113 protein-coding genes and 1 riboswitch (2 of these 114 cut by a window edge) are annotated in these 115,343 nt (G+C 36.8%); of the genes, 45 read left to right on the forward strand and 68 right to left on the reverse strand.

The window, feature by feature from the left end:
- The 14 genes from A8L44_RS19205 to A8L44_RS09035 form a co-directional block, all read right to left on the reverse strand.
- Positions 1 to 87: the 5' portion of a hypothetical protein gene (locus tag A8L44_RS19205; RefSeq protein WP_225983596.1), read on the reverse strand. The gene continues 147 nt to the left of window position 1, outside the view; only the first 87 of its 234 coding nucleotides appear in the window; the start codon lies at positions 85 to 87; its stop codon lies beyond the left edge, outside the window.
- Positions 88 to 89: 2 nt separating this feature from the next.
- Positions 90 to 299 (reverse strand): hypothetical protein, encoded by a 210-nt coding sequence (locus A8L44_RS19210; protein ID WP_225983597.1) that lies wholly within the window; start codon positions 297 to 299, stop codon positions 90 to 92.
- A 169-nt stretch (positions 300 to 468) separates the two neighbouring features.
- Complete coding sequence (locus tag A8L44_RS08970; RefSeq protein ID WP_413242776.1) at positions 469 to 762, reverse strand: hypothetical protein; 294 nt, start codon at positions 760 to 762, stop codon at positions 469 to 471.
- Positions 763 to 853: 91 nt separating this feature from the next.
- Positions 854 to 1,474, reverse strand: a complete 621-nt coding sequence (locus tag A8L44_RS08975; protein ID WP_066104499.1) for a metalloprotease family protein — start codon at positions 1,472 to 1,474, stop codon at positions 854 to 856.
- A 160-nt stretch (positions 1,475 to 1,634) separates the two neighbouring features.
- On the reverse strand, positions 1,635 to 2,153 hold the full coding sequence (locus A8L44_RS08980; RefSeq protein ID WP_066104503.1) for an NUDIX hydrolase: 519 nt from the start codon (positions 2,151 to 2,153) through the stop codon (positions 1,635 to 1,637).
- A 280-nt stretch (positions 2,154 to 2,433) separates the two neighbouring features.
- A complete protein-coding gene (locus A8L44_RS18715; protein ID WP_139063832.1) occupies positions 2,434 to 2,670 on the reverse strand; it encodes a hypothetical protein in 237 nt (78 codons plus the stop codon).
- A gap of 200 nt (positions 2,671 to 2,870) precedes the next feature.
- Entirely contained in the window at positions 2,871 to 3,086 is a 216-nt protein-coding gene (locus A8L44_RS08990; RefSeq protein WP_066104510.1) for a PspC domain-containing protein, read from the reverse strand.
- 182 nt (positions 3,087 to 3,268) lie between these two features.
- Positions 3,269 to 3,448 carry a hypothetical protein gene (locus tag A8L44_RS08995; RefSeq protein WP_066104513.1) on the reverse strand — a complete coding sequence of 60 codons (180 nt, stop codon included), beginning with the start codon at positions 3,446 to 3,448 and terminating at the stop codon, positions 3,269 to 3,271.
- A gap of 246 nt (positions 3,449 to 3,694) precedes the next feature.
- Complete coding sequence (locus A8L44_RS09000) at positions 3,695 to 4,138, reverse strand: GNAT family N-acetyltransferase (RefSeq protein WP_066104516.1); 444 nt, start codon at positions 4,136 to 4,138, stop codon at positions 3,695 to 3,697.
- 1,029 nt (positions 4,139 to 5,167) lie between these two features.
- A complete protein-coding gene (locus A8L44_RS09015; RefSeq protein ID WP_066104524.1) occupies positions 5,168 to 6,172 on the reverse strand; it encodes a serine hydrolase domain-containing protein in 1,005 nt (334 codons plus the stop codon).
- Positions 6,173 to 6,389: 217 nt separating this feature from the next.
- Positions 6,390 to 7,241: a CPBP family intramembrane glutamic endopeptidase gene (locus A8L44_RS09020; RefSeq protein ID WP_066104527.1), complete on the reverse strand. Its 852-nt coding sequence runs from the start codon at positions 7,239 to 7,241 to the stop codon at positions 6,390 to 6,392.
- 321 nt (positions 7,242 to 7,562) lie between these two features.
- On the reverse strand, positions 7,563 to 7,697 hold the full coding sequence (locus A8L44_RS19350) for a hypothetical protein (RefSeq protein ID WP_258188245.1): 135 nt from the start codon (positions 7,695 to 7,697) through the stop codon (positions 7,563 to 7,565).
- Positions 7,698 to 7,934: 237 nt separating this feature from the next.
- Positions 7,935 to 8,540, reverse strand: a complete 606-nt coding sequence (locus A8L44_RS09030; RefSeq protein ID WP_066104531.1) for a uridine kinase family protein — start codon at positions 8,538 to 8,540, stop codon at positions 7,935 to 7,937.
- A gap of 309 nt (positions 8,541 to 8,849) precedes the next feature.
- On the reverse strand, positions 8,850 to 9,362 hold the full coding sequence (locus tag A8L44_RS09035) for a GNAT family N-acetyltransferase (RefSeq protein ID WP_066104534.1): 513 nt from the start codon (positions 9,360 to 9,362) through the stop codon (positions 8,850 to 8,852).
- A 280-nt stretch (positions 9,363 to 9,642) separates the two neighbouring features.
- Here A8L44_RS09035 and A8L44_RS09040 point away from each other — a divergent pair, with 280 nt between their 5' ends.
- The 3 genes from A8L44_RS09040 (at position 9,643) to A8L44_RS09050 (ending at position 12,131) form a co-directional block, all read left to right on the forward strand.
- Positions 9,643 to 10,704 carry a YkvI family membrane protein gene (locus A8L44_RS09040; protein WP_066104535.1) on the forward strand — a complete coding sequence of 354 codons (1,062 nt, stop codon included), beginning with the start codon at positions 9,643 to 9,645 and terminating at the stop codon, positions 10,702 to 10,704.
- A gap of 526 nt (positions 10,705 to 11,230) precedes the next feature.
- Positions 11,231 to 11,671, forward strand: a complete 441-nt coding sequence (locus A8L44_RS09045) for a LytTR family DNA-binding domain-containing protein (RefSeq protein WP_066104538.1) — start codon at positions 11,231 to 11,233, stop codon at positions 11,669 to 11,671.
- Between the two features lie 10 nt (positions 11,672 to 11,681).
- Positions 11,682 to 12,131 carry a DUF3021 domain-containing protein gene (locus A8L44_RS09050; RefSeq protein ID WP_225983598.1) on the forward strand — a complete coding sequence of 150 codons (450 nt, stop codon included), beginning with the start codon at positions 11,682 to 11,684 and terminating at the stop codon, positions 12,129 to 12,131.
- A 206-nt stretch (positions 12,132 to 12,337) separates the two neighbouring features.
- On the opposite strand, the gene A8L44_RS09055 is transcribed toward A8L44_RS09050, so the two are convergent.
- The gene (locus tag A8L44_RS09055; protein ID WP_066104544.1) at positions 12,338 to 13,051 is read right to left on the reverse strand and encodes a GntR family transcriptional regulator; all 714 of its coding nucleotides are present in this window, start codon (positions 13,049 to 13,051) and stop codon (positions 12,338 to 12,340) included.
- A 265-nt stretch (positions 13,052 to 13,316) separates the two neighbouring features.
- Here A8L44_RS09055 and A8L44_RS09060 point away from each other — a divergent pair, with 265 nt between their 5' ends.
- Positions 13,317 to 13,913 (forward strand): hypothetical protein, encoded by a 597-nt coding sequence (locus tag A8L44_RS09060; RefSeq protein ID WP_066104549.1) that lies wholly within the window; start codon positions 13,317 to 13,319, stop codon positions 13,911 to 13,913.
- 85 nt (positions 13,914 to 13,998) lie between these two features.
- On the opposite strand, the gene A8L44_RS09065 is transcribed toward A8L44_RS09060, so the two are convergent.
- From A8L44_RS09065 to A8L44_RS09080, 4 genes are all read right to left on the reverse strand, one after another.
- A complete protein-coding gene (locus tag A8L44_RS09065; RefSeq protein WP_139063833.1) occupies positions 13,999 to 14,880 on the reverse strand; it encodes a carbohydrate ABC transporter permease in 882 nt (293 codons plus the stop codon).
- A 2-nt stretch (positions 14,881 to 14,882) separates the two neighbouring features.
- Positions 14,883 to 15,764: a carbohydrate ABC transporter permease gene (locus A8L44_RS09070; protein WP_066104552.1), complete on the reverse strand. Its 882-nt coding sequence runs from the start codon at positions 15,762 to 15,764 to the stop codon at positions 14,883 to 14,885.
- 136 nt (positions 15,765 to 15,900) lie between these two features.
- On the reverse strand, positions 15,901 to 17,205 hold the full coding sequence (locus tag A8L44_RS09075) for an ABC transporter substrate-binding protein (RefSeq protein ID WP_066104555.1): 1,305 nt from the start codon (positions 17,203 to 17,205) through the stop codon (positions 15,901 to 15,903).
- A 155-nt stretch (positions 17,206 to 17,360) separates the two neighbouring features.
- Entirely contained in the window at positions 17,361 to 18,296 is a 936-nt protein-coding gene (locus A8L44_RS09080) for a glycoside hydrolase family 113 (protein WP_066104558.1), read from the reverse strand.
- A 455-nt stretch (positions 18,297 to 18,751) separates the two neighbouring features.
- On the opposite strand from A8L44_RS09080, the gene A8L44_RS09085 reads away from it, so the two are divergent.
- A complete protein-coding gene (locus A8L44_RS09085; protein ID WP_066104561.1) occupies positions 18,752 to 19,945 on the forward strand; it encodes an AGE family epimerase/isomerase in 1,194 nt (397 codons plus the stop codon).
- A gap of 153 nt (positions 19,946 to 20,098) precedes the next feature.
- A complete protein-coding gene (locus A8L44_RS09090) occupies positions 20,099 to 20,392 on the forward strand; it encodes a hypothetical protein (protein WP_066104564.1) in 294 nt (97 codons plus the stop codon).
- A 423-nt stretch (positions 20,393 to 20,815) separates the two neighbouring features.
- Here A8L44_RS09090 and A8L44_RS09095 read toward each other — a convergent pair whose 3' ends face one another.
- The 4 genes from A8L44_RS09095 to A8L44_RS09110 all read right to left on the reverse strand — a co-directional run bounded on the left by A8L44_RS09095 (position 20,816) and on the right by A8L44_RS09110 (position 26,392).
- Positions 20,816 to 21,700: an ROK family protein gene (locus A8L44_RS09095; protein WP_066104569.1), complete on the reverse strand. Its 885-nt coding sequence runs from the start codon at positions 21,698 to 21,700 to the stop codon at positions 20,816 to 20,818.
- Between the two features lie 95 nt (positions 21,701 to 21,795).
- Positions 21,796 to 23,187: a glycoside hydrolase family 1 protein gene (locus A8L44_RS09100; RefSeq protein WP_066104572.1), complete on the reverse strand. Its 1,392-nt coding sequence runs from the start codon at positions 23,185 to 23,187 to the stop codon at positions 21,796 to 21,798.
- 21 nt (positions 23,188 to 23,208) lie between these two features.
- Entirely contained in the window at positions 23,209 to 25,443 is a 2,235-nt protein-coding gene (locus A8L44_RS09105) for an alpha-galactosidase (RefSeq protein ID WP_066104576.1), read from the reverse strand.
- Positions 25,436 to 26,392 carry an acetylxylan esterase gene (locus A8L44_RS09110; protein WP_066104581.1) on the reverse strand — a complete coding sequence of 319 codons (957 nt, stop codon included), beginning with the start codon at positions 26,390 to 26,392 and terminating at the stop codon, positions 25,436 to 25,438. Before A8L44_RS09110 ends, A8L44_RS09105 begins: the two co-directional genes overlap by 8 nt.
- A gap of 531 nt (positions 26,393 to 26,923) precedes the next feature.
- On the opposite strand from A8L44_RS09110, the gene A8L44_RS09115 reads away from it, so the two are divergent.
- Entirely contained in the window at positions 26,924 to 27,418 is a 495-nt protein-coding gene (locus tag A8L44_RS09115; RefSeq protein WP_077248051.1) for a GNAT family N-acetyltransferase, read from the forward strand.
- Positions 27,419 to 27,634: 216 nt separating this feature from the next.
- On the opposite strand, the gene A8L44_RS09120 is transcribed toward A8L44_RS09115, so the two are convergent.
- Positions 27,635 to 28,714 (reverse strand): hypothetical protein, encoded by a 1,080-nt coding sequence (locus A8L44_RS09120; RefSeq protein ID WP_066104585.1) that lies wholly within the window; start codon positions 28,712 to 28,714, stop codon positions 27,635 to 27,637.
- A gap of 386 nt (positions 28,715 to 29,100) precedes the next feature.
- Between A8L44_RS09120 and A8L44_RS09125 the strand changes: the two genes are divergently transcribed.
- A complete protein-coding gene (locus A8L44_RS09125) occupies positions 29,101 to 29,496 on the forward strand; it encodes an STAS/SEC14 domain-containing protein (protein WP_066104589.1) in 396 nt (131 codons plus the stop codon).
- Positions 29,497 to 29,730: 234 nt separating this feature from the next.
- Here the strand turns inward: A8L44_RS09125 and A8L44_RS18510 are convergent, their stop codons facing one another.
- Together A8L44_RS18510 and A8L44_RS09135 are read right to left on the reverse strand one after the other, a co-directional pair.
- Positions 29,731 to 30,216 carry a CDI toxin immunity protein gene (locus tag A8L44_RS18510; RefSeq protein ID WP_077248052.1) on the reverse strand — a complete coding sequence of 162 codons (486 nt, stop codon included), beginning with the start codon at positions 30,214 to 30,216 and terminating at the stop codon, positions 29,731 to 29,733.
- 63 nt (positions 30,217 to 30,279) lie between these two features.
- Complete coding sequence (locus A8L44_RS09135; RefSeq protein WP_066104594.1) at positions 30,280 to 31,308, reverse strand: IS1595 family transposase; 1,029 nt, start codon at positions 31,306 to 31,308, stop codon at positions 30,280 to 30,282.
- A 266-nt stretch (positions 31,309 to 31,574) separates the two neighbouring features.
- On the opposite strand from A8L44_RS09135, the gene A8L44_RS09140 reads away from it, so the two are divergent.
- Positions 31,575 to 32,309: a glucose 1-dehydrogenase gene (locus tag A8L44_RS09140; protein ID WP_066104599.1), complete on the forward strand. Its 735-nt coding sequence runs from the start codon at positions 31,575 to 31,577 to the stop codon at positions 32,307 to 32,309.
- A gap of 84 nt (positions 32,310 to 32,393) precedes the next feature.
- Here A8L44_RS09140 and A8L44_RS09145 read toward each other — a convergent pair whose 3' ends face one another.
- The 3 genes from A8L44_RS09145 to A8L44_RS09150 all read right to left on the reverse strand — a co-directional run bounded on the left by A8L44_RS09145 (position 32,394) and on the right by A8L44_RS09150 (position 35,602).
- Entirely contained in the window at positions 32,394 to 33,653 is a 1,260-nt protein-coding gene (locus tag A8L44_RS09145; RefSeq protein WP_066104602.1) for a cytochrome P450 family protein, read from the reverse strand.
- A 409-nt stretch (positions 33,654 to 34,062) separates the two neighbouring features.
- Complete coding sequence (locus tag A8L44_RS19470) at positions 34,063 to 34,194, reverse strand: GH32 C-terminal domain-containing protein (protein WP_368072432.1); 132 nt, start codon at positions 34,192 to 34,194, stop codon at positions 34,063 to 34,065.
- Between the two features lie 433 nt (positions 34,195 to 34,627).
- Positions 34,628 to 35,602, reverse strand: coding sequence for an ADP-ribosylglycohydrolase family protein (locus A8L44_RS09150; RefSeq protein ID WP_066104605.1), 975 nt, complete (start codon positions 35,600 to 35,602; stop codon positions 34,628 to 34,630).
- A gap of 185 nt (positions 35,603 to 35,787) precedes the next feature.
- Here A8L44_RS09150 and A8L44_RS09155 point away from each other — a divergent pair, with 185 nt between their 5' ends.
- Positions 35,788 to 36,885: a YkvI family membrane protein gene (locus A8L44_RS09155; protein ID WP_066104608.1), complete on the forward strand. Its 1,098-nt coding sequence runs from the start codon at positions 35,788 to 35,790 to the stop codon at positions 36,883 to 36,885.
- A 71-nt stretch (positions 36,886 to 36,956) separates the two neighbouring features.
- Here A8L44_RS09155 and A8L44_RS09160 read toward each other — a convergent pair whose 3' ends face one another.
- On the reverse strand, positions 36,957 to 37,310 hold the full coding sequence (locus tag A8L44_RS09160) for a DUF3221 domain-containing protein (protein WP_175354268.1): 354 nt from the start codon (positions 37,308 to 37,310) through the stop codon (positions 36,957 to 36,959).
- A gap of 109 nt (positions 37,311 to 37,419) precedes the next feature.
- Here A8L44_RS09160 and A8L44_RS09165 point away from each other — a divergent pair, with 109 nt between their 5' ends.
- The 3 genes from A8L44_RS09165 to A8L44_RS09175 all read left to right on the forward strand — a co-directional run bounded on the left by A8L44_RS09165 (position 37,420) and on the right by A8L44_RS09175 (position 39,672).
- Complete coding sequence (locus tag A8L44_RS09165; protein WP_066104612.1) at positions 37,420 to 37,845, forward strand: HIT family protein; 426 nt, start codon at positions 37,420 to 37,422, stop codon at positions 37,843 to 37,845.
- 262 nt (positions 37,846 to 38,107) lie between these two features.
- Positions 38,108 to 38,968, forward strand: coding sequence for a transporter substrate-binding domain-containing protein (locus A8L44_RS09170; RefSeq protein WP_066104615.1), 861 nt, complete (start codon positions 38,108 to 38,110; stop codon positions 38,966 to 38,968).
- A 20-nt stretch (positions 38,969 to 38,988) separates the two neighbouring features.
- On the forward strand, positions 38,989 to 39,672 hold the full coding sequence (locus A8L44_RS09175; RefSeq protein WP_066104616.1) for an amino acid ABC transporter permease: 684 nt from the start codon (positions 38,989 to 38,991) through the stop codon (positions 39,670 to 39,672).
- Positions 39,673 to 39,830: 158 nt separating this feature from the next.
- On the opposite strand, the gene A8L44_RS09180 is transcribed toward A8L44_RS09175, so the two are convergent.
- From A8L44_RS09180 to A8L44_RS09205, 6 genes are all read right to left on the reverse strand, one after another.
- Positions 39,831 to 40,181 (reverse strand): VOC family protein, encoded by a 351-nt coding sequence (locus A8L44_RS09180; RefSeq protein WP_066104619.1) that lies wholly within the window; start codon positions 40,179 to 40,181, stop codon positions 39,831 to 39,833.
- A 171-nt stretch (positions 40,182 to 40,352) separates the two neighbouring features.
- A complete protein-coding gene (gene yiaA, locus A8L44_RS09185) occupies positions 40,353 to 40,820 on the reverse strand; it encodes an inner membrane protein YiaA (protein WP_066104623.1) in 468 nt (155 codons plus the stop codon).
- Positions 40,821 to 41,133: 313 nt separating this feature from the next.
- The gene (locus tag A8L44_RS09190; RefSeq protein ID WP_066104627.1) at positions 41,134 to 41,637 is read right to left on the reverse strand and encodes a hypothetical protein; all 504 of its coding nucleotides are present in this window, start codon (positions 41,635 to 41,637) and stop codon (positions 41,134 to 41,136) included.
- Between the two features lie 240 nt (positions 41,638 to 41,877).
- Positions 41,878 to 42,507, reverse strand: coding sequence for a YkyA family protein (locus tag A8L44_RS09195; RefSeq protein ID WP_066104630.1), 630 nt, complete (start codon positions 42,505 to 42,507; stop codon positions 41,878 to 41,880).
- A 14-nt stretch (positions 42,508 to 42,521) separates the two neighbouring features.
- Positions 42,522 to 43,304, reverse strand: a complete 783-nt coding sequence (locus A8L44_RS09200; RefSeq protein ID WP_066104633.1) for a polysaccharide deacetylase family protein — start codon at positions 43,302 to 43,304, stop codon at positions 42,522 to 42,524.
- A 142-nt stretch (positions 43,305 to 43,446) separates the two neighbouring features.
- Positions 43,447 to 44,421, reverse strand: a complete 975-nt coding sequence (locus A8L44_RS09205; RefSeq protein WP_066104637.1) for a proline dehydrogenase family protein — start codon at positions 44,419 to 44,421, stop codon at positions 43,447 to 43,449.
- 532 nt (positions 44,422 to 44,953) lie between these two features.
- On the opposite strand from A8L44_RS09205, the gene A8L44_RS09215 reads away from it, so the two are divergent.
- Positions 44,954 to 46,108: an endo-1,4-beta-xylanase gene (locus tag A8L44_RS09215; protein WP_066104649.1), complete on the forward strand. Its 1,155-nt coding sequence runs from the start codon at positions 44,954 to 44,956 to the stop codon at positions 46,106 to 46,108.
- Positions 46,109 to 46,277: 169 nt separating this feature from the next.
- On the opposite strand, the gene A8L44_RS09220 is transcribed toward A8L44_RS09215, so the two are convergent.
- Positions 46,278 to 48,320, reverse strand: a complete 2,043-nt coding sequence (locus A8L44_RS09220) for an ABC transporter ATP-binding protein (RefSeq protein ID WP_066104652.1) — start codon at positions 48,318 to 48,320, stop codon at positions 46,278 to 46,280.
- The gene (locus A8L44_RS09225) at positions 48,320 to 50,071 is read right to left on the reverse strand and encodes an ABC transporter ATP-binding protein (protein WP_066104653.1); all 1,752 of its coding nucleotides are present in this window, start codon (positions 50,069 to 50,071) and stop codon (positions 48,320 to 48,322) included. The genes A8L44_RS09220 and A8L44_RS09225 overlap by 1 nt, the downstream gene beginning before the upstream one ends.
- Positions 50,072 to 50,665: 594 nt before the next feature.
- On the opposite strand from A8L44_RS09225, the gene A8L44_RS09230 reads away from it, so the two are divergent.
- The 3 genes from A8L44_RS09230 to A8L44_RS09240 are packed head-to-tail and all read left to right on the forward strand — an operon-like array spanning position 50,666 to position 52,330.
- A complete protein-coding gene (locus A8L44_RS09230; RefSeq protein ID WP_066104658.1) occupies positions 50,666 to 50,986 on the forward strand; it encodes a PadR family transcriptional regulator in 321 nt (106 codons plus the stop codon).
- Complete coding sequence (locus A8L44_RS09235) at positions 50,983 to 51,543, forward strand: HAAS signaling domain-containing protein (RefSeq protein ID WP_066104661.1); 561 nt, start codon at positions 50,983 to 50,985, stop codon at positions 51,541 to 51,543. The genes A8L44_RS09230 and A8L44_RS09235 overlap by 4 nt, the downstream gene beginning before the upstream one ends.
- Complete coding sequence (locus A8L44_RS09240; RefSeq protein ID WP_066104664.1) at positions 51,536 to 52,330, forward strand: DUF4097 family beta strand repeat-containing protein; 795 nt, start codon at positions 51,536 to 51,538, stop codon at positions 52,328 to 52,330. The genes A8L44_RS09235 and A8L44_RS09240 overlap by 8 nt, the downstream gene beginning before the upstream one ends.
- 53 nt (positions 52,331 to 52,383) lie before the next feature.
- Here the strand turns inward: A8L44_RS09240 and A8L44_RS09245 are convergent, their stop codons facing one another.
- Positions 52,384 to 52,692, reverse strand: a complete 309-nt coding sequence (locus tag A8L44_RS09245; RefSeq protein ID WP_225983600.1) for a hypothetical protein — start codon at positions 52,690 to 52,692, stop codon at positions 52,384 to 52,386.
- Between the two features lie 319 nt (positions 52,693 to 53,011).
- Here A8L44_RS09245 and A8L44_RS09250 point away from each other — a divergent pair, with 319 nt between their 5' ends.
- Positions 53,012 to 53,260, forward strand: a complete 249-nt coding sequence (locus tag A8L44_RS09250) for a hypothetical protein (protein WP_066104667.1) — start codon at positions 53,012 to 53,014, stop codon at positions 53,258 to 53,260.
- Between the two features lie 3 nt (positions 53,261 to 53,263).
- Positions 53,264 to 53,440, forward strand: a complete 177-nt coding sequence (locus A8L44_RS19475) for a 3-oxoacyl-[acyl-carrier-protein] synthase III C-terminal domain-containing protein (RefSeq protein WP_077248084.1) — start codon at positions 53,264 to 53,266, stop codon at positions 53,438 to 53,440.
- 87 nt (positions 53,441 to 53,527) lie between these two features.
- Here the strand turns inward: A8L44_RS19475 and A8L44_RS09255 are convergent, their stop codons facing one another.
- Positions 53,528 to 54,322, reverse strand: a complete 795-nt coding sequence (locus tag A8L44_RS09255) for an SDR family NAD(P)-dependent oxidoreductase (RefSeq protein WP_066104670.1) — start codon at positions 54,320 to 54,322, stop codon at positions 53,528 to 53,530.
- A gap of 27 nt (positions 54,323 to 54,349) precedes the next feature.
- The gene (locus A8L44_RS09260; RefSeq protein ID WP_066104672.1) at positions 54,350 to 55,309 is read right to left on the reverse strand and encodes an MBL fold metallo-hydrolase; all 960 of its coding nucleotides are present in this window, start codon (positions 55,307 to 55,309) and stop codon (positions 54,350 to 54,352) included.
- Between the two features lie 403 nt (positions 55,310 to 55,712).
- Between A8L44_RS09260 and proC the strand changes: the two genes are divergently transcribed.
- Entirely contained in the window at positions 55,713 to 56,561 is an 849-nt protein-coding gene (proC, locus tag A8L44_RS09265) for a pyrroline-5-carboxylate reductase (protein ID WP_066104675.1), read from the forward strand.
- Positions 56,562 to 56,737: 176 nt separating this feature from the next.
- Here proC and A8L44_RS09270 read toward each other — a convergent pair whose 3' ends face one another.
- Positions 56,738 to 57,142: an NUDIX hydrolase gene (locus A8L44_RS09270; protein WP_066104677.1), complete on the reverse strand. Its 405-nt coding sequence runs from the start codon at positions 57,140 to 57,142 to the stop codon at positions 56,738 to 56,740.
- Between the two features lie 291 nt (positions 57,143 to 57,433).
- On the opposite strand from A8L44_RS09270, the gene A8L44_RS18520 reads away from it, so the two are divergent.
- The 4 genes from A8L44_RS18520 to A8L44_RS09285 all read left to right on the forward strand — a co-directional run bounded on the left by A8L44_RS18520 (position 57,434) and on the right by A8L44_RS09285 (position 61,817).
- A complete protein-coding gene (locus A8L44_RS18520) occupies positions 57,434 to 57,550 on the forward strand; it encodes a YjcZ family sporulation protein (RefSeq protein WP_077248053.1) in 117 nt (38 codons plus the stop codon).
- Between the two features lie 126 nt (positions 57,551 to 57,676).
- Positions 57,677 to 58,696, forward strand: a complete 1,020-nt coding sequence (namA, locus tag A8L44_RS09275; protein WP_066104680.1) for an NADPH dehydrogenase NamA — start codon at positions 57,677 to 57,679, stop codon at positions 58,694 to 58,696.
- 412 nt (positions 58,697 to 59,108) lie between these two features.
- Complete coding sequence (locus A8L44_RS09280) at positions 59,109 to 60,782, forward strand: methyl-accepting chemotaxis protein (protein WP_395940466.1); 1,674 nt, start codon at positions 59,109 to 59,111, stop codon at positions 60,780 to 60,782.
- A gap of 600 nt (positions 60,783 to 61,382) precedes the next feature.
- A complete protein-coding gene (locus A8L44_RS09285) occupies positions 61,383 to 61,817 on the forward strand; it encodes a ferritin-like domain-containing protein (RefSeq protein WP_077248054.1) in 435 nt (144 codons plus the stop codon).
- Positions 61,818 to 62,009: 192 nt separating this feature from the next.
- Here the strand turns inward: A8L44_RS09285 and A8L44_RS09290 are convergent, their stop codons facing one another.
- The 3 genes from A8L44_RS09290 to rnz form a co-directional block, all read right to left on the reverse strand.
- Entirely contained in the window at positions 62,010 to 62,486 is a 477-nt protein-coding gene (locus tag A8L44_RS09290; RefSeq protein ID WP_066104686.1) for a bifunctional (p)ppGpp synthetase/guanosine-3',5'-bis(diphosphate) 3'-pyrophosphohydrolase, read from the reverse strand.
- Positions 62,487 to 62,706: 220 nt separating this feature from the next.
- A complete protein-coding gene (locus A8L44_RS18525; protein ID WP_077248055.1) occupies positions 62,707 to 63,621 on the reverse strand; it encodes a DUF4240 domain-containing protein in 915 nt (304 codons plus the stop codon).
- A 159-nt stretch (positions 63,622 to 63,780) separates the two neighbouring features.
- Positions 63,781 to 64,698, reverse strand: a complete 918-nt coding sequence (gene rnz, locus A8L44_RS09300; RefSeq protein WP_066104689.1) for a ribonuclease Z — start codon at positions 64,696 to 64,698, stop codon at positions 63,781 to 63,783.
- A gap of 232 nt (positions 64,699 to 64,930) precedes the next feature.
- On the opposite strand from rnz, the gene zwf reads away from it, so the two are divergent.
- Together zwf and A8L44_RS09310 are read left to right on the forward strand one after the other, a co-directional pair.
- Positions 64,931 to 66,415 (forward strand): glucose-6-phosphate dehydrogenase, encoded by a 1,485-nt coding sequence (gene zwf / locus A8L44_RS09305; protein WP_066104691.1) that lies wholly within the window; start codon positions 64,931 to 64,933, stop codon positions 66,413 to 66,415.
- Between the two features lie 31 nt (positions 66,416 to 66,446).
- Complete coding sequence (locus tag A8L44_RS09310; RefSeq protein WP_066104694.1) at positions 66,447 to 67,064, forward strand: cyclase family protein; 618 nt, start codon at positions 66,447 to 66,449, stop codon at positions 67,062 to 67,064.
- A gap of 57 nt (positions 67,065 to 67,121) precedes the next feature.
- Here the strand turns inward: A8L44_RS09310 and A8L44_RS09315 are convergent, their stop codons facing one another.
- Entirely contained in the window at positions 67,122 to 67,511 is a 390-nt protein-coding gene (locus A8L44_RS09315) for a thiol-disulfide oxidoreductase DCC family protein (RefSeq protein ID WP_066104696.1), read from the reverse strand.
- A gap of 293 nt (positions 67,512 to 67,804) precedes the next feature.
- On the opposite strand from A8L44_RS09315, the gene A8L44_RS09320 reads away from it, so the two are divergent.
- The 6 genes from A8L44_RS09320 to A8L44_RS09345 all read left to right on the forward strand — a co-directional run bounded on the left by A8L44_RS09320 (position 67,805) and on the right by A8L44_RS09345 (position 75,230).
- A complete protein-coding gene (locus A8L44_RS09320; protein ID WP_066104698.1) occupies positions 67,805 to 68,557 on the forward strand; it encodes a DeoR/GlpR family DNA-binding transcription regulator in 753 nt (250 codons plus the stop codon).
- A complete protein-coding gene (gene pfkB, locus A8L44_RS09325; RefSeq protein WP_066104700.1) occupies positions 68,554 to 69,465 on the forward strand; it encodes a 1-phosphofructokinase in 912 nt (303 codons plus the stop codon). Before A8L44_RS09320 ends, pfkB begins: the two co-directional genes overlap by 4 nt.
- Positions 69,466 to 69,477: 12 nt before the next feature.
- A complete protein-coding gene (locus tag A8L44_RS09330) occupies positions 69,478 to 71,397 on the forward strand; it encodes a PTS fructose transporter subunit IIABC (protein ID WP_066104704.1) in 1,920 nt (639 codons plus the stop codon).
- Between the two features lie 395 nt (positions 71,398 to 71,792).
- Positions 71,793 to 73,238, forward strand: coding sequence for a peptidoglycan endopeptidase (locus A8L44_RS09335; protein ID WP_066104705.1), 1,446 nt, complete (start codon positions 71,793 to 71,795; stop codon positions 73,236 to 73,238).
- A gap of 126 nt (positions 73,239 to 73,364) precedes the next feature.
- Positions 73,365 to 74,387, forward strand: a complete 1,023-nt coding sequence (locus A8L44_RS09340) for a DUF2804 domain-containing protein (protein WP_066104707.1) — start codon at positions 73,365 to 73,367, stop codon at positions 74,385 to 74,387.
- A gap of 213 nt (positions 74,388 to 74,600) precedes the next feature.
- Positions 74,601 to 75,230, forward strand: coding sequence for a nitroreductase family protein (locus A8L44_RS09345; RefSeq protein ID WP_066104710.1), 630 nt, complete (start codon positions 74,601 to 74,603; stop codon positions 75,228 to 75,230).
- A 50-nt stretch (positions 75,231 to 75,280) separates the two neighbouring features.
- Here A8L44_RS09345 and A8L44_RS09350 read toward each other — a convergent pair whose 3' ends face one another.
- Both A8L44_RS09350 and A8L44_RS09355 read right to left on the reverse strand, forming a co-directional pair.
- Positions 75,281 to 76,090: a class I SAM-dependent methyltransferase gene (locus tag A8L44_RS09350; RefSeq protein WP_066104713.1), complete on the reverse strand. Its 810-nt coding sequence runs from the start codon at positions 76,088 to 76,090 to the stop codon at positions 75,281 to 75,283.
- A 378-nt stretch (positions 76,091 to 76,468) separates the two neighbouring features.
- Complete coding sequence (locus tag A8L44_RS09355; protein ID WP_066104715.1) at positions 76,469 to 79,171, reverse strand: ATP-binding protein; 2,703 nt, start codon at positions 79,169 to 79,171, stop codon at positions 76,469 to 76,471.
- Between the two features lie 424 nt (positions 79,172 to 79,595).
- On the opposite strand from A8L44_RS09355, the gene A8L44_RS19480 reads away from it, so the two are divergent.
- On the forward strand, positions 79,596 to 79,862 hold the full coding sequence (locus A8L44_RS19480) for an ester cyclase (protein ID WP_077248057.1): 267 nt from the start codon (positions 79,596 to 79,598) through the stop codon (positions 79,860 to 79,862).
- A 140-nt stretch (positions 79,863 to 80,002) separates the two neighbouring features.
- Here the strand turns inward: A8L44_RS19480 and A8L44_RS09365 are convergent, their stop codons facing one another.
- The 3 genes from A8L44_RS09365 to A8L44_RS09375 all read right to left on the reverse strand — a co-directional run bounded on the left by A8L44_RS09365 (position 80,003) and on the right by A8L44_RS09375 (position 82,863).
- Positions 80,003 to 80,440, reverse strand: a complete 438-nt coding sequence (locus tag A8L44_RS09365; protein ID WP_077248058.1) for a GNAT family N-acetyltransferase — start codon at positions 80,438 to 80,440, stop codon at positions 80,003 to 80,005.
- 18 nt (positions 80,441 to 80,458) lie between these two features.
- Positions 80,459 to 80,938, reverse strand: coding sequence for a GNAT family N-acetyltransferase (locus A8L44_RS09370; RefSeq protein WP_066104721.1), 480 nt, complete (start codon positions 80,936 to 80,938; stop codon positions 80,459 to 80,461).
- A 131-nt stretch (positions 80,939 to 81,069) separates the two neighbouring features.
- Positions 81,070 to 82,863, reverse strand: coding sequence for a M3 family oligoendopeptidase (locus tag A8L44_RS09375; RefSeq protein WP_066104724.1), 1,794 nt, complete (start codon positions 82,861 to 82,863; stop codon positions 81,070 to 81,072).
- A gap of 209 nt (positions 82,864 to 83,072) precedes the next feature.
- Between A8L44_RS09375 and A8L44_RS09380 the strand changes: the two genes are divergently transcribed.
- The 5 genes from A8L44_RS09380 to cydC all read left to right on the forward strand — a co-directional run bounded on the left by A8L44_RS09380 (position 83,073) and on the right by cydC (position 90,159).
- Positions 83,073 to 83,846, forward strand: coding sequence for a hypothetical protein (locus A8L44_RS09380; protein ID WP_066104727.1), 774 nt, complete (start codon positions 83,073 to 83,075; stop codon positions 83,844 to 83,846).
- A gap of 398 nt (positions 83,847 to 84,244) precedes the next feature.
- Positions 84,245 to 85,636, forward strand: a complete 1,392-nt coding sequence (locus A8L44_RS09385; protein WP_066104730.1) for a cytochrome ubiquinol oxidase subunit I — start codon at positions 84,245 to 84,247, stop codon at positions 85,634 to 85,636.
- Complete coding sequence (gene cydB / locus A8L44_RS09390; RefSeq protein WP_066104733.1) at positions 85,633 to 86,643, forward strand: cytochrome d ubiquinol oxidase subunit II; 1,011 nt, start codon at positions 85,633 to 85,635, stop codon at positions 86,641 to 86,643. The genes A8L44_RS09385 and cydB overlap by 4 nt, the downstream gene beginning before the upstream one ends.
- Positions 86,644 to 86,645: 2 nt before the next feature.
- Complete coding sequence (gene cydD, locus A8L44_RS09395; protein ID WP_217491082.1) at positions 86,646 to 88,385, forward strand: thiol reductant ABC exporter subunit CydD; 1,740 nt, start codon at positions 86,646 to 86,648, stop codon at positions 88,383 to 88,385.
- On the forward strand, positions 88,378 to 90,159 hold the full coding sequence (gene cydC, locus A8L44_RS09400) for a thiol reductant ABC exporter subunit CydC (protein WP_066104739.1): 1,782 nt from the start codon (positions 88,378 to 88,380) through the stop codon (positions 90,157 to 90,159). Before cydD ends, cydC begins: the two co-directional genes overlap by 8 nt.
- Positions 90,160 to 90,205: 46 nt before the next feature.
- On the opposite strand, the gene A8L44_RS09405 is transcribed toward cydC, so the two are convergent.
- On the reverse strand, positions 90,206 to 91,180 hold the full coding sequence (locus tag A8L44_RS09405; RefSeq protein WP_066104742.1) for a cation diffusion facilitator family transporter: 975 nt from the start codon (positions 91,178 to 91,180) through the stop codon (positions 90,206 to 90,208).
- A 362-nt stretch (positions 91,181 to 91,542) separates the two neighbouring features.
- On the opposite strand from A8L44_RS09405, the gene A8L44_RS09410 reads away from it, so the two are divergent.
- Together A8L44_RS09410 and A8L44_RS09415 are read left to right on the forward strand one after the other, a co-directional pair.
- Entirely contained in the window at positions 91,543 to 91,971 is a 429-nt protein-coding gene (locus A8L44_RS09410; protein WP_175354269.1) for a MarR family winged helix-turn-helix transcriptional regulator, read from the forward strand.
- Between the two features lie 14 nt (positions 91,972 to 91,985).
- Positions 91,986 to 93,179, forward strand: coding sequence for an MFS transporter (locus A8L44_RS09415; RefSeq protein ID WP_066104746.1), 1,194 nt, complete (start codon positions 91,986 to 91,988; stop codon positions 93,177 to 93,179).
- A 392-nt stretch (positions 93,180 to 93,571) separates the two neighbouring features.
- On the opposite strand, the gene A8L44_RS09420 is transcribed toward A8L44_RS09415, so the two are convergent.
- The 15 genes from A8L44_RS09420 to A8L44_RS09475 form a co-directional block, all read right to left on the reverse strand.
- Entirely contained in the window at positions 93,572 to 94,594 is a 1,023-nt protein-coding gene (locus A8L44_RS09420) for a LacI family DNA-binding transcriptional regulator (protein WP_066104749.1), read from the reverse strand.
- A gap of 26 nt (positions 94,595 to 94,620) precedes the next feature.
- A complete protein-coding gene (locus A8L44_RS09425) occupies positions 94,621 to 95,436 on the reverse strand; it encodes a carbohydrate ABC transporter permease (protein WP_066104755.1) in 816 nt (271 codons plus the stop codon).
- Positions 95,436 to 96,296 (reverse strand): carbohydrate ABC transporter permease, encoded by an 861-nt coding sequence (locus tag A8L44_RS09430; RefSeq protein WP_066104758.1) that lies wholly within the window; start codon positions 96,294 to 96,296, stop codon positions 95,436 to 95,438. The genes A8L44_RS09425 and A8L44_RS09430 overlap by 1 nt, the downstream gene beginning before the upstream one ends.
- A 116-nt stretch (positions 96,297 to 96,412) precedes the next feature.
- Entirely contained in the window at positions 96,413 to 97,702 is a 1,290-nt protein-coding gene (locus tag A8L44_RS09435; RefSeq protein ID WP_066104760.1) for an ABC transporter substrate-binding protein, read from the reverse strand.
- Positions 97,703 to 98,101: 399 nt separating this feature from the next.
- On the reverse strand, positions 98,102 to 98,212 hold the full coding sequence (locus tag A8L44_RS19220; RefSeq protein ID WP_254654708.1) for a DUF6440 family protein: 111 nt from the start codon (positions 98,210 to 98,212) through the stop codon (positions 98,102 to 98,104).
- 801 nt (positions 98,213 to 99,013) lie between these two features.
- Positions 99,014 to 99,169 carry a hypothetical protein gene (locus tag A8L44_RS18945; protein WP_175354270.1) on the reverse strand — a complete coding sequence of 52 codons (156 nt, stop codon included), beginning with the start codon at positions 99,167 to 99,169 and terminating at the stop codon, positions 99,014 to 99,016.
- An 8-nt stretch (positions 99,170 to 99,177) separates the two neighbouring features.
- Positions 99,178 to 100,095, reverse strand: coding sequence for a hypothetical protein (locus tag A8L44_RS09440; RefSeq protein ID WP_066104763.1), 918 nt, complete (start codon positions 100,093 to 100,095; stop codon positions 99,178 to 99,180).
- A gap of 416 nt (positions 100,096 to 100,511) precedes the next feature.
- Positions 100,512 to 101,765, reverse strand: coding sequence for a S8 family peptidase (locus tag A8L44_RS09445; protein ID WP_066104766.1), 1,254 nt, complete (start codon positions 101,763 to 101,765; stop codon positions 100,512 to 100,514).
- Positions 101,766 to 102,237: 472 nt separating this feature from the next.
- Positions 102,238 to 103,464 (reverse strand): helix-turn-helix domain-containing protein, encoded by a 1,227-nt coding sequence (locus A8L44_RS09450; protein ID WP_066104769.1) that lies wholly within the window; start codon positions 103,462 to 103,464, stop codon positions 102,238 to 102,240.
- Positions 103,465 to 103,656: 192 nt separating this feature from the next.
- Complete coding sequence (locus tag A8L44_RS19355) at positions 103,657 to 103,782, reverse strand: hypothetical protein (protein ID WP_257469149.1); 126 nt, start codon at positions 103,780 to 103,782, stop codon at positions 103,657 to 103,659.
- 77 nt (positions 103,783 to 103,859) lie between these two features.
- Positions 103,860 to 105,341 (reverse strand): nicotinate phosphoribosyltransferase, encoded by a 1,482-nt coding sequence (locus tag A8L44_RS09455; protein WP_066104773.1) that lies wholly within the window; start codon positions 105,339 to 105,341, stop codon positions 103,860 to 103,862.
- A gap of 17 nt (positions 105,342 to 105,358) precedes the next feature.
- Entirely contained in the window at positions 105,359 to 105,904 is a 546-nt protein-coding gene (locus A8L44_RS09460) for a cysteine hydrolase family protein (RefSeq protein ID WP_066104776.1), read from the reverse strand.
- A 158-nt stretch (positions 105,905 to 106,062) separates the two neighbouring features.
- Positions 106,063 to 107,694: a hypothetical protein gene (locus A8L44_RS09465; protein WP_066104778.1), complete on the reverse strand. Its 1,632-nt coding sequence runs from the start codon at positions 107,692 to 107,694 to the stop codon at positions 106,063 to 106,065.
- Positions 107,695 to 107,697: 3 nt separating this feature from the next.
- A complete protein-coding gene (locus A8L44_RS09470) occupies positions 107,698 to 108,483 on the reverse strand; it encodes an ABC transporter ATP-binding protein (RefSeq protein ID WP_066104780.1) in 786 nt (261 codons plus the stop codon).
- Between the two features lie 142 nt (positions 108,484 to 108,625).
- A complete protein-coding gene (locus A8L44_RS09475; RefSeq protein WP_066104782.1) occupies positions 108,626 to 109,726 on the reverse strand; it encodes a methionine biosynthesis PLP-dependent protein in 1,101 nt (366 codons plus the stop codon).
- Positions 109,727 to 109,909: 183 nt separating this feature from the next.
- Positions 109,910 to 110,014, reverse strand: a riboswitch (SAM riboswitch).
- A gap of 133 nt (positions 110,015 to 110,147) precedes the next feature.
- On the opposite strand from A8L44_RS09475, the gene A8L44_RS09480 reads away from it, so the two are divergent.
- Positions 110,148 to 111,191, forward strand: a complete 1,044-nt coding sequence (locus tag A8L44_RS09480) for a M42 family metallopeptidase (RefSeq protein WP_066104788.1) — start codon at positions 110,148 to 110,150, stop codon at positions 111,189 to 111,191.
- 47 nt (positions 111,192 to 111,238) lie between these two features.
- Here A8L44_RS09480 and A8L44_RS09485 read toward each other — a convergent pair whose 3' ends face one another.
- Positions 111,239 to 112,081: a patatin-like phospholipase family protein gene (locus A8L44_RS09485; protein ID WP_066104791.1), complete on the reverse strand. Its 843-nt coding sequence runs from the start codon at positions 112,079 to 112,081 to the stop codon at positions 111,239 to 111,241.
- A gap of 205 nt (positions 112,082 to 112,286) precedes the next feature.
- Between A8L44_RS09485 and A8L44_RS09490 the strand changes: the two genes are divergently transcribed.
- The 4 genes in view from A8L44_RS09490 to A8L44_RS09505 are tightly spaced (at most 13 nt apart) and all read left to right on the forward strand, a layout consistent with a single transcriptional unit that may run on beyond the window.
- On the forward strand, positions 112,287 to 112,658 hold the full coding sequence (locus tag A8L44_RS09490) for a GntR family transcriptional regulator (protein ID WP_066104793.1): 372 nt from the start codon (positions 112,287 to 112,289) through the stop codon (positions 112,656 to 112,658).
- Positions 112,659 to 112,670: 12 nt separating this feature from the next.
- Positions 112,671 to 113,360: an ABC transporter ATP-binding protein gene (locus A8L44_RS09495; protein WP_066104796.1), complete on the forward strand. Its 690-nt coding sequence runs from the start codon at positions 112,671 to 112,673 to the stop codon at positions 113,358 to 113,360.
- Entirely contained in the window at positions 113,357 to 114,190 is an 834-nt protein-coding gene (locus A8L44_RS09500) for a hypothetical protein (protein WP_066104800.1), read from the forward strand. Before A8L44_RS09495 ends, A8L44_RS09500 begins: the two co-directional genes overlap by 4 nt.
- A 13-nt stretch (positions 114,191 to 114,203) precedes the next feature.
- A protein-coding gene (locus tag A8L44_RS09505; RefSeq protein ID WP_066104803.1) for a hypothetical protein crosses the window boundary here: on the forward strand, positions 114,204 to 115,343 show its 5' portion. Its footprint extends 84 nt past the window's final position; only the first 1,140 of its 1,224 coding nucleotides appear in the window; the start codon lies at positions 114,204 to 114,206; the stop codon falls past the right edge of the window.

The following is a 115,343-nucleotide window of genomic DNA, read 5'->3' on the forward strand; positions in this document are numbered from 1 at the left end:
AGATATATTCCCTCTTGTAGTTATGTAACTTTTATTTGTTTCAATATAATCCATTCCTGTTGGTACTTCATATAATTTCTCACTCACAATTAAGCTACATAATAATGACCCACCTTATGCCCCTCATCCTTTTTGGTCTCAAATAAGGCAATTTCGGTTTCTATCGGATTTAGGATTTCGTTTGAGCGACTTAATAGTTGCTTTGCAAGCAAGGGTACTTCATCACCAAAGTTAACAAACTCCCCAATACCTTTTAATCCAACAAACTTAAACTCCTTTTTAACTATCATAATCGACATATTAACCTCTCCCATTCACATAAAAATTTCAAAATACCCTAATTTTATTTATTCAAGAAGAAAATCCTTACTTCCTGCATTGAAGTAAGGATTTCATACTGATCTATTAAACATATTGAACTAACCTTCCCCTTTAGCGGAAAAAGAACAAGGCAGGCTACTGAGATCCTTATTCTGCTAAAATGCTTCCCATAGCTAGTAATAATAGAAAAGCAACAACTATAACCGCTAGACTTGTAATTATCCCGACCAATCCGATTAATAATTTGCTTATGCGACCTATAGACATCCTTGAAGATATTCCGGCAAGTATAATACCTATAATGAAGAAAACGCTGAAAATAGTAATAAAAAGGTAAATATCAGCAATCGGTCCTCTTTTTGTATAGAAAAAAATAATACTTACTATCACTGGTAATATAGATAAAATTCCTAAAATTGTCCCTACTCTGCTTTTATTCAACATCAATCCCACCACCGATTGAAATACTTCGTTTCTTTCATCCTTTTCATTGTATTCAACTATATTTAACCATTGAGCATCAGGACTATTGTTATGTGAGGAAATTTGTTTTTATCCAATATGTGTTTGGTCCATTGTTTTTTAAAATTGCATTTTTTGGGACTTGTTTAATTATAAGAAGAAGAGTAAGTAAATCAACTGATGATCCCATTGCGTTTAATATTATTAAAAATTTTAATGTCGTTGTTAATAGTCCAAATGAACTTAATACAAGTGGCAAAATTATTGAAATAATAATGAAAGGAGCAATTGAAATGAAGATATATCTTGATTTTGAAATCTCTTCTTCTGTTAACACAAAACCTCCGAACAGCGTCAATCCTATATATGTTTTTTCTGATTTTGTGAAATTTGGAATGAAAATTAAATGGAGTAATTCGTGAAGTAATAAAAATATAATTAACAAAAAAACACTACTCAAGTTAATAGTAATTGAGATTGCATCAGGCGTTAGGCCAAAATCGCTCAAAGAAATACTGGAATAGATATTTATTACACCAATAGAGATGATTGCTGCGACAATCATTAAAGGGGTGGATAACAAAATAGCACTTGCTAAATCTTTGGGTTCTTTCAATAGAATCCATCTATTATTAATTAATTCTAAATGTAACTGCGGGTTACTTTTGGGTAATTTGCTTTGTATTTTCATTAAATCGACTCCATTAATAATTCAAGTTTAAAATACAAGCACCTAAATAAAACCATTTTTTTAGGTGTACACCATTTTTTTGTCAAACTAACCTGCCCTTAAAGGGATCATATAATCGCTTGTATATGAAGGTTTATATTTGATTCCTTGCACGTTTCATTTAAAAACGAATAGAGCCATAATGCTTTCGACCCTCAAAAAGAAACGCAATGATACTCTCATAATAAGGTATAAATTTTTTTAATTCGATTAGCTCTAAGATTTTCTCTTTTGAAGCCCATCTCACTGCTTGCACCTCATCAGTCTGTAACGTCAAATCATTCAAATCTAAATCATATTCAATTAAATAATAATCATCAAATCCACGCGCAAAGTTAATAGTAAATTGCGGACGTATCATTTCAAAGTTATAATGAATACCCAACTCTTCGAATAACTCTCTTGAAGCAGCCTGCTGACTTGTATCGCCTGCAACAGCACTTCCACCACAAGTGATATCCCAAAGATTCGACCAACCTTGCTTAAAGGGCTGACGTTGTTGAATAAGCATTTCTCCCTTTGAATTAAATATACAAACGTGTATTACTAAATGAAACTCGTCTGGTGTCATATCATCTCCACGAGTTATTTGTTTGCCTATTTTATTACGATGCTTATCATATAAATCCCATTTTTCCATTGCTAAGCTCCTTAATGTAGTTTTGCCTTAAGATTCTTAAACTCTGCAAGAATATGTCCCAATGATGAACACAAATAATCACCTATAACCTTCTTGAACAAACCTTCCCCATTTCTACAATAAGAAATTCAACATAAAAAGGGATTAATCCTTCTTGGATCAACACCTCTATTAGTTAAAGAAGAATCTTTACTTGATCCTATTTTCCTCTATTCCTCTGTTTATATGGACTGTTTTAATAGCCTCTTCTTCAGGGATGCTTTCATTGGGGGCTTGTCCCTCAGTAGCAATAGCGACTGAATGGGTTATCTTCCAGATAGGCAGCAGCTGTGTTAATTCGTTCTTGTAGAAGTGGCGAAGGATCAGTTCCAATCACCCTTGCTCCTAGAATAATTAAATAATCAGCATTATCTGGTACAGTTTGATTAGGAATTTGAGCAATTCGAATATGCAAGAATAGAAGATAAAAAACTAAAAACACAAAAAGTTCATAAGTAATAATCTTTAAGTATTTCATTAAATCGTTCCAATCGTTGAAATTGTATTTGGTAAATACAGAGAGAGTCGAGAAAAGATTTTTTTGAAGGTATTTACGGAGAAAGGGATTCGGAATTACTCAACAATTGAAGCGAATAAGTTCTCTAATGAAAAACGCATATTCCAATACATAGAAAAATGTACGGGGAATATGCATTTGCAAAAATACATTATGATTTTTTATTTAGAATTTGGCCATTCTTCATCTTCCAATGGAATAATTACACTCGCCACTAAGTAAATAATTAATCCAGGAAATGCACCTGAAAATATACAGAGGAAAGCAAATGCAAGCCGCAGGATGGTTACATCGATTTTTAAAATCGGTGCTAAACCTCCAAATATACCCGATAATACTTTGTTAGAGCGGGATCTTACTAATTTAACGTCTTTCACACAAACATCTCCTATCTTTATCTTAACAGTATATTAAATGAATTATCTTTATAATACGAAAATCCTATTTATTAATTCAGGATATGAACTTTGTCCCCTTTACTTCCATAAGAAGTTCAGTAGAAAAGGACATTAAGCCTTCTTAGATCAAAGCCCCGTTTATAAAAAAAATATTATCAAATCTAATTATCTTCGTTATTGCTTCTCACATTATTTTGAAGATAAATCTTTTTAAGAGTTGAATTTATGTTATTTAAAGCAATAAGAATAACCCCTAACATAACAAATGTTACTACTTCCCCCGTAAACCAAGATAGTATTCCTAAAATTACAGCATAAAGTATGTATAGCCAATTACTCATTAATTCAATATCCTCCCAACCAAAATAATTAACTTCTTCAAAAAACCTAGTTCATTTGTAACATTTTGTAAAACCAGACCGAATCTTAATTAAGCTAGTCTGCCCTTTTACTTCTATAAGAAATTCAACACAAAAAGGCATTAATCCTTCTTAGATCAATGCTTCTGTTTGTTGAAATGTAATCTTTTTCAATCTCTTCTATACCTTGATATAACTCCAATCCCTAGCCGGGTAATAACGAGTGTGTTATTTTTGTAATATCATATCGACGTGAGGGATATTATCCTCTAAATATGTTTCGGATATAGGTTGAAAACCAAAGGAAGTATAGAATTTTCTTAAATAATCTTGGGCTTGAATTTTAACCTTTGTTTCTTTTAATTCGTTTTGGATAAAATCTAGTCCTTTCTTTAAAAGTTCCCCTGCAATCCCTTCTCCTCTGTATTCTTTCTTTACAATAACTCTTCCAATAGAAGTTTCTTGATAAGCAATACCTGCGGGTACAATTCTTAAATATGCAACGATTTCTCCATTGTCTTCTTTAAAAAGATGATATGAAAAAGGATCTTTACCATCAACTTCAGGATAAGGACAATTTTGTTCCACCACAAAAACTAAAGTTCTTTCTTTTAAAATATTATATAGTTCAATATTTGTTAACTCATCAAATTTTTTGAGTTTCCAACTCATAAAAATTCACCTCTTATTTTTTTCAAATGCATTTAAATATATCTTAAACTTAATCTAACTTTTCCGTAGTTGCAACAAAACACCTATTTCTCTATAAAATTTTCTCAATACATTTTAGATACTTACTCCGCTAAATGTCCCGATTATTGAACACAAGTTAAATGCCACTCTTCCGCACCCACCACTTTACTTCATTAACGAAGTTCAAAATAAAAAGGCATTAATCCTTTTTGGAACCACACCTCAATTATTTCATATCAAAAAATGATAATAAATTTTCGATATAAAAGACTAGGTTTGAAAATATAATCGCTGATATCACAGCTATAAATGTGAACTTCACTGACGGTTCTATTAGCTTTGCTAATTCATATATTTTATCGGCTATTATAATAATGAATGAAATCATTAAAATGAACCAAGCAATACTATGTGGATTAGTATAATGAATTAGTTCGCTCGTTTTTAAGACTAATAATCCTAAAAAGTAGTAGAAAAACAACTTAACTTTAATCATCTATCGATGCCCCTAGGTCTGAGTTTCTGTCATACATTCCTTAACAAGCTAAACTCCCCCATTAAGTTCATAAAAAAGTTCACTCCAAATATGAATTACATTTTATATTTTGAAACTTAAGCTAATTTTCCACGTATTTCTAATAAAAGGGAGTGACAAAATGACACGCTGTGCTAATTGTAATAAAAAATTGCAAGCTAAAATAATTTGGTCAATTATCAATAGACCCTTTGATGGTAAGAACTGTCCTCATTGTAATAGATTACAATATATGAAAGCAAAATCATTCCAGTTTATGAGCAATTATGGCCCTGGCTTTATTTTCATTTTGTTGTTTCCTTTTTTTGTTGAGTTAAGTAACGAAAAAGGACCTTGGGATAAATTGGATTAGCGGATATACCTATAACTATTTTACAAATGGTTCAGGCTAACCTGCCTGTTTCTATTAATAAGAAGTTCAATATATAGAAGCATTAATCCTCCGATATATTGAGCGAAACCCTTACCGTTCCTTACTTCCGAAAAGTATCAGCAACTATATTACTAAATTCTCTGAGGTAGTAAAGGTAGTCGTCTCCGCCATAGTTATATCGTTTGTTATACATCTTTGCAACGACCACTCTGTATTCAGGAATGATAAGGACAGTTGGACCTGTTATCCCCAATATTTGATAAGATCCTTCTGGAACCCGATCACCGAGCTCACTATGGGCAGCTGGAATACCTTGCACATACCAAAACAAACCATTTTGAGGAAGTTTACGATCTTTGTAAAAAGGACTTTGGACTTGTGTGGCAATTTCAATTACTTCACTTGGAACAATTTGTTTCCCTTTTGCAAACCCTCTGTTTAAATGAAGATTACCCCATTCTGCAAATTCCCTAGCAGAAGTATGTAAGTTTGACTCCGTTCCATCACTATAATTTCCCAGATGGAATGAACCCTCCGAATCTGGATTATCAATTTGTTTAACTAATAATTCATTCTCTTTCGTTTGCCAGGCTGTTTCTTTAAAACCTAAAGGTGAAAATACCCGTTCTTCTAAAAGGTCTGGAAAGCTCATTTTAAATAGACGATTTACCAGCCGAGTCATCATTAACACATTGATTCCTCTATAAGCCCAACCTTGACCTGGTTCAAACTCTCGAAAAATAGTGCCATCTTCTTTTTCATGTAACCCATGGGAGTGAGTGACTAAATGCCTTATTGTTGTTTTTCCTAGCAATTGTTCATCCATTTCCCTGAAATAATCAATTGCGTAGTCATCAAGGCTTTTGATTTTCCCTTCATAAAGAGCATATGAAACGACTAAACCAAGGTAGCTCTTTCTGGCAGAAGCAACATTAAATTGAGAAACTTGGGTGATTGGAGCCGAGTCAGGAGAATTAGAATGATAACCATCATAGTGTTCCAATATTACTTCGTTATCTTTTAGAATATATAATGAGGAGGCACTGCTTCCGTTTTTTTTCTTTATTTCATCTACCCAAGTAATTAAGTTTTCAAGTTTCTCCAAATGAACCATCTCCTTGATTTTATGAAAACCTTTATTACTATTCTCTACTGGTTGTTTGAAATCCTTCTTCCGCTAACCTGTCCCGTTTCTGCTATAAGAAATTCAACACAAAAAGGCATTAATCTTTCTTTGATAAATGCCCCTGTTTATTTAAGTATAATACTTCTACTAACGAAACTTTTAATATGAATTTTCAGCTATAAAAAAGTGAATATATTTATAGCGTATTTTTTCTTTTATCAATTAGTAATAAAAATGATAACACCACTACACTAAATACCACTATAAACAGAAATGATAAGTATAGAGTCATGAATCCACTAAATGTCTCATCGAATATTAAAAGAGCGACGTCTTGGTCATACATACCTCCCATGGATATATATCTAGCCACTTCAAGATAAACGACATGGAAGATCATACTCATCCATATTGTTCCTGTATACCTTCTATATAACTGTAGAGCAATTCCAAATGTAAAGAGCAATATAATATAATCTATAGTTATTATAAATGGTTTACTAAAGAATATTGACTCTAATGCCATCACCGTAACCGGTACACAAATGAAGATTAGCGGCTGTAAAATCAATGAGATGATGAAGCGGAATTTCTTATGCAGTTCTTCAAATATTAGTCCACGGATAAAGACTTCTTCTGGAAATGCTTCATACATAAATGCTGTTGCTGTATTAATTAAAATGGAAATTATAACTGTGGCTGTCAGGTTTAAGCTGACATTTTCTATACCACCAAATAAATAAGCTGTTAAAATCCCTGTTATGACTAATATAAAAGGCAACGCGATTCCGACCATCAATCTAGATGGTGAATTTACACCCTTTAAGCCAATATTTTTAAACAAGTCCGGTTGTTTTCTTTTAAATATATATAGTACAAAAAGCGTTAGCCCGCTAAAGATTACTCCTTGTAAAAGCATACTATTTTGTCGATCCATACCTTGAGTTTTAGTCAAATATTGTCCTACATTACCCGAAGCAAAGAGAAATAATGATACAAGTACAAAGTACATAAGCAACCGACTAATACTAAATTTAAAAGAACTCAATTGAATGCCCCTTTTCTATTAATGGTGTATTGTTATAGGCTATGTAATAACCAAGTTCTATATTTGCAGTTTCTTAATGTTAGTGAATTAAAATCAACGTTACAATGAACATTTTTCGATATGATTCACTCAACCTCATTCCATTAAATGACCGATTGTTGAGTAATAGTTAAGCAACACTCTCGAACTAATCTGGCCCATTACTCCCATGAGAAATTCAACACAAAAAGGCATTAATCCTTCTTTGATCAATACCCCTGGTTGCTTAATTACATTTATTCATAACTTGATATAATTTAAAAATCTGTTAATAGCTTCGTCTCATTGTATTTCATCTCTTATTGCAGATTTTGGCGAATCATTATTGTGTACCAATTGTCCTAATATAGGCGGAAATATTATTATCACTAATAATACCAGCAAGCCGACTACTAAAAGTCTTTTTTTCTTTTTCAAATTGATTCCTCCTTTCACCACTTTTATTCCGTTAGCCTGCTCCTGTATTCCAATAAGAAATTCAACACAAAAAGACATTAATTCTTCTTAGCCAATTAGCATAATAGAAATTGTACTGATGAAATCAAATTCTATCCTTATACCATTTTTCAGTTTTAAATTCCTCTGGAATCGATTGCTTAATATTTACCCTTCTTTTAGAAAAGATAAAAATCTGTTATCCTGATGTTAGTATATTTATTCAATACCACTTACTATTAAGTTAGCTTTTTCAAAAGGTTTATAGGTTTCAACATAAACGTCTTCTGATAGCATCCAATTATTTTCCCACCTATCACGTGCTGTTTCTCCGTCTCTTTCAAGACCTCGTGAAAGCCTTGTTTCTCGTGGACATTCAACCCATATCGTAAAATCATATTTATTAAAAAATTCCTGACATATTGCGTAAACACCTTCTATTATGACAATTCCTCCAACTGGAACAGTATGCCACTCCGCTAAACCATCCATTACCCAATCATATCGCTGATAATGTCCTTCTTTATTTTGAGCTATGGGTTCAAGAACCTGATTTAAAATACGCCTCCTATCATAATCTGCACCTATAGGCTTGTTCTTTGGAAGTGTTTTTAGAATTCGAGAAGAGGGTAAATAAAAATCATCCATATGCACAATAGTTGTATTTAATAATCTCCCTTTTAACTTATCAGCGAGTGTGCTTTTCCCAGAACCTCCACAGCCATCTATCCCAATTAACAAAGTTGATTGTTTTTGAGGAACTGAATCAATCAGCCTAACCAAATGTTCAAAATCATTACTGCTTTTAAGAGTTTTATCATTCATAACCTCACCGCCTTAAATTGGAAAACCATCTTGTTAACTAACCTGTATAAAATATTTTCTATTAATGTATTATTAAATCCTTCTTCCCTGCCCTACACCTTATCTAAATCTATGATTAATTTATTACCTTCGATTTTAAAATCTGTGGAATAATTTACAAACTGGATTTTGATAGTTCAATTTTATTCTTAACTTATGTTCACTATAAGACCATAATGCTGCTTAACCAATTTGATTTCATTGACCAATAGCATAATCCATAAGCTTTCCTTCTTATTTCCATAAAGAAAAGTCATCATAAAGATATCTCTATTTCACTGCTAATTTTAGTACCATCAAATCCTCATCATAATATCGGCCATTAAACTTTAAGGCATTTCTTTCTATACCATAGACCTCAAATCCCAACGACTTATATAATTTCTTTGCATAGTGATTATCAGATACAACAGTTAAATTGATTTGCTCCAATCCCTCAGAGTTCTTCGCTTTACTGATAAGTTCATTCATCAATAACTTTCCTAAACCCTGACCTCGATTGCCTGGAGCTATGTACATTCCATAAACATTTCCTTTATGCCTGGTTTTGAGATTGTCTTCACGTATAAAGGTAACAATGCCAACTAAAGATTTTCGATTATCAAAGGCACCTACAATATACTTGTCCATTGTTGGTTTTATTCGTTCCTTTACCATGTCTAAAGAATATCCCACCTCTCTCTCATAGGTTGAACCGAATGCTTCCGGGTTCATTTTCAATGCATTCAATCGCACTTTCTGATATAAATGAGCATCGGACTCTTCTAAAATACGAATATTCATCAACTACTCACTCCTTTAATTTGCATGGAATTATGTATTGCATAATCTATTCTTTTTTTCGCTCCTAATATCCTTCTTGCACTAACCTCCCATCTTATAAAAAGCTTAATTATTTCCTGTACACTGCTGTCTCTTTTCTCACAAACAAATTATTCTATTTCATATTTTTTGTTTAACACTATTTATATAGGGAAAATAATTCTATTGAGGACTATTCCGGTTCAGAAGCAGTGGCTGAACCGTGCCTCAAATTCTTTATAATACTACGAATGGAGGAGACATGAAGAATATTATTAAAATAGCCAGTGCATTTATGGGAATTATCATAGGTGCCGGTTTTGCATCAGGACAAGAAATTTTACAGTATTTTACTAGTTTTGGAATGAAGGGAACGATTGGAGCCTTTCTCTCGATCCTATTGTTCGGATATTTGGGAATGGTTTTAACTAAGCTGGGCAGCCGGCTTCAGACAGACTCACATAAGGAAGTTATTTATAAAATCAGTGGACGTTACCTCGGCGTTCTCATCGATTCTATCCTCGTATTTATCCTTTTTGGAATTGGAATTGTCATGATTTCTGGTTCAGGGTCTATTTTCAATCAGCAGTTTGGGTTGCCAAGTTTCGTTGGCATCATTATCATGACGATTCTCATTTTAATCACAATCCTTTCCGACGTAGACCGGGTTGTAAAAGTTATTGCTATGATAACCCCTTTTCTCATATTGGGAGTGGTCGTATTATTTATACATAGTATGGTGACCATGGAATATTCTTTCTTTGAGCTTGACTCTATAGCGAACGAACAGTCTTCGGCTACAAATCATTGGCTGAGTTCTATTATTAATTATGTTTCACTTGCAATCGCAATGGGAGCATCCATGACTCTGGTAATGGGCGGCGATGAACCCAAGGAGAAAATTGCTTCGATCGGAGGACTGGCGGGAGGTATAGGTGTAGGAATTTTAATTGTCCTGCATCATCTAGCCATCTTTGCACAAGTTGATAAGGTAGGGCACTTGGACATGCCCTCACTAGGGCTGGCCAATCAAATATCACCACTTTTTGGAGTTCTCTATTCCATCATTCTATTCGGCATGATTTTTAATTCAGCTGTTAGTATGTTCTTTTCGTTTGGTACACGCTTCTTTACCCCGAAAACGAAAAAATACAATTGGTTCGTGGTTATTTCTGTACTCGTCGCTTTTGCTGCAAGCTTCTTTGGATTCAAGCAGTTAGTTTCCTTTTTCTACCCACTGTTTGGATATCTCGGTATGATTTTAATTGTCGTACTCGTTATCGCATCAATTAGAATGAAGCCTTTAAAAGATAAAACGGATTAATCGGTATCAGTTACGCGTTTCAATAAGGATTTAGAAAAGCATTCTTCCGAAAAAAATAAAGAAATCCACTGTAATAGAAAAAGAGATTCGTCAATTTTGATGAATCTCTTTTTCTTGTGCTAATTTTACCTTTAAGTTCACCTTTACTTCCTGTTAACAATTCAAATTTAACTGAGTGTATTCGATTTCTCTTGAGTATCATCTGGAGATTATCAATTGTAGATCTTTCACGCTGAATATAGCATCTCTGCTTCCCATCTAACCCTAACTAACTGTTTCTTCATTAAAAAGGATTGTCCCCTGCTTTGTAGGTTTTCGGTCATTTAAGTTCACCCCCTTAAACTTCGGCTCATAGTTGGCCACGGGTTTAATCCCTAAGGATTGGTTCCACTGATTATCATGCTATTATTCATTTTCACCCATATATATTAGAAATCTGACCAGGTATATAAAAGCTGTAGTACTATATCCAATTGCTTCCTATAATAAAGGGAGAAAGATCCATAAAAAAGGGTGGGGGTGGAATATGAGGATAGAAATCCAGTTAGATAGTGAATGTAAAGATCCCAAAATCGTCATACATGCTAGTGAGATGACAAATGAAATTTCAAGTTTACTTGAAAAACTTTCAGGCAATGAATACCAATCACTGATGGGTTATAAAGGTGATGAAATTCTTTTGATACAAATGGACGATATCTTGCGGATTTATACTGAAGGTCAATATGTTTATGCACAAGTAAATAATGAAAAATTGCGCTTACGACAAAGATTATACCAATTAGAAGAAATGGTCCCGCGCCAACAATTCATCAGAATTTCAAACTCTGAGATTGTCAATTTTGAAAAAGTTAAAAGCTTAGATATGAGCATAAGCGGAACAATCACTCTGAAATTCAATACCGGCGATCAATCATATGTCTCGAGGCGTTATATTAATAAGATAAAAAAACATTTAGGAATATGAGGTGATGAAGATGAAGACAATTATCGTAAGAGGGGCAATAGGATTTCCGCTAGGCGTTTTTATATCAACCTTTATAACCCTTTGCATTTCACTTGGCATTGGGGATGGGACGTTTTACGCTGTAGTACCCAGCTTAATAGAGACCATGGGTACAGAATTAAATGCCTATCTACTGCAATTTATTTTAAGCGGATTATTAGGAGTTGCTTTTGCTGCAGGCTCTATCATTTTTGAACATGATAATTGGAGTCTTACAAAACAAACAACTCTACACTTTTGCTTAGTTACCATCGCCATGTTTCCTGTCGCCTATTACTCCCATTGGATGGAGCATTCCTTTATAGGATTTTCACTTTACTTCCTTATCTTTGTGGTCATTTATTTAATGTTCTGGGTCTTCCAGTATCTATTTTGGAAGCGAGAAATTAATCGTTTGAATCATTCATTAAATAAACCATAGACACCCACTTTAGAATTACAGTTTTCCTACTAGCAATAAGGTATTCTGCCTCCTTTTAAAAATAGTTTTGATAGGAGGTAAACTTAATATCTATAAAGACACCCCAATAAGATTTGTACAACTCAAGTTATTCTTACAATAAGAAAAGGTGACCCTCTTCTCTCTAGAGTCACCTTTTCTTTTTCTGAGCCAAATTATGCGGTTTCCTATCGATTTACCGTTACCGTTGTAAAGACGAACTTGTCGTGATGATGCCGTGAGAAAGAGTATTCAAATGGTATACCAGTAATCAAAAAGGCAACTTGTTCGACTTCCAAGATAGGATCGTCAGCTCTGCAATCCAGGTATTTTTGATCCAGTTCATTTGATTTACATGCTCTGATTTTACGGTGTGCTCCACCCATTTTTAATTCAAGTGTTTCTTTAATATGCTTATATATGGAAGAATGAAGAACCTCATCATTAATACCGGGAACCAGATTAGCCGGCATGTATGTTTTTTCTATTACATATGGTTCATCATTTACAATCCTGAGACGAATAATATGATAGACAGGTGTATCAAGGCTGATCCTTAGTTTACTGGCTACTTGCTCAGAGGGAAATTGAATTTCAAAGGCAATTACCTTGCTTTTTACCTCATCATTATTGGCCAGATTGGATAGTCCAATATTTTCTTCACTGATGATATTCACTTTATTGTCATCAAATGGAGGCTCGATAATAAAGGTACCATGTCCTCTTTTCCTATATAAAAGCCCCTCTGTAACAAGAATATTCAAAGCTTTTTTCATCGTTACCCTGCTGCTGTCAAATTCTTTCGAAAGAGTATATTCGTCTGGAATCGGCTGGTCCTTTGAGTAATAATCACTCTTTACCCTTCGCCTCATTTCATTTGCAATGGCCTCGTACTTGTTCATTCCTAACACCTTCCTAAACGCTTCTTATAAGTCAATCATAAATACTATCACAGGAAAAATATAGTGTAAAAGTAAAGGTATGCAAATTATAGTAATCAATGCCCTGATTCTTTGTTCTATTCCATATAACGTATTACATCGAAATATCAAATCATGCTTGAAGATATGATTATACTTATATCTTTAAATGATTATAACTTTCCCTTGAATTTGTAATCATTTAAAGGTATATATAGAATATATTGTAAAAGTTAGGGTGGCCAACATGAAGAATCTGATAAAACTTTTTATTGATTTCGTCTCTCAATATACTATTTCCAGCTATTATTTCTGGCTTTATATAGTTAGAGGTGGAATCATCTATGGATTTGTTTCCGCTTCAGTTGGACTGATCCATGCTGTTGAACTCATTCACCGGAAAGAAGATGATTCAATCCGTTCAGCTTTTCAAGAATCCTATAATAAGAATAAAAGTTATATAGGGTTATCGTTTCTATTATTTTTATTCAGCGGACTTTCGCTGATGTCTATCTATCCACCGCTTCACGAGGCCTTGCCTATCTTAACATGGCTGCAAATACCGATTTTGATCTGGACTTTTCTTTTATGGACCATTGCTATTTATAGCATTTACTTCCTTGCTCATGATCAACGGAATACTCATTCCGCAAAATGGATCTATGCACTGGCTTTTGATACTTGCATTCGCCATCCACTCCGTAGCCTGGTTATATTGCTGATGATCTTAGCTTTCACATTGATAATCAAAGTAAATTTAGTCGCCTTTATTTTTTTGGCACCGCCTCTATTAATCATTGCGACCAAAAAAATTGTCTTCATCCCTAAGATTCTGACAAACTAATACCTTTATAAAAAGAGCTGCTTGAAAAGAAGGACTTTCCTTTCAAGCAGTTTTTTCTTCCTCTACTATAATGGACTTGAAATACTTATTTTACTGAACCAGAAACTCCGTTATAAATATACTTTTGAAGGGCCAGGAAGACGATTAGTATTGGTGTAATTACGATAATAACACCCGCCAGAATGACCGGCCAATCCGTTCCATATGGTCCTTTAAAGGCAAATAACGCTGTTGAAATAACCTTCAATTCAGGTGACGGCATATACAGGAATGGATTGTAGAAGTCATTGTAGATTCCCACACCGCTAATAATAAGAATCGTAATCATTGGAGCTTTGAGCAAAGGCAAGATAATCTTGCGGTAAATTTGAAAGTAAGATGCGCCTTCCATGATTGCTGCTTCATCCAATGAAACTGGAATATTGTTAAGGTACTGCAGGAATACATAGACAGCTATTACGTCTGTGCCAAGATTCAGCACAATAACCGACCAAATCGTATTGAATAAGCCCATTCCTTCAATAATCTGGAATGTTGCAACCTGTGTAGTGATTGCCGGAATCAGGGTTGCAAGGAGGAAGAGTCCCATAATAGGTTTCTTCAATTTAAAATCAAATCGGTTCAAAACATATGCAATCATCGTTCCAAGCAAGAGTTTTCCTACAATTGAAACAATAAAGATGATAAGCGTATTTTTAAACCCAACAGTCATTTGGCCATCTATGAATGCTCTTGTATAATTGTCAAACGTAAATTGTTCCGGTAAAGCAAGAACACCAGTTGTCAGGAATTCCTCTTTTGACTTGAATGATCCAATAAACACAACCAATACAGGTAAAATAGCAACCGCTACTCCAAGCAGTAAGCTGCCGTATTTTACAATGGCGCCAAGCAGTTTCTTAATGTTGTATGCATGATCCTGCTTTGCTGGAATCTTTGGTTCTGTCACACTGACATTTGCCTTCATGGTCACACCTCTTTCTCTCTAGTCATGTATTTTTGAATTAATGTCACGACGATGACAATGACTAACAATATGAGGGCCATGGCAGACGCCAGTCCTAGCTTCTGGTACTTAAAGGCTGTATCGATTGTTTGAATGACAAAGGTTTTCGTTCCATTTGATCCACCCGTCATAATGTATGGGATATCGAATACACTTAGGGAACCGCTTATTCCTAAAATGATATTCAGGAACACAATCTGTTTGATACTCGGTAAAATAATGTATAAAAATTGCTGGAACCGGCTGGCACCATCAATTTCCGCTGCTTCATAAATTTCAGGATCAATGGACTGAATAGCTCCCAGGAATATGATGAAGTTGAACCCCATATATCTCCAAATCGACGTAAACGCCAGGGACATATTGTTTATAGAACGGTCTCCAAGCCATAATTGGATTTGACTATCTAACCCAAGGAAAGTCATGACCGTATCCAATGTTCCTCCGGCTTTGAAGAAATACAAGAAGATGAACCCAATAGCCACTCCATTTAAAAGGTACGGAAAAAACAAAATACCCTTCCAAAAGTTTGCGAATTTCACCTTGAAAGTTAGGATCGTGGCAAAGTATAAAGCAATTCCCAGTTGGATAAATGTCGCTACAAAATAGTAGAGACTGACTTTAAATACTGAAAAGTACTCTGGGTTTGTAAAGACCTTTAAATAGTTGGCGAGACCAACATTCTCCTTCGTCGGACTAATCCCATTCCAATCCGTAACACTGTATTGAAGCATTTTTACTAGCGGATAATAAGAAAATAATAAAAGCAAAAAAACAGGTAAAGCTGAAAACAGAAAAATGATAATACGACGCTGCGCCTTATAACTCAAATTTATTTTTTTCATCGCTTTTACTCCTCTTATCTCATTAGCTGGCCCTAATGGACAAAGATACTTTTCAAATCCTTCTGTATTAGAGGAACTGGGGTGTTACAGTATGAATTCTGCAAACACCCCAGTATATTCAATAAGATGATTCTCCTTACTTGCCAACCTCTTCCATTGCACTGGACCATTTTTTGTTCAAGTCTTTCATAATGGCATCAAAGGATTCTTTTGTATTGCCTTTTGCCGCATCGATAATACGTTGCTTCGTTGCTTCTGTTGTATCAATACCGATTTCAGATGTGTTGTTGATGTCACTAAATAGAGATTCTTCTCCTTTAGGTGATGGATTAGCCTGGATAAATTCTACTCCAGCTGTTTCCATCGTTTTAAGAGCTGCTGGCATTTCTTCGCCAACCTTAGGAGAGATGGCTCCTGTATCTTTTGTATAGTTAGATTCATCAATAAACCAGTCTACGAACTTACGAGCAGCTTCTTTTTGTTTGCTGTTCGCATTAATACCGATATTGTAGTCTCCGCCAATCGCAGCATACTGTTTGCCATCTTGTGCGGTAATTGGGAACGCTGCATACTGAATATCTTCTGGATTTTCAGCAAGAGCTTGAACTTGTTCAATTGCCCAGCTGCCTAGAACCATAACAGCAATTTTTCCGTCTGCCAAATCTTGTTTGGATTGTTCCCAATCAGTTGTGGAAGGATCAGCTTCAGTTAAACCTTTTTCCGCTAAATCATATAAAAGTTTGTAGCTTGTGTTCATTACTTTACCATCTGCAAAAGGGTCTTTATCTTTCACCATTTTATTCGTAACATCCGGATCACCGGAAGCACCTGTACGGATGAAGTCCCAGTTAGTTAATGTCCAGCCGGAAGCGTAGTTTGTGTATAAAGGAGTTACATCCGCGTTCTTTTTCTTGATTGTTTCTAATGCAGCTACGAAATCTTCTGGTGTTGTTGGAACAGTATCAATACCTGCATCTTTAAATACCTTCATGTTAAGGATGACACCAGTCGTATTAACTGCAATCGGAATACCATAGGAAGTACCTTCATAAGAACGGTCACTTAAAAGCATATATTTCTTTGATAATTCATCCTGTTTACCAAGCGGCTCAAGGAAGTTTGCATTGTCTTCAGGCTTAATCGTTGTTGGAATCATGAACACATCACCGTAGTCTTCTGAGTTCATCCTAATTTGCATTTGACCGGCATAGTCTGTAATCGTTTCCACTTTTACTTCTATATCGGGATGATTTTTATTAAACTCTGCTATGTATTCATCCCATTTCCCATTACCTGTCCAGTCTGTCTTGTGGTTGATAAAAGTGATTGTTTCTTTTCCTGACTCTTTAGAATCGGAATCACTATTGCTCTTATCACTGCAACCTGTTAATGCAAGGGCCAGAGCACTTGCGGCAACCCCCATACGGAATAATTTCTTCATTCCAGTTCCCTCCAAAGTATAATTTGGTAAACGCTTACAAAAATATTGTAGCATCCTATGTTTTAGTTTGTATAGTCTTTTATTACAAAAAAGTAATACTTTTGAAATGTTGTAACTTTTTATCAACAAAACAGACAATCTTTCAGTCTTGTAAATTAAAAGATTTCCTTATAATATCGATAAATAACTTTTTCTGCGGGCTTTCCATAGACAGCATAGTCCTGATCAGAATCTGCCTTTTCTATAGGATATAAATGAGCTTTCCAGTCCCATAAGGCAAATCCTTTTACCCAATCTCGCTTTACCGTTGTGCTAAACATCTTTTCGTACCACTCTTTTTGGACATTGACATCTGCTTTCCCTCTTAATGTCCAGTCATTTGGGAGCAAATCTCCACCCTCCCAGCTCGGACAGCCGGCTTCACAGAAGAAAAATGGTTTAGCGTGTTTCTTGACAACGCTTTCAATACGATCAAGCTCTTGTTCCCATTTATCAATCGGATAATAACCGCTAGAAGAGATCACATCAACAGCGTCCCACCATTTTAGAATATCTTCTTGGTACTTATCGCAATTATAAGTAACAAGTCCACTGTACAGCTTCCGGACCTCATTTATTAAATCACGCCATTCCTTTTCACGGCGGTCTGCATTGACCATTTCACAGCCGACCACAAACATGGAACACTTCGTTTCTTCAGCTAGTTTCGCGTAATGAAGAATGAATTCATTGTAAGAGGCAAACCATTCAGACCATTTAGGCTCACACGGAACATCGGTATCAAAGAAATTAATATGGGCACGCCATGTCCCGTCCGAAACATTCACCATCGGTTTTAAAATAACCTTTAAACCCAGTGATTGTGCAAAATGGACCATCTCGATGATTTCTTCATCACTGACCACATTCGGATGTTCCCTCCAGTTAATTACAGTGGACTGGGGTCGATCTTGCTCTGCCACAACCGTTAAAACGACATGATCAATTCCGCATCTTTCTTTTAAAGATTTTAAAGACTGTTTTGCCTTCACATCCTCCCATTCTCCGCGCTTACTCATATAACCAAAGCTAAATCCCTTAATAAAATCCATCATATTCTCCTTTCAAATGATTTAACAAAATGTAACAAAAAGTAATATTAATAGATTGATAAGTATATACATTTGTTGTAAATTAATTATATATTTTCCATTTATTTTCGTAAAGAAAAATTAAAAAATTGAAAGTACGTGCAGATATGGATCATAAACAAGAATACTACCGTAAAATGCTTTACTTCACCATTCCAATCACGATTCAGTTATTAATCATCTCCAGTTTGAATATGATTTCGTCCAGACAAGTTTTCTTTTCATGTTGCTTGTTAAAAAGGAGTTTATTTCCTGGAAAATGATCAAAGAAAACCTAGAGCAGACGCTATATTAAGTTGCTATATATGCCCTTGCAAGCTCACATGAAATCATTCGGGCTCTTCTCGGTGTAAAACGAACGTTATCTAAGAAATGGATCCAAAATATTGTCGAAGAACATGAGGAGGCTGTTCCAGTTGGAAAAGATTGAATTTAAAAAGGAATTAAACGAAAGAATTCTCCCCTTTTGGATGAAACTATTAGATTATGATAATGGCGGATCATATGGAATTCTAGATTATAATTTAACCATGCACAAAGATAGTCCTAAAGGAGGTGTGGTAGGAGCACGTCACCTGTGGAGCTACTCGGGCGCTTACCTTCTCACGAAAGATGAAAAATATTTGCGGGCCGCTGAGCATTCCTACCATTTCTTGATTAATGCGTTATGGGACCAAGAACATAAAGGAATCTATTGGCTTGTCGATCACCTTGGGCAGCCTCTCATCTCAACCAAGCACATCTATGCACAAAGCTTTGCTATTTATGGACTTAGTGAATATGTCAAGGCATCTGACAATAAGGAAGCCTTAACCTATGCCATTGATCTTTTTCATCTTCTTGAAGATACATGTTTTTCTACTACATACGGAGGTTACAAAGAGGAATTTACACAGGACTGGATACAGACCGAGCATCATCTGCTGAATGAAGGTGCTAATGCTGTTTTTACTACTAACAGTCATCTTCACCTATTAGAAGCCTATACAAATTTATATAGTGTTTGGCCTGATAGGCAGCTGTTGAGCAAAATCAATTATCTGTTGGATTTGTTTTATTCAAAAATCTATCACCCTACAGAACATGTTTGCAGAGTCGCTTTTGATGAAAACTGGCAGTCTACAAAAGAGGCGTACTCCTACGGCCATGATATCGAAACGAGCTGGCTCTTAACCGAAACCCTACATATAACCGGTCTTGACCGGCCAGATATTGTAGAAATGAATAAGCAGATTGCTTACAAGGTTGCAGTTGAAGGCATTGATCCGGATGGATCTATCTATGATGCTAAAAAAGAGGGAAACATACATAAGACAAGGATTTGGTGGGCGCAGGCAGAGGCAGTTATCGGCTTTTATAATGCTTATCAGCTTACTAAAGATGAACAATTTATCCAACTCAGCGAACGTGCTTGGACGTATATTCAGAAAAAGATTCACGACCCTCGTACGGGAGGAGAATGGTTCTCAAGGATAGATGAGCACGGAGAGGTAATCTCCTCACTCAGAAATGATCAATACCAAACACCTGAAAATATCGCTGACTCCTGGAAAGGATTTTATCATAACGGCCGCATGTGTTATGAGCTAATTAAAAGACTACCAGAATAAATAAACGGCTCTGTTTAAGCAGAGCCTTATTTTATCCCTCTTCATTAATATTAGCTCAATTAGTATAGTTGTATAACTTAAAAAAATGGTAAACTATTACAGTGAAGTTAATTTAGAACTGATAGTTCCTGAAATGATCTATGGGGGAAAAATATGAATTCTATTATGAAAAATATTATAAGCTTGTTCTTTGAAAAAGCTGAACATCCAGTTAAACCTCTTATGTATGCACAAATTACTGTATGGATTGGCATGGGTATTGCTTCGTTTCCAGTGTTGTATACTAGTCGATTTTATTGGATGTATCTTATGCTTGGAACTAGCTTCCTATTAAATGGTATAGAAAATTATTTAGTAAAAGAAACAAATCGTAGAGGCTACTTAATTTGGTTTATTTGTGCACTACTCTTTTATTTGATAGCAGCGGAAGACTATTTCTTCATCTAGCTAATTGTTCGATTAAGAAATGAAAGAGAATTTGTTTAAAGGTAAATGTTTTGCTCCAAATCAATCATTTTTAGTTAGGAGTTAAAAGAAGATGAGACATAGAAGGAGAAATAGAAACGGCTTTTTTAAAGAATCCCTGTTTGAGATCATTGGTGAAATAATTTGGGAGATTTTAATGTTTATACCAAGGATGATCATTCGCTTTATAAGTAATATTTTTGATTAACCTATTTACCATAGGCACTAAATTGAGGTCATCAAGTATACTTGAACGTGTTTGCGAAGCATTTCACTTAAACAATCAGATGGACATGAATAAACAAATGAGACCAAAAACATTTCTCCTTTACTAACCCTTCGCAATAACCTTTATAAACAGGGCCAAATAAAAATCCTGCATGGTATAGATGCAGGATTTGTTTGTTATTTGCTTTCGCCGTGATTTAGATGATAATTGTATACTGCTCCAATAAGATTGGCATCATTTTCAAACTTGCAAATAGCAATGTCTGGAACAATTTTTGCAATTTGTACCTTATCTAATATTTCCTTAAATTTACGATGTAATTGTGGAATCAAATCTGGTTTAGCCGAGACTCCCCCGCCAATAATAATTTTTTCAGGGTCATAGCTGTACTGTAAGTTATAGATTCCTTGTGCCAGGCTATAATAGAACTTTTCTGTTTCCTCTATTGCTATTTTGTCACCCTGCTCCGCCAGTTCAAATACTTCTTTTCCGCTAATTTTTCCGCTTGGCAGATTGAACCGTTTCGCATAGCGGACAGCCATTTTGACCGGGCTTGCTAATGTACTGAAGGTCTCATCATGGTTCAAGAGCATATACCCAAATTCTCCGCCAAAAAGATGTTTTCCATGATGAATCTTTCCGTCGACAATCACGGAACCGCCAATACCTGTGCCGACTACTACAAAAATAATATCCTTCAGCCCCTTAGCTGCACCCTTCCAAACTTCTGCAAGCGCTGCACAATTCGCATCATTTTCCATGGAAATGGGGCAACCGAATAGCTCTGTTAGCTCAGGGTAAATCTCAAAGTCATGAAGATAGGGAACAGCACTTGCTCCTTCCACGACTCCTCTTCTTTGATTGACAGCTCCAGGTGAACTGATTGCAACTCCCTCAATCATGAACTGATTAGCAAATTTCTGTTTAACCTGCAATAAGGATGTTTTCATTTCCTCCCATGTAGATGGAGTGATAAATGATCCTTTATCTACTATTTCTTCCTTATCCCAAACCGCATACTTTACAGCCGAACCGCCAATATCAAAAACAAGTAATGACATGATTTTCACTTCCTGCTCCCTTGGAATAATAAATATTCACCTAATTTGCAGAACAGTTCCGTTATTCTATATAAATTAGGTGCTTGATCAATCACTTACTTTAATCCATTATTTTCACTAACTTCTTTAATCCAATAACCCGATTTCTTGATGGTCTTCACCTGCGTATGGATGTTATTCGAAATAAATCCATAACGGTTACGGTACGCATTCTTCCATGACCAGCAGTCAATAGGTGTCCATAAATGATAACCATAGCAATTTGACCCTTCTTCTATTCCTTTATGGATCCATTCTAGATGCTCCTCGATGAATTCAATCCGATAATCATCCTCAATCATGCCTTCATCATTCAGGAAACGTTCCTCACGTGAAACACCCATTCCGTTTTCAGACACAAACCACTCGATATTTTTATAATTATCACGAATATTGATGGCGATATCATACAACGCCTTCGGATAGATCTCCCATCCTTTGTCCACATTCATCCTTCTGCCGGGCATATCATAATGATCATAATAACGGTCAGGCATCCAATCGGCTGTACTGTTTGGTGAGATATCCGGCGCCTTTACGCGAGACGGATGATAGAAATTAACACCAAGGGTATCAATCGTATTTGCCTTCAAAATCGCCAGTTCTTCCTCCGTTGATTCCCAAATCACTTTATCTTTTGTTAAAATCTCAACCAATTGTGCCGGGAATTCTCCATATATAGCCGCATTTAAGAACATCTCATTGCGCCATAGATCCGCAATTTTCCCTGCTTTTACGTCTTCTTCCTTATTGGATGCCGGGTAGGATGGAGTCAGGTTGAGAATGATTCCAATTTTTGCACCCTGATTATGAAGACCCAACTCCCTGAAAACCTTAATCGCTTTAGCGGAAGCCAGATTTAAGTTATACGCAACTTGGACTGCCTTTTTTCCATCAACCACCTTTGGATAATGGAATTGATATAAATACTGGCCGTCCACAATGACCATCGGCTCGTTAAAAGTAAACCAGTACTTAACGCGGTCGCCAAACAGCTCAAAGCATTTGCCCGCAAACTTAGCAAACAAGTCAACTACATGCTTTGATTCCCAGCCGCCATACTTCTTGTATAGCTCAACCGGAAGGTCAAAATGGTGGAGTGCCATAACAGGCGTGATTCCTTGCTTAATGAACTCATTAATCACATCATTATAATAGCGAACACCATCCTCGTTGACAGTCGCTGTTTCAAAATCGTCAATCAATCTTGTCCATTGAATTGAGGTCCGGACAGAATTGAGACCAATTTCCTTCATTAATTGAATATCTTTTACATAACTATTGTAGAAATTGGAGGCGGTATCAGGTCCAACCTGTTTGTAAAACTCCTCGGGTTCCAATTCGTACCAGTAATCAAATACATTTGCATGTTTTTTATTAAATCTACCTTCACTTTGGGGACCAGAGGTAGCTGCACCCCACCAAAAATTATCCGGAAACTTTTTCATGATTGCCTCTCTCCTAAACAGTTAGTTTATTGAATTCAAATAAAATAGTTTGCTATTGTAATCCTTCGTTTTCTCTCTGGACCAAAATTCATCCGCTTTTCCGGTAAAGTTTTCTCCGAAAAGAAGACCGATTTGCATTAAATCATCGCCAAACCTTTTCCCGTCTCCATTGATTTGGTACATTTTGTCCTCTGCCAATCCTTTTAGCTTTAATCGTTCATATGGACGATTTGGCTTTGATAAAACCTCATAATAGCCAACAATCGCCTCCGTTTGATCCTTTGAAACAACCATCCATGCCGTTTCATTGTTGGTAAACGGACTTAATAACCGGAAAAATGTCCCTTGCTGGATCAAAGCGCGATGCTGCTTGAAAAAGGTAATATCCTTCTTAATCTGGTCCTTTTCCTCCTCCGATAGAAGGGTAATATCCAGCTCATATCCAAATGTACCGAAGAAGGCAACATTAGCGCGCATTTCCATGCTTGTTGTCCTTCCCACCTGATGATTCGGAACAGCAGATACATGACTGCCAATACTGGATAATGGATAAACGAATGAAGTTCCATATTGAATTTTTAACCGTTCAACTGCATCTGTATCATCACTTGCCCAGCCTTGAGGTGCATAGTAGAGCATCCCTGGATCGAAACGTCCTCCACCGCCTGCACAGGATTCGAATAATATATCAGGATACTTCGCTATCAGCCTCTCGTATAAGGAGTAAACACCTAAAATGTAACGATGCCATACCTCTCCTTGCTGATCCGCCGGCAATGCTATGGAATAGGCCTCTGATATATAGCGGTTCATATCCCATTTGATGTAGTCAATTTGACAGTCTGATAGAATCGCATCCATTTGTTCGTATACATTTTCGACTACTTCAGATCGGGAAAAGTCCAGGACAAACTGATTTCGGCCGTGAGATAGTCTCTTGCCCGGAACCTGGATTAGCCAGTCTGGATGTTCTTTAAATAGCTTAGTATCCTTGCAGACCATTTCCGGTTCAAACCATAGACCAAACTTTAATCCCAAGGCGTGTATCTTTTCTGATAACCCCTTCATTCCATTAGGCAATTTAGCACTATTAACAAACCAATCCCCTAATGAAGAGCTATCATCATTACGCTGACCAAACCAGCCGTCATCAAGGACGAACAGCTCCATTCCAAGCTCAGCACCACTACGTGCAATCTCAAGAATTTTTTCTTCATTAAAATCAAAATAGGTCGCTTCCCAGTTGTTAATAAGAATCGGACGTTCTTTATCCCTCCAAACTCCCCTCGCCAATCGAGTACGATAAAGGTCGTGCAATGCCTGACTCATTTCGTTTAAACCAGAGTCAGAATAAACCAGTACGGCTTCTGGTGTTTGGAAACTTTCACCCTGCTTCAGCTTCCATGCGAATTGGAATGGATTAATGCCCATCATCGCTCTTGTTACTTTGTATGTATCCACCTCAATCTGGGCGAGAAAATTACCGCTGTAAATTAAACTGAAGCCATATGCCTCACCGGCATGCTCCGTTGTCTCGGGTAGAACCAACGCCATAAATGGGTTATGAGCATGACTGCTTGCTCCACGTGTACTGGAAATCGATTGGACGCCTGTTATAACCGGTTTCCTTTCAAGATGATTTTCGCGGGTCCAGGCACCATTTAAGTGAATCAATTCAAAATTATCATCTGAAAAATCGATGCTTAAGCTCATCGCTGTTTCAAGCTCGTAGTCTTCAGAACCATTATTCGTAAATTTAGCACTTCTGGCAATAACCGGCCGATCTTTATAAATCGTATAGAATATATATAATGTCAGCTCAGAATACGCATCCTTCAGCAGAATTTCGAGCGTCTCTGCCTCCTCAGGAGATTCCGTATATGTAGCCGGCAGACCAGCAAGGACTGGTTTCCCTTCCATGACTCGATAATCTGCATATTCAAAACGACTGATTCTGTCACCCGCTGGATAGCGAACCTGCTGTGCTGGGTAGCGAAAATCCGAGGTACCAAAACCAGGATACTCTTGTCTGATATGTTCCAGTGATGAAGTATGATCACCCTCAAACTGATTATTCGATGGACGTACTTCTCTTTCCATTAAAAAGTCGAAGTTTTCCTGATGACGAATACTTTTCCCAAAATATAAATGCTCCAGCTGATTGATTTGGTCCATCACGCGGAATAAATAACTTACTTTACTGTTTGATAGATGAAACTCAAGCTTGTTTTTATTTACTTTAATCAATTTATTCATATAATAGGAACCCCTTTACGCGGTCACCAAGCTTCGGCAAATATTCGTGACCATATTCCGGAAAGATAATCATTTCCTTTGGCGAAGTGATTTGATTGTAGACCGCAAATTGCTGGGCTGGATAACAAACATCATCCTCAAGGGCAATCGCCCATTTTACTTCCGCCTTAATTCGCGGTGCAAAGTGTTGCAAATCTATGTATTCAAGAGTGTTGAAGAATTCATCTTCACGCTCATGCATCGGATCACGGAAACGAAACCAATAATGAAGTTCCTCATAGGCAGAAGAAGTAATATTAAATTCAAAAGCTTTACGGTAATCACTTAAAAATGGATATTGCGCAACAACCTTTTTCACTCTTGGTTCCAACGCTGCACAAATCAATGATAGAGCTCCGCCCTGTGAGGCACCCTGAATATATATTTCCTCTTCATTGACCTCATCCATCGACATCAAAATTCTGGCAGCCTGTACAGTATCAAGAAATACAGAACGGAAATACAAACTTTCCGGCCCTTCTTCGACACCGCGGATGATGAGTCCCTTCATCGTTGTTCCTTTTACTTTAGAGTTGTTCTCAGAAAGCCCGCCCTGTCCGCGGCAATCCATAGCAAGGACAGAAAAGCCTTCAGCAGCCCAGCTTACTTTATCGCCAAAATCACCACTGTCTCCATGATATCCATGGAACATAAGCATTCCGGGTATTTTTCCATTTACTTGTTTCGGACAAACATATTGGCATCTCACCCTTGCTCCTTCAACACCAATAAAATACAAATTATAAAAATCAGCGACTCGGGAAGGAATTTCAACTCTCTCTAATTCATAATCCAATGGAAGCCGTTCAAGCTCTTCCAGTTGTTTATCCCAAAATTCATCAAAATTCGCAGGTTTTATTCCACTTCCAAGATAATTCTGATATTGATGGATGACTTTTTCTGCTTTCATAAGAACACCCCTTCTTTTGGTATCGCTTTCATTATAAAGAATATACAAAATTATGTAAATGTATATATTTTATGAAAATATGTAAATCCTTTTAAATTTAATTCTACTAGTAAAATAGACTTATCATTTTACATAAAATATTCACATTTTACGGTCATATTGTATTTATAAAGCTTGTTAGTATGGCTGAACAGAGGATTAAACAGTAATGGCGGAGAATAAGTTATCTAGTAAAATGCAACAAAATAATCTAAGGATGGGAGATAAACTTGGCTTTTAATGATACTTTTAGATTTGGTTCTCATGCCATCATATTTAATTCGGAGGGTCATATCCTTCTATTAAGTTAAAGCCTAAGTCATTATATATATATTCACTACTAACAGAGCATTGTTACAAGTAGGATTAATATCCCTTTCTGTTGAACTCTTTATGTTGCTAAGATACAGTTTAGTGCAATTAGAATAGAGGTCTTAATAACCTTAAAATCAAAAAGAAAATATAAACCGTATAAATACAAGGAGATATACTTTGAGAAAAATTAGGGAAGCAACAAAAGAGGATATGATAGAAATTTATAAGATGGGCTATGATGTTTGGGGAGATAAATTACCATTTAAAGAATATATAACTATGTGTGAAAACTCTAGTAAGTATAAAAAGGGGAAATGGTACGTTCTTGAAGCAACAGGAACAAAGCAATTATTAAGCTCCCTCGTCGTATATGAACTAAATCTTTCTGGAAAACAAGTTGTAAAAGGTATTGGTTCAATTGTTACTCCTTTTTATTTAAGAAAAAACGGATATGCTACTACTTTGGTCAATAAAACAATAAATAAATTAGAACAGGATGATAACTGTAATAACTTTTTCCTTTATAGTGATATTGGGATAGACTTTTACAAAAGATTAGGTTTTGTTGTTCTACCAAATGATAGTCAAAAATATGAAGACAGCATTTGCATGTATTATTCGAAGAAAAATGTTTTCGCCACGCTATCACTTGATATTCCTGACTACTTCTAAATACCTCCTTATTATGCTAACGACTGCAGAGGCACAAGCAGACAGCGGTATGCTATCTCTCTTTTTTCATTAACAACAATGTTTACGAATAGAGCCTTCTCAAAACAAAAATACCCCAAAAGTGAACTGCCCCCCAATTGTTAGACACACGTTTAACAATTGGGGGTGCAGTTCACTCTAACTTTCGGGGTGAAACATCATTCTACTGAGCTGTTTTTATTCTTCTATCTTAATTGACCATTTTCCATCGGCTTTGACTACAATCGCAAAATCACCGTTTTCCAGTTTATTGCGGGTGGAGCCGCTATAGTTTCCGATTTCATTGACAAGTAAGCCCGTTCCATTAATACGAACGATAAAATTAGAGGATCCCTGATGTGTGGATGTGAATTTATAGTTTCCGCCGCCGGCTCTTACAAAAACAACATCATCCCCTTCTCCACTGATTTCAGTTGGAAGTTCAGCTGGGGTTGGTGGAATTTGCTGACTTATAGAGAAATTCCAGTTACCAGATGCCTTAATATCTAAATAATAGTTACCAGTCGTATTAATCATGGCAAACGTCTTTCCTTTGTAGCTGCCAATCTCGTTGACTAACAATTCTACATTATTGCCTGCTTCATCCATCAATTTCACAATGAAGTTACTACCGCCAGTGTAGTTTCCTTCAAAAACGGCAAATCCAGCTTGCAGATTAATCATATCTGTTGATTCATCACCTGAACCGCTTAGTTTTATTTTGGACTCTTCATAGATTTTTTCCTTTGCAGCCAACTCAGCTGCCTCAGCTTCTTTTACTAATCTGTCTGCATAGGATTTAGCTTCTTCGTTACTCGCAAATGATTCAACTGACAGCACTTTCGAATAGTCCGTTCCAACTACCACGTATCCATCTGTCGCTTTTAATACATGTCCTTCATTTCCATTTCCAATTGAGTAGGTCTCTCCTGTTTCCACGTTCAATTGATCTTGCTCTATTTGCTTATAATCCTGATAATCCATCCCTTTTTGAATGGCATTTTTTACATCTGCTACGGCAGAAGGAGCAATCTCTTCCTTTTGCTCTTCTTTTGCTGTTTCTTGCTTTTCATCCGTTACGGTTGCCTCTGTTTCCACTGGAGCTTCTTCCAGCTCATCTGAACTGTTCATTGCACCAACCATAAACACGACAAACATGATTGCAGCCATTTTAAGATGTTTCTTTGCCTTACCTGTTTTTCGTAAGCCGGAAATCACTGACAAAATCAAATAAACTATAAATGCTAAAAAACCAGCCATACCGATAAACATAAACACTGTACATATCTCCAATCTATGATGTTATTTATAGGTTAATCCTGCCAAGGTATATGGCAATATACCTGTCACCTCTATTGTTTTACTAACGCTTCCTTTACCACTTGGATTTTTAGAGGCCTAAATACCTTTTCGCTTCTATTCCATGCCAAGAATCCATGTTACGGTCGAGCGTTAAAACTAAAGAATAAATAAAAAAATTGTTATATCACTTTATATAGTCCAAGTTACCCGCCCTTCTAATTGATTTATCAGTATAAAATACCTAAAATTTGCTCATATGTATTATGATGGTTTTTTCAAGTATCTGTAAATAGTAAATTATTGGTTTGACATTGTTCTACAGGGGAATTGTGTAATAAAACGATGCATAAGGAGGAATAGAAATGCTAACATTTTTACCAAGTAAGGATCCTTCTACTATCGCAGTAGAAATGTACGGGAAATCGACTGAAGAAGATGCACGTAAATTAGATAACTTTGTAAAAGAAAATTTATTGGATGGTAAGGAATTTAATTTACTAGCTGTCATTGAAAACGTTGATGGAGCCAGCCTTAAAGGTCTGGCAGAAGGAATCAAATTCGATACAAAACGAATGAATCAATTTAACAAGATTGCAATTGTAGCAGATCAGAGTTGGTCCAATATGATTGCAACGCTCAGTAATTTGGTACCGGGCATTGAAGCTAAGCATTTTGACTCCGATCAGCTGGATGATGCTTGGAATTGGATACTCGGATATAGACAACTCAGTGACGATCCGACAAATGTCATTCTTTAAAATAGCCAGTAATTAACTCCCTACAGTTTTTTAGGGAGTTATTTTGGTTGTGTTATTAATCTATTAGCTAGCCATACTTCGATTCAGTTATAAATTAACGATCCTTAAAAGAGAGTAATCTTCTACTATATTACTTTCTTTTTGGCTGTGTTAAATTTCAATGTTGATATTAGGTGAGATTAAAGGGAAACCTTATCAATAAGGTTTCCCACCATCTGTTTATCACGAACGATTTTACAACCAACCCACAGATATTATGTCATCGTGGAAAAACTCAATCACATATTTTGATAAAGGGCAGTAAATCCACTGGTCTGGTCCCATACTCATAATCTCTTCAATATTGTCCAAAGCTGTCGTTAATGAAGTCTTGACCACAGGGTATTTGTATAATCCGACAATTATATAGACTGGTAACGTATTTTCCAAACTTTGTTGTGATAGGAAAAACGGTATATTTGAAATATCTTCGTTCGGGATAACTATTTTGTTACTCAACTTATCCCAATCAATTCTTCCGTACCACGCAATCGGAAAGCATTCTGTCATTTCAGTTTCAACCTTATCACTTTCTTTTTCATCTAATATTTCCACTTTATCTTTATCAGGGAATAGTTCTAACATCTCCGTAATTCGTCGTTCGGTTTCTAATTTTTCTTCATTCTTTTTTCTTTCTCTCAGTATTTCTTCCAAACGCCTTTTTCTTTCTTCTCTTTCCATAAGTTAATTCTCCCTTTCAGATAGCTGTGCTAAATAAACAGGTTTTTCAAAATAGAGAAGAAACTAAGCTCTGAATTTTGATAAACGTAAACTATCATAAGTATCAGTCATTTCAAATACAAATGATGTGAGTAAGAACTCTTTAATGTTGTGTTTTGTGCTTTCGTTACTCCTGCTATCTACAAACAAGAACCACGCAAGGTAGTTATCTAAATACTTTGTAGCCACACCTTTAAATCGGTCTATCCATTGTTTCATACGAGAATGGAGACCATTTACATTTTGAATGTGATACAAGCCCTTGATAACGTGCTTACCATCGTTTGATTTAATTCTGTAATGTTCAATTCCTTTCTCTTTAGCATAGGTTTTGTAGGCTCTCCAAGCGTCTGTAACAAGTACATTATTCGGTGTCAGTTTAGAACCTATCATATTTTCTACCTTGGTTTTAACAACACGCCCCATACAAGCTACTTTTGATACAGTTGCTTTGGTGCGGTCTCTTGCGACAAGAACACAAACTTGTTCGTGGCTTATTCCTCTATGCTTAGATTTGCCACCTCGCTTACGAGGTTTTCGTTCTGTAATGCCACGTTGACCTTTTTGAGAGTATAGGAAATAGGTCTCGTCAACTTCGACAATACCTTCGAATTGCTCAAAATCCAATTGTTTTAATGCACTTAACAATTTGTGTCTCCAATAAAAAAGTGTAACCCAAGTAACCCCTACAATTTCGGCAGATTTTCGCAGAGAATAGCCTTTAAACATACAGTCAACAAACGTAATCCATTCATCACCTTTACGAGTACGATATAGAACAGTGTTTGTTGTATCAGTAAATGTTTTACTACAACACTTGCAACGATAGCGTTGACGACCATTGTGTTTTCCAAATCGAACAATATGTTCAGATGCACAATGAGGGCATTGAAAGCCTTCTTTAAAACGAGTTTCTCGCATTTCATTGATTAGGCGAACACCGACAGAGGAAGAAGGTTCAACGTAGCGTTTTACCCATTGAAACACTCGTTCTTTTTCTGTATGTGACAAATTGCCGATATGTTTTAATAGATTACTGAACGCTTTGCTCAACCTTGTCGCCTCCCGAATGTTTGTTCTAATGGTAATTATACAAACTTTTCGGTAAGGTTTCAAATATCAACATTTACCTTTAACAGAGCCTTCTTTTTTCTAATGAAAGCAGTGCCTTCTTAACATTCGTCAAAAATGGATAAATTATGTAAATATAATGATATTTAATCCTAAATAATGGACAAACGGAACATTTATTTGGTAATTTATAAGTGTAGGATAATATGCCTAATACTAAATATTAGGCGCTGAGGGGGAATGCCATCATGGCACGTATGGAAGGTAAAGTTGCTATTATTACTGGAGCGGCTCAAGGTATGGGCGCGGCACATGCTCGTAGATTAGTAGAAGAAGGCGCTAAAGTAGTTTTAACAGACCTTAATGTAGAAAAAGGTCAAGCTACAGCTGCTGAACTTGGGGAAAACGCTTTATTTGTAAAACAAAATGTTACTAGTGCTGAAGATTGGGCAAAGGTTGTAGAAGAAGCGGAAAAAGCATTTGGAAAAGTCGATGTCTTAGTCAATAACGCTGGTATTACAATGGCAAAATCTATTTTAGACATGACTGAGGAAGATTATCGCCGTATCGTGGATATTAACCAACTTTCTGTATTCTTAGGAATGAAAGCAGTTATTCCAGCCATGCAAAAAGCTGGCGGTGGATCGATTGTTAATATCTCGTCTATGAACGGAATCGTTGCTGGTGCTATCGGTTATACAGATACTAAATTTGCAGTACGCGGTATGACAAAAGCAGCTGCAATCGAATGTGCAAATTACGGTATTCGTGTAAACTCTATTCACCCAGGTGTCATTGCTACACCAATGGTTGTACAAGAAGATACAAAAGCAGCCGTAGAAGCATTTGCTAAACACATTCCTCTTAAACGTGTGGCTCAATCTGAAGAAGTTTCTAACTTAGTGCTTTACTTGGCATCTGATGAGTCCAGCTACTCAACTGGCAGTGAATTCATCATTGATGGTGGTTTAACAGCACAATAAAACTTAAAGGCATTAATTTAATACTTATAACCAGAAAGCCAAAACCTTTTAAATCAAGGTCTTGGCTTTTTGCTATTATATATACTAAAAAGCAACAGGAAGTGAATCGATTCCTTTTGAGGAAAGGGCAAATTGCCATTGAATTTCCTCCTGAGGTACATTCAGTCTTAAGTCAGGAAAACGTTTTAATAGGGTAGTAAATGCAATATCTCCCTCTACTCTTGCAAGCGGAGCTCCTAAGCAGGTGTGGACACCATGTCCAAATGCTAGGTGATGATCTATTTTCCGCTTCACGTCTAACCCTTCTGAATCAGTAAATACTTCCTCATCTCGATTCGCGGCTTTTACCGTCACAAGAACCATATCTCCTTTTTTAATATTTTTGCCGCCTATCTCTACATCCTCTTTTGCAAAGCGTGGACCCACACTTGTAGATGGACCGTTGAAACGTAATAATTCCTCTACAGCTGATGGAACTAAACTTAGATCGCTTTTTAATGCTTCTAGTTGTTCAGGATGTTCAAACAACAACATCGATCCCGTTGCGATTAAGTTTGAGGTGGTTTCATGCCCAGCAAAAATTAATAAAGTAATCATTGAGATTAATTCTGATTCTTCAAGACGTTCTCCTTCTGCTTCAATCGCAATAAGCTGACTAATTAAATCATCAGAAGGATTGGCTCTCTTTTCTGCAACCAGGTTTTGGGTGTATTCTCCAAATTCCTGTAAATGGGCTGCTACAGTAGGGTCTTGTCTCCCCCAGCCCATCCCCTTCGCAATCGCGGAGGACCATATATTGAGTTTTTCACGATCTGCGTATGGTACCCCCAACATTTCAGAAATCACATTAATTGGTAATGGGTAAGCATAGTCTTTTACAAGATCCATTTCACCCTTAGATTGAACTTTATCAAGTAATTCATCTGCAATTTCTTGAATACGCGGTCGCAAGCCTTCCATATATCTTGGTGTAAATGCTTTTGAGACCAACATCCGTAATCTCCTATGGTCCATACCATCAACAAAAAGCATTGATTTGCCGGTAAAAAATGTGTCAGGTGCTGATGTATCTACCTCGCTATAAATTTTATCTCTAAAACCCTTTTCTCCATCAATAGAGGAAGGATCTACAGTAAATTGTTTGTGATTTTTAAGGATTTGGACTGCCTCATCCATATGTACAACCATCCAAGCTTGACGATCTGCCTCTCCCAAAGGGTTGGGAATAGAAACGATAGGCCCAAGCTCGCGCATTTTTGCAAATACAGAAAATGGATCTTCATTACTCTTTCCACTTAATACACCCAGAACCTGGTTGGAAACCATTTCTTCTGTCTTATTCATCAATCTACCTTCCTTCCATCTTTTCTTTTAGCCTTACATATTCTTAATGATTGTAAGCTCTGATACAATACTCTATTTTTAGTACTCTAATTTGTGTACTATTTCTTAGGATACTATTACCCTGCTATAGAGTAAATGCGAGTAAAGTACTTTTTTAATATAGGTAGAATGAATGTGTAGCTTCAAAGAATCCCTTTCTGTCATATGCAAATATATCCCTTTTATAATAAATACTTTTTGCTCATCTAGACACAATGTCATGGGTGAAAAAACTTTTATTTACAAAAAAAGACCTGCACAAAAGCCATAATAGGCATTTATACAAGTCATGATAAGGAAATTATTTAAGCAAGATCCCATTTCATCAAATCAAATCGTCCTTCTCTACTAAAAAGAATTTCTTTTTCTTTTAGCTTAGGGAAATAACGGGCTGTGAATGTTCTTCTCCTTCATTAATAAATATTTCTAATGAAGAGGTATCTATAAATATTTGCATCGTCTTTAGGCTATCCAGTTTACACGTTCTTGACTCTATCTTCATTGCTTTCTATAACCCACTTTCTTTTTTTCAAGCATACGTTACTAACAAGCTAATAAAAATGAGCTATAGAAGTATTTTAAGTTAAGTCTCAAGCCCTAGAAAACTCTACTGCCTATTATAGATAACCATCAAGATAGCTTCTCCCGTCTAAAAGTTTAATTTATCTGATTAGCCTGCTCTTCAGCCGAATATGTCTTTTTACAATACCATAAAAAGTAAATTATTCTTGTCATACTTTTTACGAAAGGTTGAGATTAATGGGATTTCACTACCTTTAGACATATTTATCTATATAAGAAGTACTTCTTTCTTTCTATTCAGAGTGACAATCTATGCGAAAAAAAGCCTTTTAAAAAAGACCTGTCCTAAAGTCGTTTTTGCAGACTTCCTGAGCAGGTCTATTTTAGTGATTTCATATATTTTATCTATAAAATTATTTCGCTTTCTCCACGCAATAGCCATAAAAGCGATCACAGAGGTCTATGATTTTATCTTGACTGACCAGGGCATTCACCCATTTTTCCGGAATATTTTTCATCCCGTAATACATACCAGCTATAGTTCCCGTTATAAAAGCAATCGTATCAGTATCATTGCCCAGATTGACCGCTTCAAGAACGGCATCTTCATAGGTTTGAGATTTAAAGAAACACCACAAAGCAGCTTCAAGTGAGTGAACAACATATCCATCCGAGCGAATATCATCGCGGTCTGCTTCAAGCAAGCTTAGACTAAAGATTCTTTCATATGAAGCAAATTCTTGTTGATACTCATTCTCTGATCCAAGCTGTTCCCAGCATGTATTGAGTGCAATTTCCAAGGATTCTAAAGGTGAATGTTGATCGTACATATTCAGCAAAAATTCCACATAAATAATTGTACCAAGGGTAGATCTTGGATGGCCGTGCGTGACATGCGCAATTCTCTCTATTTCCTTTTTCCTCGTCTGAAAATCTGGCTCTTTCGATAATGTAAATACAAGTGGCACTATACGCATAAGTGCGCCATTGCCATTATCATATTCCGTTTTCCCACCACACTGAACAGCCGGTACACCTTGCTTATAACGGCTAATAGCATTTGCGGTTGCAATGCCGATATCGAACATTTCACCATATGGGGTCCAGTAGCCTTTATCCTGGTAGGAAACAAAGCGGTTCATCAAATCATTTTCATCTTTTCCTGCAATTAAATTTTCAATCAGGCACATCGTTAGTGATGTATCATCAGACCATGTTCCAGGAGGCATATTATAGGTCCCATAACCGATCATATCTGTAACGCCGGCATTTCTGGCTTTAAATTCTACCGGTACACCAAGAGCATCCCCAATAATCCCGCCTATAACGGTTGAATATATCTTTTCCTTCATTGTATCTGCTGGAACTCCATCTACTTTTCTTGTCATATGGAATCCTCCCTTATACTGTCTTTTATCTCATTTTACCAAACTAACCTTTCTTCTATAACGGGATTTCCCAAAAACTTAATTCCATTTCCTTCAATTTGTTAAAATAGAATGAATATGTTAATATATCAGAATACTTAATTTTTGGATATCCCTCCAAACTACCATAAAGGAGGACTGATAAAATGAAACAAAGTTTATACCTAGCAGGTGCATTTGTAGGAGTCATTGTTGGAGCGGGATTTGGCTCTGGCCAAGAAATCATGCAGTTTTTTACGAATTTTGGCTTTTACAGTATACCTGCTATTTTGCTGGCAACTGTCTTATTTTCCTTTATTGCCATGCAGCTCTCTCAACTGAGCAGCCATATGCAAGCCACCTCACATAAAGAAATCATCGAGGTTCTTTGCGGACGTTTTCTTGGTCAAGCACTGGATATAATTTTATCGTTCTTTTTATTTGGCGTTGGTGTAATTATGATAGCAGGCGCAGGATCAATTGTTGAGGAACAGTTTGGGATTTCTGCCATCTGGGGTTCACTATTTATGACAGTTATCACCATCCTGACCATGCTATTGAAGGTAGAGAAAATCATCTCTATCATTAGCTCAATCACACCATTTTTATTAGTTATTATGATTTTTATATCAGGATACGCGCTAATTAAAAATGGAATCACTCCTATAGACATAGAGCGTAATGTTGATTTAGACAAAGCAGCGGCTTCAAATTGGTTCATGTCCGCATTACTTTATGTATCCTTTAATGTTGCTGTCGGTTTCTCTATGCTATCTGTTATTAGCGGAACGTTTAAAAATAAAAAACAAGCAGCTATTGGCGGAATTATGGGCGGTATCCTGCTCGGTGTACTCATGCTGCTGATTAATATAGGTATGATGACTGATATGGCTAATATGCAAATTGTAGAAATGCCTACTTTATTTTTAGCTAATAGTATCTCACCTTTAATCGGGAACCTGCTATCTATTATTCTATTGGCTATGATTTACAATACATGCGTGGGAATGTTTTATGCATTCACAGTGCGAATCATTCCTCAAGGACGCTTCTTTCATCCTTCAGTTGTGATATTCGGAGCAATTGGTTTTGGTCTTAGCTTTGCTGGTTTTACTACATTGGTAAACACCGTGTATCCAATCATGGGCTATGTGGGATTTATTTTACTGGCAGCAATTGGCTGGTCCTGGATTAAATCTAAGCACCATGCTCCTGAAATCAATCGCATAAACCCCGTAGCTGAAAAAGAAAAGAAAATAGTCTAGAACTTCAAAGGATTCTATCCCCGTACTATTTATGGCACGGGGCTTTTTTAATGTAATAAATGAAAATACTGCTACAATCTTTCCAGTTTTATCGCTTTAAAGATAGGGGGAGAGGATTCCATTGTTTGGCTCATCCATACTTTCACCCTTTGTCCGGTTTTTAGTTCACCTCTATAATCACTTTGATGGATGGATAGACGCCCGACATTTTTATATTTGGCTTGCAGCTCCTCAATCGGCAAATCCACGTCCTCATTCTCAAAATTTGAATCGAGCACAATGAATACAGCATCGGCTTCGCTAATGATAATTGTTCCTTCGATTCCAGGTGAGTCGATTTGTCGTTCAAGTTCATACAGATAAAGAACGATGAGAAGCAATAAGGATAACCCGATATATAGGGAAACTTTCGTCGTAATCTTCAAGATTCCACCTCCCTTACCCACCTTTATCAATACCTTCATTCTGTTATTCCTAAAATTCCCCTCTGCACTTTTTTAATTACGTATATAATTTAATAAAGGGGGAGCTGTAATGAATTGTTTAGGCTGTAATTTAGCACATAAAAAAGAAAATGTTTATGTAGTTTTTGAAGATGATTATGTTTGTTGTATTTTAGATATTGATCCTTATAACGAAGGACACGTTTTGATTTTACCTAAAAAACATGTTCGATACTTTAATGAATTTGACGATAATACGGCAAGCTCCGTAATGATGGCAGCAAAGAGGCTATCAAAAGTGATAAAAATTTTGTTTAATCCGGATGGCATTACAGTCTGTCAGAACGGTGGAGCATTTGATGAATTAACACATTTTCATATGCATGTAGTTCCGCGGTATGAAGGACAAAATTTTGCAGATTTCTATTCTGAAGATGGAGAAACACTTGGAGAAAAGGAATACGACTTGGAAGAGACGAAAAGAAAGATCACCGAAATGCTAAAGGTTTTGGATTAATTTCCACTACCTTTTTTTATTCATTCCATTATACTACACCCGTTTATTTCTTTTTTATTGCTTTGTATACCAGACTAAACTTATTAAATTTAGTAAACTAGCATCACTCCTGCTATCCCCTTCATCTGTGCCCTCCCATTCATTAGTAATTTTGTTCCCTTTTGCATTTCTTCTACGCTCTATTTCGCGCGATACCCTTTCAAGTTTATTCCCAAATGACATATACATTTTTTTCAAATATAATGGTAGGCGAGGTGAAAATATGATAACCACAAATAGCTTTAAAAGACTTGTATCAATTCTAGCAATTGCAATGCTAGCTTTGGTTACTGCTGCATGCAGTAATAACAAAGGGGAAGAAAGCAAAAAAGAGGAAAAAACCGGCTGGGAAGCCATTAAAGAATCCGGCAAATTAAAAGTTGCAACTTCCGGAACCTTATATCCCGCTTCCTATCATGATTCTGAAACAAATGAATTAACCGGATACGATGTGGAAGTAACACGTGAAGTAGCTAAACGATTAAACCTAGAAGCTGAATTTACTGAAATGGCCTTTGATGGAATGCTAGCCTCCATCAACAATGGACAAACTGACATCGCTGTCAATGATATTACAGCTACTGAGGAAAGAAGAGAAAAATTTTCTTTTTCTGAACCCTATAAATATTCCTTCGGCGCTGCCATCGTTAGAAAATCAGATTTATCCGGCATTAAAGATCTTGATAGTTTAAAAGGGAAAAAAGCAGCTGGAGAAGCAACAACTACATATATGGAAGTGGCACGTGAACATGGAGCTGAAGAAGTCATCTATGACAATGCAACAAATGATCAATATTTGCGAGATGTTTCTACTGGCAGAACTGACATTATTCTAAATGATTATTATACTCAGCGTTTAGCTGTAGCTGCATTTCCAGAATTCGATATTACCGTACATCCTAATATAAAATACAACCCAAGCAATCAAGCCATATTGATGAAAAAGGATAACAGTGACTTGTTGAACGAAATAAACAAGGTATTGGAAGAAATGAAAACGGATGGAACAATGGCGGAGCTCTCTAAAAAATTCTATGACAGCGCAGACGTTACAAAAGAAGTTCAGTTGGACTCAGTTAAATAAGTGATTGAAAGGGAATTTATATGGCAGATATCCAATGGCAATATATATTTAACCCAGAATTAGCAATCGATTCATTGCCATATGTTCTTGAAGGCTTATCGAATACCCTCTTGATTTCATTTATCAGTATGGCTTTGGGATTGATCATTGGTTTCTTTTTGGCTCTTGGACGGAGTTCAAAAAGTAAATGGCTGCGCTGGCCAGCCAGCATGTACATCTCTTTTATGCGCGGTGTACCCATTCTTGTGATTATTTTTATTCTTTATTTTGGCTTTCCGATTATCGGAATTGAATTTACTGCCATGCAAGCGGCTATTATTGGATTCAGTTTTAACAGTGCAGCTTATATTGCTGAAATCAACCGTTCTGCTCTTGGTTCTGTCGATAAAGGACAATGGGAATCCTCACAATCATTGGGTTTATCCTATTGGCAAACCATGGGAGGGATTATCCTTCCGCAGGCTGTCCGAATTGCGCTACCACCTCTCTCTAATGTGTTGCTGGATTTAATCAAAGCTTCTTCATTGGCAGCGATGATAACGGTCCCTGAAATATTTCAGCATGCCAAAATCGTCGGAGGACGGGAATTTGATTATATGACGATGTACATACTTGTAGCGATGATCTATTGGTGCATATGTGCGGCTGTTTCTCTTCTGCAGCGCTATTTAGAAAAAAGAGCTGAGGTGTATTTGCAGAAATAGAATGGCTGCTAAAGCCACTCCTCACTCAATTTCTATTGTTCGGAGACATTTATATGAAATTCCGTAGGGCACAGTTTATTGGATAAAAAGGATAGAGAATCTATCCTTTTTTCATATTGATAGAAAATAAGCAGGGAACAAACCCTGCTATCAAGTCGTTATTCGTTAAATTGACAGAAGTTAAGAATATGACCATCCGGATCTTTAAAATCGAAGGTTCGTATATCCGGGTAATCAGCTATTTCGTCGGCATCTACTTCATTTTCTATAAAGAACTTATGTACTTCATCTATGTTAGTTGTAAAGAAATTAAATGGGTAGTGTTTTGCAGGTTTTGCGTCTGTTGATTGAACAAGGGTTAACGAGGTTTCTCCTATTGTGAAGGCAGCATACCCATTTCGATTCCATCTCATATTTAATCTTAATTTTTCTGAATACCATTTAATCGAGTAGTCTAAATCGCTTACCTCTAAAAATACGGTATCAATTCTCTTTACCAGTCCTTCCATTCTTCTACTCCTTCTAATTATTTTCCATAATTAAATTCCATCAAAGAAAGTGTATTTCCTATAGAAATTGAAATAACCCCCGAAAGTTAGAATTGATATCCGACTTTTGGGGGCCACTTCTGATAGCCCTTGAAACAAAAAGGAGTATCTGCTTTTGATTTCATAAATGACTCAATCTTTTTCTTTAGCCTTCTGTGTATCCCTAATATTTTTTTGAACAGTTATGGCAGCGAATACACTTAATACAAAGGACATACCATAAAATCCTTTCTCACTTAAATCAATACTTCCCGCATTATAAAGACCGATGCCCATCAAGGCGATTGCAACAATAAGAGCAAACCAGCTAATTCCATAATAGATGGCTGTCACAGGTATATCCTCATCTCGATCTCTAACCGCCTTTTGTAATGATACTGCTGAATAAAGTCCAAATACTAATACTGCGAAATAATACCCTTTTTCGTTTAATTCCATTGAAGCATTAAATAATCCTATTAGATAAGCAGCAACCCCTACCAATAAAGCCGCCCAGGTAGCACCTTTAAAAGCAGTCGTTGGTTCCCCAGGATGTCTTTCGACCTTCTTTTTTGGAACACTTTGTTCGTTATCTAATAAATATTCATTCTCATTCGACACTGAGTCTTTTCACCTCTCCTCTATATAAATAGTAATTATGTAAAGCGGAATTCCGCCTCTATATCTATTGTATAGAATATTCTTACAAATTAGTGCATATTATCCTTTTTTCGTTATTCAATTGTCTTCACAAGGGCCTATTATAGCATGCGACTAATCAAGATTGTGGTGAATATCCAAGCCTTTTAACACCCAACATAAGTACCGACACAAAAAATATAATGAGCAAAATAAAAAGTTCAACCAGTCTTGTTCTGGTTGAACTTTATTATTTTGCAGATTGATCTCACAATCTCTGAGAATCTCACAGATCTTATACGTTAACTGTCTCTGCTCTATTCGCTTTTCTCTTATGGATTTTCTTCATTACAAATCTGGCAATTGGCTGTGCTACTATTAATTCAATCCAAAATGCCACACCGAAATTCCTAAACCAGCTCAAAAAGAAATTTTGAAAAGGTTCTAAGCTGATTTGTTTTGAGCCAACCCAGGTACCGATAATGGTTAAAAGGACGGATAGAACGGTTACATTGAAAAATGTATTCATTAAAACTCTTGCATTGAATCCATCTGTTTTACCTATGAATTTAGGCATTATTTTACCAACCACAGGTCCAGCAACAAATCTCACCAATAAAACAACAATGATCCACATAATTGGAATAATCTTTAAGGTTTCGATATAATTTTCTTTACTGAAACCACGTTCCAATCCCATAATAATTGGTGCAATCGTATTTACTGAGATGATTGAAATGATGAGCATAAATAATATGCCTTCTCTTGCGTTTTGTGGCAACCTATCTTCTCTATGCATATATACCCTCCGAAAAATGAAAAATTCAGATGGCAGACGTATCATCAAGACATATATTTTTGGCATATCAACTATACCAATATCTCTACACACTGATTTAAACATATTACCATGTTAGGAGAAAAATTTTCAATCACCAATTTTCTACTTATTAAAAGACTATTTGCTCTTTAATAGATTCCAATTTTACAAGTGAACCATTTCAAGAGTTTAACTGCAAATCAATGGAAGATGTCTGAATTAGATTTGTAGCTTATTGTAGGATACTATATAGCCGTTTAAATCCTTGATTGTACCAGATAATTCACCGGATGATTGATTTGCTTCATCTATAATAGCGGTTATTTCTTTTAAATCCTTTTCCGCTTTTAACGCTGAGTATATCTTTTGCTCCAAGTTAAGTACTTCTTCATATTGATCAAGGGCTTGATTATATGTTTGTAACAGGTTAATCAGTGAGTCATGGAGGCTCAACAATGTTTCCTTATGTACTTTTTTCTGATCTATTTTACTCAGTAATTCTTCTGATTCTTTCATTTGTATTAATTGGTTTTCTACCAATGATTTGTCCTCGTCAACCATTAGTTTACACTGATTGATTGTCTCTTCAGCCTTACTTATTTGGTTTTCAGCCTTTTTTAGGTTATCTGCTCCATCTTTTACTGTCATTTCGTATAGGGATTGCAGCTTATTATTTTCGGTATTAAAAAGCTCCCCATAATTCATATTAGACTTAAAATCCCATGCCACTTGATTATGAACCTTCAAATATTTTTCATCATACTTTTGTATAACTGGTAGAATTAAAACAGCCATTAACATACTGGTTACAATTAAAGCTAGATATATACCTATTTTCTTTCTAATCATACGATTCCTCGTCCTTATAATCTCTTATCTTTATGGAAGTTTGCCGGAAAATGTTTTGATTCTTCGTATCTTTCAAATTCATAGCCCGCTTCCTTTATACTTTTAATTATTCCTGGCAATGCCTCAATGGTACCTTTCTTTTCATGAATTAAGATAATTTCCTCAGATCCATTTAATTGCTTCAGAATTTCTCCTTCAATTTTTGAAGGATTCTCTTGCAGCTTCCAATCTTTTGAATCGATTGTCCAATCCCACATTTTCAATCCTGCGTGTGCAGCTTGATCTCGCAATTTCGTATTTAACCCTGGAGATGATCCATATGGACATCTGAATAAAATCGGCAAAATATTTACCTGTTCTTTGATTAATTGCTGTGTTTCCATCACTTCTTCTACAATTTTTCCCTTTTTGTACAATCTATTATAATCATGGCTCATTGAGTGCATTCCGATATAATCTCCACGGTTGACATATTCCTTGGCCATATCCGGGTATTTCTTCATATTATTTCCGATCAGAAAATGAGTAGCCGGTATTTCAAATTGATCGAGTATAGCAATTAACTCCTTTGTATAAAGACTTGGACCATCATCAATTGTTAAATAAACTACTTTTCTTTCTTTACCATTTAATTTTTCAGGCACTTTTTTTACGGTCCTTTCATATGTAACCATGTTCAGTTCTGGATGCCCTGATTGATCATTGGTTTTGTCAGCCAAACTGGAAGTCGGCTTGATCCAGCTCATTACTGTTATGGATACTATAATAGTAACCAAGATAATTGCAAAATTACGCATTCTTTAATCTTCCTTTATAAATCTCTATTTAACTCCTATTATATTACAATTCTTTTTCTATTGTAATATTTTAGTAATATTTCAGAAAAATAGATTAACTAAAAAGCCACTATCCTCTTGTAGGGTAGTGGCTCTTGCATATCTATTTTTTTCTCTTAGATAATCTGCCAAGTAAAAAGGCACCGGCTGCTATCGCAAGAGCCGTGTTTGTTTTTTTGGTGAATACTTGTTTCGTTACAAGGCTTATGTTTTGAGGTCTTTCAGCCAAACGTCTCATAAAGTATCCATACCAATCCGTCCCAAAAGGAACATACGTACAAAACTGGTAGCCCTCTTTAGCCAATTCCATTTGCATATCGAAGCGGAAACCATAGAGCATTTGGAATTCAAATTTTTCATTAGGAATTTGATGATCTTTTACAAATTGCTTCACATGGTTTATGACTTTATGATCGTGTGTTGCAATGGAGGTGAACTTACCATTTAACAGATGATATTCTATCAAATTGATATAATTTTTATCAATTTCTGCTTTTGTTTGATAGGCTAATTCAGCAGGTTCCTTATAGGCACCTTTTACAATACGAAGGCGGTAATTTTTATATTTTTGTATATCATTTTCGGCTCGATGAAAATATGCTTGTATAACTGTACCAATATTATCGTATTTTTCCGATATCTGATCTACTAAATCAAAAGAAGGCTGTAATCTGGAATGGTTCTCCATATCAATATTTATAAAAATATCATACTTTGCAGCTGCTTCAAAAATTTCCAACAGATTGTCTCTGCAGAAATCCAAATCTATATCCAACCCTAATTGAGAGGGTTTTAATGATATATGAGCATCGACTTTATTTTCATAAATGGCCTCAATAACCTGAAGGATTTGATTCTTCGCCTTTACAGCTTCATCTTTATCACTCACAAATTCTCCAAGATTATCCACGGTACAAGAAATTCCATACTTATTTAACTCTTTTATACTCTCAATTGTTTCGTCTATATTTGTACCGGCAACTACAGTTTGGGCACCCATTTTTAACCCATATTTTTGAGCTGTGCGGTTTAAAAGCTGATTTTCTGAAAGAGCAATGAAGAAATCTTTAACAATCATTAAGAACACCCCTTATGTTAGTTAAATAACATGAAATCAATAAATACAGAATAAATACTTGTAATCTTACACTATGGGTAGGCTAAAACTTATATGTTCATATAACCTCATTTGAAGCGCTTACTTATTTCAATATATTCATAATATAGTAAATTCCGAAAGATTTCTATAAGGAATATCTTTTTTTACTTCCGTAATAATATGCCGGCTCCCCAATAGAGCAACAGCCTTATATAATAGGCAATTAATCGATTTAATGACCTTTCCTATATTTTTGATTGAGACATATGCAACTATAGTGATTGTTCTTTTAACAAGTACAGGTATTGGCTTCAATCTATATACCGCACTCCATTTCTTTTATGTACTTAGCCCTATATTAACTTGTCAGCTAGTTTTCTCTCCGTGATTTATGGCCTATTTTTCTCGTAACTTAGTTTGTTTCCTAGACTTACTAAGTAGATACCTTCTATAATAATGTTCAAATACCTATGTAAACGCTTTCTATTTTAAATGAAAAGGAGATTAGGACATGTCACAAAAATTAGTACGTAAGTTTCTAAGTTTCGGATTAGCTATTGCCCTTGTAACTCCTGTCGTTTCCACCGATATTGCGAGTGCTAAGCCATTAAGTGCTTTAAAAGCTTCCCCTTTATATGAAAGATACGAAGATTCTTTTACAATTGGGGCTGCTGTCGAACCTGATCAATTACAGGGCAAGAGTGGTCATGTATTAAAGCGTCACTATAACAGTATTGTCGCAGAGAACGTAATGAAGCCAATATCTATCCAACCCGAAGAGGGGAAATTCAATTTTAAAGAAGCAGATAAAATTGTGAAATTCGCCAAGAAAAATGATATGGATGTTCGTTTTCATACCCTTGTATGGCATAGTCAGGTACCTGATTGGTTCTTTATTGATAAGAACGGGAATAAAATGACCGAAGAAACCAATCCAAAACAGCGGGAGAAAAATAAAAAGCTATTATTACAGCGCTTAGAAAATCACATAAAAACGATTGTCAAAAGATATAAAAATGATGTCGACTCATGGGATGTTGTAAACGAAGTGATTGACGAATATGCATCAAATGAGCAGAAGCTGCGTGAGTCTCCTTGGTATCAAATAACTGGTACTGATTATATTAAGGTAGCATTTAAAACAGCTAAAAAATATGCAAAAAAGGATGCAAAACTGTACATTAATGACTACAACACAGAGGTGGAACCCAAAAAAACCCATTTATATAACTTAGTTGTTGAATTGCTTGAACAAAAAGTCCCTATTGACGGTGTGGGTCATCAAGCTCATATTCAATTAGGCTGGCCATCCATTGCTGAAACGGAGGAATCTATTAATCGTTTTGCCAGTCTTGGTTTAGATAATCAAGTAACCGAGTTAGATGTGAGCTTATACGGCTGGCCACCAAGACCTGCTTATCCTTCATATGAGGATATTCCAGAAGAAGAGTTCCAGCGTCAAGCTGCCAGGTATAATGAGTTATTTGAAATGTATGAGAGATTAGGAGATAAGATCAGTAACGTAACATTCTGGGGAATTGCAGATAATCATACATGGCTAGACGACCGTGCCGAGGAATATAATAATGGCGTTGGAAAAGATGCACCGTTTGTCTTTGATCCGAATTATAATCTTAAGCCTGCTTATTGGGCAATAATGGACTAGAATAGATGCCGAGATTAATTTAGTATAAGAATCCTTAGATATCTTCTTATACTATAGTAAAAGAGGAAGCTTATCGCTTCCTCTTTATCTTTTAGTTTCAGTATATACATCCTTTTAATTAACTTGTTGTTATTGTTTTATCTTTAAATGGATTTTTTTACTCAAAGGATTAACCTGCAAGTTTTCCAATCTGAAGCTCATACATTTGATAATATTTTCCTTTTAATTCCATGAGTTCATCATGGTTTCCTCTCTCCACAATTTTTCCTTTATCGAGAACAAGGATTTGGTCAGCGCTTTTAATAGTAGAAAGACGGTGTGCAATAATAAAAGTGGTTCGACCTTTCTTTAGCACTTCCATTGCTTCCTGAATTAAGCTTTCTGTTTCTGTATCAATACTGGATGTTGCTTCATCAAGAATCAGGATGGCCGGATTAAAAGCCAAAGCACGGGCAAAGGATATTAATTGGCGCTGCCCTGATGAAAGAGTACTCCCTTTTTCAACTACCGGTTCATCAAACCCATGTTCAAGATGGGCCAATACGCGGTCAGCTCCCACATCACGTAACGCTTTTTCAGCTACTTCTCTCGAAATTTTTGGATCATCAAGTGTGATATTCGAAAGGATGGTTCCAGTAAACAAATATGGATCCTGTAGAACAATTCCCATATGCTCACGCAAGGTTTGATGTGGGATATCTTTCAATTCTATCCCATCAATGCGGATAGCCCCCTCCTGATAGTCATAAAATCTGAATAACAGATTCATAATGGAGCTTTTCCCAGAGCCTGTATGCCCCACTAGGGCTATTGTTTCGCCCTGACTAGCCTCAAACTGAATATCCCTTAATACTTTTTCTCCTTCTTTATAGCTAAAAGATACATGATCAAATTCAACATGCCCTTTAAAACGTGACTTACGTTGATCCTCAACATCAATACCTTCCTCATCCAGAAGTGCAAATACACGTTCACCGGCTACCATCGCCTGTTCAAAATTTGCAAACTGATTGACAATTCCTGATATTGGGTGGAACAGACGATTTAAATAATTCACCATCGCGTATAAAACGCCAAGACTGACGACTGATTCCCCAGATGCTGCCATACCTCCGAAATACCAAATAAATAGTGTTAATGTAATAACACGCAAAGCACCTACAAGATTTCCATTTAACAAGGAATTTAATTTTTGCATTTTACTTTGGTATACATAATGCTCTGTGTTCAGTTTTTCAAATTCCTCTGTTGTTTCTTTCTCCCGCTTGAATGCCTGAATGATATTCATCCCATTTATGGATTCGTTAATCATGGCATTAATATCACTTATACGCGCCCGAATGACCCTATTATACTTTGTAGCAAATTTACGAAATAATAATGTCCATCCAACGAGCAGCGGCAGAATAATCAATGTCACCATTCCAAGCTTTACATTAAGTAAAAATAGAGCAATGATAATTCCGATAATATTAACCGTACTCGAGAAAAAGTTAGCTAAAACCCTTACATAAAGCTCCCGAATTGCTTCGGTATCATTTGTAATCCGTGCTACTACCTTTCCTGCCGGTAAATTATCAAAGTAGCGAATCGGCAGTCTTTGAATTTGAGCAAAAACGTCCTTTCGCATTGTTTGAATAATTCGATTCGCTGCTTTTTGTAAATAATAGCTCTGCCCATATTGAAAGAAGAATGCCACAACCATAATTCCGAAATACAGAGCAAGCAATTGCATTATACGGCTGATCTCCGGCTGATAAAACGCCATGATTTGTGCTCCTGACAATTTCTGAGCCTCATAGGTTGCTCTTTTTTCTCCACTAGTAATCACTAGCTGCCCATCTTTATAGGATCTCTTCCCATCAAACTCTATCGGTTGGTTTAGGAATAAAAATGTCGTCCCAACCTGTTGGATGGCAACCTCACTTCCGGTCCATTCCCCATCCTCTACATAGGCCTCACGTTTATAAGTGCTCCCCTGATAGTGAACCGCATCCTTTGTATCCTTCGTTTCTACCCATGGAGATTCAATCCCCATAATATGGTTATCTATCATGTTTTTCCCGATATAGGGTCCGATTAAGTCGGCCCCTACCGAGATGGATAACATCATTAGTGCTAGGATAATGGTTCCTTTACACTTCACTGCATATTGATATAAACGTTTTCCAGTCTTCCAACTGGATTCCGTTTGTTCCAAATGTTCGTTCATTAGGCGCTCACCTCCTTGTTCGCTTCAATTTGCTGGCGATCAAATTGTTCTTTATACCAGCCCTTCTTATTGAGCAACATTTCATGTGTGCCTTCCTCAATCACCACTCCATCATCCAGTACAATAATCCAGTCTGCATGCTGTACTGCTGATAATCTGTGAGTAGTGATTATCGTCGTTTTGTCGCTTCGTTCATTCCGAATATTTTCGATAATCGTTGTTTCTGTCTTGGCGTCCACTGCAGAGAGGGAGTCATCGAGGATCAGAATCTCCGGATCTTTAATTAACGCCCTGGCTATTGAAATCCTTTGCTTTTGTCCGCCAGATAAAGCAATACCTTTTTCCCCAACCAGCGTCTCCAGTCTGTTCGGCAGTCTCTCTATATCTTTTTCAAAATCAGCGAGGCGAACTGCTTTCCAAAACTCTTCATCAGTTGCTTCCATTTTTCCAAATAAAATATTCTCCCGAACTGTTTTAGAAAATAAAACATGATCCTGCGGTACATATCCAATCCATTCCCGGACATCCTCAAGATTTTGTTTTTCAATCGGTACATCGGATAGGGAAAGAATTCCGTTCCCAGCAGGATATTCACGGAGCAATTGTTTCACAAATGTGGTTTTTCCGCTTCCTGTTTTTCCGACGATTCCGATGGTATCCCCGCTATCGATTTTGACATTGATATCGGCTAGATTATCCACCTTTGAAGAAGGATAACGGAATACTACTTGATCAAATATAACGTTCTCTAATTCCGGGACATCCACTGGATTCGGATCGTTTTTTACATCCTCCTGAGAAGATAATGTTTCGTTCATGCGATCGAGAGAGGCATTTCCTCTTTGCATGACATTAATTAATTCCCCAATGGCGATCATCGGCCAAATCAGCATCGATAGATATACGTTAAAGGTCACAAGTTGCCCAATTGAAATGGCTTGAGCGAATACTAGATTGGCTCCATATCCAAGACTGATTAAATAACTGATACCAATAACGAATGTGATAACCGGATCAAACATGGCATCTACTTTCGTTACTTTCATGTTTTTCTCATATACATCTTCTGTCATCTCTTCAAAGCGTTTTTCATCCGCTCGTTCCTGTACATAAGCACGAATGACACGGACACCCGCGACTGATTCAAGGACCTTGTCATTTAGTTCACCAAAAGCATCCTGTGCTACTGTGAAGTGCTCATGAATTCGCTCTCCGCCCTTTTTGACTGCCCATGCCATAATCGGCAAAGGTAAGATGGCGGCAAGCGTAAGTTCCCAACTAATTGTAATGGCCATTGTTGCTAAAATCGCAATCATATATAAGGTAGAATCCATTAACGTTAAAATACCGAATCCTGCTGTAACGGATATAGATTTAAGATCATTGGTTGCTCTTGCCATTAAATCGCCTGTACGATTCTTTTCATAGAAGGTTGGTGTCATTTTTAATAAATGACCTATAAATCCTGAGCGCAGCTTCCGCTCTAAAACATACGCTCCACTAAATAACTGGTAATTCCATATATAGGTTAGTATATAGAGGGTGACCATTAACCCGATCATCCACCAAACATAGGTCATGAGTGTCTCCTGATTCATTTCACCTATACTCATGTCATCTATGGCCATCCCAACAATCATCGGTGGCAAAACCTCCAGCACATTTACGATATTCAATAACGCGATTGCGACTGTATACCGAATCCAGTGCTCTTTAAAAAACCAACCTAATTTCTTTAAAACCGAAAACATTCCATCTCCTCCTTTGTCTTAACCGAAGAACATTTTAATTGCTACGTACTGTTTGCCTGTATGTCCCTTGAGATTTTTACATTGACCACATTTGATTCCATTTTTCTTCCTCCTTTTTTGAATACAACTTAAAATTACCAACAAAAAAAAGACTGCAACGATTACGTGTTGATACTTCCTCCAATCAAAAGAAGATTCGAACGTAAAAACGTCCAATCTTTACATTTGAGTTAGACAAAAGTACTCACGGCAACGTGCAGTCTTTTCGTTTAAAACGAGTTAAATCATATTTAAACGGGAGGACTGCACAAATCTCATATCGACTCGATGATACGCTACAACAATCACTGATTTTTTCATCATACAGTCCTCCTTTCATTGATAAGTAAATTGGTAAGTCTTTACACAGATTACTACTATTTGAATTGTTAGTCAATTACAAATTTAAAATATTTTCAAAAATTTAATTGCATGTTCGCTCATTGAATTATTTTTACAAAAACATCCATACTACCTTGCATTAAACAGTACCTTGTGTAATACTATAATTACTACTATACAATGTATAATAGCGAAGGAAAGGAGGCTTTACGATTGAATGTCCAATTCAAAAAGGGCGTTTTAGAGCTTTGCGTACTTGTTATGTTAAATAACAAGGATCGTTATGGATATGAGCTCGTTCAGGGGATTTCCGATAAATTTGAAATTTCCGAAGGAGCCGTCTATCCGCTTCTCAGACGACTTACCAAAGAAGAATATTTCACGACCTATTTACAGGAATCTACAGAGGGGCCCTCTCGTAAATACTATCATCTAACAGAAAAAGGCCGGGATTACCTGAAGCAGCTGGTAAGAGAATGGCAAGCATTTTCCACAGGTGTTAATCAAATTATTGAGGAAGGTGAAGTACAGTGAATCGGGAACAATTTTTGCAACAATTATCTAACCATCTTAGCGCCCTGCCTAAAGAGGAACGCAATGACATCTTAAATGATTATAATGAGTATTTTGAAAATGGTTTATTAGAGGGAAAGTCCGAGAGTGAAATATCAGATAATCTTGGTTCTCCTGAATTAATCGCAAAGGAATTAAATATATCGAATACATTTGCCGAGATAGACAGGAAGATGACCTTCTCAAACGTCTTTGGTGCGATTGGATTAACAATTGGACTGAGCTTTCTGAATCTAATTTTTGTCCTTGGTCCTGCCATAGCTCTTGGAGGTATATTGTTAGGCGGTTGGGGGGCAAGTATCGGTCTCATATTATCACCATTCCTCCACCTGATTGGTATTATATTGGGTTTCAATCAGGCCTATGCATTTGAAGTTTTTCTTTCAATCGGGTTCAGCGGTTTAGGAATTCTCCTCTTGTTTGGCATGTATTATGTAACCATCTTTAGTTCTAAAGTGTTTATTAAATATTGCAAATGGAATGTTTCAGTTGTAAAGGGAGGTATGAAGCATGTATAAAAAGTGGCTGATTGTAGCTGGAATACTCATCGTTATTGGCTTTTCAGGAGCATTGCTGACTGCAAAATCGTTTTTTTCACTTCAAAATGAGAATGACAAACAAACGAAGCAGTTTCAAAGTTCAGAGATACAATCGATTGATGTCAATAATACCGTAGGGACAATCAAGCTGGCAGAAACATCTGGAGATGAAATTATTATTGAGACAATTGGGTCTAAAATGTCCAATCCCATAAAAATAGAAGAGAACGGTGAAACCCTGTCCATTACAAACGAGGCGGATCATACTATTTCTCTAGGTGTTAATTTTAAAAAATCATCAGAGAATATTACAGTCTATTTGCCAAAAAAACAGTATGACAGAATCTCAGCATCAAATGAAGTCGGTGAAATTACAATCTCTCAGATTAATGCAGCCCACTTAAATGCAGAATCAGAAGTTGGAAGCATTCATATAAGCGATGTATCCTCCACTTCAATAATCGCTTCTTCAGAGCTAGGGAACATTAAGATACAAAAATACAGCGGCAAGCTCCAGGTCGATAATGAAGTTGGCTCGATTGATATTTCGACGGATGAAATCACTGAACCGCTTATCGCCAAAAATGAACTTGGAGAAATCGACTTAACAATTAATCAGGATCCAAATAACATCTTAATTACAGCAGACTCTGAGATAGGCAGTAAACGAATCTTTGGCAAAAAAACCGGAAGTTATATGAGTGGGGATGGAAGCATTACAGTTCAACTGAGCACGGAGACCGGCAGTATTCGTGTTACTGATTAATGAAAAACCCGATAAAACCTTCAAGGGCTTTATCGGGTTTATTTTCAATTCTATCAAACAGCTGTTTTAGCCTGATTTTGAGCAGCATCCACAAGGATGAATACCGCTGACAACAAGTGCATAATCATTCCAATACCAGGAATGAAGCCAACAACGGACGTTACAATTCCCAGTATATTTCCGTTAGCTTTTATTCCGGCTTTATACGAAAAGACTACAATGATGATATGGAAAGCAAGCATAATAAATAAGGGTACCCATGCCATGCTTAGGATAATTGTTCCTCCAAGAACAGGTATACCTAATAATGCTTCCATACCGCCTGATACCCATTTTAAAATATTAATCATTTGACGACTCATTACTAGCCACCCTCTCTCTTATATATTTTTTAAAATATTATTCTATAATAACTATATTTACTATATACCCATTAATCTAAATATTATTAACTCTATTTTTCAATAAATATGTATTATGTTTATATAATTTTGTCTTTCTTATCTTTATGTACATCCATTTTTCCAGTAACCATCTAACACGTTGCTGCTATTATAAACCTCCTCCTGCCCTACTTCATCAATAGAACTACTCCCCATCAATTAAAATTCCAAAAAAGATAACAGCACAAGCGGTATCGCCATACATAAAGAATACCTTTTAATCGTAGATTGCAAAGATATGAAAGTAATCAATCAAGATGTAGATAAGATTATTTATCAAAAGGAAGGATTAAGTAAATCCATAAATGCAAATGCTGACAGCCAATACATTCAATTTACCCCTTTCGATGCGAGTTTTTCTGCTCAGATTATTTTTGATCTATTTGACCGTATTTTGGAGCCGAATAGCTTGAGGATATCCGATATTGCTGCATTTTGTATTTCACAATTTGCATATGGAGATAAGTTAACCATTGAACAACACTAGGATATCCAAAGCCAAAAGGTCATTTATATTGGAGATCAATATGGCTATACAGGTTCGAGCAGTCCGTTCCTCGCTTTCCATGAAGGGATACAGGATGGGCGTATTAAGCGCGGAGATTATGTTATGTTTTGGACAGTTGGTGCAGGACATCAGTTCATCGCTATGTTATGGAAATACTAATCTCTTTATATAAAATGAAACGGATCTAGCATCAAGTCGTTGCAGGAACAAAAAATCCACCTTGTTTTTTAGGTGGATTTTCTCTTATCATTTTTTATTAAACTGACTTCGCCCGAGCGTTTCAACCGTCCTCGGAATTAAACTGTAAATCTTACTTCCCGCATTCATCCAGCCTGGTGCATTAATTTCCCGCTTATTTTTTAGCATGATATTCGTGATTTTTTCTGCCAGCTTGACCGGATCAATCATCAAGCGTTCAATGTTTTTGATATACGTACCTTCTTTATCTGCGATATTAAAGAAATTGGTTTTAATCGGTCCAGGATTGACGGATGTAACAAAAACATTCTCTGTATGCATTTCCATACGTAAGGCATTTGTAAATCCAAGTACCGCATGCTTCGTTGCTGAGTAAACACTTGATTTCGGCGTCGCCATTTTCCCAGCCTGGGATGCAATATTGATAATGTGGCCTGATTTCTTTTCTGCCATCGCAGGCAGTACCATTTTCGTACAGGCAATGAGTCCAACCACATTTGTATTGATCATGGATTCTGTATCATCTAAACTTGCGTCCAACACTTTCTCGAAAATTCCAAAGCCAGCATTGTTCACCAGAACATCGGTATCTCCCACTTCATTCTTGATGTGGGCAAATGTCTGTTCAACAGCATTCCGATCGGATACATCCAATGTATATACATAAACCTCGCAATTAAAATCAGTCATTAATTCTTTACGGATTTTTTCTAATTTGTCCAAACTCCGTGCGATTAAAACCAATTTTGCTCCACTTTTAGCAGCATGTCTGGCAATTTGTTCACCTAACCCGCCTGAGGCACCCGTAATCGTAACAATTTTCCCACGAATTCGTTCATTCATGTACTTCACTTCCTCATTAATGGTCCATTATTTATTATAATACCATACGACACCATCAACCATTTCACTTTCAATTTCATGAAGACTATCTAGATAATCGAGCTGGCCCAATGTCTCAAACAATGCCAGTGCTGGATCTCTCTTAACAGCCTTCGGAAATAATTGTATAGCTAATTCCAAGACGTTCCGACGGTCTTCCCCAATGAGGCTTTTAACATGAAATGCCCGCTCATGCTGATTTTTTAAACGTTTCTCTATTAGCTGGTATGGTTCAGTAATGTCCTTTCCATGCCCTGGATATACGATTGTCAGTCTTTCATTTTGCAATCGACGCAAGCTATCATTCAGTTGCAGTTGCGGCTTCAATCTCTCCTGCTCTGCCCTTTTCGGTACCTCCAGAATCGGGTTAGGTGAAATTTTACCCAATAATAAATCTCCGCCAATCAGTGTACCTGACTCTTCATGATAGAAGGATAAGTGACCCTGTGAATGGCCAAAGGTTTCCATTGCTCTCCAACCAGGATGGCCGGGAATCCAGTCTCCTTCTTTCAAAAAATGTGTGAGGGGTTTTGAACCCGAATACGTATATAGGGACTCTACATCATTGGCATATTTCATCAATTGCGGAGGTACGCCAAATTGCTTTGCCATACTTGTAAAATAATCTTTTTGTTCCTTCATAAATGCTGGATCCCTTTTAAGATACCGCTGGTTATCTTCATGTCCATACAATGGATCTTCTTGAAATACATCAATTAATCCACAGTGGTCAGAGTGGTGGTGGGTTAATATTACCTGTTCAATATCAGATAGCCTATATCCCAGTTCCTTTAACTGCCGTTCAAGTGCCTCTTTTGCTTCCTGTGTTTTAATTCCGGCATCTACCAGAGTTAAAGCATCTCCTTTTAGAAGATACGTATTTACATCTCCGACAGCAAACGGAGTCGGTATAATAATTTTTTCAGCTACCCTTGTAATCGAACTCATCTCATTACTCCCTGTTATGTATTTTAGTAATTATTTTTACATAATTTGTATGAAAATTCCATCATAAAGTTTGAATATTCTTGACACATGAGCTATTTTTTTGCATAATTTCTATTAATATCAAATAAATATACTTATACAAGCGTTCGAGAAAGAATAGTAAATCATGTATGGCGTAAGAGAGTGAAACCCGTTGGCTGTAAGGTTTCGCCGCCCACTGATGATTGAACCTGCCTTTCGAGCTGTCAGGAAAACCTGGCCGTCCGACCGGGCGTTATCCGGTATAAAGATGCAAGCATTCTAGAGCCGAATGCTCGTAAATTAAGGTGGTACCACGGAAGAATAGCCTTTCGTCCTTTACAGGATGAAGGGCTTTTTTTATTTTTACAAAGGAGGCAGGAGCATGAATAAAAAAATTGCTTTTCTTGGAGCCGGTTCTATGGCTGAAGCATTGATTGCAGGCATTGTAAAAAAAGGGGCAACTTCACCCGGAGATCTTTGGGTCTGTAATCGGAACAATGATCCTCAACTAGAACGCTTGAAAAAAAACTATGGCGTTATTCCATGCCGCAACATGTCCTCCCTTCTATCTGACGCAGATATCATCCTGATAGCCGTTAAGCCGAAGGATGTTTATACAGTCTTACAACAAGCCAAACCTTATCTAACCAGTAAGATGGTACTTATATCTGTTGCCGCAGGAATTTCTACTCAAAGCATTGAAGCCATTTTAGAGAATACTATGCCGATTATTCGGGCTATGCCAAATACATCTGCGGCAGTTGGAAAATCCGCCACTGCTATTTCAGGGAACATCTATATGAAACCAGAGCATCTTACACTGGCTAAAGACATTTTCAATACGGTAGGAATGGTCGTTTTTACAGAAGAAGAGAAAATGGATGCCGTCACAGGCCTCTCTGGAAGCGGACCAGCATATATTTATTACTTAATTGAAGCCATGCATCAATCAGCCCAACAAATTGGTCTTAATCATCAAGAAGCTCAAACTCTGATTATCCAAACGTTAATGGGAGCTGCCGAAATGGTCCACTCCTCCGATAAATCTCCTCAAATGCTGCGTTACGAGGTAACAAGTCCAGGAGGAACTACTGAAGCAGGTATCCAAATCCTTGAACAACATGGCGTTAAGGAAGCCTTTATTAAATGCATTCAAGAGGCTACCCTCCAATCAGAGCGTATGGGTAAGGAATTAGGAAGTAAAATCAAAGAAAAAATTCTATATGAATAAAATAAATAGTTATATGATGCGCGTATCAATTACAGCACTTCTCTAAGCGCATTCAGAAAAATGGTCAATCATTAATCATCTAACGGGAGGATTATACTATCCTCTCTTTTTTTACTATCCCACTCCAGTAGGCTTTCAACATTCAGCCCAGCAAATGTTAGAATCCCGCTCTCCCCTCATACATGATGAAATAATGATTGAACTTTTAAGGCCACCTCCATTGGTCTTACGTCAATAGATGTTAACTTTTCAAGACCCACCCATATTGGCAGGTACGTTCCTCTTCCCCTTGTTTTGTTTGTATATTCATCACCTTGCCCGGTGCCTATAGTTCCAGATAAAATTTCTGCCTTGTAGAAGTATTGGTTATTTCCGTTATATTTTACTTTTGAAATACATTCATTAACATTTACACCTACCCCCAATTCCTCGATGGCTTCCCTTTTAGCTGCAGCTTCAGGTGTTTCACCATTCTCTATGCCTCCTCCAGGAAAAACATAATAAACAGAAGCATTCAAACTTCTTTTAATGAGTACTATCTGATTGTTTTCTATAATTACCACGGAGCTCCGATCTCTCATAGCCATTCTCCTCCCTGTTTACGAGTATTGTTCTTGATATTTTTTATATAAAACCATGACTTATAGCAAAATAGCTGACCTTTTAACATTCGTAACATATTAATAAGGTAAAGAGGAATTTTCATAAGCTAATTTTAAATCCATTAATTCTCGAGAGTAATGATTGCTGCAGAAATTTAGGCTGTCCCAACTTTAAATATTGTCCAATCCATCTATCACTTTAAACCATATGATGGCTATGTAATGGGAATTCGCTCCCATTATTGCAGCAATGAACAGGAGGTGTCTGTATTGAGTGATTCTTATGGTGGTAAAGGTGTAGGAAGCTTTGCTTTCGTTGTTGTTCTTTTCATCTTGTTAATTATTGTCGGTGCTTCTTATGTTGGAGGCGGCTACGGCGGTTACTAAGTAAGATAGGGGGCATGTACTCGGGGATTCCCGGGCCACATGCTCTCTTCCTTTTATTTGAAGCATTTGATTAGTCACCCCTTAATCCCAACTGTTATACTTGGTTACTGAAAGGAGTTGTCATCAATGACTAAATCATTATTATTTGAACCATATACAATTAAAAATATAACTCTTAAAAATCGGATTGTCATGTCACCGATGTGCATGTACTCCAGCTACGAACGTGATGGAAAAATACAGAACTGGCATATGACTCACTATACAAGCCGGGCTGTCGGCCAGGTTGGTTTAATCATCGTGGAAGCAACCGCAGTTACTCCGCAAGGTAGAATTTCTGATCAAGATTTAGGCATTTGGAGTGACGATCACATTGAAGGTTTACATACGCTAACTGCTATGATGAAGGAATATGGCACAGTTCCCGGGATTCAGCTCGCTCATGCAGGGCGAAAAGCTGAGCTTGAAGGTGAAATTATCGCACCTGTTTCTGTGCCTTTTAATGAAAAAATGAAAACTCCTAGAGAAATGACCAAAAAGGATATTGCCGATACAGTTGAAGCCTTCAAACAAGCCGCTATTCGTGCCAAAAAGGCAGGATTTGAGGTTATGGAGATTCATGGCGCACACGGATACTTAATCAATGAATTCCTAACTCCTGCCGTTAATACTCGTACCGATGAATATGGCGGATCGCCGGAAAATCGTTATCGATTCCTAAAAGAAATCATTACTGCTATTAAATCTGTTTTTGACGGCCCATTATTCGTCCGAATCTCCGCTAAAGATTATCACGAAGACGGATATGAACCGGAAGATTATATTCAATATGCCCGTTGGATGAAAGAAGACGGAATCGATCTTATTGATGTAAGCTCCGGTGGTGTAATGTCAGTACCGGTACCAAGCTTCCCAGGCTATCAGGTCCCAATGAGTGAGACAATCAAGCATGAAGCCAACATTGCAACTGGTGCCGTCGGATTAATCACATCTGGCGTACAAGCGGAGGAAATCTTACAAAACAACCGTGCTGACCTAATTTTTATCGGTAGAGAATTATTACGTGATCCATATTGGCCTAAAAATGCTGCCAAGGAACTGCGTGCTTCTGTTGAAGCTCCTGTGCAATACGGTCGCGGTTGGTAATTTCCTTCGATTAAATCATTGTTTTGATTTAATAAAGTACAGGAAACAAATTAAGAAAAAAGTATCGTTTCTATAGAAACGGTGCTTTTTCTTTTTTTGAACCTTAAAATTCGACAGGAGAATACAAAATAATAATGACGAGATCTTAAACTAAAATTAAATAATTACATATTGGAACAATTCGATGTAGCTGTAGATTAGTATTTTTCCTTCACATCCGTACCAAAGGGACAAACATTTCTTCAGTTTCTCTTATCAGAATTTATTTTTCACAACAATTACATTATTTTCATGTTAAGACAAAAAAATGAATGCCGATAGTTAATTGAAGACCATTGTGACTTTCCTAATTGATAGGAGGAAAAATATATTGAAAAAGAAAAAAGCTCGTTCAATCAAGATTAAATTATTGATGTTAACTTTAATAACGTTAATCATTCCTGTAATCGTTATCGGTATCAGCGTATTTTTTATCTCAAAAGATCAATTGATTGAAACAGAGAAAGAAAATCTCCAAACAAACACTGATATGACAATTGGAATGATCGGACTCTTACACCAACAAGTGAGTGCTGGTTATATTTCCTTAGAGGATGCACAGCAACAATTAAATGAAGAGATTCTGGGAGAAGAAGAGCAAGTTTATCAAGGTTATGATTTTGGAGAAGATGGAGAACTATCTGCAATCGACAAAGATGGCACTCTTACCTTACATACTAAAAACGCAGATACAAATTATAAAGACCTTAAAACAAACGGAGACAAAACAGTGGATCAGCTGATTCTTGAGAAAGGTGAGAACGGGGCTTTCATATCGTATTCTTCCAAAAAAGGTGATGTTGAAAAAATAGCTTATGTTAAAAGGGAACCTTATTGGGAATGGACGATTATATCCAGCAAACCCGTCGCAAAAATTACATCTAAATCATCTGAGCTTGCCTGGTTAGTAGCTGTAATATCAATTGGCTCTGTCATCATTGCCAGTTGTACTGCTTACTTCTTTTCTGCAAAAATAGCCAAACCGATTTCACAGGTTAGTAAAGGCCTAAATCGGATTGCGACCGGTGACTTTTCAATCTCTCCATTAAAGAATAAAAGCAAGGATGAATTAGGACAGTTGGCAAGTGATTTTAATACAATGGTGGACAATACGAAGATACTGATCACCCAGGTTAACCATTCAACTGAACAAGTTGCAAGAGCATCCGAAGAATTGACTGCAAGCTCGGAGGAAACAACTCACAGCACAGAAGAAGTATCCAATTCCATTAACCATGTTGCCGATGTGTCTGATTCCGCTAATACTCGACTTCAGGAAAGTGTACACGCTCTTGAGGAAGTGACAACCTCTATCCAGCGTCTGGCAGGTGTATCAAACGAAATCTCCGAAACAGGCAGCAAGGTCGTATCAAAAGCAAATCATGGGAATGAATTATTATCCAGGACCATTCAGCAAATAGAGTTTATTTACAAGAAAGCCACTGAAAGCGAAGAAATCCTGAAAATGCTGGATACCAGTTCCAGTGAAATCAGCAAGATTTCAGGAACTATTTCAGCCATTGCCGATCAAACAAACCTTTTAGCATTAAATGCAGCTATTGAAGCAGCCAGAGCTGGAGAACATGGAAGAGGCTTTGCTGTTGTCGCAGATGAGGTACGAAAGCTTGCTGAGCAATCTCAATCCTCGTCCAGCCAAATCGTCAACCTTATTAAAGAAATCCAGTCAAATATGGAAGGATCGATTTCATCCATGTATGAGGTAAAGGTCGAGGTTGAGGAAGGGATGTCTGTTATCAATAATACGGAAGAGGCTTTCAAGGAAATTGTGGCTTACATGGTTCAAATGGAACAAGAAGTGAATAGCATGGCCGCTTCAGTCCAACAGATTTCGGCCAGCTCCAACCTTGTATCGGATTCCATTAATCAAGTAGCAGAGGATATATCAAGTGTGTCAGTGCATACAACTAATATAGCTGCCTCTACTGAAGAACAGCTTGCAGCCACCGAAGAAATCAGCCTGTCCTCAAGCTCTCTATCCAAGCTCTCATCAGAGTTACAGGAGCAAATGGCGAAATTTAAGCTATAAAAATCTCTTATTACAATTGAAAACTTGGAGAAAATCCAATTTAAGGAAAGACCTTCAGAGAATTTGGCGTGCTGGCAACATTCTTTATGGAAGGTCTTTCTTTTTGCTATTTTATAAGGTTTGTTTCTGAGCATTAAAGATAGCTTTTTTGCTGTCTCCGTTATTCAACTAAATCCCCTTTTTTAAGTACATTTATTCACATATAAATTCTATATATTTTTTCTATGTTAAACTTTAATATTGTTTTTCCCACTTTAAATTGTTTTTTTATTGAAGCATCCCTCACCAATAAAACAACTTTAATTTCATTATTTCTTTATTGCAGATTAAGCATTTAGGTTTTTACGGAATACTTTTTCGGCTCTTGATAAATGATCCAGACGAGTCTTTCTAATCAACACTTCCCCGTCTGCCGTCTGTCGGTTTCTCCAAGCCAAATAGCAAGTGGTTGAGGTCTCAGTGTTATTATTGGTTTTCCTCTAATAAAATCGTTTCACTATTTTCAACAGCTGCTAACATTTGAGCTGTATCGATACCGCAATCTAATAATTTTCACTTTCATGGACATAGTAAAATTATTATTTTAAGGAAGTGATATGATTGGACCAAAAACAAGCGATTAAGACGCTTAACACATTCTTAAGAGGTTCATATATGGCCATTAACGCCTATGAACACTTTATAAAAAAGCTACAACATTCCTCATTAAAAGACTCGTTTATTTCGATCCAGAAAGACCTAAAAAATCACGCAATCCTTATTTCAGAGAGAATTCAAAATCTAGGTGGTACACCTATAACGAGTGAAGGAATATTTGGAAGGATTGAAGCGAAAGTTGTAAATTTGATTGAAAACTACAATTCAGAGGAAGAGATTATAAAACATGCTATTAAGGGGGAAAATATATATGGGATAAAAATGAGTGAGGACCTAGTAAGGGGGAAGTTAGATGAAGAAAGTCTTAGTCTAGTCCATAAAATCCTGGATAAAGACCGGGAACATGTGGATTATCTAAAATCTCTTCTACATTCTTAAAAGTGAATTTCTCATTCAAATTAATTTTAGTACATTTCATTTCTTCCAAGCCTAACATATATATTTAATAAAAAAATCACCTCAAATCAAGAGGTGTTTTTTTTATCAATTAAAATTTTTGCTTTCATATTCATTAATATCATTTTTCCTAATATGATTAAATAAGTTGGTTTGATATCATTGATTCCTTATTCACTTCTCTTCCAAAATCTCTATCCATTCATCATCGCTATAAATCCAAGTATCTTCTGTTAGAATTCTAATTTCTCTTTCATACTTTTCTGCACGTTGATAATCTTTTTCCTGTGGGTTAGGAATTCTGGATAAGTCTCTGTTTTCTTTTAAGTCCGCTATTTTAACTGTTCGACCAAGCTCATTTAATTTGGCGCGATATATAAATGCTCCCCTCTCTTCTCCTTCCCTTCTAGTCACAGAATCAATTCCAGCTATAATTTTTTCTGAAAAGCCATATTCTCGTAAATCATCAAAGGTAAGCTCTGTATCCTCGATGATATCATGCAACACTCCGACAATTTTCTCTTCTGCCGTGTCTAACCTATTCATTACAGCTAATGGATGATTAATGTAAGGGTTACCGCCCTTATCAAATTGATCCTTATGATACTTTTTAGCTAATTCAATAGCTAAGTCTAATAACTCCTCAGACATACTAATCCGTCCCCCATTCTTTTTTAAATATTATATTAATATTATAACTTCATTTGGAATGAAATAAGAAATGGGTCGCTTTCATTTAATCGCAGATAAAAAAACATCTCAAACAACAGAGAGTTTTTAATAACAGGTAGAAAATCTTCTCTCTCAAACGGAAGTCAATAGCACTCTTATGCATTAATACCTTTCCTAAAGAATCACCTCAAACGGCTGTTTAGCCCTTCCATCCAGCAATATTTGAGAAAGTTTCATAGCTGCAGCCGGATGTATACTCAAAATCCTTTTTCATTCTTGTTGCATAAGCATAGGAGGCTATTGATAATAAAGGTTCAAATGTTCGATTTTTATTCATCATCTCGGGATTTTTTAATGTACGCTCAAAATTTTGCTGCCCCTCTGCAACCACTGCACAACGGATATACAAAAATAAATCAACAGAAAAATTGATTGGATTATCTTCTGTATATGAATATTCTCCGATGTTTTTGGCATGCTCTCTAGTGTCTAATAGGTAGAGTTTGTAAGATAATGCTTCCTCAAATTCTTTTATATCTTTTACACTCATTTTTGATAAAGCAATAACGGCCGGTTCTAGTATATCTTCTCTCCCATTACCATTTGAATTCAGCAAGGAAATAATAGACCAAAATTCTTCATCATGCATCATCTTTTTAGGTACTTGAGCTATATTTCGATTTTCTTCCTCTTCATTTTTTTGTTCCTCTTGAACTTCTTTAATAAAATTCTCCTGATCATTCTCCCATCTCCATTCATGATAAACCTCTATTCCAATACGATCCCATTGTTCACAGAATGAATTGCATATTATAGCTTTTTCCTTTTCCGCCAAAGGAAGATTTCCTATATATATTAAATCCCGAGGAGGCTCTCCATCAACCCATACAAGGGCTCGATTATTCTTATAAAAAAAACGATTTTGACGAAGGATATAAGTTAAACAATTATTCTCAATAACAGGCAGTTCCTCACCTATATATGGAGTTGTGATAACCAGGTATGAGCCTAATTCTTGATGGTGCTTAGCAATTCTTATCGCACCAAACCGTCCATCAGGCAGTTTTACAGCAAACACATCTCCAATTAATACTTCAAACTTTTGTTTATCCAAATCGTATTCCCCCTATATATGTATACATCAATTGTATTACATTTTCTTACAAAAGGGTTTTTAATTAAAACTAGTAAAACTATGCTTATCCCAGAAATAAAAAAAGATAGCAGGACATACGCTTCCTGCTATCTCTACTATTAGTTTATCGATTTATTTTTAAAGCTTAAAAACCGAAAAATCTCTCGCTAATTCAGTATTTGCAAAAACAGCTTTGGCCTCATTAACAAGCTCTATTTCATCATCCATAGTAAATCTGGAACTGATGTGAGTGAGGATTAAACGCTTGGCACCCGCTTTTACAGCGCATTCGGCTGCCTGAATGGTAGTCGAATGAAAATAGTCAGCGGCCATCTCTTCCTGTCCCTTTTGGAAAGTAGCTTCATGAACGATGCATTCAGCGTGCAATGCCAGATTGACAGTATTTTCACACGGGCGGGTATCACCCAATATAGCAATCACTCTCCCCGGCTTAGGTGTTCCGATATAATCTCTGCCATTTATTATGCGGCCATCCTCCAATTGGACCATTTCACCTTTTTTCAGCTTGCTGTATAACGGACCGGGCGGAATTCCAGCTTCTTTTAATAAATCAGCCCGTAGTTCTCCGGGTTTATCTTTTTCGACGATTCGATACCCATAGCTTAAAATAGCATGATCTAAAGGCAATACCTCCACTCTGAATGTCTCATCCTCGAATAGCAGACCATCTTCTACTATTTCCACGAATGACAGATCATATTTTAAATGAGTTTGGCTCAAACGCAAGGACGTTTCCACATACTCTTTGATTCCTACCGGTCCGTAAATGGTCAGCGGTTCTGTCCCCCCCTGAAATGAACGGCTGCCAAGTAAGCCAGGTAGCCCATATATATGATCACCATGCAGATGCGTGATGAATATTTTCTCTATTTTTCTCGTTTTTACAGGCGTGCGTAATATTTGATGCTGAGTCGCTTCTCCACAATCAAACATCCAGCTTGCCCCTCTCTCTTCATTCATCTGCAGGATAAGCGAAGATACGTTTCGCTGCTTAGCCGGTATGCCGGCTCCTGTTCCTAAAAATACAAATTCCAATCTAATTCCTCCAGCCTATTTGAATACATCTATTTTACAGCACTCTTCCTTTTTTTTCAGCATTTGAGAAAATCCGAATACTTCCACATTTTTAATATAGCGATAAAATATTTTATTTTCTCCCTCTTTATCTGTAAACTAAGTATAGATGGAAAAAATTCAATCCATTGATAAAGAGTTGAATAAGAGATAAAATAAACTATCGTAATTACCATATAAGGAGAGGTTCTGAATGCCCACTATTGACAAACAATCAGGATTAATATTGATATTTGGGGCTACTGGAGATTTAGCGCAACGGAAACTTTTCCCTTCATTATTCCGTCTATACACGAAAGGCAGATTATCTTCAAACTTCGCCTGTATAGGAATTGGCAGACGCGAATGGACAACAGATCGTCTTAAACAACATATTCAGGAAGCGGTTGCCGATGAACATGGCACTGATTCAGAAAAGCTTGAATTTGCCGGTCATTTCTACTATCAATCACTGGATGTCAGCCAAGCGAGTGTATCATATGAAGAACTGCGTCTCTTGGCAGACCAATTGGATGAAAAATATGAGTTAAATGGAAATCGACTATTTTATCTTGCGATGGCACCGGAGTATTTTGGACCGATTGCCACAAGATTAAAAGAAGATGGATTGACCAATACAGCCGGTTATAAACGCTTAGTTATCGAAAAGCCATTCGGCCATGATTTTAAATCAGCTGAAGAGCTCAATAATCAGCTTCGTCAATCATTCTCCGAAAATGAAATTTATCGAATCGATCATTATTTAGGGAAAGAAATGGTTCAAAATATTGAAGTGATTCGCTTTGCAAATGCTTTTTTTGAACCGCTTTGGAATAATCACTACATAGCCAATGTTCAGATTACCTCTACAGAAACTCTCGGAGTTGAAGATAGAGGCAGATATTATGAGAACAGCGGTGCCTTGCGTGATATGGTTCAAAACCATATTATGCAAATTGTTTCACTGCTTGCGATGGAGGCTCCGATTAAATTAACGACTGACGAGATCCGCAGTGAAAAAGTTAAAGTACTTCGCTCCCTTCGCCCTATAAAGGAAGATGAAGTAGATCAATACTTTGTGCGCGGTCAATATGGTGAAGGTCAAGTCGGTGACAAACTTTTACCAGCATACCGTTCTGAAAATATGGTTGACCCAGAGTCCAATACAGAAACTTATGTAGCCGGAAAATTGTTATTTGAAAATTTCAGATGGGCCGGTGTACCGTTCTATATCCGTACCGGCAAGCGGCTTGCGGCGAAGTCTACTCAGATTGTCGTACAATTTAAGGACGTGCCGATGAATCTGTTTTATAGAACTGAAGAGCAGCTAAACCCTAATTTACTAGTTATTAATATCCAGCCTAAAGAAGGAATCACGCTTCACCTCAATGCTAAAAAAGGCGGAAAAACACCAGTTAAATTAAGCTTTAGGACTTCCAAATACGACCGATTCAATACCCCTGAAGCCTATGAACGCCTGCTTTTCGATGCGATGCGCGGAGATGCAACAAACTTTTCCCATTGGGATGAAGTAGCCTTGTCCTGGAAGTTCACAGATGTAATTTCTCGTGCATGGGAAAGCCAACCTGCTGGATGTTTCCCTAATTATTCATCCGGTTCAATGGGGCCAGAGAGCGCAGATGAACTGCTCTCAAAAGATGGCTTCCATTGGTGGGCAATTGAAGAAGAAGACGAGTAAATTAAAATAAAGTTGTGGAGGAGAAACCAATATGAAAATTTATGATGTTTCTATGCCAATTTACACTGGAATGCCCGTTTATAAAAATATTGAGGACAAACAGCCAGTTTTCAACACTGTAACAAACGGACATGTTACCGAATCCCGTATTACTCTTGATGCTCATGTCGGAACTCATACAGATGCCCCGCTTCATATGATGAATGACGGTGCTACTATTGAAACAATTGGACTTGAACGTCTCGTTGGTAAGTGTAAAGTATTTGATTTAACTCATGTAACAGGGTTAGTTGAAAAAGAAGATCTTGAGTCTTTGCCTATTGAAAAAGGTGACTTTATTCTTTTAAAAACAAAAAACTCTTTCGATGAAGAATTTAACTTTGAATTTATCGCGCTAGGTGAGTCTGGTGCGAAGCATGTGTCTGAGATTGGCATTAATGGAGTGGGAATCGATGGGCTTGGTGTTGAACGTGCCCAACCTGGACATCCTACTCACCGTACCCTTTTTGCAAACGATGTAATTGTTATTGAAGGCTTGCGCTTGAAAGATGTCCCTGCCGGTGAATACTTTATGGTCGCAGCACCGCTTAAATTGGTAGGCATTGATGCTGCTCCGTCTCGTGTATTATTGCTGGATGGTATGCTTTAATAAATGATTAAATCCACTTTCGCGTGCGAAAGTGGATTTTTTTTGATGTTGAACATATCATAAAAACCTTTTTCGAATTTCCGGTGAAAGCAGCATACACTGATCTTTCTTACCGAACCATTTAATTCTGTTCCTCGCAATTAAATCATACACTCTATCTCTAATAGTTCTTGGAACCAGCTTAAAGACATACAACATACTCCATAAACCCGATAAATGTTTACATATCCTTAAGGCAGCCGAAGACTTCATATAGTATTTGTGATTATCTGGTTCAAGTAAAATTAAGCTGTCTATTCCTTCAGGAACATGGTATTCCTTTAATAACTGCTGGCCTGCTTCACTCTGCAGGGAGGCAAAAACAAAAATTCCTTTCGGGTCTCTTTTAATGATAAATTGAACACTCTTATCGCAAAAATTGCATTCCCCATCAAATAATACAATCATCTTCTACTAACCCCCTTCTCAAGTTGCCCCTTCGGTTTCTATTGATAAAGTTACCCTCTTTATTGTGATATAGACAATTTTGTTACCCCAAAATATAAATTCTTCTATTTGATTATACTAAACCCATCTTATTAAATATTGGATTTTATCTAAAAACCATCTCAGGTGCTATAAAGAATTAACCCTATGATAGTTTTTAAAAACTTCATGAATCTTTTTGATTGATTTTGAATGAATTTGATTGATTTTTATTTATAAACAAATTATATTTAAACGGTAGGGAGGTGACTGGATTGCTGACTTCAGAAAGACAGCAATATATCATCGAAAAAATCAACCAAAATGGCTTCATCAAAATACAGGAGCTAGTAAAAGAATTACATACATCAGAATCCACAATTCGCAGAGACTTAAGCCAATTGGAAGACATGTCTATTTTAAAGAGAGTACATGGCGGAGCTGAACTTGTGAAAAAACGCAGCATTGAACCAACGATTCTGGAGAAATCCACTTCCAGAACAAGCGAAAAAGAAGCAATCGCCAAAGAAGCGGCGAGTATTATTGATGATGGTGATTGTATTTATCTTGATGCCGGTACTACAACCCTTGCTATGATTCCATTCATTCAAAATAAGCCCATTACCGTTGTCACAAATGGGATTATGCAGGCAGCTGCACTTCAGGAAAGCAATATTATTACGTATTTAATTGGTGGCCGCATTAAGAAATCTACAAATGCAATAATTGGCAGTCAGGCTATCAATAATATTAACAACTACCGGTTTGATAAAGTTTTTCTAGGAATAAACGGCATTCATCCAGATTGGGGCTTCAGTACACCTGACCCAGAGGAAGCTATATTAAAAAGATCAGCCATCGATTTATCGAAAGAAGCTTTTATATTAGCCGATTTCAGTAAATTTGATGAAACATCGTTTGCCAGAGTGGCTGAATTGAATCAAGCAACCATAATTACCAGCGGGATGGATTCAGCCAAATTGGCTAAGTATAAGATGAATACAAAAATAAAGGTAGTGAAATCATGATCTATACCGTAACACTAAATCCATCGGTGGATTTCATCGTAGAGGTTGATCATTTTCAACTTGGTGGCTTAAATCGAATGAGTAAAGAAGCTAAATATCCAGGAGGAAAAGGAATAAATGTTTCACGTATCCTCTCCCGAATCGGTTCAAAAACAACTGCACTTGGTTTCAGCGGTGGATTTCCGGGTAGATTCATTCTCGATGCTTTAAGAAAAGAGAGCGTACCTGAAGATTTTATCGATGTTGATGAAGATTCCCGAATCAATATAAAGCTAAAAACTGGGCAAGAAACTGAAATCAATGGATTAGGGCCATACATAAGCGCCGAAAAAATGGATGAACTCCGTCAAAAGCTTTCAAACATGACCAAAGAGGATATTCTTGTTTTGTCAGGCAGCATCCCTCCTTCCATTTCACCAGATTTGTATCAGCAGTTAACAAGGGAATATGCAGCACAAGGCATACAGGTAGTAGTAGATGCAAGCGGAAAAACCTTACTCGATGTTGTAAAAGAACATCCTTTTCTTGTGAAACCAAATCATCATGAACTTGGAGAACTATTCGATACGAAAATAGAAACAACCAAGGAGGCCATTCAGTACGGTAGCATTCTTGTTGAGCAAGGTGCTAAAAACGTGATTGTTTCTATGGCAGGCGATGGAGCTTTACTTATTAATCGTGATGGAGTTTATACAGCTACGATTCCAAAAGGTGATGTAAAAAACTCTACTGGCGCAGGCGATTCTTTAGTAGCTGGATTTATCGGGAAGTGGGACCAAACGAAGGATATACAAAAAGCATTTCAATATGGAGTTGCCTCTGGAAGTGCAACAGCATTCAACTACGACCTTGCCGAAAAAGAACATATCGAAGCTCTTCTCCCGCAAGTTGAAATTCAAAAACTATAAGGAAGTGAAACCATGAGAATCACAGACCTGTTAAAGAAAGATACTATTATCCTGAATCTTTCATCCAGTAACAAAAAAGAAGTTATTGATGAACTTGTCAGCAAACTAGATCAAGCAGGCAAACTGAAAGATCGTAAAGGATATCATGAAGCAATCATGAAACGTGAAGAGCAAAGTACAACCGGTATCGGTGAAGGGATTGCAATCCCCCATGCTAAATCGGCAGCTGTTAAAGAAGCGGCCCTATGTTTCGGTCGTTCCATTAACGGAATTGATTATGAATCATTGGATGGGCAGCCCGCTCGCCTGTTCTTTATGATAGCTGCGCCTGACGGAGCAAACGATACTCATCTTGATACCTTATCCAAGCTGTCATCTATGTTAATGTATGATGATTTCCGTCAGGCCATTTTGAAAGCTGCCTCAGAGGATGAAATCCTCTCTATTATTGATGCCAAACAGAATGAGCTTGAAAATGAAGATTCAAAAGATCAGCCTGCTCCGGATACTGCAGAGGCAAATGAAGAAGGTTATGTGTTAGCCGTCACTGCCTGTCCAACTGGAATTGCGCACACCTATATGGCAGCGGATGCCTTAAAAGCAAAAGCGAAAGAAATGAATGTAAATATTAAAGTAGAAACAAATGGTTCCACCGGAATCAAAAACCCTCTCACTGCTGAAGATATTCAAAAAGCAAGTGCAATCATTGTTGCTGCAGACAAAAACGTTGAAATGAATCGTTTCAATGGCAAACATGTGATTCAAGTTCCAGTAGCACAGGGAATCCGTAAGCCAGAAGAACTAATTAACCGTGCTTTAAAACAGGATGCCCCAATTTATGAAGCCAAAGGCGGATCCACTAATCAAGATAGCGGGAATCAGGAGAAAAAAGGGATAGGCTCTCAAATATATAAACACCTCATGAGCGGTGTAAGTAATATGCTTCCATTTGTTGTCGGCGGCGGTCTCTTAATTGCCCTTTCCTTCTTATTTGGCGGAATTAAACCTACGGATCCAACGACACCGGGCTACAATGAATTTGCTGCAGCACTCAACACCATTGGCGGCGGAGACAAGGGTGCGTTCTTCTTATTAGTACCCGTACTTGCCGGTTTCATTGCCAGCTCGATTGCAGATCGCCCAGGTTTCATGCCCGGTATGGTCGGCGGATTATTGGCTGCAACGGCCGGCGCAGGCTTCCTTGGTGGATTAATCGCTGGTTTCCTTGCAGGGTATGTGACTCTTGGTGTGAAAAAAGCTTTCAATTGGCTGCCAGCTTCTTTGGAAGGTATAAAACCCGTATTGCTATATCCTTTATTTGGCCTATTAATCACCGGTCTAATTATGATATTCATCATTAATGACCCGGTTGTGGCCATGAATAAAGGGCTGACTAATTGGCTTGAAAACTTAAGCGGTACAAACGCAGTGTTCCTTGGTTTAATCGTTGGCGGTATGATGGCTGTTGATATGGGAGGTCCTATCAATAAGGCTGCTTTCACATTTGGTATAGCAGCAATTGCTGCCGGAAATGGTGTACCCCATGCAGCTGTTATGGCTGGAGGGATGGTACCACCTCTTGGCATCGCACTATCCACTACGCTCTTTAAACAGAAATATACTGACTCGGAACGTAAGTCTGGTCTTACAAACTATATTATGGGCGCATCCTTCATCACGGAAGGAGCAATACCCTTTGCAGCAGCAGATCCGATTCGAGTTATCGTCAGTTCTGTAATCGGTGCTGCTACGGCTGGAGCCTTATCTGCAGCATTTGGCTGTTCGACTCCCGCCCCACACGGCGGACTCTTTGTATTCTGGTTAATTGATAATCGCTACATGTACCTTCTAGCCATCCTAATCGGTTCACTTGTAACAGCTGTTCTTTTAGGTTTCTGGAAAAAGAATGCAACTATTAAGGATGTTGCGTAAGCAAAAAAGAAAGAATGACCTTGTTTCTGGTCATTCTTTTTTTATATGCACAGATATCCGCATATAATATCTAATTTCTTTGTTGACGGCTGAGCTTAATTCTTCGTATAGGTATATAACTGCCTATTGGTTCACTATCATAAAATTTACACTTCCCTAAATTTGTACGTTTGCAACCAGAATATTCACTCACCCCTACTCAGGTATTAAATCCCTCCCATTGTTAATTATTCTAAAAAAATAAAAAATAGTAAGTTTTATTTCTAAATTTTATTAATCTCATATTCTTACAACAACGAAAATTAACACTTATAACTTTAATCTAAAATTTTACTATGCTAATATAATAACGATATTGTATTTTTATCAAATAGCTAGTAAAGGAGTTGATTAAAATGAAGCATATAAAAGTTGTGACCCTCACTACAGCTGCAATCATGTCGACTGCTTTTGCTCAAGAAGCCTCTGCAGCATCGACATATACAGTTAAAAAGGGGGATACACTTTCTTTTATTGCCTCAAAATTCAAAACAACGGTTTCGAATTTAAAGAAGTTGAATGATTTGACAGGTGACATTATTTATCCAAACCAAGTCATCACAGTATCTAGCAGTACATCATCATCCGGTATTACCGAACGTTCTATCAGTTCTAAAACTTACACCATTAAATCAGGAGATACTTTATCAGCAATAGCTGCTAAGCACTCTACGACTGTAAGTAAACTAAAGAGCTGGAATGATTTAAAGAATGATCTCATTTACCCTGGTCAAATTATTAAAGTGGCCGAAGGTGCTTCCGGATCCTCATCAAGCACCAATCATTCTTCTTCCGGAAGTACATCAGTGTCTACCAATCAGACATATACGGTAAAGTCAGGAGACACATTAAGTAAAATCGCCCGTAAATATTCAACTACGGTCAGTCAGCTTATGAGCTGGAACAACCTATCGAGTACAGTTATTTATCCGAATCAAACGTTAAAGGTGACTAAGTCTTCAACTACTACTGGATCTAGCAGTTCAAGTTCTACAAGTTCTTCCAGCAGTAGTTCATCCGCTACTACTTATACGGTGAAATCTGGCGATACGTTAAGTAAAATTGCCAACAAGCATTCAATTACGGTCAGTCAACTTAAGAGCTGGAATAACCTATCCAGTACAATTATTTACCCTAACCAAGTGTTAAAGGTGTCTAAGCCTTCTACTACTACAGGGTCAAGCAGCTCTTCAAGCTCTTCCGGCAGTACTGCTACTTCAACGACCTATACAGTTAAGTCGGGGGATACGCTAAGTAAGATTGCTAAAACCTATTCCTTGACCGTTTCACAAATCAAATCGATGAATGGGTTAAAATCTGATGTGATTTATGTGGGGCAAAAGCTGAAAATTTCAAAGGCAGCAAGTGATTTGCCTTCTGTTTCCGAACCTTCAAGCGGGTCTTCTTCCGCTCAGGAAACAATAGGAAACTCAGCTTTTACATCTAATCTGATTTCCATCAGTAAAAGCTTGATCGGCACAAAATATGTGTGGGGAGGAACAACACCATCTGGGTTCGATTGCAGCGGTTTTCTTTATTATGTCTTTAATAAAGCGGGACATTCTATGCCAAGATACACGGCTGAAGGTTTCTTTAATCGTTCCTATTATGTAAGTTCTCCTCAGCCTGGAGATCTCATTTTCTTTTCCGGTACATATAAGAAAGGAATCTCCCATTTAGGCATCTATCTAGGAAATAATGAATTTATTCATGCTGATAACAGCGGAGTACGTATTACTAGTACAAACAACAGCTATTATAAAAAACATTTTGATAGTTATAAGCGATTATACGCTAATTAAGATTCAGCGAGCGGGTTCTATTACCCGCTCGCTGTTTTTTCACCAATAGACTCACCTTCCCTCTAATGATAAATTAATAATAGATCTGTGCTACAAATAGTAATTCTAATAGAAAGGTTGTTAAGGATGAGTCATATATATAATGAAAGAGAAATAATAGAACCAGTTCATTTATGCGATGAAAAAGGTAATTTAATACCTGATAGCATAGGCTGGTCGAGAAAGCCTCTTATCAGCGGAAATGTCACTGGACGCTTTCTTCGTAAAAAGAAATGGAACTATTGGTGTATAACAAATAAAGATGTTCTTTTTTCGGCTACAATCAGCCATTTAGATTTCGCAATGGTTTGCTTTGTTTATTATCTCGATTTAAACACCAAGACATTTTTTGAGAAAACAGCCTTATTTCCTTTTAAAAGTAATAAAGCGCTCCCTAATGATGTATTGGCGAGTACTAAACTCACCTCCAAACAAATGGACATCGCTATATTATGGGAAAATAATCGTTTTCAGCTGAACGTAGAGATTCCTAATTTTAACGAAAAACCGTTGCTGGCAAACTTTGAAATTAGCTATCCTGAAACGGATTCGTTGAGTGTTGTCATACCCTGGAGTGATCAAACATTTCAATTAACAACGAAAATGCACTGTCTTCCTACTAAAGGGACGCTGACTATTGGGTCTAAAACCTATCAATTTACTCCTGATGAAAGCTATGCCAGCTTAGATTACGGACGAGGTATCTGGCCAAGAAACTGTACCTGGAATTGGGGAATGGCATCTGGTAAACAAGGAAATGATGTAATTGGTCTAAATTTTGGCGGACAATGGACTGATGGGACAGGCTTTAATGAAAATGCAGTATTAGTTAATGGACGGCTGACAAAAATCAGTGAAGATATGAAATTTCACTATAATAAACATGATTTCATGCAGCCATGGAAGATTGACTCTTTGGCGACTGATTGTGTAAGGCTCACCTTTACACCTCTATATGAACGGATCGCCAAGACTGATGCTATTATAGTGAAATCAGAAGTACATCAAATGGTAGGCTATTATAACGGAGAAATACGCTTACCGGACAGCACTATCCTGACAATCAAGCAAATGCTTGGCTGTATTGAAGACCATATAGCAAAATGGTAGATTGATGTTCACTTATTCAAATATAGATATACGGAGTTGCCTAAAAAAAAGTTAGTTTTCTTCATGTTTTTTCACAATCCATATCGTTTGCGTTCCTAACTGGCGATTGAGTTGACAAATGTAAGTTGCAACATTACAATTTACTTGTTACTTACTAAAAATAAGCAAAGCATATAATAATAACTTTATTTATGGAACTGTGGGGGATTTACTTTGTCAAATGTACATAAAGATTTATCAACGATTATTAAGGAACGTCATTCGATCAGACAGTATGATGCTTCTTTTAAAATTTCCGAAGAAGAATTAAAAAGCATCCTTGAGGAAGCTACTTTAGCTCCATCTTCTAGCAATATGCAGGCTTGGAGCTTCATCGTAGTTAAAGATGAGGATAGAAAGAAAGATCTTGCCTTATATGGTAACAATGCAAAGGTGGCTGAAAATGCATCTGCTGTTATTGCTGTCCTTGGGGATACTGAAATGTATAAAAAAGCAGATCAAATCTACGATATGATGTTTGAAGCAGGCTATGTTGACGAAGAAAATAGACAAAGGCTCGTGAATGATGTTAAACGGGTCTATCCGGGTGCACCTTTAGAAACAAGAGCTAATATGGCAAGCTTTGATGCCGGTCTTGTTTCCATGCAATTAATGCTGATAGCGAAAAATCGTGGGCTGGATACCATTACGATGGGCGGCTTCGATAAAACTGCTTTTGCTAAAAATTTCAATGTGGACGAAAGATATATTCCATTAGTATTAATCGCAATTGGTAAAGCAGAGGGAGATCATTACTTTAAAACCGTACGCTTACCTGTAGAAGATATTACTACATTTATCTAATCGAGATGATATAAGGATAGAGCTGTCACACTAGTTGGCAGCTCTATTCTTCATTTTTTCAGACCAATATAAAGTAAATGTGATGATGTACCGAGCAGAGATGGTTCCTTTGCATACTCAATCAACAGGTCTACTATTTTTCCCATTTCGCCTTCACCCTTCTCTCTCCAATAATTCCACTGATGATTTGTAACCATAGAACCTATATTAGATCCTATTAAAGCTACTTTTTCAAATCCACTTGATTTCATAAATGGATCTATATCTTCTACACGATAATAGTATGCACCCGTAAATCTCCCACTATCTGCATGATTAAAACAGCCGGTTTCGGTAAACTGTCGAATGGCATCCACCGTGTTGTTTGGCCGCCAATGTTCAGGACAGATGAGTGAATTTAACATGTGCTTTACTCTTGGCATAAATGCTATGAAAACAAGGCCGTTTTTCTTGGTTACACGATATAATTCTTTTACCGCCATCAATCGATCCTCTTCCTGCTGCAAATGGTATAGTGGCCCTAGCATTAATGAAGCATCGAATTGTTCATCTTCTATTGCAGACAGGTCTCTTGCATCTATGTTATAAAACCCATCAAATTGGGCAAACAGTCCCAATTCCCGCGCTTTATCTTCAGCAATATCAACCAAGCTCGGTGTCAGATCCGACAGGGTAACGCGATACCCCTCTTCAGCCAGCTTAAGCGAATATTTCCCTGGGCCTGCTCCATTGTCCAAAACAGTACCTGATGGAGTTAAATATTTTTTAATATAATGCCAATTCACCTGAAACTCAATTGGTTCCCTGTCTAATCTGCCCCACTCATCAAATTCACTATAGTAATCAACAATCTCATTCATACCGATCCCCCTTTAAACTATAAAACGATTTGACTACTTATGTTCAAGAAAGAGAGCTTAAAACCCTCCTAATTGTTAAAAATATTATTCGTGAAGCAGGAAAACAACCATTCCCTCTATGCTTGTGATTTATGATAAAGAACTAAAATAGATTAGAAAATTAAAATCCTTCAAAGAGGAATTAGTGCCATAGAAGCACAAATTAACAATCAATGATTTGACTCCAAGTCTACTGAATGAACCTACTACTAGTAGAGAATAAACCTATATTACAGAAGATTTCTTTTCTGTCCTTCCATAAAAAAAGCCGCTCAAATTGACTCCAATTGAGCGGCAAAAACATTAACTTTTTGAAATGAATCCTTATCTATTTTCCTTTTAATTCATCCATACTCTCATCACGGATATTAATTGCTCCAGGTTAATTGGTTTACTGATATAGTCTGATGCACCAGCCGCTAAGCATTTTTCACGATCGCCCTTCATTCCTTTTGCTGTTAAGGCAATAATCGGTAGTGATGCAAACTCTGAATTCTGACGGATACGTTTCATCGTCTCATATCCGTTCAATTCAGGCATCATAATATCCATCAGGATCATATCAATCTGGCAATCCTTTTTTAGAATCTCCAAGCATTCGATTCCATTATGAGCTACTAAGACTTCCATTTTCTTTTTTTCAAGAATTGCTTTTAGTGAGTATATGTTACGCTGATCATCATCTGTAATAAGCACTCTTTTTCCATGATGTATGTCCAATTGGATATCATTTGGTTCTTTAGCCGCAGCCACTTCTGCTATCATCTGATGATATTGATCCCCTTGATTTACATTAATATTTTCCTGATTCTGTAGATACGGTATATAAAGAGTAAACGTACTACCTTTCCCTACTTCACTTTCAACAAATATATGACCGTTAAGCAAATAGGATAATTTTTTGCAGATTGATAAACCTAAGCCTGTTCCACCATATTTTTGTACAGTAGATCCGTCTCCCTGTTGAAAGGCCTCAAAAATGGTTTGTTGCTTATCTTTATGGATTCCTATACCTGTATCCATGACAACAATTTTTATCCACTCGTCAGTTTGAGTGGTATTATGGTTATCTTTTTCATCACATGTATGGATTATTTTTTCCACCTTCACAGACACTTTTCCTCGTTCTGTGAACTTAATAGCATTTGATAGTAAGTTTTTTACGATCTGCTGAATTTTTTGTACATCTGTATAGAAATAGGAAGGTAGATTCTCATCTATTTCAATGGTGAAACCAAGTTGTTTTCTTTCGGCTTGTGGCGAAAATATATTTAAGGTTTCAACCAACTCACTGATGTTCATTTTGCTATATGTGATTTCAGACTTTCCAGCTTCTATTTTTGAAAGGTCAAGTATATCGTTAATTAAAGATGTTAAACTGTCTGCAGCCGAATAAATATATTCAATATACTCTTTTTCCTCTGCTGAAAAACAATCACTATCTATGTCTATTAACATCTCTGCAAGAATTAAAATACTATTTAAAGGAGTACGAAGTTCATGGCTAATATTCGCCAGAAATTCGGATTTATAATTTGAGCTTAGCTGCAATTGTTCATTTTTAATTCTTAATTCTTCCTGGGACTGTTCAAGTTCCTTCGTTTTTTGTATAGCTTCTTGCTCACGTTCTTCCAGAAGTTCATTAATCGTCATTAATTCTTCTGACTGTGAATGAAGCTCTTCAGTCTGAACCTGCAATTCTTCAGTCATTGCTTTTGACTCATTTAGCAAACATTCAATTTCCATTCTATTTAGAACACTGTGTATAGCCAAACCGAGAGATTCATTCACCTGCTGAATGGCTTGGTATTGTATATCTGAAAAGCCTGTTATACTTGCAAATTCAAGAACCCCAATCGTGATGTTTTCATAAATAATCGGGACAACCAAAAACGCTTTAGGTTTTGTCTCAAACAAGCCTGTTGAAAGTAATTGGTAATCTTCCGGGATATCTTCTAACAGGACTATTTGTTGATCAACAGCTGCCTGTCCAATGATTCCTTCACCCAACTTAAAATGATCTTTTCCACCATCACCATAGGAAGCTGCACGATAAAAACATGTTTCATCAGCTTGACCCCTCAAATAGAGCGCCCCAATCGAAGCACCTACTAATGGTGCAAGCTTCCCTTGAAGACGTTTTGCAAATTCATTTATATCAAAGACACTTTGTGTTAAGCTTGTTATTTCATTAATTTTTGATAGCACCCAGTTCTGTATCTTGATATCTTTCAAATACGCTTTCTCATTTTTATTGTAGATTTCTAAAGACACGGACATATTATTAAAAGCTTCAGCAATCAGACCTATTTCATCATCCGTTTTTACTTCAAGCCTGTGGAGGGTCGATGGATCATTTAAATCAATTTCTTTCAATACAGTTGTTATTTGTTTTAAGTCCTTTGTTGTTGAACGAATAACCCAGTATCCAATTAACCCAATTAACCCGCAGGAAGTTATTGTTAACAAGAAAACAACCTGACACAAATGATTGTACTTTTCACTTGCCCGTTTAAATGCGCCCTCCATCATCTCCTCTTGATAGCTAATAAACTCTTCTATTGACTCTGTTAGCTTAGAACTTGATTCCTCTATTTTCTTCCAATTTTTACTAACGTACTCATTGTCTTGTATTAGTTCCATTATGATTATTCGTTCGTTTTCTTTGTATATACGATATAGGGATGCGCAATCCATTAATATTTCCCTAGCTTCCTCATTTAGTGTCATACCATGGATTTTTGCAAAATGTTCTTCAATCTTGACATGATTTTCAGCAAGTTTATCTTGTATAGTAGCTGATGTTACTCCTGATAGATCATTCGCAATACTCCCAACCAACATTTTTGATGAACTGACGTTCTTTTCTATCTCATAAGTATAATTCACTTTTTTATATCGATTTTCTACAATTTCTAATAAGTCCTCACGGGAGCTATTTAAATTCTGGATGGTCATTACCGAAAAGAGTACGATTACCACCATAATCAGGATTATAGAAATTTGGAATCTCCTTCCAAATCCTAATTTACTGCTAATCATCATCCTCATCCTCTACGCTTAGTATTCAACCTAACTATTTTAATATCCTAAGTTTTCTATTTATACCGGTATTATTAGCCAGTTCATACAAAATACTGTATGACTGATTGAACAACAATCAACAAGCTATATATAAGAAAATAGTAATCAAAAAAAGTGAGCCACTTCTCTGTATTCCAATATTACAGCTTTTATTTTGAAAAGAAATACAGTTTTTTTGGCGACGTTTCGAATTTGTATAATGAGATAAAATGGAGGTGTTTACTTTGCGAAGCGTTGATAAAAAAGAAATCGTTAAAGTATGGTTTCGGGATGTATTTACGGACGGGAATACAGATATTTTAAAAGATATTGCATCAGCGGATATGGTTACTCATTCTCAGGGAAATGACGAGGGCTATGTCGGTATCGAGCACTTTAAAAATTGGCTATCCTGGTATTACACCTCTTTTTTGAGCGCGAATGGACTGTTCATGACACGATTGAAGAAGGGGATAAAATCGTTGCATGCTATAGCGGATATAGCATTTATAAAGGCGGATTACTGGATATTCCTTCTGAAAATCAACAGGTTAAAGAAACGGGTATCATCATATTTCGAATCGAGAATGGTAAAATTGCCGAACAATGGTGTGAAATGAGTGATTTACAGCTTATTCAGCAGTTAAGAGTTAAATTTGCTACAAACTAAATTATGTAGAGCTATTCTTTTAAGAATTTCCACTGAATGGCTCTTTTAATCCATTTTTTTCGATTTGTTCCATATAAAAACACATGATTTTAACCGCATCCACTGTAATATAGTAATATTTTGGTAGTAGAATTTAATAATCAATTAGATGAATTAACACTTCTGATTCTTTTTTGTAAAAAATATTGATGATGTCCTTCTGGATGATTTTCAATCACTCCAAATACGGAAAATCCGTTTTTCTTATAGAAGTCTGGCGCTTGAAAGCTGAATGTATCCAACATCAGAAGTGTACATCCTTTTTCTATTGCATAGTTTTCAACTCTTGCCAGAAGCTCTTTCCCTACTCCTTTTTGTCGCAATTGATCGTCAATCCACAGGAAATCAATCTGCATTCTTCCCCAGCTGTAATGAGCTGCGATTCCGCCCTGTATATGATTGTGGTCGTCCTTTACCACATAGGTGACTTTCCCATAAGCTGTATTATTATGCTCCGGCAGTTTTTGGCGATTAAAATCAATTAAATGTTCCCGGATAAACACTTGATCTCCTTCGGTGCCGAGCTCTATTTTAATCACTCAAACAACCTCTCCTTCTTAATCAACGAGTTCTTTATACATTAGTATATCGTCCACATACTGACCATTCAGAAAAAATTCTCCCTTTAATACCCCTTGCTCAATATAGCCATTCCTCTTATAGAAAGAAATAGCTGGTGTATTTGTGGACAATACTCTTAAAGAAATTTTTCGAATCCCACGCTTCTTCCCCTCTTCATCTAAAAACTGCAGTAATTTACTGCCTATACTCTTTCCCTGAAAGTCAGGATGGACACCAATCGCCATTTCCCATACATGACAATTGCTCTCCAGTGGAGTAGGATATTTAACAGACATATAGCCCGCAACTCTCCCGTCCTCAATTGCGACAAACATGCTTCCCGGCGGAAAATGCTGAGCATAATCGGCTACTGATTCCCAAACAATCGGCATCGGTGTATTTGTATAATTCCAAATCAAATTTTCAAGTTCTATTAATTGTTCGTAGTCCTCAATTCTTGATGAACGTATAACCATTTAATATCTAATCCCCTTTTCAACCATCTATCCTATAGTTTACTCTTTACATGCTTGAATGATCTATCAAAGTCAAAAAGCATTGCCACCCTCTAAAGAATGACAATGCCACACAAAAGGAATTTCTCCCTTTATTTCGTTAATTCAAGGAATTCATTTACATCAGCAATTGCAAGATCCACACCAGCCTGCCAGAAATCTGGTTTCGTTAGGTCTACACCTAAATGTTTCATCGCAAGCTCCTCTGTTGTCATAGCAGCTGTATCCTGCAATAATGCAATATATTTCTTTTCAAATGACTTACCTTCTTTTAAAGATAAGTGATAAATCCCTAAGCTAAACAAATATCCAAACGTGTACGGGAAATTATAAAATGGCACTTCTGCAATATAGAAATGCAATTTACTTGCCCAGAAGGTTGGATGATATTCACTCAGAGAATTTTGATATGCCTCTTTTTGTGCAGATGCCATCATTTCGTTCAAGCGCTCAACGGAAACCAATCCATTTTTGCGTTCTGTATAATAATTTTTTTCAAAAATAAAACGGGCATGAATGTTCATGAACATAGCAATTGCATTTAGTATTTTGTTATCGAGCAATGTGATTTTTTCTGCATCCGATACAGCAGCACGGACACTGGCATCAGAGCAAATTTGTTCAGCAAATGTAGATGCTGTTTCAGCGACATTCATCGCGTAATCTGTATTAAAGAATGGCTTATCATTTAATACATGGCTGTGGAAAGCATGACCTAGTTCATGAGCAAGCGTTGCTACACCGCTTGGTGAGCCTGAATAGGTCATAAAGATACGTGATTCATTTGTTTCAGGAAAGCTAGTACAGAATCCTCCAGGACGCTTGCCAGTACGGTCCTCTGCTTCAATCCACGCCTTTTCAAATGCTTCCTGGGCAAATTTAGGCAATTCATCACCGAATTTAGCAAAATTATCGATGATAAACTTTGCTCCCTCATCAAATGTGTAATGCATCGGTTCCGTTGTTACGATCGGTGCATCAACATCTACCCAGCTCAATTTCTCTTTACCTAAAAGCTTTGCCTTACGGTTAAGAAACTCTACAAAAGGCTGCTTATTTTTTGCAATGACATCCCACATTACATCCAATGTTTCTTTCTTCATTCGGTTATACTGCAATGGCTCTTTCATAAAATCTTCAACACCATGCATTTTATAATTGGCCAAACGGAAGCCGCCTAAATGATTAATCGTGTCAGCAAACAAAGGGGCTTTTTCTCCCCAGGCTTTTTCCCATTTCTTGAAAATTTCCGCTCGGACTTCTGGATTAGGATCGTCGTGCATCTTATTAAAAGCTTGGCCAGCTGATAAATGAACAGTCTCGCCATCTTCATTTGTATAAGGAATCTCAATCATTTTTACAAGTGAATCGTAATGGGTACTCCACCCGACATATCCATCTACGCGCAATGCATTAATGAGTGCTTCTTCAGCTTCCGATAATTGTTCCTTACCATGTTCCCTTTGCTCATTAATATAGAAAGCTATTTCACTAATTTCTGGTTGTTCGATGATTTCTTGCCAGACAGCATCATTTATTTGGACAAGTTTAATTGTAAATCCTGTAAAAACTGTTTCGAATTCACTTATTAATGTGTATACTTCTCCATTTAATTGATCCGCCTTTGTATCATGGACATTTTGGGCAGTAGCACATTCAAGAAATGCCGATACCTGATAGATTGCTTTTTGCAGTACCTCTGTTTGTTTTAATATAGAAACAATCTCTTTGGTACCGCTAACGTCTGAAGGAGCCTGCCAAGCTTTTACTTCCCCTTTGTATGTATTTAACAGCTCTTTGATTTCAGCTAATTTTGATAGTAATTCAGGTGACTCAGAGCCATTTGGAAATATGTTATCCAAATTCCATGTTAGAGAGTAATTCATTCAAAAACCTCCTGTCTTTTCACAATTTTCAGTATACAACTTTTATTACCAGTTGGATATATATTTTCCTCAATAATAGTACTGTCTCCCATATGCTATCTACTCATCCTCTTGAACCTCTTGATTGGTTACCCTTTTTAATATATAAATCCAATATTATTCCGTATAATGAGAGTTAATACAGCACGAAGAAAATAAGGAGACAGGTTATGGGATATTTTCAATCAGAGGAGACTTATCAATTATTAAATGCAGTAGGAGAAAATATTTTTATTTGTGATGATCAATTAACCATCATATTTATCAATCGTTACGCTGACAAATTAATTCAATGTCTAAGTCCTTTTACCGGTTTATCAAGTAAGGAAGAATATATCGGGAGAAACATAGCAGAATTTGATCAAGGGGGGAACTGCAAGAGGACAATACTCGAAAACGATTCCTTCCCCAATACCAGCAGAATTATATTTTTCAATAAATACACAGCTAAGATTGCAATAAGTCCCTTTACATTCAACAATGGTTTAACAGGTTATATGCTCACTTGGAAGGATGTAACCGATTATGAAGAAGAAATACATAAAGGGCATTCGATGATGGAAGAAATGTATGCTCCTATCATCAAAACAATTCTGGATGATGTACTTTTAATGCCCATTACTGGATTTTTGTCTGAAGATCGTCTTCATAAGATCAAAGAGAAGGCTTTATATGAAAGCTCTGATAAACAGGCTTCCTATATGGTGATTGATTTTACTAGCGTAACTTCACTGGATGACGAATATATTGTGGCAGAGCTGGAGGTCATCTCTCAATCCCTTGCTTTATTGGGTACAGAAGCTATATATACAGGCCTGTCCACTACTCTTGTCCGCCAAATCGTAAACCAGGGAACAAAAATAAAGAATGAAACATTTGCTACGTTTAATCAGGCTATGAATCATATCTGCAAAATAAAAGGCTACAAGTTGGTAAAATATTAATCTTGATCTTCCTCTTCAGCTTGATTTATTAAAATCAAGCTATTCTTTTTGTCAACTGATTTGCAAATGAATGACAATTCGTTTGCGCAGCTTTTGTGACAATATTGTTTCATAAATTTGAATTAATTATAGTAATTTTAGTTTATTTATAGATATTTGCAAATTATAGGACTATTATATCTAATATAAACAAGGTCATTGTAAATTTAACTAATTATTAATATATACATAGGGATAACCTACTAAACAATTTAAACTATTTAAGCCAACTCTTCATTCACGCAAAAATAATTAGTTACTTTTATAATAGAGGTGACAGCACTTTATAAATGGTTTTTTTTCGTCTGTTTTGTGAATGAATGAACAATGCATAAGAATTGAAAGGTGTGAACAGTTAAATGGAAGTATTGGATCTCGCTAGGTTTCAGTATGCAGCAACTACAATCTATCACTTCTTCTTTGTACCACTATCCATTGGATTGGTATTTTTAGTTGCTATTATGGAAACATTGTATTTTTTTAAGAAAAAAGAAATTTATTTGGACATGGCAAAGTTTTGGGGAAATATCTTTCTCATCTCTTTTGCTGTCGGAGTAGTTACAGGAATTATCCAAGAATTCCAGTTTGGAATGAACTGGTCAGAATACTCCCGCTTTGTCGGAGATGTATTTGGTGTTCCATTGGCTATTGAAGCCTTACTGGCTTTCTTTTTAGAATCCACATTCATTGGTGTATGGATGTTTGGGCGTGACCGATTGCCAAGATGGGTTCATTTACTATCTATATGGCTTGTATCAATCGGTACCATTTTTTCTGCCTTGTTTATTCTCGCTGCGAACTCTTTTATGCAGGAACCAGTTGGGATTGCGATTGAGAATGGCAAAGCTGTATTAAATGATTTCGGGGCATTTATCACAAATCCTCAGCTGCTTGTTGAATTTCCACATACGGTCTTTGGGGCTTTTGCAACCGGAGCCTTCGTAGTAGCTGGGATCAGTGCATTTAAAATATTGAAAAAGCAAAACTTAGATGTATTTAAGAAATCATTTACAATCGCTATGATTGTGGCGATGATCTCAGGACTTGGAATCGCATTTACTGGTCACTGGCAGGCACAGCATTTAATGTCCTCACAGCCTATGAAAATGGCAGCCAGTGAAGGTTTATGGGAAGATAGCGGTGACCCGGCAAGCTGGTCGCTAATTGCTAATATTGATGAAGAAACCCGTGAAAACAAGTGGTCTGTTGAAATCCCTTATGCTTTAAGTATCTTAGCCTATAATAGCTTTGAGGGATCTGTAGAAGGAATGAATACACTCCAGGAGAAATACACAGAGCTTTATGGTGAAGGCGATTATATCCCGCCGGTAGGAGCTGTTTATTGGAGCTTCCGCATTATGGTTTTCGCTGGTGCTATTATTATGGGCTTAGCAGCCTTAGGACTATTATTTATCAAGAAAAATAACCTAATAAATCAATCACTCTATTTAAAAGCAATGGTTGGAGCAATAGCCCTTCCTTTTATCGCCAATACAGCTGGCTGGATTATGACTGAAATTGGCCGGCAGCCTTGGACAGTCTTTGGATTATATACGACTGCACAGTCCGTATCCCCTAATGTTACTGCAGGACAGCTGTTAACATCGATTATTGTATTTTTGGGGGCCTATACTGTTCTTGCTGTCGTATTAATCACTCTTATTGTGAAACAAATTAAAAAAGGACCATACCAAACCACTGATACAAAACCAGATGTAGATTTATTTGACAAGGAGGCCTTTGGAGCATGAGTCTAAATGAGTTATGGTTTATCCTTGTAGCTGTTTTATTTATTGGTTTCTTTATTCTTGAAGGCTTTGACTTTGGCGTGGGAATGTCCACTCGTTTTCTCGCGCGTAATCAAAAAGAGCGGGATCAGTTGGTTTCTACCATCGGGCCTTTCTGGGATGCAAACGAAGTATGGTTGATTACTGCAGGCGGTGCTATTTTTGCGGCATTCCCTGAATGGTACGCAACCATGTTCAGTGGGTACTATCTACCATTTGTTTTATTCCTGCTGGCCTTAATTGTACGAGGAGTTGCTTTTGAATTCAGACATAAAGTCCATGAAAAGTGGATCAGTTTCTGGGATTGGATGATATTTGTCGGCAGTATAATACCTGCTTTTGTATTGGGTGTTCTTTTTACTAGCCTTGTACGTGGAATGCCAATTGATGCATCCAAAAATATGTATGCTAGCTTTGGAGATTACTTTGACCCCTACTCCATTGTTGGCGGAATCGCGATGATTGTGTTATGCCTTGTGCATGGTTTAACATTCATCGGCATTCGGACAGAGGGGCAGATTCGTGATCGTGCACGTTCTTTAGTATCAAAAATATATTTAATTCTATTAGCAGGTCTTATAGTTTTCGCCGTACTAACCTATACAATGACAGACTTATTTGAAGTACGGCCGCTCGCTACACCATTATTCCTGCTCGGTGCAGTTGTAACAACCGTATTAGGTTATGTATTCTCAGCAAAGAAAAGGGAAGCTTTAGCCTTCACTATGACGGCTTCAACTATGCTATTTACTGTTACGATGTTATTTGTTGGTCTGTTCCCAAGAGTAATGGTCAGTTCAATTAGTTCCGAATATAACTTAACTATATTGAATGCTTCCAGTGGACCATATACCCTTAAGGTGATGACCATCGTAGCATTAATATTACTTCCCTTCGTTCTTGGCTATCAAATATGGAGCTACTATGTATTCAGAAAGCGTATTTCTGATAAGGAACCGGTGAGTCATTAATGATAAACAAAGAGATTTTAACTATAAAAGGAATAAAGAGCACCATGACATTCCTATTCGTGATTTCTTTATTACAGGGGATTGCCATTATTATTCAGGCCATCTACCTTGCTGAAGGGATTACAAACTTATTTAATGGGGAAAAGCTGTCTGAACAGCTTATCCCCTTCCTTTTATTCGTATTAGCTTTTTTGGTACGCCACCTTTTGACTTTTATTCGTGATAAATGGATGGATCGCTTTGCCTCCGAATCAGGGACAGCGATGCGAAAAGAATTATTGAAGAAATTATTTGAATTGGGTCCTCGATTCACCCAATCCGAAGGGACAGGAAGCTTAGTAACAATGGCTTTAGAAGGTGTTTCCCAGGTTGAAACGTATTTAAAGCTTTTCTTGCCCAAGATGATGAGTATGTTCCTGATTCCTCTGTTAATTGTAGGGTTTATGCTGACGCTTGATTTGACTTCTGCGGGAATTGTAATCATTGTACTCCCTATTCTTTTATTCTTTATGGCTATGCTTGGGATTGCAGCAAAGCGTAAGGCTGATAAACAATATGAATCCTATCAAGTCCTTTCCAACCATTTTGTTGATTCCTTACGTGGCTTGGAAACTTTACGACTTCTGGGCTTAAGTAAAAAGTACGATCGAAATATCAAAAACGTAAGTGAACGTTACCGAAAAGCAACGATGGGGACACTGCGAATTGCATTCCTTTCAACATTCGCGCTCGATTTCTTCACCTCCCTTTCAGTCGCTATTGTCGCCTTATTCCTGGGTGTTCGGCTTATGGAAGGTGCAATTTTATTAGGACCGGCACTTACGGTATTAATCCTTGCTCCTGAATACTTTTTACCGATTCGGGACTTCGGAACAGATTACCACGCTACTTTAGACGGAAAAAACAGTATGTCTGCTATTCAACGGATTATTAATTGGCCGCTTGATCTAAAACAAAAACAAAATACAACATTCTCTACTTGGTCAAATCAGGATTCCTTAACCATTAGCAACTTGACAGTCCAACACATGGAATCCAATCAATCCGCTCTGAATGATCTATCATTTTCATGGAAGGGATACGGAAAAATCGGTATTATTGGCGCAAGCGGTGCCGGAAAATCTACCTTAATTGATGTACTGGGCGGATTTTTAAACCCTACATCCTGCACAGTTACTATTAACAATCATTCCTATTCCTCTTTTAAAGAAATGAGCTGGCAGGATCAATTGCTATATATTCCACAGCATCCTTATCTATTTAATGATACTGTGCGAAACAATATTACATTTTACACTCCAAACGCCAGTGAAGAGGAAATTCAGTTGGCTATTGATCGAGCAGGATTAAAAGAAGTTGTTGATTCCCTACCAAATGGATTGGATGAACAGATTGGAGAAAGCGGTCGTATGCTGAGTGGCGGTCAGGAACAACGAGTTGCTTTAGCACGGGCATTCCTTGATAAAAATAGAAAAATTCTCTTGTTTGATGAGCCAACTGCTCACCTTGATATAGAGACGGAATATGAATTAAAGCAAAATATCGTTCCTTTATTTGACGATCATCTTGTATTCTTTGCGACTCATCGACTTCATTGGATGACAGACATGGACCAAATTATTGTTTTAGATCAAGGGCGTATCGTTGAAATCGGAAGTCATGAGGAGCTATTAAAAAAAGAAGGCCATTATTATCAATTAATTAAAGAACACATAGGGGGAAATGAGGTGCACCATGGCTAAGAAAAAAGACTCTATCTCCATTCTCAATAACTCTTGGGTTGGTCCTTATTTATCCCAAAATAAGTGGCTCTTAACTATCGTAATTGTACTTGGTGTTGGCACGTTCTTTAGCGCAGGTGCTTTAATGTTTACATCTGGCTATTTAATATCCAAATCTGCCACTTTACCAGAAAACATCCTCCTTGTGTATGTACCGATTGTCTTGGTAAGGCTGTTTGGAGTATCAAGGCCAGCCTTTCGTTATGCTGAACGCTTAAGCAGCCATAGCCTTGTTTTAAAAATACTATCGAGTATGCGGGTCCGTTTATATAGGACACTTGAACCAGATGCTTTAGATTTCAAATCCCGATATAAAACCGGCGATTTGCTTGGTGTGATGGCTGATGATATTGAGCATCTTCAAGATTTATATATTAAGACAATCTTTCCGTCTATCATAAGCATCGGTTTATATATGTTAATTGTCTTGGCATTAGGATTCTTTTCTATTCCTTTTGCGCTTCTAATGTTTCTATTGTTATTCGTCCTGATTATTTTGTTCCCTCTCGTATCACTATTAGTGACGCGTGCAAGACATGCACAAATGAAAAATGCAAGAAACGGACTATATCAATCTCTGACAGATGCTGTTATGGGAATTGGTGATTGGATGATTAGTGGCAGACAGTCCGATTTTATCGAATGTTATGAAAAAGATGAAAAAAAGGTTGATGTACTTGAAGCAAAGATCAATCTATTTCAACGAAAACGTAATTTTCTCTTTCAAGCTGTCATATTGGTTATTATTGTGGCACTTGCCTGCTGGATTACCTTACAGGTAGAAGCCGAACAATTCTCTCCTATTTGGATTGCAGCTTTTATTCTAGTAGTGTTCCCATTAGTCGATGCTTTCGCCCCATTATCCGATGCTGTTAGCCAGGTCTCCAGTTATAAAAGTTCATTGGAGCGAATGAATGGCTTACAGGAAGAAAAAGAATTAATAGGATTAACAAACAATGAAAACACGAGCGAATTTGATGATTTGAAGGCACAAACTGCATTGCCTATCACCTTTAATCAGATTAGTTTTTCTTATTCTTCTACTGACGAGAAGGTATTGAATAATTTAAACTTTACCATTCAGCCTGGCGAAAAAATTGCGATGCTGGGTAAAAGCGGAGCGGGGAAAAGTACAATCGTAAAGCTTTTATTAGGTGCATATAAACCTAATCAAGGAAAAATCAGTATAGGAAATAAAGATATTTCTCTTTTAGATTCTCAAATTACAAGCTTCATTTCTGTACTCCATCAGAAACCACATTTATTTGATACAACCGTTATGAATAATATACGGCTGGGCAATCCAAATGCTTGCGATGAAGAGGTATATGAAGCTGCTAAATTAGTTAGGATGCATGATTATATTGAATCTCTTCCAAATGGGTATCAAACGCGTATGCATGAATTGGGAGGGCGTTTTTCAGGCGGAGAACGTCAGCGTATTGCGCTTGCGAGAATACTTTTACAAAAAAATCCGATTGTTATTCTAGATGAACCAACTGTCGGTCTTGATTCGCAAACCGAACGCAGCCTCCTTGAAACCATATTTAAGACGTTAAATGGTAAAACAATGATCTGGATTACCCATCACTTAATGGGTGTGGAAAAAATGGATAGAGTTCTGTTTCTTCAAGACGGGGAAATCAGTATGAACGGTTCTCATGAAGAACTTCTTCAAATGATGCCCCATTATACAAAACTATATAAATTGGATATGCCACAGCTAAATAATTAAAAACAAAAGCGCTTGAGACATATACCCGTCATCAAGCGCTTTGTTTTTATTCTGCTGGCAATTTCTCAGCTTGGTTCCAATTTACCAGGCCATCGTCTTCATCGAATTCGATCATGACATCAACAACGCCCTTTTCCGCTAAGATTTGCTTTTTAAGACGATCTTTAATATCGTCCATATCGGCAACCGTTAAAGACAGATCAATTTCGACACAGACTTCTACATGAAAATCCTCGCCCTCTTTAATTACGACTACCTTCTGAACATCCTTGATATCTTTATCAAGAAGAACCAGATCGCCAATATATTGCTCCATCAGTTCATCAGCTTCACCAAGGGCACCTGCTGCATTGTCGAAGAATACTTTACCAACTACAAATAACATCATCATGCCGATAAGAATGGAGGCAATTCCTTCAGCTGCGTGTAGGTTTGTTAAATGTGATATGACAATCGCGATGATCGCTAAAACCCCACCTGAAGTAGCAACTAGGTCTTCCAAAAACACTAGCCTAGTTGCAGGCTTCGCTTTACCAAAATAGGTGAAGCTTTTATATAAGAAAGACAAGCCTTTCGCTTCCACTCCGACTTCATGCATAATTTCCTTCATTGCTTTAACTAAAACAAAAACTTCGAGAATTACACTGATGGCTAAAACACCGATACTCACCCAAAAATAACTAGATTCACTAGGGTGTAAAATATGCATATATCCTTCTTTTATCGTTTCATAAGACATGATTCCTACTATTAATACCGCTCCCAAAAGAACCAAATTTACCAAGCGGCCAAATCCATTGGGAAAACGTTCGGTCGGTGCTTTTTTACTTAACGCTGACCCAATAAACACAAAGAATTGGTTAGCTGAATCTCCCAAACTATGAAGTGTCTCCGCGAATAATGCCACATTACCAGTAAACATATAAGCTGCACCTTTAATAATAGATATCACTAAGTTGACGATTGCTGCTGTAATTGCGCTTGTATTTCCTTTTTTTAGTAACTGAAATAATTCACCCATAGACCCTACTCCTTCAATTCAAAATAGATACATGCAGATAGAAAAACTAGATATGTAAAGATTAGGCTAGCCTCTGTAATGAAAACTAGTAAGCTATTCCATTAAGACGAGGATTTTAAAAAAATATAAAACATTTTGGATCACACTTCATTTAATTCCTATGTTTGAATTTTCTTCTTCACCTCCTAATCCCTTATCTGTTAATCTCAATTATCTCATCATTTTATTCCCCATCTCTAGTGTATTTACACTAATTTTGAAGAAACAATAATCCAAATGAATTTATTGGTGCTTTTTACTGGATTTATGATCAACACCGGCGTATAGTTACCTAGGTAACTATATTCGAGGTGGTGGTACAATTGTCTATTTCCGGGCACCAGTATTTTTTTCATCAATATTTGCAGACAGCTCGATTATTTACAAAACGATTGAATGATCAATTAGCCAAGCATGATTTATTCCACTCACAATGGGCTATTATTTATTATTTAAAGCACTATGGACCATCCACCCTCGTGGATATTAGTAATTATTTGAATGTGGAAAAACCCACTATTACAAGAACCGTTACCAGACTGCAAGAGCGGGATATTATCGAGCAGATTCCAAGCGATAATAAACGGGAAAAAAGAATTCAATTAACAGAGGCAGGAAGAGAAATTTATATCACCTGCATACACCATGTCAGTGAATTTGAAGAAAAAGTAATGTCAAGTGTATCAGAGGATGAAATAAAAATTATGATGAAGATATTTGGCAAAATGCAGCATCAATTACAGCATGAATAAGGACGTGACTACAAATGGAGAAACCAAGACTTTGGACAAAAAACTTCCTATTAATCTCTTCAGCTAATTTATTTATCTTTTTAACATTTTACAGCTTAATGGTTACTTTAACACTTTATACAATTACTACTTTTCATACGAGCCAAAGTATAGCCGGACTCGCTTCAAGTATATTTGTTATCGGAGCTGTGCTAGTTAGGCCTATTGCTGGCAAAAGAATTGCCCTGGTCGGTGCAAAAAAAATGCTTACGATCAGTCTAGCCTTATTTTTAGCAGCAACTATTCTCTATTTTATGGCGTCGAGCCTTGCACTCTTACTAATCGTTCGATTAATCCACGGTATTTCATTTGGTTTCGCATCAACCGCTACAGGAACACTTGTGGCTGAAATATTACCTTTATCCAGAAGAGGGGAAGGTATGGGATATTTCGCGATGAGTACAAACCTGGCAATGGCTATTGGACCATTTCTAGGCTTAATGATCAGCAATTCCTTTTCTTATACAATTGTCTTTTCGGTTGCCGTTGTCTTTGCTTCGTTAAGTTTCATCTTCACGCTCTTCTTGAATGTTCCAAAGATGCAATTTACAGCTGAGCAAGTCAAGTCGATGAAAGGTCATAAAATAAGTGACTACTTTGAGCTGGCCGCACTGCCTATTGCTATTACAGCTGGGGTCATTGGATTTACATATTCCAGTATATTATCTTATTTAACTTCCTATTCTCAGGAGCTTAATTTAGTATCGACAGCAGGCTTCTTCTTTGTCATGTATTCTATTTGTCTAATACTGACGCGTCCATTTACGGGAAAATGGTTTGATATATACGGTGAAAATACAGTAATCTACCCCTCTCTAATTTTATACACAATCGGGTTGATCGTTTTAAGTCAGACAAGCCACAGTATTACATTGCTTTTAGCAGGCGCTATAATCGGTGTAGGGCTTGGCACTTTTCAATCCAGTGCACAAACTGTAGCAATCAAAATGACGTCTCCCCACCGGATTGGGCTCGCCACCTCCACATTCTTTGTCATGTATGACATTGGGATCGGGATCGGACCATTTGTTCAAGGATTTTATATTCCGGTTTCCGGTTATAGTGGGCTTTATTTAACAATGGCTGTTATCTCGTTTATAGCTATAGGCCTTTATTATGTAGCTCATGGTAAAAAAGCTACTCAAGCTTCAAGAGTTACTCAATATTAATTGAAAAAGTATCGATTCAGCTTATTCATAGCTTGCTTGAATCGATTTTTTCTATAAATGATGTTATTAACCATTCATCTGTATTCAATCAAGTCTTTTACATGCTTATTTCAATAAAAAAAGCTCAAAACAGCCATTTATTAGCCAAACAGATAAGAAATAATCTTATTCTATAGCTTTCCTTGAATATAATTGAGCGATTTTCCATAATAATTGAGCGAAAACAGCACTTAATTGAGGCGATTTCCCCTTTCCATATTTTTTAGTTATATAGCATACATCTCCCTAACTATTAAAATAGGATAAGCGCCTAAACGTATTGTATTTCTTTATCTCCATAACAAAAGCTGTCCAATCAGTTACTCGGTTGAATGATTGGACAGCTTTAAAATTCACTTTATGTTTCTGCAAGATTCCCGTTCAATAAATTGTGTTGGAACCGTCACTCTCTTTGGAAATGTGTTTGGATCCTTTATCTTTTCAATTAAACTTTTTGTTGCTTCAATACCAAGGCGAGATATATGTATTTCTATTGATGTCAGTGGCGGTCTCGAATGCTGAGAAAGAATTTGGTTATTAAAGCCGATAATGGAAAGGTCTCTTGGTACATGGATATTGAGTTTTTCCAAATAACTTAATATTTCATATCCGGTCAAATCATCTTGGGCAATGATAGCTGTTGGCATGGGATTGTAGTTAATTAGATTCTTTAGTGATTCAAAACCTTTATCATTAAATTGATGTTCGTCAATCAGATAATCCCTGCAAAATGGTAGTCCACTCTCTTCCAGCGCCTCCCTGTATCCTTTTAAACGATCAATCGTAACAGCAAAGTTTTCATTTCCTCCAATAAATGCAATATTCTTGTGTCCCATCTCTATCAAATACTTTGTAACATCTTTAGCAACTGTCACATTATCATTATCCACATAGGTAATACTTTTTTCATGCATCAAGGGTCTTCCAATTACGATGAATGGGAAATTAACTTGCTTTAAAAACTCAATCACTTCATCATTTTTACGTGAATACAAGAGTATTAACCCGTCGACCCTTTTTCCTTGAACCATGGAAACAACTTCTTCATAGATACCTTCTTGAGTAAAACTGGTTGATAAATACAAACCATATTTTTGTTCATTCGCACTTCGGCTAATGCCACGTAGAACGACTGAGAAGAAAGGATTTTTAAATGCTTGATAGGCAGTGTCAGGCATAATTACTCCTATAGCCTGTGTACTTTTCCCAGCTAAGCTTTGAGCCTGAAAATTAGGGGTATACCCCATCAGATTCATGATTTCCCGGACTCTCCGTTTTGTTTGAAGACTGATATGCGGGCTATCTTTCAGGACTCTTGACACAGTTGACGGTGCTACATTCGCTTCTCGAGCAACATCTTTAATTGTTACATCCATCAGAGCCACCCCTCAATTCGTAAATCCTATTTCACTGCACCTTCAGCTACCCCTTTAATAATTTGTTTTTGTGCAAAGAAATATCCAATGATGACAGGAATAATGGCTAAAGTTAACCCGGCTAGAGCAAGATGCCATTGTTTTGTATATTCCCCAAAGAAGAAGAACATTTTCAATGGAAGAGTCTGCATTCCTTCCTGGTTGATGACAAGGGACGGCAATAGATAGTCATTCCAAATCCAGATCGTATTTAAAATACCGACTGTAATAGAAATTGGTTTTAGCATTGGGAAGATAATATGCCAGAAGATTTGCCATTTGTTAGCTCCATCTATAGTAGCCGCTTCATCAAGCGATTGGGATATACTTTTTAATGTTCCATGATACAAGAAAATCGACAAGCTGCAACCAAAGCCAATATACATAAAGATTAAGCCAGCACGATTCAGCATTTCAAATTTCCCAAATACCGTAATTAATGGAATCATGACGGATTGGAAAGGAATCAGCATAGCTGCCACGAAAATAAAGAATAAAAACGTACTCATCTTACTTTTATTCCGTGAGAGAGCATATGCAGCCATTGAAGAAAAGATAATAATCAGACCTACACTTACAACTGTAATTAACACGGAATTAAATAGTGTTTTCAAGAAATCCAGTTGTTCGTACGCCTCCACATAGTTGTCAAAATTAAATGCTTCCGGAAGGCTTAAGACATTCGTAAACATTTCTTTTTTTGTTTTAAGCGAATTAACAATCATGATATAGAAAGGGGAGAGCCAAATTAAGGCTAATACAATCCCAGTTATTTCTATGGGCCAGTTATGCTTTCTGCGCATTACAATTCAACCTCCCTTTTCTTGTTGATATATACTTGTGTCAAGCTGATAGATGCGACAATCAAGAAAAAGATAACTGCTTTTGCAGAGGCATAAGCCATATCGCTTTCCTTAAATGCAGTCTGGAATATTTCCATGGCGACCATTTGTGTGGAGTTATAAGGTCCCCCAGCTGTTAAGCTTAAGTTTTGATCATATAATTTAAACGTATTGGACAGCGTCAAGAACATACTAACGGTAAATGCCGGTGCTACGAGCGGGAATATGATTGCGCGTAGTTTTTGGAAATAGCTCGCCCCGTCAATCTCGGCAGCTTCAGTTAATTCTTCTGGAACACCCTCAAGATACGAAATATAGATAATCATGATATAACCGGCCATTTGCCAGCTCATCAGGATGACTAATCCCCAGAATCCAGTATTTGTAGTCGACAACCAGCCTTGTAAACCTTCATAGCCAAGGGCCACACCAACTGCGTTAAATGCTTTCGTGAAAATAAACTGCCAAATGAACCCTAAAATCAGTCCACCAATCAAGTTTGGCATAAAGAAGATTGTACGTAAGATATTATTTGATTTAATTTTTGAGGTTACAATTAAGGCTAAAACTAAACCGATCACATTGATTAAAATAATCGATACGATAGAAAACTTAACTGTGAACCACAAAGCGTCCATGAATTCTTTTTCTTGGAATATACCAATATAGTTTTGAAAACCAACAAAAGCGGTTGTTTGAATTCCATTCCAGTCCGTAAATGAGTAAAATACACCAAGTGCCAGTGGCACGAGTACGACAAGAAATAGCGATACTAGAACCGGTGTAAGGAATAACCAGTAGGAAAAACTGCGAGTACGCATTATTACCCCTCCAAAATTGTGACAAAATTTATGACCTCATCCATTATCTATGTAGCAAAACAAAGTAGCCCAACACTACTTTGTTTTGCAGTTCTATCACATATACGTAAAGGATATTAGCGTGATTCAGACCAAGATTTTTGAGATTCTTTGACTAGCTCATCCCAAGACATTTCATCACTTAAATATTTTTGTATGTTTACACCCAATTTATCTTCGCCCCAACCAGTTGGATAGCCCATAAATACCCATCCAATTGTTTTTCCTTCAGTCGCATAATCATATACTTCTCTAGATATTGGGTCTGCGATTTTACTAGAATCATATCCTTTGTAAGCAGGAATGAAGCTGAAATCTTCAAGAACTGTCTTTTTACCTTCTTCAGATGTATATAACCAATCCAAGAAGTCTTTAGATGCTTCAATAACTTTCTCATCATTGTTGCTGTTTACTCCCCAGTACATTGGAATACCAACTGGTAGAGAATCTTCTTTATAACTTTCTACAGGAATTGGTAGAATACCAACTTTTTCTTGAGCAAATTCTTCATCAATTCCGGCGATGGAACCATATACCCAGTTACCTTGTTGAATCATAGCTACCTTTCCAAGTGAGAAGTTTTCTTCTACTTGCTGTGAGTAATCAAGGCTAACAGTTGGCTGAATAGAATATTTATTGGATAAATCAATGTATGTTTTATATTGATCTCCATATTTAAAATCAACCTTGTCAGATTTGTAAGCATTCATAATATTTTCTTCAAATTCTGGAGAGATAAAGACGTTGGAAGCATGCAACCCGGTAATCCATTTTTCTTTTCCTGGTAAAGCAAATACTGCTTTAATACCAAGATCGTCTTTTTTGGTATCGATTGTTTTAACCGCCTCTTCAAGCGCTTTCATTGTTCTGATTTCTTCTGCTTTAATACCAGCTTTTTCAAAGACTTCTTTGTTATAAAGCAAGCCGTATCCTTCCTGGTTATATGGAAGACCAAGGATTTTATCATCTGTAGTTACACCATCTAGAGTTCCATCTAGTGCTTCTTTGGATGCTTTTGTATCGGATAAATCAGCTAGTTTATCTTTCCAATCTGCAACATCCTGCGGTCCGCCAACATTATAGATAGCAGGTTCCTTGCCTGAAGCAAATTTAGATTTTAAAGAAGCACCATAATCTTCCCCGCCACCAACTGTAGTAATATTAATTTCTACACCTGGATTTTCTTTTTCATATTGTTCGGCTACATCTTCAAATTGATCCTTGAATTCCACTTTAAACTGAAATACATCAATTGTTACCTTATCTTTGCTATCGGAGGAAGAGCTCTCAGATGAGCATCCCGTTAAGACAGCTGCTGCCAATAGTGAAGCTGATAAAGCACCCGCATACCATTTTTTTTGTTTCATTCTTTTACCTCGCTTCTCTCTTTATGTTTGGTTCAAGTAAACGTTTTCTATAAATATGTAAAAGACCAGTGACCTTATTCTTAAAAACTATTAATTTTCCACTTTACGAAAACGTTTGCACAAACCTTTCTTTTCCAATTTAACATATGAATGTAATATCTCAAACCTTTTTTTACTCATTTACCTATTTAATCATATAAATTATCCTGAAAAGTCAAATAATATTCACTTTTTGCGCAAACGATTTCATCTATGACTTGTCAATATTGTGAGACCAAAAAATGATTAAACTCTTTGCAACCAAAGAACGAGTGAATCAAATGGTTTTAAGTACATTTTAGATTAACGGTTAAATATATGTGTAAAAAAAGCCACCTCCATAAGGAAGTGGCCGACGCATTATTCCACTGAAGTACCAGACTCAGGTATAAAATCTTTATTAACTAAAGGTTTTCCATCTTTATCAACCATAACAGTTAATCCAGAAATAAGGCCGTTATAATGAACCATATATAGGACTCCTGTCTCATTATCACGAATTATTTTAGTAACCTCCATTTTCCTTGAGTATAAACATCCTCAAAACGTTTATTTATCACTATAACGCACTCCTTTTTTCGGTTTGTTGAAGCAGCTATCTCTATCTATAACTACTACAAAATGGTAATTAAGTCTTTTGTATTGAGCAACATACGAAAACAGCCATTGAAAAAGAACATCTTTGAAAAGCACGTTCTTTTATTACTATTTATACTAATCTTACAATCGATATGTTAGCCCCTGTCCCCTGTTTCCACAGAGACCGTACCTACTAATTGGAGAGAAATAGTCGAACCTTTCAGTTAAAGGGAGGCTTACCTCATTGGCACGTTGAAAAGATACTACTACTGACAAGGTAGATGGAACCTAGCCCAAAATGATATCTTCCAATTTCAGTTGCAGCATAATTTATGATATTACAGTTGTCCTAAGTGTTTGATTAACGCTATCATCCATCATAATAGAGTCTTCTGAATGTTATGGACAGCTTTTACTACAGTTTCTCTCCCCTTGCATTCAATATATGTGATAAACCCATAACTTCCATCGCTATGGAAGGCAGTAACATTTTAATGGCATCTTCCCGGTCAATTATTATACAAGGGTAATGTTTGGGTTGTTAGGTAAGGACATACTAGTCCCCTCTCTGTTTATAAATAAATTTCCCTTACGTTACTCTCTTTGGGATAAATGTGCAGGTATACGTTAGCCTCTTTTTGGCAAATAAAAAAATAGACCATCCAGTCAATAATAAAGATTGAGCGGAATGGACTACTTTTTAAACACCTTTTTCTCAATTGCATAACCATATTCGGCTCTCGGCTTTATTTCAATAACTTTACACTCTTTAGTGATACTCAACATTTTTGGCGATTGTCTATATTTTTCAGCACGATATTTGGCTTTGTCCATAATATAATCAGTCAATCCAATACTCACCTCTCCATAATTTCACAATCAGTTTCATAAAAATGACCACAGGCTGCTTTTTTTTCAATCCAGATGGCATATTCTATGTTTTCCAGACGATCAGATAAGGCATGATGAAGTATATACATGCATTGCTGGTCAATAGCATCAAACTCATGAGTATAACTCCAAAGAACCGTTACAAGGACGGTGTCAAAATGCTGATACGTATAAATCATGGAGTTTTTTGATGGTCCATATACAGTCGTTTGTTTATTCTTTATACAAGGCTTATCTTTATCTGCTGATATATAAGCCTGGTGTTTCCATTCTTCCGGTAAAGCCTGCCACTCATATACCCCCCAATTGATTCCTATCCTAACCTGCTCCCAGTATTCCTCCGCCATTATTTCCAGATAGAAAGCCAGTGCCTCTTTATAATCTGCCCAACCGGCTTGTTCATTATAGAAACGGTAGAGACTCATTTTATTGTTTTCGGCATAGATATTAGAAATGATTTTTAACCGTGCATATTGAAAAATTTCGACAGGGACTTGTTCCTCCAAAGGATCTTCATCCTCCAGCTCTATCTCAAACTGAAATAATCTGAAGCTCTTTAAACTCCTCGTTGCTAAAGGCACAAATAGAAATAGTAGTATCCAAATAATCAGCAACAACAGCCCTCTTCCAATAATCCGATTTGCATCTGATGTTACTATATTGGTCATCAATGCTACGAACCAACCTTTATCAAGGTTAGACAATTCTGTTACCATGAGCAGTTGTATCGGATTCATCAAGACTTCCTGATATGCCATCACTAAACTTGCCAATGTCCAGCCGGCAATACTAACTAACCCCAATTGATAAAAATAAAGCATTCCTTTCTTGGCTATCGAGCGAAATAACTCTACGCATCCTTTCATTCGAAACCATTTTTTCATTATCATCAATTCCTTTATAAGGATTTTGCTAATGGCAACTACCTAAAGGGGGATAGTAATGAATAATTAAATAGTGTAATTGTTTCGTTGTATCTGATATATCAGTCGGCTTTCAGACTCAGTTGGCTGGATTTCCGTCCAGTTCGGCTGGATTCTGTTCCATTTTGGCTGGATTCTGCTATTTATATACTAGCTTTGGCTAATTTCAGCTCCACGTCAGCAGATTTTCCTCTGCTTAAGATGAATTCCCCACAAGTTTTGTTGTTTTACATCATTTTTTTATACTTTCATCTGGAAACACCTCCTAGTTTTGCAGATTCCATTGAATTCCAGATCAGATTAATCCACTCTCTCATTTAATCCTATTATCAATCAGCCTCCCAAAAATCGGGAGGCTGATTCGTAAGTTTCAATTATTATTGTACTCTTGCAAAACCGAAACCGGATGCGTAATCATCACCTGTAGCGGCTCCATATCCACCTTTAATATCAACTAACTTCGCACGTCTTTGTAATTCCGCGCGTAGCTGTGTATGAGAGTATCCTGTATTGGAAGCCCATATTTTTGCTGCCAATCCGGATACATGCGGTGTTGCCATTGAGGTTCCACTGATTGTATTATATCCACCCGTATGCCAGGTTGATTCAACTGCAGAACCTGGAGCAGAGATTTCAACATCCTTTAAGCCAATTACATAATCACCATCTGTGGATGGGTTACCTCTGGAAGAATAGTTAGCCACACGGTATGTTCCATTTTGCTGAACATTCTCAAGAGCTGCCACAGCCACTACATTCGCCAAAGCACCCGGATATCCGATTGTATTGGCAGAATAGCCGCTATTACCAGCTGCCGCAATAATTAGAACACCTTTTCCATAAGCATATGTTACAGCACTGCTAATGAGAGAGTTATTAGAGCTGGAACCAAGTGACATTGAAATAATTACTTTTGAACCTGTAGAGGATGCTTGGTCTGCCGCATGTCTAATTGCTGCTGCTATATCATCTGAATAACCAGATCCATCGTCACCCAAAACTTTATAGGCCCATACTTTGGATTGAGGGGCAACCCCATATACGCCAGTACCATTGCCAGCCACTGTTCCGGCTACATGGGTACCATGACCATTCCCATCAGCACAGGAGCCATTCACAACCGTGCTGCTTGTTTGAGTGAAATCCTTACATTGTTCAATATTGGATGAAAGACTCGCATGCGTTTTTAACACGCCTGTGTCTAAAACTGCTACTTTAATTCCACTGCCGCCTGATGTAGAAGTAAGAGAGCTATTATTATAGATTGCTTTAATTCCCCATGGCACTCGGGTTGTAGGTGCAGAAGTAGCTTTTTCTATAGCAGTTGCAGCAATTTTAAATTCAGGTACTTTTTCTACTTCGATATTTTTATTTTCCAATAGTTTCTGATATTCTTTTTCAGAAACATCTGTCGTAAATCCTTGGTTGCTGAAGTCTCGGTGTGTCCCCATATTTTTCTTTACTTTTGTTTTTTCTGACTGAGATCCCTGAATCAGAACACGATAGGTTTTCTCTGAGCTGACATCCTTTGCCTTTGCAGTCGACCTCTCCTCAGCATTTGTTCCTGAGCCAAAAGATAAAGCCATTGATACACTTAGGACAACTCCAGCAAATATCTTCCTTTTTTTCATCTTTCAGTCTCCTCTCGTTTTTTGAATTTTCTGTGAACTTTTCTTGTTGTATCGTTATTATAGTGGCTATTTTTTTCTTTGAACACGGAACAAATTAACTATTAATTCAGAATTATTATTTTCTATTTTGTCAAATAAAAAAACTTTCCCAAGTTATCAGATTAGTTTTTGTGACAAATTACTATATTTTTTGCGCTTTTTCTTACCTATCGACATTTTTCTATCCTATTTGCGACCTATTTGGCGATTAATACAAACGGGTGTTTGTACCTAGTAGAATTATATTTTCCCAATAAAATTTATGTAAATTTTCAGATAATTTAATAATCCACTAAATTAATTATGCAAAAATGAAAACAAAAAAGAACTGATTGATTGGACAATCAGTCCTTTTGACCCTCTCTAAAATGACACCATTTATACGATTGGCGGCAAAATGGGAGCTTTTCTTTTCATCTATTCTCCTCCTTAACTAGTAGTCTGTATAAATATATTGCAAGGCTTTCTGAAACTTTCCTGATTTCTTATAATAATCTGCCAAAATTTTACTAACACTGCGAATATCATTATAATGAGATTCCCCATTATATAGATAAGGAAGGGTATACTCTTCTAAATAGCTAATCGCTCTTTCTTCTTCCCCCTGAATCATATATAAATAATAATTGGGCAGCATTTGATATATTTTAGACCCGGTTTCTTGAGCTTTCTTCTTTAAGTGATGTAAATACTCTTTCGCCTGTTCCCATTCTCCCAAATAATAAGAGGTTTCTGCCAAAGCATAAAGGCTCACCATAGAAGATTGGGCATTCTCCGCTTCACAATTTACAGCTTTATAATAATAGTCTCTTGCTTCACTCAGCTCTCCTTTTTTCTGCTTTAAATAGCCAATATTATGATAGGCAATCGATAAAGTTGCCGATTCATTTAGGATCTCAGCATTTCTTTTCAAATGTTTATAGCACTCTGCTGCCACCTCATAAATGCCTGTATCGGTATAACTAATGCCGAGAATCACAAGCGTGTGCATAATTCGCTTTATATTATATTGGGCAGTAAAGGCATTTAGTGCCTCGTTAGCATAGAAGATAGCATGCCCATGCTGTTCCATATGACATTTAGCAAGTGCCAAATGATAATAAACATCCGCAGAAACACTCATCCCATCCCTGCTTGCAGAAACTAATTCCTCTAAAACTTCATTGGCCTGTCTGTACTTATTTTGGATGAGCAGACAAATAGCATGATAATAATGAAGCAAATATAGCTCCTGATAATTTAAATTCTTCTTATGTTTATCAAGCCATTTATAGTGTTGAATGGCTTTTTTAGTATCCTTAATAAATAATAAATATCTCATTTTATACAATTCATATAAAAATAAATGTGGTGTATAGGCAATGAAATCTACCAAACTATCTAACTTCCGATCAATCTCTTTTGCCTCTTCAATCTGAAAATAATTGATGCATTCAATCCATTCATCCAGCAATCTTTTCACCGTATTATTTTGTTCATAAACATTCGTTAAGTCTGCTCCTAAACGTTGTAATAATAAATGGATAGTTTGGTCATTTGCTTCCTTCTCGTTATGTTCAATCTTACTTAGATGAGGTACAGAACATATGCCTTCGACCAGCTCACTTTGAGTTAATCCCTGCTTAGTCCGATAATATTTAATCAACGAACCTACTTTCATGCACCCACCCTCTTCCATTTGTTTCCAATATTATATATTTAAAAGTCAAGTTCTAACATACATCCTGAAACCTATTTTTATAATTTTCGTTCCCCTCATTTCATCATTTACCGACATTCAGTCTGATATTATAGCGGATTTTAGTCAGTAAAAATAAAAACCTGGCTATATGCCAGGTTCATTAAATATTTCTTAGCCACATTCATTCTTTTTCAGCATGGTTCGCCGTTTGCGTAATCTTATCCCTTTAATTCTAACTTGTTCTAAATCATTCGGAAGGATATTACGATACTCACGAAATAATTGTCTCCATTTCAAGGTATAAGCACTCCCTTCCTAAAATTTATTTTGAAAGCAAAAAATCCACCTTGTCTATTGGCAAGGTGGATTGCTGATTATCTCCAGTTTTTCACTTCAGCTTCTGTTTTTCTCACGTGTTCCATTATTTCCTGAATACGAACCCGTTTATTTTCCCAGCATTTTGGACTTAGATCAACCGGATATTTTTCCGGATTAAGGAACCGTTTATATTCATCCCAAAGCAAGTCCAGGTTATCCTTTGCAAATTGTTGAATAACCGTCAAGTCTGGTGTTTTATACACTAATTGCCCATCCACAAAGATGTTTTCATGCAGTGGTACTGCATCAAAATTTGTTACTTCCTTGCTAATGAAGGTATGTACAGGATGGAACATAGTCAATATTTTCTCAGAAGCAGGATTTTCATATTCGAGTGTAATATAATCCCCTTCCGATTTATTTGTTTCCTTATTAATAATCCGATACACATTCTTCATGCCAGGAGTAGTCACTTTTTCAGGATTTGCACTGATTTTGATTGTATCAACCATATCGCCGTTTTCATCTTCAATGCTGACCATTTTATATACAGCTCCTAAAGCTGGCTGGTCATAGGCCGTGATCAGTTTGGTTCCGACACCCCACATATCAATTTTGGCGCCCTGTGCTTTCAGGTTCAGGATTGTTGCTTCATCTAAATCATTGGAAGCCGTAATTAATGTATCTGTGAAGCCTGCTTCATCAAGCATTTTGCGTGCTTTCTTAGACAAGTAAGCTAAATCCCCACTATCCAAACGAATGGCTTTAAAATTAATTTTATCGCCCATTTCCTTCGCTACTCGTATGGCAGTTGGCACACCTGATTTTAATGTATCAAAGGTGTCAACAAGGAAGGTGCAATCATAATGTGATTCTGCATATTTTCGGAAGGCTGTATATTCATCCCGATAAGCCTGAACAAGCGCGTGCGCATGAGTTCCTACTACCGGAATGCCGAATTTCTTGCCAGCTCTGACATTACTGCTTGCCTGAAAACCGCCGATATAAGCGGCTCTTGTTCCCCAAATTGCCGCTTCCGTTTCCTGTGCTCTCCTTGTACCGAATTCAAACAGGGATTCACCACCAGTTACTACACTCAGACGTGATGCTTTTGTTGCAATAAGAGTTTGGTAATTAATAATATTCAATATTGCTGTTTCAACCAGCTGAGCTTCTGCAAGCGGAGCCTCAATTCGCATTAAAGGCTCATTTTCGAAAACGAGCTCGCCTTCTTTCATGCTTCTGATGGTGCCTGTAAAACGCAGTTCTTTTAAATATTCAAGGAATACTTCGTCATACTTAAGCTCTTCCCTTAAATATTGAATATCACTCTCTGTAAATTTTAAGTCTTTAATATATGTAATCACCCGTTCAAGTCCGGCAAATATGGCATAACCGTTCTTAAATGGGTTGCGCCTGAAATACACATCAAATACCGCTTTTTTATTATGAATCCCATCTTTAAAATAGGTTTCCATCATATTAATTTGGTATAGGTCTGTATGCAAAGCAAAGCTGTCGTCCGGATAATGTGTCATCAAACTTCCTCCTTCAATTACAAAACACTGGCTCCCAGCGTATTTTCAAAATGGGATAAGGCCCACTCATGACCTGCTTCATTAAAGCTCGCCACTCCATTTTTATGTATTACTATTTTAAACCCTTTATTATAGGCATCCACTGCTGTATGCAAAATACAGATATCTGTACAAACTCCTACTAAATGTAATTCCGTGATTCCGCGTTCACGCAATTTAATTTCCAAATCAGTACCAGCAAAGGCAGAGTATCGTGTTTTATCAATCCATAGCAGGTTCTCTTGTCCAATATTAGTATTATACACATTTTGAAGATTTCCAAATAATAAACGACCTTCGGTACCACGTATATTATGCGGTGGGAATAATTTACTTTCAGGGTGAAATGGATCATTCTCATCGTGTACATCAATAGCAAATACAACAAAATCTTTGTCCTCAATGAATCTTTTTGTTAAAGTAACAATGTACTCTTCAATTTCCTTTCCAGGTTTACCGCATGTTAATTTGCCAGCATCTGCTATAAAGTCATTTGTATAATCTATATTGATTAAAGCTTTCATCTCTCCACTCCCCTATCCATTTTCCATCAAATCCGCTTATCGTACGTATAGAATATCAAATTGTATTACAAAATGCCTACTTTGATTTTAAAGAAAGTCAACCACCAATAAAATAAACAGCGCTTTTTGATACGAACACAGTGGTTATTAAAATCGTATCAATCCTTTAAATCTTTAAAGTCGATCCTAAATCCATATCGCCATACAAGAATAGCTGTGATCAGCAAGACTCCCCCATATCCATATAAACCATACTCAACCTTGCTTATAAGAAAGTGAAAACCTGCAAATACGCCAAGAATGAAAAGCAGGAAAACGGTCTTAATCCCCTCATTCTCCTGTGTTGCAGAAGTTGGTTTAGAAAATGGCAATATAATTGTATATGTCCTGAACGACAGGACTGCCATTATAAATAACGTAAAGAGACCAATCAATAGATCCCAAAAGATAGCACTTCCATATATAAGAATAAATAGAAAGCTATATGCCAAATAGATGGGAAGAACATACTTGGCCATAACCGCATTCCATGTACCTATAAAGATAGACTTAGCACTCTGTAATGGAGAGGCCCTGTATATCCATGCTCCTTTATATGAATCGGTATATCGGAGTGCAATAGCAATAGTTGGAATCATAAGCGCACTGAAATAAATTGTATAATAACCGCTGCCATTTTGAATACCTTTCCATCCATTTTCCCCGAATTGATTGAGTAGTGTAATAAACGGAAAAATAATAACCATTCCAATAGATGGATATACCTTCAGTTTAAACGCCTGTTCGTTTTTCATGAGGTTTTTTGCGAAATGATAAAAGACTCGTTCTTCTTTATTTCGTAATAGGAACATTGAAAAATGACTGCGTTTCTTTTTCGATAAGGCTCCTGTATGATTAGTTAACTTTTGTAAATACTGCTCAAAGTTTTGAACATTTTTAATATAAATAATGACAGAAACAAGCGGTACAATTACAGCCAAGCTGATTAAGAGAATATATTGCCATGCAAAATTCCCATTTAGTATTACCTCAAAGGGAGCGGCATACCAAATAGGCGCAAGAATATAGCTCCACCAAGTTGGTGTAAATTCTACTTGCCTATCTACAAGGTCAAATATCCTTACCGTTAGTTGATAGCCAACAATCATTAAAATAGACAAGGAGATTTGTACATAACTGATAAAATCCTTTAATTTCTCTCCATCAAAATACTTTAAAATAACCAAGTAGATTAAAGCAGTAAGCAAGACTATCCATATATCAATCAATATAATGACCAGCAAAAATAACAGACTAAAGCCAATTCCTTGAGTAACAATAGCAGCAATGAACGCAGGCGCAATAAAAATAAGGGTTATTGTGCCAAGGTAAATAATAATATGTATCAGCTTTGCCACCGAGACCGTTCTCCCATCAACCGGTCTAGACAATAAAATAGACTGATCCCGTATATCAAGCATCACATGGGAAAAATCAGATATTAAAGATGTAATGATAAAAAACATAAATACCGCAAACAACATACTCATTTGGAAAAAATAATTTTCACCCATAATAATAAAAGGAATCAGTATTAGACCCATAAGCGCATAAACCCATAAGGATTTTAAAAATTGATTTGAATCCTTACCTGTATTTCCAGACCCATCATTCATCAAAGTTGGAACTCTTCTGGCATCCATTGTAAGCTTAACCTGAAGAATTCTTCTCATAACCGGATAATCAATTCCCATCCACTGAAAGAGCTTTTGTCCTCTATCCAACACACGCAAACTCATAAATTTTTTCATCTATTAATCCTCTTTAACAACAGATACAATATCTTCGGCAATTGAACGATGCTGTGTAAAACCAGTTAATTGGTTAAAAATTTCTTCAAGAGTTCCTTCCTTGCCAACATCCTGTAATTCTGCAAAGCTTCCATCTGCAACAATCCTGCCTTCATGCAGTAAAATAATTCGATTGCTAATTTTCTCGACGACATCCATGATATGTGAGGAATAAAAAATAGTTTTTCCCTCGCTTGCCAGCAGTCCAAGCAATTCTTTAATGACCATAACGCTATTCGCGTCGAGACCGCTTAAAGGTTCATCTAAAAATAAAATATCCGGATTATGAAGAAGGCTTGAAATTAATAGAACCTTTTGCTTCATCCCTTTTGAATAACTATTTATTCGTGAATCATACATTTCTTCAATATTTAATAGCCTCATTAGTTTAAAAGCCTTTTGGTCAGCCTGCTCATAAGATAAGCCATAAAGCTCACCTATAAAAGTCAAATATTCACGTGCAGTCAATACATCATATAAATCTGCCAATTCAGGCACATAGCCAATTCTATTTTTATAGGTAATCCTATCCTCAGAAAGCTCTTTATCAAAGACCTTCACTGAGCCTGTATAGTCTGTAAGGAGTCCGAGCAATATTTTAACTGTGGTAGTTTTCCCCGCCCCATTGGGACCTATATAGCCAATAATTTGTCCCTTGTTTACATCAAGATTAATTCCTCGAAGTACTTCTTTCGATCCATAATGCATTTGAAGATTGCTAATAGAAATCACCAGTTCAGCCATTTTCATTCTCCCCAAAGACCCATTTTGGTATAGTATATCAAAACGGGTCGTTAATTTGCATAATTTTCTAATTTATCCTTTTTAGGTATTACTTCTGGAATCCTTCATGATGCACCTAAATGCCTGTAAAGTTCAAATTTCTAATAACCTAAACCGATAATGATTCAAAAGCTTGAATAAGATCATCAATCAAATCATTCGCATGCTCTATCCCAACAGAATAGCGCAGCAAACAATTACAGACTCCATTTTGTGTACGCACTTCCTCAGGGATATCCGCATGTGTTTGTGTAGCAGGGTACGTCATTAAACTTTCTACTCCACCCAGACTTTCAGCAAAAGATATGATGCGAAGGCTTTTTAAAAATGGATTGATCCATTCCTCTGATTTCAGCCGGAACGATATCATCCCCCCTTTACCAGGATAAAGGACATCTGTCACTTCTTCTCTTTCTCTTAAAAATCGGCTGATTATCTTAGCATTTTCCTCATGCTGCCTCATCCTTAGGCTCAATGTTTTCATTCCCCTCATCACAAGCCAGGAGTCAAATGGCGGCAGTACAGCGCCTGTTGCATTTTGATATTCTTCTAGGCGCGCACCAACCTCTTTACTCTTTGAGACAATTAATCCAGCCAATACATCATTATGTCCTGCTAAATATTTGGTGGCACTGTGGACAACGATATCTGCTCCCTGCTCAATCGGTCTTTGCAAAATGGGTGTATAAAACGTATTATCCACAAGGAGCAGTAGATTGTTAGATTGGGTCAGTTGAGCAATTTCTTTAATATCCATTTCCTGCATAAGCGGATTTGTCGGTGTTTCTATAAAGAAGGCCTTCGTATTTTCCGTAATGGATTCAGCGAAATCTTCATATGTATGGCAATAGTTAAACTTGATGCCATACGTCTTCCATATTTGCTCAAATAACCGATATGTCCCTCCATACAGATCGGCAGAGACGGCTATTTCATCACCTGGAGAAAATAAACATAGCAATGAGTGAATGGCAGCCATACCTGAACTAAAGGCAAATCCCTGTTTACCACCCTCTAGCTCGGCAATTGCTTCCTCTAATAATTTTCTGGTTGGGTTTCCTGTTCTTATGTAATCAAACCCTGTTGATTCCCCTATTCCGTTATGGCGATAGGCTGTGGAAAAATAAACTGGCGGATTAACAGTACCTGTTTGTGTTTCACTTCGATTGCCTATTTGAGCTAAGAGTGTTTCGATTTTAACTGTTGTCATATGTATGACCCCTCTCTCTTTATTAATCCCCGAAATACAGTTACTCTGATTTACCTTCATCCGGCTCTAATTTGCCATCAAAGTTACGAATTACTTACATCCACTCATTTTCCCAGTGAATAAAAATATGCTTAAAAACGAAAAAAGTCTTCAAGAAGAAGACTTTTCATTAGAGTGAGTCCCTTCTTATCGGCCAGGAATGATTGTTCCTGCAGGAATTAGCACCTTTCCATATTGGCGGTTGCTGAGACTTCACAGGGCCTGTCCCTCCATCTCTCTTGATAAGATTTTTCAGAATATTTATTTAACTATAAATTTACAGTCCTACTGCTAAAAAAGCAAGTTATTTCTGCCTTTATTGTCCAACTTTTTAACAAAGGTATATAATAAATCTATACATAAAAAGGAGTGATTCGGAACCATGAAAGCCAATGGCCAGGAAATTTTCCAGTACATAAAAGACCTTGTATCCATTCCAAGTCCGAGCGGCTATACAACGGAAGTAATTGATCATGTAGCACAGTTTTTACAATCTCAAGGAATACCTGCAGTAAAAACAAATAAAGGTGCCCTATTGGCAACAATCAAGGGACAGGATGATTCAAAGCACCGTTTTCTAACAGCCCATGTAGATACATTAGGTGCTATGGTGAAAGAAATCAAACCAAGCGGGCGTTTAAAATTATCGATGATCGGCGGATTTCGTTGGAATTCTGTTGAAGGCGAATATTGTAAAATCCATACAGCTGAAGGTAAAACGTTTACAGGGACGATTCTTTTAAATCAAACTTCTGTCCATGTTTATCAGAAAATGGGAGATATTAAACGCGAGGATGCAACGATTGAAGTTCGAATTGATGCTGTGACAAAAAGCAAGACGGATACAGAAGGTCTAGGTATTTCTGTAGGTGATTTTGTTTCCTTCGAGCCCCGTGTTGAACTGACAGACAATGGATTTATTAAATCCCGTCATTTAGATGATAAAGCGAGTGTCGGCATACTGATGTATATCATTAAACAGTTAAAAGAAGAAGGCATCACTCTCCCCTATACGACCCACTTCTTAATTTCAAATAATGAAGAAATAGGCTATGGCGGAAACTCCAACATTCCTGCTGAAACTGTTGAATACCTGGCTGTAGATATGGGAGCAATTGGAGAAGGACAATCTACGGATGAATACAGTGTTTCCATTTGTGCAAAAGATTCTAGCGGACCCTATCATTATGGCCTGCGTCAGCATTTAGTCGAATTGGCAAAGCAACACAAGATTGATTACCGTGTAGATATATATCCTTTTTACGGATCTGATGCTTCTGCTGCCATCCGTGCCGGCTATGATATCATACACGGATTAATTGGACCCGGCATTGATGCTTCACATGCTTTTGAAAGAACCCATATCAGCTCTATTGAACATACTGCCCAGTTAATCTGGAATTACTTACAATCAGAATTAGCCTAATTTCATACTAAACGTTAACCCATCACTATTTAAGTGATGGGTTTTTATTATAATAACCGTTTGATTTTTCCATAAGCAGCCTTGGCTTCAGCATATCCTTGATTGTACAGCTTTTTCAGCTTTTTAGGGTTACGCTCAACACGGCTGACATCTGATTTCACTAATGGACGAATAATGACGACAAGTCCCTTTTCTTCTTGTTCCTCCAAATAGCGGATCGTGTCATTGTAAACGATATGCCGTTTGCGAAGAGCCTTTAGCAGCCCTTGATAGTTCTTATATTTTCTTTTTCCAAGCCAATCAAGCGACGATGCTTTCATATAGCCTTTATTCCCAGTAAGCACAACGATATTTTTCGTATTCCCGTCTGCTTGAGATTTTTGTATCGGTATTGGATCGGCAACACCGCCATCCAGCAGCATTCTTCCATCATAAGAGATTTCCGGAGCAAAAAAAGGAATCGAACTGGATGCGCGCAGAATCGTTGTAATATCTTTTATTAGGTGCTCTTTTCTATAGTATACAGGTTCGCCTGTTACGCAATCTGTAACACCCACGACAAACTGTTCCTTTGCTTCACAAAAAGCCTTTATATCAAATGGGACCAGTTCATTTGGAATTTTATCAAAAATAAAGTCCATTCCAAATAATTCACGTTTCTTCAGAAAACGTTTATAGGATAGGTATTCCGGGTGTGAGACATAATCGATATTCGCCGCATAATTACGGTCTATTTGCCGTGCAATATAAGAAGAGCCATTACATGCACCAGCTGAAACACCAATTGTATATGGCACATATATATCCTGTTCCATCAAATACCTCAGAACTCCAGCTGTATATAGCCCTCTCATTCCGCCACCCTCTAGAACCAGGCCTGTATTATGCATAACAAGTAAACTCCTTCCCCAGAGAATCCTTATTATTTTGCCATGACCCTTCTTAAATAATTACACGTTTTAAAACTATTTCAGGGAATTTTTTACTATCCTATTGACAGTTTTAGTGTATTAACTGTATAGTACACATATCAAGTGTATGAACTACATAGTACACACACTAATAATTGGTTAAAAAGCCATAGGAGATGAATTAATGAACATCATCTTTAATAACCGGGATCCTGTATATTTACAAGTTGTCCGTTACTTCAAAGAACAAATAGCGACCGGTCGGCTTGCAAGCGGAGAGGAGATTCCTTCTCGACGTGAGCTGGCCAATCTTCTAAAAATAAACCCCAATACTGCTCAAAAAGCGTATAAGGAAATGGAGGAACAGGGATTGATTCACACAGAAAGAAATTTCCCAAGCCGGGTCACAACCGACAAGGTCATATTGTCAAGCGTTCGTCAGGAACTCATTGTTGAAGCCGTTGATACCTTTGTTCAGGCAATTAAACCGATTCAATTACCAGTAGATGAACTGTTGAGTATTGTCAAAGAAAAATATAATGCGGAACAAGAGTAAGGAGGGGATTTCATGTTAGAAGTAAAAAATGTAACGAAAAAATTTGGAAGAAAAAACGTATTGGATGATGTATCATTCACAGCCAACAAAGGGGAAATCACGTGTTTAATCGGTATAAACGGTGTAGGTAAAACAACGATTATGAAATCCATCATGGGCCTTACTCCTATTGATGGTGGAGAAATTCTTATAAACGGAACTAAAAGAACGAAGGATACGTATGAGAAAATCACATTTATTCCAGATACGTTCACGATGCTTTCGAACTTCACCATTATGCAGGCAATGGATTTTATGAATGATTTTTATGAGAGTTGGAACCAAGATCGCGCCGATGAATTATTGAGCTTTTTCAAATTGGATGAAAACATACGGATTTCAACATTATCTAAAGGAAATACCGCGAAAGTGAATTTGTTATTGGGATTGGCTCTGGATGTTGATTATGTTCTTATGGATGAACCATTCTCCGGTATCGATATTTTCAGCCGTGAACAAATAGCAGATGTCTTTACAAGCCACCTGATTGAAGACCGCGGTGTTATCATCACAACCCATGAAATCAACGATATTGAGCACCTCATTGATAAAGTTGTTTTGTTAAATGACGGAGTCGTTTATAAAGAATTTAATGCAGAAGAAGTTCGAAATAACGAAGGTAAGTCTGTCGTAGATGTAATGAGAGAGGTGTATAGAGGATGAATCGCTTTTTTAAGCTTGTGAATATGGAGTTAAATCGATTTACAAAAATTTTATTTGGATTGATTATTGCTGTTTTTATTATACAAGTTGCCGGGTTAATCATTGAAGCTAACATCTACATGAGTGACGCTAATAAATCATTAACGAATGGTGTCCCTATAGAAGTCTTTATTGAAGAATTTGGTTATTATGGCATGGACAATTATGTGAATTCTATTTGGTTTAATGGTCCGATTGCCTTATGTGCAGGTGCCATCTTCTTATATATCTTTCTAATTTGGTACCGTGACTGGTCAGGTAAAGGATCCTTTATCTATCGTTTATTAATGATTCCTACATCAAGAATGAATATTTATTTTTCGAAATTAACAGCTATAATGCTACTTGTACTCTCACTAGTATCTATCCAATTGATACTCCTTCTAATTGAATCAAAAATTTTGAAATGGTTTATATCAGCGGATTATTTACATGAGGTATCGATTGGCAGCTTAATCAAGGGATCTCAATTTATTACGGTTATTCTCCCATCTACCTTCACAGAATTCGTTTTATATTATGGTGCAGGATTTATTGCTTTGAGCATCCTATTCACGGCCATATTGCTTGAGCGCAGCTTTAAATGGAAAGGAATCATTCTTGCCATCCTATACTGTGTAGGTGTTATAGCTGTATTATCAGCACCTATTATATTAATCGAATTATTAGAAATAGGTAATTACATTTATACATCTGAGCAAATCATCATTGTAAGCGTTACAGCCAGTATTTTAGGCATTATCTCCATTTTATTAAGCCGCTATTTATTAAATAAGAAAATAACTGTGTAAGGAGAGGAAACATATGAAAAAATATCGAAATTCTATTCTGATCCTGCTTGTTGCTGTGCTATCCATATCAGTATTTTATATAAATCAGGCCTTTTCTTCCTCCACCCTCCCTGATTTTTACGTCAAACAAATAAATGGAGATGCTAAAATCTTAGACACCTTATCATTGGAAGCAGATTATCAAGTAGGTGGATTCACAGAAACGTTTAATGTAACGAAAGAGGGGGCCACTTATCGATCTGAATTACCTTTTTTTGAGCAGGTGGACTACGGGGAAAAATATTTAGAAACAGCGGAATTGAAAGATTTAGCAAATCAGTATTCTTCCTTTATGAGAGGAAAAATTTATAGTAACCAGTTGTACAATGACACAAATCAAGTCATTTTTGTCGACTCCAAGTATGATTTTTCTACCAGACATGGAATGCATAATTTCAGTTTAAAAATTGATCAGCTCAATAAGAAAACAGAGGATACAACCTCTTTTGAAGTAAACCTGCCCAATCAGGAATATTCATCTTTTATTGAAATCCTTGATGTCCAAATCTCCACGAATGAATTATTTGTCATGACACGCAGTAATTCGAAAGATGGGACAGAAATACTTCAGGAATATACGATTAACCTTAAAAAGGAAAAACTAATTGACGATAATTCGATTTTGACAACTGAACAATCAACGGATCAGCAAGATATTTATATAACCAGTTTAACAGATACTAACCCGACGCAAGCTCGTACTCATTTTACATTTCAGATAGATAAGACTATCCATACAGATGAAAACAGTCAAACTGTTAGCCGTGACTTATATGTGTACAACTATAAAACAAAGAAATTAGATAGGTTGACCCTTCCGAGTGATTTAACGAAACAGCTATTACAAGAAGATGGTTCTAGTTTTAATATAGCTTATGATCAAACTTCATTATATGTTTCCGCTATTAAAGATGAGAACGGAAAGAAAATAGTCGCTATGGTTACGTATGATTTTGAGAAACAAAAAATCACAAAGGATCATAAAATCCAAGTGAACTCAGAAATGTTTGATTACAATATAAATGTATATCACAACAAAATGATTCTCACTTATAGAGGAGAAAAAAACAAACCTTATATAAGCATCTTTAATTTCGAAGACGGAAAATCCATT

Origin of the sequence: Bacillus sp. FJAT-27986 (genome assembly GCF_001685035.1) — a bacterium.
Taxonomy (GTDB): Bacteria; Bacillota; Bacilli; order Bacillales; family Pradoshiaceae; genus Pradoshia.

Excerpts from the sequence above, each read along its gene's own strand:
- A8L44_RS09240 (WP_066104664.1), top strand. The coding sequence starts at position 51,536 with ATGTATAAAAAGTGGCTGATTGTAGCTGGAATACTCATCGTTATTGGC.
- A8L44_RS09455 (WP_066104773.1), bottom strand. The coding sequence starts at position 105,341 with ATGACACATTATCCGGACGACAGCTTTGCTTTGCATACAGACCTATAC.
- A8L44_RS08975 (WP_066104499.1), bottom strand. The coding sequence starts at position 1,474 with ATGAAAATACAAAGCAAATTACCCAAAAGTAACCCGCAGTTACATTTA.
- cydC (WP_066104739.1), top strand. The coding sequence starts at position 88,378 with ATGGCTAAGAAAAAAGACTCTATCTCCATTCTCAATAACTCTTGGGTT.
- A8L44_RS09035 (WP_066104534.1), bottom strand. The coding sequence starts at position 9,362 with ATGAATATTCGTATTTTAGAAGAGTCCGATGCTCATTTATATCAGAAA.
- A8L44_RS09425 (WP_066104755.1), bottom strand. The coding sequence starts at position 95,436 with ATGCGCAGAAAGCATAACTGGCCCATAGAAATAACTGGGATTGTATTA.
- A8L44_RS09435 (WP_066104760.1), bottom strand. The coding sequence starts at position 97,702 with ATGAAACAAAAAAAATGGTATGCGGGTGCTTTATCAGCTTCACTATTG.
- A8L44_RS09430 (WP_066104758.1), bottom strand. The coding sequence starts at position 96,296 with ATGCGTACTCGCAGTTTTTCCTACTGGTTATTCCTTACACCGGTTCTA.
- A8L44_RS09195 (WP_066104630.1), bottom strand. The coding sequence starts at position 42,507 with ATGATTAGAAAGAAAATAGGTATATATCTAGCTTTAATTGTAACCAGT.
- A8L44_RS09090 (WP_066104564.1), top strand. The coding sequence starts at position 20,099 with ATGAATTCTATTATGAAAAATATTATAAGCTTGTTCTTTGAAAAAGCT.
- A8L44_RS19220 (WP_254654708.1), bottom strand. The coding sequence starts at position 98,212 with ATGGTTCATTATAACGGCCTTATTTCTGGATTAACTGTTATGGTTGAT.
- pfkB (WP_066104700.1), top strand. The coding sequence starts at position 68,554 with ATGATCTATACCGTAACACTAAATCCATCGGTGGATTTCATCGTAGAG.
- zwf (WP_066104691.1), top strand. The coding sequence starts at position 64,931 with ATGCCCACTATTGACAAACAATCAGGATTAATATTGATATTTGGGGCT.
- A8L44_RS09355 (WP_066104715.1), bottom strand. The coding sequence starts at position 79,171 with ATGATTAGCAGTAAATTAGGATTTGGAAGGAGATTCCAAATTTCTATA.
- A8L44_RS09315 (WP_066104696.1), bottom strand. The coding sequence starts at position 67,511 with ATGATTGTATTATTTGATGGGGAATGCAATTTTTGCGATAAGAGTGTT.
- A8L44_RS19210 (WP_225983597.1), bottom strand. The coding sequence starts at position 299 with ATGTCGATTATGATAGTTAAAAAGGAGTTTAAGTTTGTTGGATTAAAA.
- A8L44_RS09255 (WP_066104670.1), bottom strand. The coding sequence starts at position 54,322 with ATGAATGAACGAATTCGTGGGAAAATTGTTACGATTACGGGTGCCTCA.
- A8L44_RS09245 (WP_225983600.1), bottom strand. The coding sequence starts at position 52,692 with ATGAGTCGTCAAATGATTAATATTTTAAAATGGGTATCAGGCGGTATG.
- A8L44_RS09205 (WP_066104637.1), bottom strand. The coding sequence starts at position 44,421 with ATGATTGTTAAAGATTTCTTCATTGCTCTTTCAGAAAATCAGCTTTTA.
- A8L44_RS09485 (WP_066104791.1), bottom strand. The coding sequence starts at position 112,081 with ATGCATAATACAGGCCTGGTTCTAGAGGGTGGCGGAATGAGAGGGCTA.
- A8L44_RS09460 (WP_066104776.1), bottom strand. The coding sequence starts at position 105,904 with ATGAAAGCTTTAATCAATATAGATTATACAAATGACTTTATAGCAGAT.
- A8L44_RS09080 (WP_066104558.1), bottom strand. The coding sequence starts at position 18,296 with ATGGATTTTATTAAGGGATTTAGCTTTGGTTATATGAGTAAGCGCGGA.
- A8L44_RS09060 (WP_066104549.1), top strand. The coding sequence starts at position 13,317 with ATGAAGAATCTGATAAAACTTTTTATTGATTTCGTCTCTCAATATACT.
- A8L44_RS09000 (WP_066104516.1), bottom strand. The coding sequence starts at position 4,138 with ATGAGTTGGAAACTCAAAAAATTTGATGAGTTAACAAATATTGAACTA.
- A8L44_RS09450 (WP_066104769.1), bottom strand. The coding sequence starts at position 103,464 with ATGAAAGTAGGTTCGTTGATTAAATATTATCGGACTAAGCAGGGATTA.
- A8L44_RS09330 (WP_066104704.1), top strand. The coding sequence starts at position 69,478 with ATGAGAATCACAGACCTGTTAAAGAAAGATACTATTATCCTGAATCTT.
- A8L44_RS09445 (WP_066104766.1), bottom strand. The coding sequence starts at position 101,765 with ATGAAAAAAAGGAAGATATTTGCTGGAGTTGTCCTAAGTGTATCAATG.
- A8L44_RS09200 (WP_066104633.1), bottom strand. The coding sequence starts at position 43,304 with ATGCGTAATTTTGCAATTATCTTGGTTACTATTATAGTATCCATAACA.
- A8L44_RS09350 (WP_066104713.1), bottom strand. The coding sequence starts at position 76,090 with ATGAATGAGATTGTTGATTACTATAGTGAATTTGATGAGTGGGGCAGA.
- A8L44_RS09050 (WP_225983598.1), top strand. The coding sequence starts at position 11,682 with ATGAAGACAATTATCGTAAGAGGGGCAATAGGATTTCCGCTAGGCGTT.
- A8L44_RS09155 (WP_066104608.1), top strand. The coding sequence starts at position 35,788 with ATGAAACAAAGTTTATACCTAGCAGGTGCATTTGTAGGAGTCATTGTT.
- A8L44_RS09270 (WP_066104677.1), bottom strand. The coding sequence starts at position 57,142 with ATGAGAGATCGGAGCTCCGTGGTAATTATAGAAAACAATCAGATAGTA.
- A8L44_RS09380 (WP_066104727.1), top strand. The coding sequence starts at position 83,073 with ATGGGATATTTTCAATCAGAGGAGACTTATCAATTATTAAATGCAGTA.
- A8L44_RS09180 (WP_066104619.1), bottom strand. The coding sequence starts at position 40,181 with ATGGAAGGACTGGTAAAGAGAATTGATACCGTATTTTTAGAGGTAAGC.
- A8L44_RS09140 (WP_066104599.1), top strand. The coding sequence starts at position 31,575 with ATGGCACGTATGGAAGGTAAAGTTGCTATTATTACTGGAGCGGCTCAA.
- A8L44_RS18510 (WP_077248052.1), bottom strand. The coding sequence starts at position 30,216 with ATGGAAAGAGAAGAAAGAAAAAGGCGTTTGGAAGAAATACTGAGAGAA.
- A8L44_RS09095 (WP_066104569.1), bottom strand. The coding sequence starts at position 21,700 with ATGTCATTACTTGTTTTTGATATTGGCGGTTCGGCTGTAAAGTATGCG.
- A8L44_RS09415 (WP_066104746.1), top strand. The coding sequence starts at position 91,986 with ATGGAGAAACCAAGACTTTGGACAAAAAACTTCCTATTAATCTCTTCA.
- A8L44_RS09055 (WP_066104544.1), bottom strand. The coding sequence starts at position 13,051 with ATGAACAAGTACGAGGCCATTGCAAATGAAATGAGGCGAAGGGTAAAG.
- A8L44_RS09480 (WP_066104788.1), top strand. The coding sequence starts at position 110,148 with ATGAAAGCCAATGGCCAGGAAATTTTCCAGTACATAAAAGACCTTGTA.
- A8L44_RS09075 (WP_066104555.1), bottom strand. The coding sequence starts at position 17,205 with ATGAAGAAATTATTCCGTATGGGGGTTGCCGCAAGTGCTCTGGCCCTT.
- A8L44_RS09030 (WP_066104531.1), bottom strand. The coding sequence starts at position 8,540 with ATGAATGATAAAACTCTTAAAAGCAGTAATGATTTTGAACATTTGGTT.
- A8L44_RS09495 (WP_066104796.1), top strand. The coding sequence starts at position 112,671 with ATGTTAGAAGTAAAAAATGTAACGAAAAAATTTGGAAGAAAAAACGTA.
- A8L44_RS09110 (WP_066104581.1), bottom strand. The coding sequence starts at position 26,392 with ATGAAAGCAGAAAAAGTCATCCATCAATATCAGAATTATCTTGGAAGT.
- A8L44_RS09290 (WP_066104686.1), bottom strand. The coding sequence starts at position 62,486 with ATGTCTGAGGAGTTATTAGACTTAGCTATTGAATTAGCTAAAAAGTAT.
- A8L44_RS09065 (WP_139063833.1), bottom strand. The coding sequence starts at position 14,880 with ATGAAGGCAAATGTCAGTGTGACAGAACCAAAGATTCCAGCAAAGCAG.
- A8L44_RS09500 (WP_066104800.1), top strand. The coding sequence starts at position 113,357 with ATGAATCGCTTTTTTAAGCTTGTGAATATGGAGTTAAATCGATTTACA.
- A8L44_RS09100 (WP_066104572.1), bottom strand. The coding sequence starts at position 23,187 with ATGAAAAAGTTTCCGGATAATTTTTGGTGGGGTGCAGCTACCTCTGGT.
- A8L44_RS09440 (WP_066104763.1), bottom strand. The coding sequence starts at position 100,095 with ATGAAAAAATGGTTTCGAATGAAAGGATGCGTAGAGTTATTTCGCTCG.
- A8L44_RS09375 (WP_066104724.1), bottom strand. The coding sequence starts at position 82,863 with ATGAATTACTCTCTAACATGGAATTTGGATAACATATTTCCAAATGGC.
- A8L44_RS09385 (WP_066104730.1), top strand. The coding sequence starts at position 84,245 with ATGGAAGTATTGGATCTCGCTAGGTTTCAGTATGCAGCAACTACAATC.
- A8L44_RS09405 (WP_066104742.1), bottom strand. The coding sequence starts at position 91,180 with ATGGGTGAATTATTTCAGTTACTAAAAAAAGGAAATACAAGCGCAATT.
- A8L44_RS09215 (WP_066104649.1), top strand. The coding sequence starts at position 44,954 with ATGTCACAAAAATTAGTACGTAAGTTTCTAAGTTTCGGATTAGCTATT.
- A8L44_RS09475 (WP_066104782.1), bottom strand. The coding sequence starts at position 109,726 with ATGACAACAGTTAAAATCGAAACACTCTTAGCTCAAATAGGCAATCGA.
- namA (WP_066104680.1), top strand. The coding sequence starts at position 57,677 with ATGACTAAATCATTATTATTTGAACCATATACAATTAAAAATATAACT.
- A8L44_RS09070 (WP_066104552.1), bottom strand. The coding sequence starts at position 15,764 with ATGAAAAAAATAAATTTGAGTTATAAGGCGCAGCGTCGTATTATCATT.
- cydB (WP_066104733.1), top strand. The coding sequence starts at position 85,633 with ATGAGTCTAAATGAGTTATGGTTTATCCTTGTAGCTGTTTTATTTATT.
- A8L44_RS09170 (WP_066104615.1), top strand. The coding sequence starts at position 38,108 with ATGATAACCACAAATAGCTTTAAAAGACTTGTATCAATTCTAGCAATT.
- proC (WP_066104675.1), top strand. The coding sequence starts at position 55,713 with ATGAATAAAAAAATTGCTTTTCTTGGAGCCGGTTCTATGGCTGAAGCA.
- A8L44_RS08995 (WP_066104513.1), bottom strand. The coding sequence starts at position 3,448 with ATGAGTAATTGGCTATACATACTTTATGCTGTAATTTTAGGAATACTA.
- A8L44_RS18715 (WP_139063832.1), bottom strand. The coding sequence starts at position 2,670 with ATGAAATACTTAAAGATTATTACTTATGAACTTTTTGTGTTTTTAGTT.
- A8L44_RS09470 (WP_066104780.1), bottom strand. The coding sequence starts at position 108,483 with ATGAAAATGGCTGAACTGGTGATTTCTATTAGCAATCTTCAAATGCAT.
- A8L44_RS09250 (WP_066104667.1), top strand. The coding sequence starts at position 53,012 with ATGAAAGTAATCAATCAAGATGTAGATAAGATTATTTATCAAAAGGAA.
- A8L44_RS09045 (WP_066104538.1), top strand. The coding sequence starts at position 11,231 with ATGAGGATAGAAATCCAGTTAGATAGTGAATGTAAAGATCCCAAAATC.
- A8L44_RS09280 (WP_395940466.1), top strand. The coding sequence starts at position 59,109 with ATGTTAACTTTAATAACGTTAATCATTCCTGTAATCGTTATCGGTATC.
- A8L44_RS09310 (WP_066104694.1), top strand. The coding sequence starts at position 66,447 with ATGAAAATTTATGATGTTTCTATGCCAATTTACACTGGAATGCCCGTT.
- A8L44_RS09340 (WP_066104707.1), top strand. The coding sequence starts at position 73,365 with ATGAGTCATATATATAATGAAAGAGAAATAATAGAACCAGTTCATTTA.
- A8L44_RS09175 (WP_066104616.1), top strand. The coding sequence starts at position 38,989 with ATGGCAGATATCCAATGGCAATATATATTTAACCCAGAATTAGCAATC.
- A8L44_RS09260 (WP_066104672.1), bottom strand. The coding sequence starts at position 55,309 with ATGAGTTCGATTACAAGGGTAGCTGAAAAAATTATTATACCGACTCCG.
- A8L44_RS19470 (WP_368072432.1), bottom strand. The coding sequence starts at position 34,194 with ATGAAGATAGAGTCAAGAACGTGTAAACTGGATAGCCTAAAGACGATG.
- A8L44_RS09150 (WP_066104605.1), bottom strand. The coding sequence starts at position 35,602 with ATGACAAGAAAAGTAGATGGAGTTCCAGCAGATACAATGAAGGAAAAG.
- A8L44_RS09190 (WP_066104627.1), bottom strand. The coding sequence starts at position 41,637 with ATGCATAGAGAAGATAGGTTGCCACAAAACGCAAGAGAAGGCATATTA.
- A8L44_RS09225 (WP_066104653.1), bottom strand. The coding sequence starts at position 50,071 with ATGTTTTCGGTTTTAAAGAAATTAGGTTGGTTTTTTAAAGAGCACTGG.
- A8L44_RS09370 (WP_066104721.1), bottom strand. The coding sequence starts at position 80,938 with ATGGTTATACGTTCATCAAGAATTGAGGACTACGAACAATTAATAGAA.
- A8L44_RS09165 (WP_066104612.1), top strand. The coding sequence starts at position 37,420 with ATGAATTGTTTAGGCTGTAATTTAGCACATAAAAAAGAAAATGTTTAT.
- A8L44_RS09465 (WP_066104778.1), bottom strand. The coding sequence starts at position 107,694 with ATGAAAAAATTTATGAGTTTGCGTGTGTTGGATAGAGGACAAAAGCTC.
- A8L44_RS09420 (WP_066104749.1), bottom strand. The coding sequence starts at position 94,594 with ATGGATGTAACAATTAAAGATGTTGCTCGAGAAGCGAATGTAGCACCG.
- A8L44_RS09335 (WP_066104705.1), top strand. The coding sequence starts at position 71,793 with ATGAAGCATATAAAAGTTGTGACCCTCACTACAGCTGCAATCATGTCG.
- A8L44_RS09040 (WP_066104535.1), top strand. The coding sequence starts at position 9,643 with ATGAAGAATATTATTAAAATAGCCAGTGCATTTATGGGAATTATCATA.
- A8L44_RS09125 (WP_066104589.1), top strand. The coding sequence starts at position 29,101 with ATGCTAACATTTTTACCAAGTAAGGATCCTTCTACTATCGCAGTAGAA.
- A8L44_RS09490 (WP_066104793.1), top strand. The coding sequence starts at position 112,287 with ATGAACATCATCTTTAATAACCGGGATCCTGTATATTTACAAGTTGTC.
- A8L44_RS09220 (WP_066104652.1), bottom strand. The coding sequence starts at position 48,320 with ATGAACGAACATTTGGAACAAACGGAATCCAGTTGGAAGACTGGAAAA.
- A8L44_RS09145 (WP_066104602.1), bottom strand. The coding sequence starts at position 33,653 with ATGAATAAGACAGAAGAAATGGTTTCCAACCAGGTTCTGGGTGTATTA.
- A8L44_RS08980 (WP_066104503.1), bottom strand. The coding sequence starts at position 2,153 with ATGGAAAAATGGGATTTATATGATAAGCATCGTAATAAAATAGGCAAA.
- A8L44_RS09105 (WP_066104576.1), bottom strand. The coding sequence starts at position 25,443 with ATGAATAAATTGATTAAAGTAAATAAAAACAAGCTTGAGTTTCATCTA.